Origin of the sequence: Ferrovibrio sp. (genome assembly GCF_017994015.1) — a bacterium.
Taxonomy (GTDB): domain Bacteria; phylum Pseudomonadota; class Alphaproteobacteria; order Ferrovibrionales; family Ferrovibrionaceae; genus Ferrovibrio.
On the sequence record NZ_JAGOLP010000004.1, the window covers coordinates 70330 to 185672 of the forward strand.

The window sequence follows — 115343 nt, forward strand, 5'->3', positions numbered from 1 at the left end:
CGGCGGAAGTTGACCTGGGCGACGGCAACGACACGCTGAACCTGTTCAACGGCCCGAACAGCCTGACCATCACCAATGTTGAGACCGTGGTGGGCGGCACCGGCAACGATGACCTGACGATGTCGGGCACCGTGTCGGGCGTGCTGTTCCAGCTTGGCGCCGGCTCTGACAGCCTGACCCTGGCCGATGGTGGCAACGAACTGACCGCCACCAATATCGAAACCGTGACCGGCGGTGCCGGCGATGACGTGGTGACCTATGGCGCCGCTGTCACCAACGCCACCATCGATCTTGACGATGGCAGCGACAAGCTGGTTCTGGCGAACGGCACCAACAGCCTGACCGCGAGCAATATCGAAACCCTGACCGGCGGCACCGGCGCTGACACCATCACGCTGGGCAGCACCATCGACAGCTCGGCCGATATCGACCTTGGCGATGGCAAGGACAAGCTGACCCTGGCCGATGGCGGCAACACTGCGGTGTTTGCCAATATCGAAAGTGTGGTTGGCGGCTCGGGTGATGATGACGTCACCCTGTCGACCACGGTTTCGGGCGGCAATGTCAACCTGGCGGCCGGCAGCGACAAGCTGACCCTGGCCGATGGCGGCAACAGCCTGACGGCCTCGAATGTCGAGACCCTGGTGGGCGGCACCGGCGCGGATGTCGTCACGCTGGGCAGCACCATCGACAGCTCGTCCTCGATTGATCTGGGCGATGGCAATGACAGCATCGTGCTGGCCAATGGCGGCAATGCTGATGCCACCATCACCAATGTTGAAACCATCACTGGCGGCACGGGTGCCGATACCATCACCTTGGGCGCCACTGTCAGCAATGGCAGCGTCAACCTGGGCGTGGGCGCCGACAGCCTGACCCTGGCTGATGGCGGCAACACCATCACCGTCACCAATGTTGAAACCATCACCGGCGGTGCTAACGAAGATGATGTCACCCTGGGCGCTGGCGTTACCGGTGCAACTGTGGATCTGGGCGACGGTACTGACGTTCTTCATCTGGCGAACGCAACCAACACCCTGACCGCCACTAACGTTGACACCATTATTGGCGGCACTGGCAACGACACCATCACGCTGGGTTCCACGACGGACACCAGCACCACCATTGATCTAGAGGGCGGCAAGGACAAGCTGATCCTGGCCGATGGTGGCAATACTGGTAATTTTGCCAATATTGAGACCCTGGTTGGCGGCACGGGCGATGACGACATAAGGCTTGCCACGACTCTTTCTGGTGGCAGTGTTGATCTGGCGGCCGGCAACGACAAGCTGACCCTGGCCGATGGCGGCAACAGCCTGACGGCCAGCAATATCGAGACCCTGGTTGGCGGCACCGGCGCGGATGTTGTCACGCTCGGCAGCACCATCGACAGCGCGTCGTCGATTGATCTGGGCGATGGCAATGACAGCATCGTGCTGGCCAATGGCGGCAATGATGGCGCCACGCTGACCAATATTGAAACCATCACCGGCGGCACCGGTGCCGATACCATCACCCTGGGCGCCACTGTCTCCGGCGGCAGCGTCAACCTGGGCACTGGCAATGACAGCCTGACCCTGGCCGATGGCGGCAACGAACTGACGGTCAGCAACACCGAAACCGTGACTGGCGGCGCCGGCGACGACACCGTGACCATCGGTGCGGCGCAGACCGGCGGCAACTATGACATGGGCGATGGCAGCGACAAGCTGGTGCTGGCGAACGGCACCAACACGCTGACCGTAAGCAACATCGAAACCCTGACCGGCGGCACCGGCGCTGACACAATCACGCTCGGCAGCACCGTCGACAGCTCGGCCGAAATTGACCTCGGCGCCGGCAACGACAAGCTGACCCTGGCCGATGGCGGCAACGCTGCGGTTCTGGCGAATGTGGAAAGCGTGGTTGGCGGCACTGGCGATGACGATGTCACGCTCAGCACCGTGGTCACCAACGGCAACATCAACCTGGCCGATGGCAACGACAAGCTGACGCTGGCCGATGGCGCCAACAAGCTGACGGTGAGCAACGCCGAAACCGTGATCGGCGGCACCGGCGACGACACCGTGACCCTGGCCTCGACGCTGCCCTCGACGGCGGAAGTTGACCTGGGCGACGGCAACGACACGCTGAACCTGTTCAACGGCCCGAACAGCCTGACCATCACCAATGTTGAGACCGTGGTGGGCGGCACCGGCAACGATGACCTGACGATGTCGGGTACTGTGTCTGGTGTACTGTTCCAGCTTGGCGCTGGTTCGGACAGCCTGACCCTGGCCGATGGTGGCAATGAACTGACCGCCACCAACATCGAGACCGTGACCGGCGGTGCCGGCGATGACGTGGTGACCTATGGCGCCGCTGTCACCAACGCCACCATTGATCTGGGCGACGGCACTGGCGACAAGCTGGTGCTGGCCAATGGCACCAACAGCCTGACGGCGAGCAACATCGAGACGCTGACCGGCGGCACTGGTAACGACACCATCACGCTCGGCACCACTGTTGACAGCTCGGCCGAGATCGACCTCGGCGCCGGCAAGGACAAGCTGACCCTGGCCGATGGCGGCAATGATGCGGTGCTCGGCAATGTTGAAACCGTGATCGGCGGCTCGGGTGACGACAAGGTCACCTTCTCGGCCGCTGCCACCGGCGTCACCGTCGACCTGGCGGCTGGTAGTGACGAAGTGGTGCTGGCTGACGGCACCAACAGCCTGACGGCGACCAATGTCGAAACCATCACTGGCGGCACTGGCGCTGACACTGTCACGCTCGGCACCACCATCGACAGCTCGGCCTCGATTGACCTGGGCGACGGCAATGATGCCATCACCCTGGCCAACGGCGGCAATGCTGGCGCCACGCTGACCAATGTCGAAACCATCACCGGCGGCACCGGTGCCGATACCATCGCCTTGGGCGCCACTGTCAGCAATGGCAGCGTCAACCTTGGCGCCGGCAATGACACGCTGACCCTGGCCGATGGCGGCAACACGCTGACCGTGACCAATGTTGAGACGGTCACCGGCGGCGTTGATGCCGATATTGTGACCCTCGGCGCGGCGCAGACTGGCAGCAATCTCGATCTGGGCGATGGCAGCGACAAGCTGCTGCTGGCGAACGGCACCAATACGCTGACCGCCACCAACATCGAGACGCTGACCGGCGGCACTGGTGCTGACACCATCACGCTGGGCAGCACGGTTGACAGCTCGGCCGAAATCGACCTCGGCGCCGGCAACGACAAGCTGACCCTGGCCGATGGCGGCAACACTGCCGTACTCGCCAATGTTGAAACGATCACCGGCGGCACTGGCGATGACGATGTCACGCTCAGCACCGTGGTCACCAACGGCAGCATCAACCTGGATGGCGGCAACGACAAGCTGACCCTGGCCGATGGCGCGAACAAGCTGACGGTGAGCAACGCCGAAACCGTGATCGGCGGCACCGGCGACGACACCATCACCCTGGCTTCGACGCTGCCGTCCTCGGCGGAAGTTGACCTGGGCGACGGCAACGACACGCTGAACCTGTTCAACGGCCCGAATAGCCTGACCATCACCAATGTTGAGACCGTGGTGGGCGGTACCGGCAACGATGACCTGACGATGTCGGGCACCGTGTCGGGCGTGCTGTTCCAGCTCGGCGCCGGCTCTGACAGCCTGACCCTGGCGGATGGCGGTAACGAACTGACCGCTACCAACATCGAGACCGTGACCGGCGGTGCCGGCGATGACGTGGTGACCTATGGCGCCGCTGTCACCAACGCCACCATTGATCTGGGCGACGGTACCGGCGACAAGCTGGTGCTGGCCAATGGCACCAACAGCCTGACCGCGAGCAACATCGAGACCCTGACCGGCGGCACCGGCAACGACACCGTGACCCTGGGCAGCACCATCGACAGCTCGGCCGAGATCGACCTCGGCACCGGCAAGGACAAGCTGACCCTGGCCGATGGCGGCAACACCGCCGTGCTCTCCAATGTGGAAAGCATTGTGGGTGGTTCGGGTGATGATGATGTCACGCTGGGCAGCCTGATCACTGGCGGCAGCATTGACCTGGCTGCCGGCAGCGACAGCCTGACCCTGGCCGATGGCACCAACAGCCTGACGGCGACCAACATTGAGACCATCACTGGCGGCACCGGCGCTGACACTGTCACGCTCGGCACCACCATCGACAGCTCGGCGGCGATTGATCTGGGCGACGGCAGCGATGCCATCACCCTGGCCAATGGCGGCAATGCCGATGTGACGCTGACCAATGTTGAAACCATCACCGGCGGCACCGGCGCTGACACTGTTACGCTCGGCGCCACCGTCTCCGGCGGCAGCGTCAATCTGAGCACCGGCAATGACAGCCTGACCCTGGCCGATGGCGGCAACAGCCTGACGGTGAGCAACACCGAAACCGTGACCGGCGGCGCTGGTGACGACACCGTGACCATCGGTGCGGCGCAGACCGGCGGCAAATACGACCTTGGCGATGGTAGCGACAAGCTGCTGCTGGCCAATGGCGTCAACAGCCTGACCGTCAGCAACGTCGAGACGCTGACCGGCGGTACTGGCAACGACACCATCACACTCGGCACCACGGTTGACAGCTCGGCTGAAATCGACCTCGGCGCCGGCACTGACAAGCTGACCCTGGCTGATGGCGGCAACACTGCCGTGATCGCCAATATCGAGCAGGTAACCGGCGGCAGCGGCGATGATGATGTCACCCTGTCGGCGGCGGTCTCCACCGGCACCTTCGACCTGGCTGCCGGCAGCGACAAGCTGACTCTGGCCGATGGCACCAATAAGCTGACTGCCACCAATGTTGAAACCATCACCGGCGGCACCGGCGCTGACACCATCACGCTGGGCAGCACCATCGACAGCTCGGCAGAGATTGATCTGGGCGACGGCAGCGACAGCCTGACCCTGGCCAATGGTGGCAATGCCGATGTGACGCTGACCAATGTTGAAACCATCACCGGCGGCACCGGCGCCGACACCATCACCATGGGCGCGACCGTCTCCGGCGGCAACGTGAACCTGGGTGCAGGTGCCGATAGCCTGACCCTGGCCGATGGCGGCAACAGCCTGACGGTTGGCAACATTGAGACCGTGACCGGCGGCACCGGCGACGACACCGTGACCATCGGTGCGGCGCAGACCGGCGGCACTTACGACCTTGGCGATGGCGATGACAAGCTGGTGCTGGCCAACGGCACCAACACCATCACGGCCGCCAATGTTGAAACCCTGAACGGCGGCACCGGCACCGACACCGTCACCCTGACCTCGACGATCGATGCCAGCGCGGTGATCGACCTGGGCGCCGGCAAGGACAAGCTGACCCTGGCCGATGGCGGCAACACCGGCACGCTGAGCAACGTGGAAAGCGTTGTGGGCGGCACCGGCGATGACGACATCACCTTTGATGCGGCGGTTTCCGGCGGTACGGTCAACCTTGGCGATGGCAGCGACAAGCTGACCCTGGCCAACGGCACCAACGTGCTGACGGTAGGCAATGCCGAGACCGTGATCGGCGGTACCGGTAACGACAGTGTCACCCTGACCACGACGCTGCCCGGCACCGCGCTGATCGACCTCGGCGACGGCACCGACACGCTGATCCTGTTCAATGGCCAGAACAACTTCACCATCGCCAATGTGGAAAACGTCATCGGCGGCACCAACAACGACGTTGTTGTGCTCTCCGACGCGGTGACCGGCGCGACGTTCAATCTCGGTGTGGGTGATGACAGCCTGCAGCTTGCTGATGGCACCAACAGCCTGACTGCCAGCAACATCGAGACCCTGACCGGCGGCACCGGTGACGACACCGTGACCCTGGGTGCCGGCACCACCGGCGCGCAGATCGACCTCGGCGATGGCAATGACAAGCTCCAGCTTGCCAATGCCAACACCACGCTGACGGTGAGCAACGTTGAGACGCTGCTTGGCGGCACCGGGGTGGACAACATCACCCTGGGCAGCACTGTCGACTCCAGCGCCGTAATCGATCTTGGCGCCGGCAAGGACAAGTTGACCCTGGCCGATGGCGGCAACGCTGCGGTTCTGGCGAATGTCGAGCAGGTGGTTGGCGGCAGCGGCGATGACGATGTCTCCTTCACCACCACGGTGTCGGGCGTTGTTCTCGACATGGCCGCGGGCAACGACAAGATCACCCTGGCCGATGGTGGCAACACCATCACGGTGACCAATGTCGAAACCCTGATTGGCGGCACCGGCGCCGACAAGATCACCTTCAGCAGCAGCCTCGACTCCTCTGCTGAAATTGATCTCGGCGACGGCGTTGACAGTGTCACCCTGGCGGCGGGCGGCAACACCCTGACCCTGACCAATGCGGAAAGCATTGTCGGCGGCACCGGTGCTGACCTGATCACCCTGGGCGCCACCGTCAGCAATGCCACCATCAACCTGGGCACCGGCAGCGACAGCCTGACCCTGGCCGATGGCACCAACAGCCTGACTGTGACCAATATCGAGACCCTGACCGGCGGCACCGGCGATGACACCATCACCCTGGGCGGCGCGGCGACCATCGCCAACCTGGATCTGGGCGATGGCAACGACAAGCTGGTCATGTCCTCGGCCGGTGGCACCATCACCGCCACCAATGTCGAGACCATCCTGGGCAGCAGCGGCGTTGACAACATCACCCTCGGCACCACCGTGGATACTTCGGCGGTGATCGATCTGGGGACCGGCAACGACAAGCTGACCCTGGCCGATGGCGGCAACGAAGTCTCGATCAGCAATGTCGAGACGGTGACTGGCGGCAGCGGTGCTGACCTGCTGACCCTCAACACCACGATTGCCAATGGCAACATCAACCTGGGTGCCGGCAGCGATAGCCTGACCCTGGCGAACGGCACCAACAAGCTGACCGCCAGCAATATCGAGACCCTGACCGGCGGTACCGGTGCCGACACCATCACCCTGGCTTCCACCATGGCTTCTGACAGCCTGGTCGACCTCGGCGATGGCAACGACACCCTGGTCCTCGCCAATGGCGGCAATGTGCTCAGCATCAGCAATGTTGAGACCATCACCGGCGGTACCGGCGCGGATGAAGTCACCCTCGCCACCACCACCAGCAATGCCCAGATCAACCTGGGTACGGGCAACGACAAGCTGACCCTGCTGGATGGCGGCAACACGCTGACCATCACCGCTGTCGAAACCGTCACCGGCGGTACCGGCAACGACAAGGTCAGCTTCGCCGCCTTCAGCACCAGCTCGGTTCTGGACCTCGGCGATGGCGACGACACAGTGCTGCTGGCCAATGGTGCCAACAAGGTCACCCTGACCAATGTTGAAACCATCACCGGCGGCACCGGCGCGGATATTGTCACCCTGGGCGATACGCTGTCCTCTGCGGCAGAGATCAACCTCGGCGCTGGCAACGACACGCTGATCCTGTCGAGCAATGGCGCCAACACGCTGTCGCTGAACAATGTTGAAACCGTCACCGGCGGTTCGGACGACGACGACATCACGCTGAACGGCGTGCTCTCGGCCGGCAAGTTCGACCTCGGCGCCGGCAGCGACAAGCTGACCCTGGCCAACGGCACCAACACCATGTCGGTGGGCAATGTCGAAACGCTGACGGGCGGCACTGGCAACGACACCATCACCCTGATCGTGGCCGGCACCGGCATCGAGATCGACCTTGGCACCGGCAGCGACAAGCTGACCCTGGCCAATGGCGCGAACGAAATCTCGGTTGCCAATGTCGAGACCATCACCGGCGGCACCGGTGCCGACATCATCACGCTCACTGCCGGCATCACCGGTGGCAGCGTGGCGCTTGGCTCCGGCAGCGACAAGCTGGTGCTGGCCGATGCCACCAACAGCGTCGTGATCAACGGTGTTGAAACTTTGGTTGGCGGTACTGGCAACGATACGGTCAGCTTCGCGGCGGCTGCGATCAACACCAATATCGACCTTGGCGACGGCAATGATCGTGTCACCCTGTTCAACGGTGTGAACACTGTCACCATCACCAATGCCGAAACCATCGTCGGCGGCACCGGCAACGATACGGTGACCCTGACCACCACGGTGTCCTCGATCAACCTGAGCCTTGGTAATGACAAGCTGGTTCTGGCCGATATTGCCCAGAGCCTGACAGTGACCGGCGTCGAAACCGTGGTTGGTGGTACTCAGGCGGATGATGTCACCGTCTCGGGCGGCATCAGCAAGGGTAATATCGACCTGGGTGGCGGCAACGACTCGGTGACGCTGCTTGGCGGCACCAACTCGCTGACCATCTCCAACGTCGAAACCATCACTGGCGGCACTGGTTCCGATACCGTCACCCTCGGCGCGGCTTCGGTGGGCGTGGATATCGACCTCGGCGCAGGCGGCGACAAGCTGATCCTGTTCGGTGGCACCAACACGCTGACCGTTACCAACGTGGAGAGCATCACCGGCGGTACCGGCGCGGATACCATCACCATCACCGGCGGCCTGAACAGCGGTGTGTTCGACCTCGGCGCCGGCAGCGATACGCTGAACCTCGATGACACAGTGAACATCCTCACTGTGGCGAATATCGAAACCGTCAATGGTGGTTCGGATGTCGACGTCATCACCATCTCCGGCACCCAGGCGACCGTGGTGTTCGGCAATGAGGGCGACGATGAGATGACCGGCGGCGGCTCGGCGGATACGCTGATCGGCGGCGTGGGTAACAACACCGTCACCGGCGGTGCGGGTGTCGACACCTTCGTCTTCGCGGCGAATGGCGATGGCACCAGCTTCGTCCGCGACATGACGACGAGCGACAAGATCGCTCTCGACATCTCGGGCGGCACTTACGGCACCGATGCCTTTGGCGCGGTCAGCTCGCTGACCAACAACGTCAACATCAAGGCCGTTGCCAGCGCGGCGGTGCTCAGCACCACCGATCTGGGCCAGGCCGGCTTCGCCTACCAGTCGGATACCGGCGAGCTGTACTACAAGGCGGATGGTGATTTCAGCGGCGGTGCGGTTCTGGTGGGTACGATCACCACCAACAGCATCACGGCCTGGAATTACGACTTCAGCAAGATCGTCGCGGTCTGATCCGCAGCGCATCTTCGCCAATCGACGGGGCGGCCCTTGGGCCGCCCCGTTTTGTTTTGCGGATCAAAGTAACGGTTGGGTAACATCGTGCCGGAATACTGCCACCCCTGGTCATGCTGGGGATTCCGCGCCGCGGCGCGGAGTGGCATGATCGGCAGCGAAACAGGCCGGTAGCAGGCAGGAACGGGCGGGCAATGGCGAACGCGGCAGGTGGCGTAACGGCACAGGGTGTGGTTGATGCGGCGGTGGCCGCGTTTCAGCGCGGTGCTTATGAAGAAACTGAACGGCTATGCAAGGCCCTGCTGCAAGTTGCCCCCGACGACCCGGTTTCGCTGCAATTGCTTGGCCTGGCCGCCTATCGCCGGGGCCAGCTTGCCGAAGCGGAGGCCAGCCTGGCCAAGGCGGCCAAGAATGCACCGCAATCACCTGAAATCCACGCCAATCATGCCGCTGTGCTGCGTGCGCTGGGCCGGCTGCCGGAAGCCGAAGCGGCCAATCGCCGCGCTGTTGAACTGAAGCCGGATTTCCCGGAAGGGCATCACAATCTTGGCAATGCCCTGCGCGATCTGGGGCGCCATGCCGATGCCGAGGCTTCGTTCCGCCGTGCCGTCGAGTTGCGGCCGGAATTCAGCGATGCCTGGCTCAGCCTGGGCCGCTTGCAGCAGCTTACCGGCCGGCTGGCGGATTCAGAGATTTCCTTTCGCAAGGTGATCGAGCTGCGGCCGGATTATGCCGATGTGCATAGTGATCTCGGCAACAGCCTGCTGGGCATGGACAAGTTGCAGGAAGCCGAAGCGGCGTTCCGTGAAGCTTTGCGGCTGCGGCCCAACAGCCATGAGGCCTCGGTCAACCTGGCCGCTTTGCTGCTGCGCGCCGGCCGCCCGGCTGATGCCGAAACTTATGCGCGCCGCGCCCTGGCGCTGAAACCGGATTTGCACCAGGGCTTCAATAATCTGGCAATTGCGCTGGAGGATCAGGGCCGGCTTGATGAAGCCTCGGGTGTGTTCCGCCAGGTGCTCAAGCTGAAGCCGGATTATGCCGGCGGCCATAGCAGTCTGCTATTCTGCCTCAACTATCGCCACGATATCAGCGCGGAAAGCATTGCCGATGAATACCGTGCCTGGGATGAGCGCCATGCCCGGCCGCTGCTGCCGCGTCCGCTGCGTCATGCCAATGCGCCGGAAGCCGGCCGTAAGCTCAAGATCGGCTATGCTTCGCCGGATTTCCGCCAGCATGCCGTGGCGCTGTTTTTTGAGCCGCTGCTGGCGGCGCATGACCGCAGCCAGTATGAAATTTACCTTTATGGCGAAGTGCCTAACCCCGATGCGATGACGCAACGGCTGCGGGATCAGGCCGATCATTATCGCAGCACAGTGGGCCTGAGCGACGAACGCATGGCGGCGCTGATCCGCCAGGATGGTATCGACATTCTGATTGATCTGGCCGGGCATACCGCCGGCAACCGTCTGCTGGTTTTTGCCCGCAAGCCGGCGCCGGTGCAATTCTCCTACCTGATCGGCCATGGCACCACCACCGGCCTGAGCGCGGTGGATGGTTTCCTGTCAGATGATTACATGGTGCCGCCCGGCTTTGAGCATCTGTTCTCCGAGCGCATTGTGCGAATCGGCCGCTCGCCGCTGGTCTATCAGCCACCGGCAGCCATGCCGGATGTGTCGCCACTGCCGGCGCGCCAGAACGGCCATATCCGTTTTGGCTGTTTCAGCCGCACTGTGCGTATCAACGAGGATGTGATTGCGCTGTGGGCCGAATTGCTCAACCGCGTGCCGGATTCGGTATTGGTGCTGAATTCCAAGCCTTTCGCTGAGAAATTTACCCGCGAAATGTTTGAGCAGCGTTTCGCACCGCATGGCATCACGGCGGATCGGCTGGAACTGATCTACACCCATCCGCAGCCGAAAACCTGGGCGGCCTATAACAATATCGATATCGCGCTCGATCCATTCCCGCATAATGCCGGCACCACCACGATTGAAGCCTTGTGGATGGGTGTGCCGGTGCTCAGCCTGGCCTGCCGGCCCTCGGTCGGCCGCTTTGGCGCCAGCATACTTGGCGCCATGGGCATGAGCGACTGGGTGGCGGAAGACCCGGATGCCTATCTCGAAATCGGTGAACGCTGGGCCAAGGACCTGGATGCCCTGGCCGATTTGCGTGCTGGTTTGCGGGCGCGGTTTGAAGCCTCCGCGATGCGCGATGGCCCGGGCCTGGCCCGTGCCGTGGAAGGTGGCTATCGCCAACTCTGGTCGGAATGGTGTGAAAGCCGCGAAGCCGCCGGCACCGAGCCGCCGGAAGCCGAACGGCCGTTGAGCTACAGCGATGTGGTGGCGGCCTTCAATGCCGGCGACCGCGCCCAGGCACGCCGGGTATGCGAAGCTTTGCTGGAACAGCAGCCCAATAATGCCGATGCGCTTCAGGCCATGGGCGTGTTGTGCTGCGATGTGAAGGATTACCCGGCGGCGCTGAAATGGCTGTCGCGCGCGGTGGCGATCAATCCCAATCTGCCAGAATACTGGTCGTCGCTGGGCGTGGTGGCGCGCGCCATGAAGCTGCATGGCGATGCCGAGAATTTCTACCGCAAGGCCATTGCGCTGAAGCCGGTCTTTGCCGAAGCGCATAACAACCTGGGCAACGCGCTGCGTGACCAGGGCAAGCTTTCGGATGCCGAAGAGGCGTTGCGCACCGCGATTGAGCAACGGCCGGATTTTGATGATGCCATGGTCAATCTTGGCCTGGTGCTGCTGGCGCGTGAACGCTACGACGATGCCGAGGTAATCCTGCGCCGGGTGTTGGCGCTCAAGCCCGAGCGGCCGGATATCCACGATGCGCTGGCGATCATGCTGATGCGGCGTGGTCGGCTGGCGGAAGCCGAGGGTTTTGCGCGTTCATCATTGCGGCTGCGGCCGGATCATCCGGCCACGCTCGGCACGCTCGGCATTGTGCTGGAGGATCAGGCGCGGCATGACGAGGCCTTGGCCGTGCTGCGCCGCGCCGTCACCATCGCGCCGGGTGATCTTGCGGTTTCATCCAGCCTGCTTTTCTGCCAGAACTACCGCCCCAATGCCACGGCAGAAGAAATTTTTGACGAATACAAGCGCTGGGACGAACGCCATGGCAAGCCGCATCTGCCCAATCCGTTGCGGCATGAGAACAAGCCCGAGCCGCAGCGCCGGCTGAAGATCGGTTATGTTTCGCCGGATCTGCGGCAGCATGTGGTGTCGCTGTTTTTCGAGCCGGTGCTTGCGGCGCATGATCGCAACCAGTTTGAAATTTACCTCTATGGTGAAGTGGCCAATCCCGATGCGATGACCACCCGTTTCCAGAAACTGGCCGATCATTGGCGCAGCACGGTGGGCAAAAGCGACGATGAAGTGGCCGGCATGATCCGTGCCGATGGCATCGATATCCTGATTGACTTGGCCGGCCACACCGCCGGCAATCGCCTAACCATGTTTTCGCGCAAACCGGCGCCGGTGCAATTCTCCTATCTGATCGGCCATGGCACCACTACCGGCCTTTCCGCCATTGATGGTTTCCTCGCCGATGCTGCCATGGTGCCGGAAGGCTACGATCATCTATTCAGTGAAAAGGTGGTGCGCCTGCCGCGTTCGCCGCTGGTCTACATGGCGCCGCCGGCCATGCCATTGGTGGCGCCGCTGCCGGCGCTGAAAAAGGGCAAGAAAAAGCCAGTGGTGACGTTCGGCTGTTTCAGCCGCACCGTGCGCATGAATGATGCGGTGATCGAAGTCTGGTCGCGTATGTTGAACGCGATCCCCAATTCACGCTTGGTGCTGAATTCAAAGCCCTTCACCGATGAGACAACGCGCCAGCTTTTCCTGGATCGTTTTGGTGCTCATGGCGTGGCGCCGGAACGCCTCGACCTGATCTTCACCAATCCGCAGCCGCGCACCTGGGAATATTACGGCAATATCGATATCGCGCTGGATCCATTCCCGCATAATGCCGGCACCACCACGATTGAAGCCCTGTGGATGGGCGTGCCAGTGCTCAGCCTGGCCGGCCGGCCCAGCGTTGGCCGCTTCGGCGCCAGCATCCTCGGCGCGCTGGGCATGGAAGACTGGGTGGCCAAGGATGGCGACGAATATGTCGCCATCGCGGTGAAATGGGCCAACGATCTGCCGGCCCTGGCTGAACTGCGCCGCAACCTGCGGCCAAGGTTTGAAGCCTCGCCGATGCGTGATGGCAAGTCGCTGGCACGCGCCATCGAAGTGGCCTATCGCGATTTCTGGATTGACTGGTGCAAGCGCCAGCAGGGCGTGCAGGCCGCACCGGCCAAGCCGGCGGCGCCGGATCATCTGGCTACAGCGATCCAGGCCTTCCAGACCGGCCGGCTGGCCGAAGCCGCGCAGGCGGCCGAGATTTTGCTGGCGCTGGACCCGAAGAATGTGGATGCGCTGCATATCCTGGGCCTGATCGCCTATCGTCGGCGAGACTGGCAGACAGCGGCGGATCGGATCGGCGAAGCCGTGCAATTGCAGCCCGAAATGGCGGAATTGCGCTGGAACCGGGCCGGCGCCCTGCGTCAGCTTGGCCGCTTGGCGGAAGCCGAGGCGGAATGCCGCAAGGCGGTGGCGCTGAAGCCGGATTCCGCCGAGGCACGCAACAACCTGGCCAATACGCTGAAGGATATGGGCCGGCTGGATGAGTCAGAGCGTGAATTCCGCGAAGCCGTGCGGCTGCGGCCAAATTATCCGCATGGCTGGTCGAATCTGGGCAACACGCTGTTCGCCATGGGGCGCTTTGTCGATGCCGAGGAAGCCTGCCGCAAGGCGGTGGAGCTGGATGGCAAAAACGTCGATGCGCATAACAATCTTGGCAATTCTCTGCTCGGCCAGGAGAGGCTGGACGAGGCGGCGGATGAATTCCGTTCAGCGCTGGCGATCAATCCGGATTATGTGCTGAGCCATTCCAATCTACTGTTCTGCTCCAATTACCGGGCTGATTTGACCGCTGAGGAAGTCTATGCCGAATACCGGCGCTGGGATGAGCGCCATGGCAAGCCGCGCCTGCCGCAGCTGCTGAATCATAACAATGAGCGGGCGCCAGAGCGCAAGTTGAAGATCGGCTATGCCTCGCCGGATTTCCGCAATCATGCGGTGGCGATGTTCTTCGAGCCGCTGCTGGCCAGCCGTGACCGTGACGCTTTTGAAGTCTATCTCTATGCCGAAGTCTCAACCCCGGATGCGGTGACCGAGCGGCTGCGTGGACTGGCGGATCACTGGCGCGGCACGGTGGGCAAGGGCGATGATGATGTGGCGGCGATGATCCGCGCCGATGGCATCGATATCCTGGTCGACCTGGCCGGCCACACCGCCGGCAACCGGCTGGGCGTGTTTGCACGCAAGCCGGCGCCGGTGCAATTCTCCTATCTGATCGGCCAGGGCTACACCACCGGGCTTTCCGCCATTGATGGTTTCTTCTCCGATGATTTCATGGTGCCGCCGGGCTTTGAACATCTGTTCTCTGAACGCATCGTGCGGCTGGGCCGCTCGCCGCTGGTCTATCGTCCGCCGGAAGGCATGCCGGAGGTTGGCCCGTTGCCAGCCAAACGGAATGGCTTCATCACCTTTGGTAGCTTCAGCCGCACCGTGCGGCTGAACGAGAAGGTGGTGGCTTTGTGGTCGCGGCTGTTGCATCGTGTGCCGGATGCCAAGCTGGTGCTTAATTCCAAGCCCTTTGCCGAAGGCGGCACGCGGGCATTGTTTGAACAGCGTTTCGCCGCCCATGATATCGGGCCTGAGCGGCTGGAGCTGATCTTCACGCATCCGCAGCCCAAAACCTGGGCGCATTACAACGAGATCGATATTGCGCTCGATCCCTTCCCGCATAATGCCGGCACCACCACGATTGAAGCTTTGTGGATGGGTGTACCAGTGCTGAGCAAGGCGGATCGGCCCAGTGTCGGCCGCTTCGGCGCCAGCATTCTCGGTGCCTTGGGCATGAGTGATTGGGTGAGCGAGGACGAGGCCGAATTCATCTCCATCGCCGAACGCTGGGCGCGCGACGTGGATGGTCTGGCCACTTTGCGCGCCGGTTTGCGGCCACGGTTTGAAGCCTCGCCGATGCGCGATGGCCCGGGCCTGGCGCGTGCTATCGAGGCTGGTTATCGCCAGCTTTGGCGCGAATGGTGCGCCCGCCCGTAGCCTGGATGCCGGCCTAAGCCGGCAGCAGGCCACCAAGCCGGCTTAAGCCGGCAGCAGACCGAGGCGCTCGTCGCGCTTGCGCAGCCATTGCATCAGCGGCAGCGACAGCAGCACCATCCAGGCCTTGCCGATGATCTGGCCGGCCAGGTAATCCAGGCTGCCAAAGGCCAGATAGAGGAACACCACCGAATCGACCGCCAGCCCGGCCAGGCTGGAAAGCAGTACGGCGCGCACCAGACCGCGCCGTTGCAGCGGCGTGTAAACTGCGAAATCGGCCAGTTCCGACAGCAGGAAGGCCATCATCGAGGCGATCACCAAGGCCGGCGGGGCAATGAAGGCGGAAAGCGCGGCGCCCAGTGCGATGGCCACCACAGACCAGCCTTTGCCCAGGCGGCGTTGCACCAGATCACGCAGCACCAGGGCGGCACCGATCATCAGCACGCCGCTGGGCGCGGTGATGGCGCCATTCGGACCCGGCGCCACAGGGATCAGGCAGGGGCCTTTCGGGATGCAGACGCTGCCGACATTGCCGATCAGCCAATTCGCCGCCGGCACGCAGGCGATGAAAGCTGCCAGATAGATAAAGCCTTCAATACGGGTGCGGTTCATCATGCGTTCTCAAATCCGGGGAAGCTGTTGCATTGCGGTATACGGCCAAGCGTCGCCTGCCGCAAGGAGAGTCTTTGTAAACTTCAGCGGCTCAGGCGTTGGCTGGCCTGCGCCAATTGTTGTCGCAAAGCCTGGGCTTCAACACTGCCAAGGCGGGCTACAATTTCGGCTTGGGCCTGCTGCCACAATGGCAGCGCATGCAAAAACGCGGCACGGCCCTGGCTGGTTAGCCGGATCAGGCGGCGGCGGCGATCCTCGGCAGCAATCTCCTGGCTCAGCAGGCCGCGGCGTTCCAGTGGCCGCAATACACGGGTCAGCGTGGTCGGATCGGCACCAATGCGTTCTGCCAGTTCGCCCATGCCCAGCGGGCCATCACGGTAGAGATGCGCCAGCGGTGCGAATTGCGTGATGGCGATACCGGCGGGTTTCAGACCGGCATCCAGAATTTGCGTGGCCTGGCGCATCGCCTGGCGCAAACCCATGCCGATGCAGCCGACGTCCTCCAGCTCCTGCCAGGCGGCGGCCTGGGCGGCGGATTCGGTGGTTTTGCGCGGGCGGGTCATGGTCTTTTCATAAACCGCCGGGCTGCCCTTGCAAAGCCCGCCGGTCGGCCATATATCTGCATATACATCTATTGTATATGCAGTATAATCGCAGGAGACGCGGATGCGCAATGTGGTAGTCACCGGCCTGGGTCTGGTCACGCCGCTGGGCCAGGGTGTGGGGGCCAATTGGCGCCGCCTTCTGCAAGGCCTATCCGGCATCCGCCGTATCAGCCGCTTCCGTACCGACGATCTGGCGGCGCGGATCGCCGGGCAGGTGCCGGATCGCAGCATCGACCCGGAAGCCGGCTTTGATCCGGATAGCGCCGCCCCGGCGAAAGACCGCCGCAAGATGGACAGTTTCATCCACTATGCCCTGGCCGCGGCAAATGAAGCACTGGCGCAGGCCGGTTGGCAGCCAGGCGATGAACGGGCGCGTGAACGCGCCGGCTGCATCGTCGCCACCGGTATCGGCGGCTTCCCGGCCATCGCCGAGGCGACCCGAACACTGGATGCCGCCGGGCCGCGCAAATTATCGCCCTTTGTGATCCCGTCCTTCCTTGGCAATCTGGCTGCCGGGCAGATTTCGATCCGCTGGGGCCTGGAAGGGCCGCTGGGCTGCCCGGTCACGGCTTGTGCTGCCGGCGCGCAGGCGATTGGTGATGCGGCGCGCGCCATCCAGCGCGGCGAGGTCGATGTGATGTTGGCCGGCGGCGCCGAGGCCTGTATCGAAAGGGTCAGTCTGGCCGGTTTCGGCGCCGCGCGTGCCTTGTCCACGGCACATAACGATGCCCCCGAACTTGCCTCGCGGCCTTTCGATGCGGCGCGCGATGGCTTTGTGATGGGCGAGGGCGCCGGCATCCTGGTGCTGGAAGCAGAAGACCATGCGCGGGCGCGGGGCGCCGATATCCTGGCGCGCTTCTCAGGCTACGGTACCAGCGCCGACGCGCATCATATCACCGCACCGCCCGAGGATGGCCGCGGTGCCATACTGGCAATGCGGAAGGCATTGGCTGAGGCGAAGCTGTCGCCCGATGCTATCGGCTATATCAACGCGCATTCCACATCCACACCAGTGGGCGATGCAGCGGAAATTGCCGCTGTGCGCGGGGTATTTGGCAATGGCATCGCCCAGCTGGCGATGTCGTCAACCAAATCCGCTATCGGGCATCTGCTGGGCGCCGCCGGCGCGGTGGAGGCGATCTACACCATCCTGGCTTTGCGCGATCAGGTGGCGCCGCCAACCCTCAATCTGGAGCAGGTTGATCCGGCCTGCGCCGGGCCGGATCTGGTGCCGCTGGTGGCGCAGGCACGCCATTTCGGCCATGCGATGTCGAATGCCTTCGGCTTCGGCGGCGTCAATGCAGCGCTGATTTTCAGCCGGGCTTAAACTGCAACTTCGCGCAAGGCAGCGCGGCAGGCATTGATATCCTCGCCCATCTCGCGGTCTTCCACCATGCAGGGCACACGGGCGCGGATGGCCGCGTAGAAGGGCCGCAGGGCCGGCGCCGGGGTCAGGCCGCGCAGATCATAGGCCTGTGCCGCCAGCAGGGCTTCAATCGCCACAATGGTTTCGGCGGTATCCACGGCAAAGGCGGCGCGCTCGGCCGCCAGCGGCGACATCGGCACATGATCCTCGGTATTGGCGCAGGTCGGCACCGATTGCAGCGAGGCTGGCACGCTACGCATGCGCAATTCGGCCACCAGCGATGCCGCCGTGTATTGCGCGATCATGAAACCGGAATTCTCGCCTGGCCGCGCCTGATGGTGGATCAGGAAAGGTGGCAGGCCGGCGGAATTCTTCTCATCCACCAGGCGAGCAGCACGGCGCTCGGAAATCACCGCCAGCGAAGAAATTGAGGTGGCCAGCATGTCGAGCATCTCGCCGGCGCGCTGGCCGTGGAAATTGCCGGAATTGGATGTGACAAAACCATCCACCAGGCCAAAGATCGGGTTGTCGTTAACCGCATTGATCTCGATTTCCAGCGTGGCGGCTGCATGCTCCACCGCATCGCGGCTGGCGCCCAGCACCTGCGGGATGCAGCGCAAGCTGAGGCCGTCGCGCAGCCGGCTTGGGCGCGACGGCAGCACGGCCTGGCTGCCGGCGGTGTACTGGCGCAGGGCTTCCGAGGTGGCGATCTGGCCCGGATGCGGCTTAGCCAGGGCAACACGCTCGTCGAAGGCATCGGATACGCCGCCCAGCACTTCCAGGCTCATCGCCGCCACTGCCTCTGCCAAGCGCACCAGGCGCCGGGCATCATAAGCCGCCAGCACGCCGATGCCGGTGGTCTGCTCGGTGCCATTAATCAGGGCGATGCCGTCGCGGCCAGACACGGCCGGCGCAGGAATGCCCAGGCTGGCAAAGGCTTTGGCGCCGGGCATCCAGTCACTGCCCGGCAATTTGGCGCGGCCGAAGCCGATCATCGGCAGCACCATATGCGCCAGCGGTGCCAGATCGCCACAGGCACCGACCGAGCCGCGGCGCGGCACATGCGGCACCAGGCCGCCATTCAGCATTGCCAGCAAGGCTTCCAGCGAGGCCATGCTGACGCCGGTCAGTCCGCTGGCCAGCACATTGGCGCGGATCAGCATCATGGCGCGGGTTTCGTCATCGCGCATCGGCGCGCCAATTCCTGCGGCATGGCTCTTGAGCAGGTTATGCTGCTGCGCCCGGTTGCCTTCGGGCGGCACCTTTTTGCCATCCAGCGCGCCAAAGCCGGTGGTGACGCCATAGATCGGCGTGCCATCGGCGATCATGTTTTGCAGCAGTGCATGGCAATCGGCCACACGTTGGCGCGCCGCGTCGCTCAGGCCCACGGTGACCGTGCCGCGCGCGGCTTGCGCCACGGCCTGAAGGGTAAGTGATTGGCCGTCGAGCAGCAGAGACATGGTAAAGCCTGATGTTACTGGGAAGCGGATTTGCTGCGGTCTATAACGCGGATATTATGCCATTCTCCGGCCGCTTTCTGCTGCTGCAATTCAGCGGCAGAAATGTGTACCAGTTTGCCATCCCGAACAATAACGATGGCGGTGCCAGTCTCGATGGCTTTTTCCCTAGCGTTAATCGCCGCTCGGCGCATGGCTGCCTTGGCTAGCTGAAAAATCTCTTCTTTTTGAGTCATCGGTGTTTTGGTGGACATCGCCGTGCGCTTATCCCTGTTCCAAGACGATTGGAATGTTGCCACTATTATCATACAGCACCCAGCCGGTTACCAGCGGCTTGTAAAGCTGGTGGAAATTCTGCAAACCGGCAGTGAAGCGGCGCCGGATGACCAATTCCGGTATATTATGCCCGCCCTGACTGACCCGGATTGCAACGCGGTTGATGGCCGCCTCTGCGCTCGGAAGTGAGAGAAAATAGAGAAAAACATTGTATCCGTCCCGTTTCCAGAACGGGATGTGCTTGCTGTAGCTGCGGCCCGCAAGGGTTGTCTCAAAGGCAAAGCTGCTGCCCTCATCAACTAGTCGGCCAATCCTTTCCAAAGTGGCACGGCCTGCATCCATTGCCACCGCCGCAACATTATCCGGCTGGATCGCGCGGGCAATTTCGTCGGCATTGACGAAGATCACTTCGGTCAAGACATCCGGCAAGAAGTCCTTGGCAAAAGTGGTCTTCCCGGCGCCATTCGGGCCGGCGATGATGAAGATGCTTTTGTCTGGCGCCATGGCCACTCAGTCATCCAGAAAAGGCAGTTTAAGGCCCTGATCGCGGGCGCATTGGATGGCGTCGTCATAGCCGGCATCGGCATGGCGCATCACGCCGGTGGCGGGATCGTTCCACAACACGCGCTCAAGCCGGCGTGCCGCTTCCGGTGTGCCATCGGCCACGATCACCACGCCGGCATGCTGCGAATAGCCGATGCCGACGCCGCCGCCATGATGCAGTGATACCCAGGTGGCGCCGGAGGCGGTGTTGAGCAGGGCATTGAGCAGAGGCCAGTCGGAAACCGCGTCCGAGCCATCCTTCATGGCTTCGGTCTCGCGGTTCGGGCTGGCCACCGAGCCGCTATCAAGATGGTCGCGGCCGATCACGATCGGGGCTTTGACTTCGCCTTTCGCTACCATCTCATTGAAGGCAAGGCCGAGGCGATGGCGCTGGCCCAGGCCAACCCAGCAGATGCGCGCCGGCAGGCCCTGGAAGCTAATGCGCTCGCGCGCCATGTCGAGCCAGGTATGCAGATGCGGATCGTCGGGGATCAACTCCTTCACCTTGGCATCGGTCTTGTAGATATCTTCCGGGTCACCCGAGAGCGCCACCCAGCGGAACGGGCCGATGCCCCGGCAGAAAAGCGGCCGGATATAGGCCGGCACAAAGCCTGGGAAATCGAAGGCTTCGGCAACGCCGACTTCCTTGGCCATCTGGCGGATATTGTTGCCGTAGTCGAAGGTGGGAATGCCCTGCGCCTTGAAAGCCAGCATGGCGCGCACATGGGCCGCCATCGATTGTTTGGCGGCACGCGCCACACTGTCCGGGTCGCTTTCCTTGGCCTGCTCCCATTGCGCCAGGCTCCAGCCGGCCGGCAGATAACCGTTCACCGGATCATGCGCGCTGGTCTGGTCGGTCACCGCATCGGGGCGGATGCCGCGCTTCAGGATTTCCGGCAGTATTTCCGCTGCATTGCCGAGCAGGCCGATGGAAACCGCGCGGCCTTCGCGTTTTGCGGTTTCCAGCATCGCCAGGGCTTCGTCAAGGTCGCGGGCCTGCATGTCGAGATAGCGTGTGCGCAGCCGCATCTCGATACGCGAGGGTTGGCATTCGATGGCGAGGATCGAGGCCCCGGCCATGGTGGCGGCCAAAGCCTGGGCGCCGCCCATGCCGCCCAGGCCGGCGGTGAGAATCCAGCGGCCCTTGAGATTGCCGCCATAATGCTGGCGGCCCATCTCAACAAAGGTTTCGTAGGTGCCCTGCACGATGCCCTGGCTGCCGATGTAAATCCACGAGCCGGCAGTCATCTGGCCATACATCATCAGGCCCATGCGGTCGAGTTCGTGAAACTTCTCCCAGGTGGCCCAGTTCGGCACCAGGTTGGAATTGGCAATCAGCACACGCGGCGCATCGGCATGGGTGCGGAACACACCGACCGGCTTGCCAGATTGCACCAGCAGGGTTTCCTCCGGGCCGAGTTTTTTCAGCGCTGCCTCGATGCGGTCAAAACTGTCCCAATTGCGCGCGGCGCGGCCGATGCCGCCATACACCACCAATTCCTCGGGCCGCTCGGCCACATCGGGATCGAGATTGTTGCGCAGCATGCGATAGGCGGCTTCGATCTGCCAATTCTGCGTATGCAGCACATCGCCCTGCGGGGCGCGGATGACGCGGCTGTTGTCGCGGCGGCTGGGGATCGACATGGGCAGACCTCAGAGATTGGAGCGTTTGGCCGTGCCATCGGCACGATAGGCGAAACGGGTGGCGAAGCGGTGGCTGTGGCCGGGATAAAGCAGCACCGAGGCGCTTACCACCTGGCCGCCGGACCAGGTGCGGCGGCGCAGGCGCAGGCAGGGTTCATTCTCGGCCAGGCGCAGCAGGCGGCGGGCGCGGGCATCGGGCATGGCGGCTTCCACCACATGCTCCACTTCTGAAAGCGGCGCCACCTGGCTGAGATGTTCATTCGGGGTGATGCGGGTAAAATCCATCTTGAGATAATCCGGCGCCGTGGTCGGATTGACCCAGCGGTCTTCCAACTGCATCGGCACTCCATCGGCGGCATGCACAATCAGTGAATGGAACACCTGGGCGCCGGCATTGAGGCCCAGATCGCGCGCTACATCGGCAGAAGCCTTTTCGGCACGCAGGAACTCCACCTTGGCGGTATGGCGCTGGCCGCGTTCGGCGATTTCATCGGCGATACTGCGCAATTCCACCAGATTGGCCAGCGGGCGTTTCTCTGCGACAAAAGTGCCGGTGCCCTGCACCCGCACCAGCAGGCCCTCATGGGTCAATTCGCGCAGCGCACGGTTCACCGTCATGCGGCTGACCTTGAGCGTTGTCACCAGCGCGCTTTCCGACGGCACCTGATCGCCCGGCTTGTAATCGCCATTCTCGATATGGCGAACGATGAATTCCTTGACGCGGCGATAACGCGGCGTCGGCCCGGTGGCGCTCATCCGACTCCCTATGGCTCAGGGCTGCTGCACCAAGTATAGGGGCTATTGTATATACAAGTCCAGACCGCAGATAAGCCGGGCTTTATGCGGTCTTCATGGCATTCAGCCGGGCGGCTGCGGCCAGGGCCGCAAAGCGGGGCGCAGTCGCTCGTATAAAGCCGCCAGGCGCAGCACGCCCAGATCGTCGAAACGACGGCCAATGATCTGCAGCCCTATCGGCAAGCCATCGTCGTCATAACCGGCGCAGATCGAGGCCGCCGGCTGTTCCGACATGTTGAACGGCGCCGTGAAGCAGATATGGTCAAACGGCCGGTTCACATCATTGCCGGGCGCGGCTTCCTCGGCCTTGTAGGCAGTGATCGGCGAAGTTGGCGACAGCACCAGATCGAAGGGCTGGCAGGCAGAGCAAGCGGCATCGCGCATCAGCATCACCTGATTCAGCCCGCGCATCGTCTGGGCGCCGGTGATGCTGGCGCCGGCGCGGCACCAATCGGCGATAAAATGCAGCAGCTTACCCTGCTGTTCCGGGCTCATCAGCTCAAAATCCGCCAGCGCGCGGGCCTGAAACACCGTGTTCAACCCCAGCACCATGGCTTCGGTGAGGAAGGGTTGCATCGGCACAATCTCGGCGCCATGGCGTTCAAACAACTTGGCTGCTGCCAGCACAGCGGCGCGCACCGCCGGCTGCGGCGCGCTGCCATAGCCGATATCCAGCAGCAGGCCGATACGCAGGCCCTTGGCCTCGCCATCCAGGCTGCGCGCCCAGTCGCGGTCGTCATAGGGCAGCGCCATATAATCGCGCGGATCTGGCTTGGCCAGGTAGTTCAGCAGCAAGGCGGCATCCTGCACGCTGCGGGTCATCGGCCCGGTGACACGGCCAAGCCAGGGCGGATGCACCGGCACGCGGCCCAGCGAGGGCTTGTGCGCGAACACGCCGTTATAGGCAGCCGGCAGCCGCACCGAGCCGCCGATATCGGTGCCCAGCGCCAGCGGGCCATAACCGGCCGCCAAAGCCGCGCCAGCGCCTGACGAGGAGCCGGCGGAATTGCGTGTTGTGTTCCACGGGTTGCGCGTGATGCCGTGCAGGCTGGAAACACCGGAAGCCAGCATGCCGAAATCCGGCATGGTGGTTTTGCCCAGTATCACACAGCCGGCCTCGCGCACCCGGGCGGCGGGTGGTGCATCGGCTGGCGCCGGGGTCATCGGAGAAGCGGCGGTGCCGATCGGCGTCGGCACGCCCTTGGTGGCAATATTCTCCTTGATGGTGATCGGCACGCCATCCAGCAGCGACAAAGGCTTGCCCTGCTGCCAGCGCTTCTCGGCCGCGCGCGCCTGGGCCAAGGCACCCTTGAAATCGGTGATATACATCGCATTGATGCTGGGTTCCCAGGCTTCGATGCGGGCCAGCGCGGCCTTGGTGGCTTCCACCGGCGAAAGCCGTTTGGTGCGGAAGCCAAGCGACAATTCATGCGCGGTCAGGTCATGCAGATCGGTCATTGCCGCTTCTCCCGTTCAAGCATCCAGGCGATTGACGCCGCACCAGCGCGTCATGAACAGCGCCAGCACATTGGCCACCTGCATCATACTGTCAATGGAAACCCATTCGTCGATGCCATGGATGCTGCTGGCCAGCGGACCATAGCAGGTTGCCGGGGTTTCGCCGTAAAGATTGAAGAACCGCGCATCGGTTGTGCCGGTGAAGGCGGTATAGGCCGCCTGTTCGCCGGTCACCGCCTGATGGCAATCGCTCAGCGTGGTGATGACCGGCAGGTTCATGTCCAGCTCAAAGCCCTCGGCCTGGAAGCCTTCGTAAATCACCCGGTATTGCAGCGCATTGCTCATCGGATGGCGGCGATAGGCATCGGCCAGCAAAGCTTCCACTTCCTGGCGCACATCTTCCGGCTTGCGGCCGGGATAGAAGCCCAGGCGGATATCGGCGCGGGCCGATGTCGGCACGGATGAAGCCCATTCGCCGCCCTTGATTTTGCCCAGGTTGAAATTCACCGGATGCTCATGGCCGTGATAGCAATGATGCCGCGCCTCGGCGGCATTCCACTTTGCTTCCAGCTTTTTCAGTTCGCCGAACATGTAGCTGGCGAAATCAATGGCGCCAACGCCAGTATGCGCCACCGAGGCATGCACCGGCTTGCCGGAAATTTCCAGCGCCAGCCACATCACGCCCATCTGCGCCCGCATGATGCCGGGCAGCGGCTCGGGAATGATGGCGGCATCGGCGCGATAACCTTGCAGCAGGCAGGCCAGCGCGCCATTGCCGGTGCATTCCTCTTCCACAACCGATTGCAGGATCACCTTGGCGGCGGGTTCCAGCCCCATGTGCTGCAAGGCCTTCAGCGCCATGGTATAGGCCACGATGCCGGCCTTCATGTCGCCGGCGCCACGGCCATAAAGTTTGTCGCCATCGATCCAAGGGGTGAAGGGCGGCTTGGTCCACAGGCTTTCGGCGCCCACCGGCACCACATCGATATGACCATTGAAGATCACCGAACGGCCGCGCGTGGCGCCCTTCGGCTCATGCAGGCCAACGATATTATGCCGGCCGTCATAGGAAACGATGGAAGGCGAATAGCCTGGATGTTGTTTCAGCTTGGCTTCGTCGATGGCGAATTCGTCAACCCGCAGGCCCATTGCCTCGAACACATCGCGCATCCGCGCCTGGGCCGAGGCTTCCTGGCCGAGCAGCGAAGGATGCCGCACCAGATCGCACAGCAACGCCACGGCTTCGTCACGCAACGCCGCCACCGATGCCTCGATGGCGGCCTGGTTCACATCCTCAAGCATGTATCCTCCAGCGCCGGCCTTATGATGGCGGCTGGTAGCATCTTATTCGGCGGCGTGGCCGGCTTCCAGCCAGTCGCGCCCTGGCAGGGCGGCAAAAAGCTGGCGCGTATATTCATGCTGCGGCGCGGCAAACAAGGTGGCGGTATCAGCCAGTTCCACGATCTTGCCGCGCTGCATCACTGCGATACGGTCGCATAGCCGGGCGGCGACGCGCAGGTCATGGGTGATGAACAGGATGGCAAGCTGGAAACGGTCGCGGATCGATTCCAGCAATTCCAGCACCTGGGCCTGCACGGATACGTCAAGCGCCGAGACGGCTTCATCCGCAACCAGGATTTCCGGTTCCATCGCCAGGGCGCGGGCAATGCACAGGCGTTGGCGCTGGCCGCCCGAAAATTGATGCGGAAAACGCTCAAGCGCATCGCCATCCAGGCCGACCAGGCGCAGCAATTCGCGGGCATTTTCCAACGCCTTGGCGCGGCTCATGCCGTAATTCAGCGGCCCTTCGATGATCGAATCGCCTACCGTGCGGCGCGGATTGAGCGACCGATACGGATCCTGGAAAATTACCTGGATGCGGCGGCGATAGGGTCTGAGCGCGCCTTCCGACAGGTTGGCGATATCGGCATCTTCCAGCATCACGCGGCCGCCGCTGGGGCGGATCAGGCGGGCGATGCAACGCGCGGCAGTGGATTTGCCCGAGCCGCTTTCGCCGACAATGCCCAGGGTCTGGCCGCGATACAGCGCCAGGTCAATGCCATCCACGGCATGCACCTGGCGGGTCGATTTGAACAGTCCGCCATCGCTGTAGGTCTTGTCCAGCTTGCTGGCGCTCAGCACCGGCTGGCCACTGAGCGGGCTTGCGGCGCGCGGTGTCAGGCGCGGCACGGCATCGATCAGCATCTTGGTATAGTCATGTTGCGGCTGGTGCAGCACCTGGGCAGTGGCGCCCTGTTCCACCACTTCGCCATAACGCATCACCACCACGCGGTCGGCGATATCCGCCACCACGCCGAAATCATGGGTGATGAACAACACGCCGGTGCCACGTTTCTGCTGCAATTCGCGCAGTAATGACAGAATCTGCGCCTGTGTGGTCACATCCAGCGCCGTCGTCGGCTCGTCGGCGATCAGCAAGGCCGGCTCAAGCGCCAGGGCCATGGCAATCATCACACGCTGGCGCTGGCCGCCGGAAAGCTGGTGTGGGTAGGCTTTTGCCAGCCGTTCCGGATCAGGCAGATGCACATCGGCGAAAAGCTGCTGCACGCGCTCCTCGATGCTGACTCCCTTGCCCTTCCAGCCATGGGCGCGCAGCATTTCCGCCACCTGTTCGCCCACCCGATGCACCGGATTAAGCGCGGTCATCGGTTCCTGGAAGATCATTGCCATGCGGTTGCCGCGCAATTGCTGCAAGCGGCTTTTGCTGGCGGCGCGCAAATCCTCGCCTTCCAGCAGAATCTGGCCGCCGACAATCGGCAGCGCGCCCAGGCCCATCACGGAAAAGGCGGTGACCGATTTGCCCGAGCCGCTTTCGCCCACCAGGCAGACAATCTCGCCTGGCGGCACATCGAAGCTGATGCCGTTGACGGCATGGGCGCGGTCACCGCCTTTGGGCAGGGCCACGCGCAGGTCGCGCACGCTGAGTACTGGCTTTTGCATGGCGGCTTCGCTCATCGCACACCTCCCAGCCGCTTTTGCAGCCGCGGATCAAGCGTGTCGCGCAGGCCGTCGCCCAGGATGTTGATCGCCAGCACGGTGGCGGCCAGCAGCCCGCCGGGGAAGAAGATGATCCAGGGCGCGCGCTGAAACACGCCGCGGCCTTCGGAAATGATATTGCCCCAGGTCGGCACTTCGGTGGACAGGCCGGCGCCGAGGAAGCTCAGAATCGCCTCGGTGAGAATCGCCGAGGCGCAGATATAGGTGCCCTGCACGATCAGCGGCGCGATGGTGTTGGGCAGCACATGATAGAGCAGGATTTTCGGCATCGGCGTGCCCAGGCCGATGGCAGCTTCCACATAAGGCTCCTCGCGGATGCTGAGCACCACGCTGCGCACCAGGCGGGCAACACGCGGGATTTCCGGCACCATGATGGCCACGATCACGGTGAAGATCGAAGCGCCGGAAAGCGATACCAGGGCGATGGCGAGCAGAATGCCCGGGATTGCCATCAGGCCATCCATGGTGCGCATCACGATGCCGTCGAGCCAGCGGATATAGCCGGCCAGCAGACCGATCAGCAGGCCGACCGAGAGCGCAATGGCAGCGACACAGGCCGAAACCAGCAGCGACACGCGGGCACCATGCACCACGCGCGAGAAAATATCGCGGCCGAGGCCATCGGTACCCATCAGGAATTGTTCTGAGGGCGGCTTGAGGCGGAAGCGCGGCGCGATGGCGGCGGGATCGGCGCTGGCCAGCAGCGGCGCGCCCAGCGCGATCAGCAGCAGCACAAGCAGGATACCGCCGCCGATCAGCACGGAGGGGTTACGGAATGCCGGGTGGCGGAAAAATCGGGCCATCAGTAGCGAATCCGCGGATCGAGCAGCACATAGGCGATATCAATCGCCAGGTTGATCAGAACGTAGACGCCGGAAAACAGCAAAATCACGCCCTGGATGATCGGATAATCGCGCGCCAGCACCGCTTCCACCACCAAGCGGCCGATGCCGGGGATGTTGTAAACGGTTTCGGTGATCACCACGCCGCCGATCAGCAGCGCAAAGCCGATGCCGATCACCGACACGATGGGGATGGCGGCATTGCGCAAAGCATGATGCACCAGCACCACGCGCTCGCTGAGGCCCTTGGCATGGGCGGTGCGGATGTAATCTTCGCCCAGCACTTCCAGCATGGCGGCGCGGGTGATGCGGGCAAAGAGTGCGATATAGATGAAGCTGAGGGTCAGGGTGGGCAGCGCAATGCGCTCCAGGAACGGCCCCAGGCCACTGCCCAGCGGTGCAAAGCCCTGCACCGGAAACAGATCGAGCTTGATCGAGAACACAAAGATCAGGATATAGCCCAGCACAAAGACCGGCACCGAAAAGCCGGTGACCGACAAGGCCATGATGGTGCGATCCAGCCAGCGGCCATGGCGCCAGGCGGCAATGATGCCCATCGGCACCGCCACCAGGATGGCGAAGATCAGCGTGGTGAAGGCCAGCGAGAGCGTGGGTTCCAGGCGCTGGCTGATCATCATGGTGACCGGCTGCTTGGAGATCACCGAGCGGCCAAGGTCGCCTTGGGCCAGTTGCCCGATCCAGGCGGCGAATTGCTGCGGGATCGGCTTGTCGAGGCCAAGATCAGCGCGAATCGCCGCGATCACCTCAGGCGTGGCCGAATCGCCGGCCAGGATTGCCGCCGGGTCGCCGGGGCTGAGGCGCAGCATGAGAAAGACGAAGACAGCCACCATCCCCATGACAGGGATGGCGGCCATCAGACGCGATAAGACTAGACGCAGCATGTTATGCCGGGGAGCTGTTATGCAGCCGCGTCAGTTCTTTTCCACATTCCACAGCAGGAAAGCCGGGCTGGGCAGGATGCCCTTGATGTTGCTGCGATGCGCCGAGGGCTGGAAATATTCACCCAGCGGCACGTAGTTCACCATCTCATAGGCGCGCTTCTGCACCGCGATGGCCAGCGCCTTCTGCTTCGCCGGATCAGTTTCACGCGCATATTGGTCACGCAGCTTCTCGATCTCGGCATCCTCGGTCCAGCCGAAGAAGCCGCCGGTCTTGCCCAGGCCGCGCACGCCGGCATTGGCAATCGGGTTCATCATGTCGGCAGTACCCCAGGCGGTGTGGAAGATATGCCAGCCACCCTGATCCACCGGGTCCATCTTGGCGCGGCGGCCCACCAGGGTCTGCCAGTCCATCGACTGCACGTCGATATTCATGCCGATGGCACGCAGAGCCGGTGCGGTGACCAGCGGCAATTGCGCGATGGATTGCAGGTCGGTCGGCGCCATGATGACGATCTTCTCGCCCTTGTAGCCGCTTTCCGCCAGCAGCTTCTTGGCCTTGGCGATATCCGGCTTCTTGGTGCCGACGGCGCCTTCTTCGCTGGCCAGCGGTGTGGAGCAGCCAAACATGGCGCCGCAGATCTTGTAGAGCGACGGATCGCCGATCTGGGCGTCGAGATAATCGCCCTGATACACGGCATGCATGATGGCCTGGCGCACCTTCACATTATCCAGCGGCGGCTGCAGCCAGTTCATCCGCATCATGTAATTCATGCCAAGCGGGCCGTAATCGGCCACCACCACATCCTTGGCCTTCTTCACTTCCGGCAGCAGATCGTAGGAAACCTGTTCCCAGATGTCGATTTCGCCCTTCACCAGCGCATTCATCGCGGTTTGCGGATCGGCGATGGAATTCCACACCACGCGGTCCACCTTGGCCAGCTTGGCGCCGCTCATGAAGCTGGGGGCTTCCTTGCGCGGCACATAATCCGGGTTCTTTTCGTACACCACCTTCAGGCCGGGCTGGAATTCGCCCTTGACGAAGCGGAACGGGCCGGAGCCGATTTCCTCGGGCACATTCTGGGTATGCGGTGTTTCGGCCAGGCGCTTCGGCATGATGAACGGCACGTTCGAGCTCGGCTTGCCCAGCGAAGCCAGCACCAGGCCGTAGGGTTCCTTGAGCACGAGTTGGAAGGTCTTGTCGTTAACCTTGGTCATTTCCTTGGTATAGGACATCAGCTTGATGCCCATACCATCGGCCTTGCCCCAGCGCTGCAACGAGGCAATCGCGTCATCGCTGGTCACCGGCGCGCCATCGTGGAATTTAAGGCCGTCGCGCAAGGTGAAGGTATAGGTCAGCTTGTCGGCGCTGACCTCATACTTGTCCACCATCTGCGGCTGAACTTCCATCTTGTCGTTCACGCCGAACAAGGTGTCATAGATCATGTAGCCGTGGTTGCGGCTCATGAAGGCGGTGGTGATGATCGGATCGGTGATGCGCAAGGACGCATGCGGCACCATCACCAGTTCCTTCTTGGCCTGGGCCTGGGCCTCGGCGGCCGCCAGCCCAACGCCAAGCGCCAGCAACGAAACCAGGGTGGTGACGCGCGAGGGTTTGGATACGCGAATCGACATGGTGTTGTTCCCCATTGTTGTTTATCCCTGTTGGATCGTTTGACGACTTATGAAACTGTGAACCGTTCGGGCGGTTCCGGTCAAGCGGAGTCGTTAGGTAAGGTGGCTAAATTTTCGCCTTGCCTGTTCGTACAGCAGATTGCCTAAGGGTATTGCCTAAACGGGAGACAGATTAACGATGGCGCAGAATCTCAGCCGCGCGTTGCGGTATGCCAAGGATGCCGTGGTGGGCCGCAATGGTGTCGTGGCGGCACAGAATCAGGCGGCTGCGGATGTGGGTGCCCAGGTGCTGGGCCAGGGCGGCAATGCGGTGGATGCCGCCGTGGCCACGGCTTTTGCGCTGGCGGTGCTGGAACCCTGGATGAGCGGCATCGGCGGCGGCGGCTTCATGCAGATCTATGATGCGCGCAGCGGCAAGGCGCAGTGCATCGATTTCGGCATGATCAGCCCGAAGCGGCTCGATCCGGCGGATTACCCGCTGGCGGGCGGCACGGCGGGCGACCTGTTTGGCTGGCCGGCGGTGGTGGAAGACCGCAATATCGTCGGTTATGGCTCGATTGCGCTGCCGGGCCAGCCCGATGGCATGCGGCTGGCGCTGGAAACCTTTGGCACCCGCAACTGGGCGGAAAGCCTGGCCCCGGCCATCGGCCTGTGCGAGCAGGGTATTGAGGTGGATTGGTTTCTCAGCCTGGTGGTGGCCTCGGCGGCACGCGATCTGGCGCGCTTCCCGGCCTCGGCAGCGTATTTCCTGCCCAATGGCCTGCCGCCCTCGGCGGAATGGGCCGGCACCGCGCCCCGGCTGAAGAATGCCGCCCTGCTGGCTACGCTGAAGCGGCTGCAAAGCGCGGGCGCCCGTGATTATTACGAAGGCGAGCTGGCGCGCAGCCTGGTGCATGATTTGCAGGCCGGCGGCAGCAAGATTGCTGCCGATGATCTGGCGCAATTCCAGGCCCGCCTGGTCGAGCCTTTGCTGGTGCAGCAGGGCGAAGCCACCCTGGTGCTGCCGCCCGGCCTTACTGCCGGGCCAACCCTGGCCGATGCCCTGGCGCGAGCGACGCCGAAGCTGGAACGCGGCGTGGCGGTGCCGGGCGCGCAAAGCTTTGTGGCTTATGCCGAGGCATTGGATGCGGCCTATGAGCATCGCCTCGCCACTATGGGCGATACCGAGAATAACGGCGGCTGCACCACCAATCTCTGTGTGGTGGATAAGGCCGGTAATATGGTGACAATCACGCAGACGCTGCTCTCATTGTTCGGCAGCCGGGTCATGCTGCCGGAAAGTGGCGTGCCGATGAATAACGGCATCATGTGGTTTGATCCGCGCCCGGGCCGGCCCAATTCACTCGGCGCCGCTAAGCGGCCACTCTCCAACATGCTGCCCAGCATGGTGCTGAAACAGGGCCAGCCCTGGTTTGCCATTGGCGCTTCCGGCGGCCGTCGCATCCTGCCGGCGGTGATGCAGCTGATCAGCTTCGTGGTGGATTTTGGCATGAGTCTGGAGGATGCCTTCCACCTGCCGCGCATCGATGCCAGCGTGGTGGGCCAGCCGGCCTATAATCCGCGCCTGCCGGCCGAGGTGATCGCGGCACTCAAGGCGCGCTTTCCGCAGGCTGTTGAACGCCGGCTGGATCCCTATCCGCTGCCCTTCGCCTGTCCAAGTGCCGTGATGTTCAACGCCGATGGCAGCCAGACCGGCATGACCGAAATCGGCCAGCCCTGGGCCAGCGCCAGCGCTGGCTAGAGAAGGGCGGCGAGTGCTAGTGCAGGTTAAGGCGTAAGCCCGGCGAATTGGGTGCGGGCAAGGTCGGCGAAGATGCCGCCCTTGGCCACCAGTTCGTCGAAGCTGCCCCGTTCGACAATCCTGCCATGCTGCAACACCAGGATCAGGTCGGCCTTGCGGATGGTGGAAAGCCGGTGTGCGATCAGAAACGTGGTGCGGCCCTGCATGAGCTGCTCCAGCGCTTTCTGAATCCGCGCCTCGGTGGCGGCATCCAGCGCCGAGGTGGCTTCATCCAGGATCAGGATCGGCGGGTTTTTCAATAACGCGCGGGCAATCGCCAAGCGCTGGCGTTCGCCGCCGGAAAGATTGACGCCGCGCTCGCCCACGATGGTGTCGTAGCCCTGCGGCTGGCGCTCGATGAAATCATGTGCCTCGGCCAGAATGGCGGCGTGTTTCACATCCTCCAGCGAAGCATCGGCGCCGCCGATGCGGATATTATCGGCAATCGAGCGGTGGAACACGGCCGAATCCTGGAACACCACGCCGATCTGGCGGCGCAGGCTTTCCAGCGTCACGTCGCGGATATCGGTGCCATCAATGGTGATGCGGCCGGATTGTGGTTCCCAGAGCCGGCTGAGCAGGGCCATGGTGGTGCTCTTGCCCGAGCCGGTGGCGCCAACCAGGGCAACGGATGAGCCTGCCGGCACGCTGAAAGTCAGGTCGCTCACCGCCGGGCGGCCGCCATCATAGCTCAGGCTGACATGCTCAAAAGTCACTTCACCCCGGGGCTTTTCCAACAGCTTGGCGCCGGGCCGATCCATCACGCCGGAGCGGGTATCGAGCACGCCGAAAAATTCCATCAGGCTGTGCATCTGGAAAAACAGCCGGCTGACAAAGCCCATGGCATGTTCCAGGCGGCCGATCAGCATGGTGGCAAAACCCATAAAGCTGACGATCTCGCCCACGCTGGCCTTGCCTTGCAGATGTAGCCAGCTGCCCAGCACAAAGATGGCGATCACCGTGATGGTGGAAGCCATGCGGCTCAGCACGGTCATCAGCGCCCACAGATTCAGCACCGGGAATTGCGCTGCCAGCAATTTCTGCATCACGGTGCCGAGTTCGCGCGCCTCCAGCGCCAGGCGCACAAAACTCTGCACCAGGGTGACATTGCCGAGCGCATCGCCGGCCCGCGCCGCAAGCTCGGAATGGTAATCCTCCACTGCCGATTGCGCCGCTTCTGTTTTATGCACCACGATGGCGCTGAGCAGCGCAAACACCACGATCAGCAGGATCAGCAGCAGGCCCAGCCGCCAGTTCATCCACAAGGCCAGCGGCAGCAAAGCCAGCACGGCAACGAAGGTGGAAAGATGCTCGCGGAAGAAGGCAAGCCACAAGCCGAACAGGTTATCCGCGCCGCCCAGCATGATCTTGAGCAGGCGGCCGGAATGGGTGGCGCCATGGAACGCCGCCGGCAGGCTCAGCACATGCTCAAAATACAGCGACATCGCAGCCAGCCGGCGGCGATGCGCCAGGCGGTCGGCATGCAGGGCCACCAGGATGCCGGCCAGGATGCCGACCAGTCCGGCAGCGCACCACAGGCCGAGCAAACGCAATGTGGCGGCCCAGGTCTCGCCCGGCGCCGCCTTGTCGGATGCCGAAAGCACATCAATGATACGGCCAAACAGCACCGGCTCGATGAAGCTGATGCCGGCCAGGCCGATATTGGCCAGGCCGAGCAGCCAGGCCAGGCGTTTTTCCGGGCCGAGCAGCGCCAGCACCCGGCCATAGATGCGCATAAATTCCATCGCCGGATTATCGCCCAGCCGGGCCGTCCGTGCTAGAGGCTGCGGCATCATGATGCTGTTTGATCCCGAGTTCGCCGCCGCCGGCCTGCGCGGCCTATCTGTTGCCCTGTTTGTTGGTGGCGTGGTCTATGTGATGGAGCGGACGCGGCCGTTTATCGGCGGCATCGTGCTGGCGCTGCCGATCGTGGTCGGGCCGTCGTATTTTTTCCTCAATCTGCAACAGGATGCCGATTTTATGCGGCAGGCCATCGTGGTGGCGCTGGGCATGATCGGCGCCGTGCTGTGTTTCCTTACCGCCTATATCCGGCTGATCGGCCGCCAGGCCGCCCCCGTGGCTCTGCTGGGCGCGCTGCTGGCCTGGCTTTTGGCGGCGCTGATTGTGCGCTATCTGCCGCCGGAATTGCCCTGGATGCTGGGCTTCGCCCTGGCCGCCGCTTTGCTCGCCTGGCTGGCCAATCGCGGCGTGGTGCAACTGGCCGGCAATGGCAGCAGCAGCAAACCCTCGCCGGGTTATGACGTGGCCCTGCGCGGCCTTTGCGCCGGCCTGCTGGTGGCGCTGGTCACGCTGCTGGCCAACCGGCTCGGGCCGCTTGGCTCGGGCCTGCTGGCCACCTTTCCGGTGGCGCTCACCGTGGTCTGCCTGTTTCTGCTGCGGCGCTTTGATCGTTTCACCGCGCGCGCCGCACTGGCTTCCACCCAGATCGGGCTGAGCAGCCATGCGGCGTTTTTCATCACCCTGCTGGCCCTGCCGGGCCTGGCTGCCGGCTGGCGCTTTGCCGCTGCCAGCCTGGCCTCGGCGGCCTGGGCCGCCGGGCTGGCCCTGGCTAGGCGGCGCGGTTAAGCCTTCTTCGCCAGCAATTCGCGCGGCGTATCCACACCGCGCTGGCGGCCGCGCAGATACTGGTTCGGCGCCGCAACCTTGCCGCCCAGCTCATCGGCGGCACGCCAGGCCCAGAATGGATCATTCAGCAGGCCACGCGCCATCGCCACCAGATCGGCGCTGCCTTCGGCAATGATTGCCTCGGCCTGTTTCGCCTCGGTGATCATGCCCACCGCCATGGTGACCAGGCCGGTGGCCTTGCGCACGGCAGCGGCAAACGGCACCTGATAACCCGGCCCGGTGGTGATCTTCTGATGCAGCGAAATGCCGCCGGAACTGACATCAACAAAATCGCAGCCGCGCTCCTTCAAGGCATGGCCGAAGGCGATGGCATCTTCAACGCCCAGGCCGGCATCGCCCATCCAGTCGCTGCCGGTGATGCGGATACCCAGCGGCTTATGCGCCGGCCAGGCGGCGCGCACCGCGTCAAACACCGCCAGCGGGAAACGCATGCGGTTATCCAGGCTGCCGCCATATTCGTCATTGCGCTTGTTGCTCACCGGCGACAGGAACTGGTGCATCAGATAGCCATGCGCGCCATGCAATTCGATCACATCCACGCCGATGCGATCAGCGCGGCGGGTGGCTTCGGCAAATTGCGCCACGGCTTCGGCGATGGCCGCTTCATCCATCGCTTCGGGCAAAGGCCAGCCATCTTCATGCGCCAGGGCGCTTGGCGCCAGATTAAGCCAGGCGCGCTCATCCGTGATCGGCTTGCCGCCGGCCCAGGGCACTTCGCTGGCGCCTTTGCGCCCGGCATGGGCAAGCTGGATGCCAAAAGGCGTGGTGCCGCCCCCCACAGTTCTGAAAGCCTGCACCACGCGTGCCAGGGCGGCTTCGTTGGCATCATCATACAGCCCCAGGCAATGCGGCGTGATGCGGGCGCGTGGCGCCACATGGGTGGCTTCGGCCAGCACCAGCCCAAGCCCGGCAGCGGCATAACGCGCCAGATGCACCAAATGCCAGTCATTGGCCGATCCGTCATGGGCGCTGTACTGGCACATCGGCGACAGCACGATGCGGTTGGGCAGGGTGACGGAACGCAGCGTCAGCGGCTCAAACAGGGCAGACATGGTTTTCTCCGGTGGTTGCCTGCCGGATGTAGCGCCATGGCAGGCCGCAGGCAAGCATCGCTTGCCGAAGGGCCGGCATCGGCATAGCATAAGGAATTCTTATCGATATCTCTGGAATACATAAATGGTTGATCTGCGCAATCTGGAAACCTTCGTCTGGGTGGCCCATCTTGGCGGTTTTCGCGCTGCCGCCGAAAAGCTCAACACCACCCAGCCGGCCGTGTCGCAGCGTATCGCCCAGTTGGAGGATGAACTGGCAGTGAAGCTGTTTGACCGCGAGCCGCGTGGCGCCAAGCTGACGGTGAAGGGCTTCGAGCTTCTGGGCTATGCCGAACGGATGCTGACCCTGCGCGCCGATATGTTGCAGGCTTTGCGCGAGAAGAAGGCGATGCGCGGTGTGGTGCGGCTCGGGGTGGCCGAAACCATTGTGCATACCTGGCTGTCGCGGCTGATCGAACGCATGCATGCAGTCTATCCGGCGATCACGCTGGAGATCGAAGTGGATACCTCGCCGATCCTGCGCCAGTCACTGCTCAGCCATCAGCTCGATATCGCCTTTGTGCTGGGTCCGGTTAGCGAACCACGCATGAAAAACGTCAATCTGAGCGCTTATCCGATGGCCTGGGTGGCCAGCCCCAGCCTTGACCTGGGGCCAGAACCGATTCGTGTCACCACGCTGGGGCGCTGGCCGATCATCACCTATCCGCGCAATACCCGACCCTATATCGCCGTGCATGAAATGCTGGCCCGCGCCGATGTGCCGAACCGGCGCATCTATGGCAATGCCTCGCTCTCCACCATCGTGCGCATGACGTTGGACAATATCGGCATCAGCGCGATTCCGCCGGTGGTGATTCAGCGTGAACTGGCCGAGCGTAAGCTGCGTCTGCTGCGCGCCGAGGCCACGCTGCCGGATTTGAATTTCACCGCCACTTATCCAGTGAAGCCGGATAGCTACATGGCTGAGGCGGTGGCTGAACTGGCGCGCGAGGTGGCTGCCACCGAACCGGGCCAATTGCCCGCTAATGTGGCAGCGCGGCGAGTTAAGCGATAAATTTTCCTTATACACACCCATCCCAACTCGCGATTGGACAGATATGACCTTTTCATGATGCCATGGTCGAAGTGGCTGGGTGTGATGGAGGGGAAGATGAACGCAGTGCTACGACATGCGGATTTCCGTGGTGAAACCGGCGAAGCAGCGCGGCTTCGGGTGCGCTCCGGCGATCATAGCGGCCCCACTGCCGGCCTGGCGCCCGGCTATGTGCAGGCCAATATGGCGATCCTGCCGAAAGCCCTGGCGGCTGATTTCCAGCGTTTCTGCGCCATGAACCCGAAAGCCTGCCCGCTGCTGGCTTCCAGCGAGCCGGGCGACCCGACTTTGCCTGTTCTGGGCGCCAATCTTGATATCCGCACCGATCTGCCGCGCTACCGGGTGTGGCGCGATGGCGAATTGGTAGAGGAAGTGACCAACATCAAGGCGCAGTGGCGCGACGATCTGGTGGCTTTCCTGATCGGCTGTTCGTTTTCCTTTGAGGAAGCGCTGCTCGAAGACGGCATCCCGTTGCGCCATATCGCCTGCGGCAGCAATGTGCCGATGTTCCGCACCACTATCCCGACCCAGGCTTCCGGGCGTTTCCATGGCCCCACCGTGGTGTCGATGCGGCCGCTGAAGCCGGCCGATGCGATCCGCGCGGTGCAGATTACCTCACGTTTTCCATCGGTGCATGGCGCGCCAATCCATATCGGCAAGCCGGAACTGATCGGCATCAAAGATGTGATGCAGCCGGATTACGGCGAGCCGAGCGAAATCCGCGACGATGAATTGCCGGTCTTCTGGGCCTGCGGGGTGACGCCGCAGGCGGTGATAGCCGCCGCCAAGCCGGATTTCTGCATCACCCATGCGCCTGGCTACATGCTGGTGACTGATCTGAAGAATAGCCGCCTGGCTATTCTGTGAGTTTTGTTTAAGCCAACCACAGGAGGGGAATATGCGTGTTATGATGAAGTCGCTGGCGCTTGCCGGCGCGTTGTTCGCGGGGGTTGCCGGCTCGGCGCTCGCGCAGGAAATGCCGAAAACCGCGCTCAAGGTGGTCGGCGCCTGGGGCAACCTGACCCAGTATAAGAGCTTTGAGCAGCCATTCTGGACCAAGGAAATCAGCGAAAAGTCCAAGGGCGCGATCACCGCTGAAATCACCCCGTTTAATGAAATGGGCCTCAAGGGCGCGGAAATCTTCCGCCTGATGCGCCTGGGCGTGATCGATTTCGGCTCCACCGTGCTGGGCTATGTCGCCGCCGACGATGCCCGCAACGAAGCGGTTGACCTGGCCGGCCTGTCGCCGGATGTCGCCACCGCGCGCAAGGTTTCGGATGCCTACAAGCCGGTTTATGACAAGTTCTACCGCGAGCGTTTCGGCGTGCAGGTGCTGGGCATCTGGCCGTATTCGGCCCAGGTGCTGTTCTGCAACGGTGAGATCAAGGGCCTGGCCGATCTGAAGGGCAAGAAGGTGCGTACCGGCAACCGCACTTTGGCTGAATTCGTCGAAGCCCTCGGCGGCACCGGCGTGACGCTGGCCTTCAACGAAGTGGTGCCGGCGTTGCAGAACAAGGTGGTGGATTGCGCCATCACCGGCACGCTCTCGGGCAATTCCGCCAAGTGGTATGAAGTGGCTACCCATATCTATGCCCTGCCGCTGGGCTGGAGCCATGTCATGCATGCCGTGAACGTGAAGAGCTGGGACAAGCTGAACCCGCAGGTGCGCAGCTTCCTCCAGGCTGAAATCGCCAGCCTGGAAGACCGCATCTGGAAGGCCGCCGCCGAAGAGACTCAGCAGGGCTATGATTGCAATGCCGGCAAGGACAATTGCACCATGGGCGTGAAGGCCAAGATGACCGTTGTGCCGGTCTCGGAAGCCGACAAGGCGCTGCTCAAGAAGGTGATGGCCGAAACCGTGGTGCCGAAATGGGCCGCGCGCTGCGCCGGTGATTGTGTGCCGGCCTGGAACGATTCGATCGGCAAGATCGTCGGCATCACTGCCAAGGCCAACTAAGTAAAAAGCGGGGCCGGTGCAAATCGGCCCCGCATTTCTTTTAAAGGATGGCAACCATGACATTGCTCGACCGCTGGCTTGAATTTGCTGACCGCCTGTCGCGCTATGCCGTGTGGTTCGGCGGCGCTTTGGTGCTAGCTTCCGCCCTGCTGGTTTCCGTGGATGTGCTGCTGCGCAAGCTGCTGCTGGTGTCGCTGGGCGGTGCCGACGAATTATCCGGTTATGCCTTTGCCATCGGCACCGCCTGGGCGCTGGGCTTCACCCTGCTGCGCCGCGCCAATGTGCGCGTTGATGCGCTTTATTCCCGCCTGCCGGCGCCGCTCTGCGCCGTGCTCGATATCATTGCACTGCTGTCGCTCGGCCTGTTCATCGGCCTGCTGGCGCAGCAGGCCTGGGATGTGCTGGCCACCTCGATCAGCTTCGAGGCGCGCGCCACCACGCCGCTACAAACCCCGCTATGGATTCCGCAAAGCCTGTGGGTGATCGGCCTGGGGCTGTTCCTGTTCACCCTGCTGCCGCTGTTGCTGCGCAGCCTGCTGGCACTGGTCACCGGCGATCTCGCCACAGTGCGGCGCCTGGCCGGGGCGCGCACCATTGAGGAAGACGCCGCCGATGAATCGGCGCATACCGCCGCCCTGCGCGTGAAGGAATAAGCCGATGCTTGGCACCACCCTGGTTCTTCTGCTGGTTCTGCTGGCTGCCGCATTGCCGGTGGCCGGTGCGCTGGGCACGCTCGGCCTGCTGCTTGATAAGATCTATTCCAAGATGCCGCTCAATCTGGCACTTGGCGAGGTGGCGTGGTCGTCGTCCAAGGACTTCCTGCTGGTCTCGATCCCGATGTTCATCCTGCTCGGCGAAATCCTGCTGCGCGCCGGTGTGGCCGAACGCATGTATGGCGCCATGGTGAAATGGCTCGGCTGGATTCCCGGCGGCCTGATGCATTCCAATATCGGCGCCTGCGCCATTTTCGCCGCCACGTCAGGCTCCTCGGTGGCCACTGCCGCCACCGTCGGCACCGTGGCTTTGCCGCTGGTCAAGAAACATGGCTACAATGAAAGCCTGTTCCTTGGCACCCTGGCTGCAGGCGGCACGCTCGGCATCCTGATCCCGCCCAGCATCAACATGATCATCTATGCGGTGCTGACCGATACCTCGATCCCGAAACTCTATCTTGCCGGCATCATCCCCGGCCTTGGCCTGGCCGGCCTGTTCATGCTGCTGGTGGCCGCGGCCTGCCTGGTGAAGCCGAAATGGGGCGGCGTCACACTCAGCTATAGCTGGGGCGATCGCCTGGCCAGCCTGGTTGATCTGCTGCCACCGCTCGGCATCTTCCTCGTGGTGGTCGGCTCGATCTATGCCGGCATTGCCACGCCCACCGAAGCCGCTTCGCTCGGCGTGATGGCGGCACTCGGCCTAGCCGTCTGGTATCGCAAACTCTCGCTGGCGATGATCAAGGAAGTGCTGGAAAACACCATGCGCACCACGGCCATGGTGATGCTGATCATCGTGGCGGCCTATTTCCTCAATTTCATCATCTCGGCCATTGGCCTCACCACCATGCTGACCGATTTCATCGCCGGCCTTGGCCTGTCGAAATTCGCCATGCTGCTGGCGGTGGTGGTGTTCTACCTGATCCTTGGCTGTTTCATGGAAACGCTGTCGATGATGATCACCACCATCCCCATCGTGGCGCCGGTGATGATCGGCCTCGGCTTTGATCCGATCTGGCTCGGCATCATTATCATCGTGTTGATCGAGATGGCGCTGATCACACCGCCGGTCGGCCTGAACCTGTTCGTGGTGCAGTCGCTGCGCAGCCATGGCTCGCTCAACGACGTGATTGCCGGCTCGCTGCCCTTTGTGCTGGTGATGATGCTGCTGATCCTGCTGCTGGCGATCTTCCCCGGCCTGGCCCTGTGGCTGCCGCAAACATTCGGTTGATTAGAGGAAACCCCGAGATGCTTCATTTCACCCGCAATTGGGCCGAGCGGCAGGACCGCATCGCCGTGGCCATCGACAGTCTGATCGTCGCCGGCTGGACCGGGCGCGACCAGCATGCCATCGAGCATCATATCGAGGAACTGGCCGCCATCGGTGTGCCGCGCCCCTCCACCACGCCGCTTTTCTACCGTATCGGCACCGGGCAACTGGCCCAGACCACGCATCTGCAAGTGCTTGGCCCGGATAGTTCCGGCGAGGTTGAGCCGGTGATTGTGGCGCTGGCCGATGGCCTCTGGGTCACGCTCGGCTCGGATCATACCGACCGCAAGGCGGAAGCTGCCGGCGTGGCGCTCTCCAAGCAGCTTTGCAGCAAGGTGGTGGGCGACAGCCTGTGGCGCTTCGACGAAGTGGCGCCGCATTGGGATCAGTTGATCCTGCGCAGCCATGCCACTATCGGTGGCCAGCGTATGCTCTATCAGGAAGGCGCTGTGGCCGGCATCCGCGATCCGCGTGACCTGATGGCGCGCTATCTCGGCCAGGCCGAAGCCATCCTGCCGGCCGGCAGCCTGATGTTCTGCGGCACGCTTGGCGCCATCGGCGGTGTGCGCCCGTCAGATCGTTTTGAGATGGAATTGTTTGATCCGGTGCTGGGCCGCAGCCTGACCGCTGGCTACAGTGTGGAAGCGTTGCCCGTTATTGCCTGAGGATTATCCGATGTCCCGTTCCAGCCGTGATCGTCTTGAAGCCTGCCTAGCCCGCATCGCCGATCCGGCCGGCGAGGGCAGCCGCGTTTTCACCCGGCTCTATGCCGAGCCGGCGCGTGATGCCGCCGCCGCCGCCGATGCCCGTGCCATGCGTGGCCTCAGCCTCGGGCCGCTGGACGGCGCCATCGTCTCGATCAAGGATCTGTTCGATCAGCCCGGTGAAGTCACCCTGGCCGGCTCCAAGCTGCTGCGCGATGCCGCCCCGGCCCCGGCCGAGGCGCCGGCCATTGCCCGGCTGCGCGCCGCCGGTGCGGTGATCATCGGCAAAACCAACATGACCGAATTTGCCTTTTCCGGTGTGGGCATCAATCCGCATTACGGCACCCCGGGCAACCCGGCGGATCGCAGCCGCATCCCGGGTGGTTCCTCGTCTGGCGCGGCGGTATCCGTGGCCGATGACATGGCGGAAATCGCCATCGGCACCGATACCGGCGGCTCAACCCGGATTCCGGCGGCGATGTGCGGCATTGTCGGCTGGAAACCGAGCCAACAGCGCATTTCCCGCGATGGCGCCTTCCCGCTGTCTTTTGCGCTCGATTCGATCGGCCCGCTGGCAAAAACCGTGGCGCAATGTGCGCTCGCCGATGCCGCCATGGCCGGCGATGTGATCCAGTTGCCGGAAGCTGCGCCGCTGGCCGGCCTGCGTTTTGGCATCCCCACCGGGCCGCTGCTCGGCGAAACCGAGCCGGCGGTGGCGTCTGCCTTTGAAGCCGCCGGGGCACGCCTGGCCAAGGCTGGCGCCCGGCTGGTGGAATGGCCGCTGGAAGACCTGATTGCCGAGATGATGGCGCTGAATGGGCGCGGCGGCATCGCCCCGGCCGAAGCCGCCTTCATCCATGAAGCTTGGCTCGATAGCTGCGCCGCCGAATTCGATCCCATGGTGCTGGCGCGTATCCGGCGCGGCACCGGGATCTGCGCCGCCAGCTATGTCGCCATGCAGCAGGGCCGTGCCGCGCTGGTGCGCAAGATCGATGCGCGGTTGCAGGATATCGATGCGCTGATCCTGCCCACCACGCCGATCCAGGCGCCGAAAATCGCCGATCTGGCCAATGAAGCCGCCTTCACCCGGGCCAATGCCCTGCTGCTGCGCAACACATCGACGATGAATTTCTTTGATCTCTGCGCTATTTCGCTGCCGATGCCGGAAACCGGCGCCTTGCCCGCCGGCCTCATGCTGGTGGCCCGCAACGGCCAGGACAAGCGCCTGTTCCGCATGGCGATGGGAGTGGAAGCCACCCTGGTCTAGACCGGCCGGGGATTCCGCCCTATAACCCGGCTCATGAGCACTCCCCGCCCCAACTCCACCCCCGCTAAATCGCTCTCGGCCGCCAGCCCGGCCAAGGTCGGCATCGTCAGCCTGGGCTGCCCCAAGGCGCTGGTCGATTCCGAACGCATCATCACCAAGCTGCGCTCTGAGGGCTATGCCATTTCCGGCGCCTATGACGATGCCGATGTGGTGCTGGTGAATACCTGCGGTTTCCTGGATAGCGCCAAGCAGGAAAGCCTGGAAGCCATCGGCGAGGCGATGCGCGAGAATGGCCGGGTTATCGTCACCGGCTGCATGGGCGTGGAAGCCGATAAAATCCGTGGCCTGTTCCCGGATGTGCTCTCGGTCACCGGGCCGCAGCAATATGAAGCGGTGGTGAATGCGGTGCATGAAGCGGCGCCGCCGGCGCATGATCCGTTTCTTGATCTGGTGCCGCCGCAGGGTATCAAGCTGACCCCGCGCCATTATGCCTATTTGAAAATTTCCGAAGGCTGCAACCACACATGCAGCTTCTGCATCATTCCTTCCATGCGCGGCAAGCTGAAAAGCCGCGCCGCCAATGACGTGCTGTATGAAGCCGAGCGGCTGGTGAAAGCCGGGGTCAAGGAACTGCTGGTGATCTCGCAGGATACTTCGGCCTATGGGCTGGATCTCAAACATGCCGAATCTGTGTGGCGTGGCCAGAGCGTGAAGGCGCGGCTGACCGAGCTTTGTAATGCCATGGGCTCGCTCGGCGCCTGGGTGCGGCTGCATTATGTCTATCCCTATCCGCATGTCGACGAGATCATCCCGCTGATGGCCGAGGGCAAGCTGCTGCCCTATCTGGATATCCCGTTCCAGCATGCCGAGCCGCGGGTGCTGAAGGCGATGCGGCGCCCGGGCAATCAGGTCAAGCTGTTGCAGCGCCTGAAAGCCTGGCGCGAGATCTGCCCGGATATCGCCATCCGCTCCACGTTCATTGTCGGATTCCCGGGTGAGACCGAGGCCGATTTTGACTTCCTGCTCGACTGGATGCAGGAAGCCCAGCTTGATCGGGTTGGCTGCTTCAAATACGAGAATGTGGAAGGCGCCGCCGCGCGCGACCTGCCGGATCAGGTGGCCGACGAAGTGAAGCAGGAACGCTGGGAGCGTTTCATGGCGGCGCAGCAGAAGATTTCGGCCGCCAAGCTCAAGGCCAAGGTTGGCCGCACGCTGGATGTGCTGGTGGATGAAGCCAAGCGCACTACGGCAGTGGGGCGCTGCTATGCCGATGCGCCGGAAATCGACGGCATCGTGAAAATCCGCAACGCTGCCGGCGTGCAGCCGGGCGACATGATCAAGGTGCTGATTGACAAGGCCGATGCCTATGACCTGAGCGGCAAGCGGGTCGGCTGACGCTTACGAACGCCGCTTCACGGCGTCTTTCCAGTAATCTCGATCGGCATACATTGTCGGATCAGGGATGCCGGCGAGATGGAAGGCCTCGGCGCGCTCGACGCAGGTGCCGCAGCGGCCGCAATGCATGTCGCCGCCCTTATAGCAGCTCCAGGTTTCGGCAAACGGCACGCCCAGGCGTGCACCCTCGGTTACAATGCCGGCCTTGCTGGTATGTACAAAAGGCGCCAGCAGGGCCACGTTGCCCATGCCCTCCAATGCCTTTTCCTGCATGACCCGGAAGGCATCGACAAAGGCCGGGCGGCAATCCGGATAGATGAAATGGTCGCCACTATGCACGGCGATGCCCACCGCTTCGGCCTGCATGCCGCTGGCAATGCCGAAAGCGATGGTCAGCATGATGGCATTGCGGTTCGGCACGATGGTGGATTTCATCGTCGCCTCGGCATAATGGCCATCCGGAATGGCATCCGCCGCGCCATCGATCAGGGAGGATGACGAGAGGAATTGCGCCAGAGCGCGGATATCCACCACATCATGCCGTGCGCCCAGGCGCCGGGCGGTGAGCGCGGCGAATTCCAGCTCCTTGGCATGGCGCTGACCGTAGTCAAAGGTCAGCAACCGCACCAGGTCATGCTCGGCGGCAATCTTGTGCGCCAGCGTCACCGAGTCGATGCCGCCGGAGCAGAGGATAACGGTTTTCATGCCGCCGCCTGCTCCTCCCGTCGGCGCCGGATCTGACCCATTGCCACCAGGCCAACCAGGGCCAGCGCCGGCAGATAGACCCAGTGTTTTGACGGCCGCTCGGCCGGCATCAGCACTTCCGCCACCACAAAGCCGCTTTCCAGACCCACCCGCTTGGCCGCCGAGCCGAACTTGATCGCCGCCACCTGCACATTGCCGCCCATTTGCGTAATGGTGGCGCCGGTGGCATTCAGGCGGGCGCGGCCTTCGCCGACCGCGCCAAGCGGCAGCGAGATGGTCTTGCGGATATCGTCGCCTTCGATATTGCTGCCTTCCACCACCAGCATCAGGCGGCTATCCGCCGGCAGGCTGCCGGCAAGCTGGAACAATTCACTGCCGGGCTTGTGAATATAAGGATCATAGAGTTTGTCCCAGAAATAGCCGGGGCGGAACAAAGCAAAGCAGGCCAGCAGCAGCAGCGCGCTTTCCCACCAGCGGCTGCGGCTCATGAACCAGCCCATGGTGCCGGCTGAGAAGAGCAGGATTGCCACTGTGGAGATCACAACCACCAGGCAGGCTTCCAGCCAGTTGCCCACATCGATCATCAGCATCTGCGGATTGAACACAAACACAAAGGGCAGAATCGCGGTGCGCATGGAATAGACCGTGCCTTGCAGGCCGGTCTTGATCGGGTCTTCCCCCGAGATCGCCGCTGCCGCAAACGAGGCCAGGCCAACCGGCGGCGTCACATCCGCCATGATGCCGAAATAGAATACAAACAGATGCACCGCGATAAGCGGAATGGCGAGGCCGGATTGCGCGCCCAGTTCCACGATCACAGGTGCCATCAGCGTTGCCACCAGGATGTAGTTGGCAGTGGTGGGGATGCCCATGCCCAGCACCAGGCAGATGAAGGCGGTAAGCAGCAGCATGATGATGACATTGCCGCCCGAGATGAATTCGACAAAGTCGGTCATCATCAGACCCATGCCGGTCAAGGTCACGGTGCCCACGATCACGCCGGCGGTGGCAGTGGCGATGCCGATGCCGATCATGTTGCGCGCACCGAGATTGAAGCCATCCACCAGATCGGCAACGCCCTGGCGCGCCGCAGGAGCCAGACCCTGGTTGCGGAACAGCGCCAGCAGCGGCCGTTGCGTCACCACAATGGCCATGATCGCGGCGGTGGCCCAGAAGGCCGAGAGGCCGGGCGACATTTCCTCCACCATCAGGCACCATAGCAGCACTATGATCGGCAGGGTGAAATGCAGGCCGGTACGTGCCACCGCCCAAGCTTCCGGCAGCACGGTGATCGGCGCATTGGGATCATCCAGCTTGAGGTCGGGATAGCGCGCGCCATACCACAGCGTCAGCAGGTAAAGCGCGATGCCGCCGATGGCGACCAGCCAGGGCGCGGCGGCGCCGAACACTGCCTGGATGCCGAGGATGCCGTAATAGATGGCGCAGATCACCGCGATGGTGCCGCTCCAGCCCAGGCCAAGCCTGGCCCAGCGCTGCGCCCGGGTATGGGCGGCCGAGCGCATCAGCGGCTTGGAGCCGATCTTCACGGCCTCAAGATCGACGATGTAGAACAGCGCAATATAGGAGATGATTGCCGGCAGCGCGGCATGCTTGACGATTTCGGCATAAGGCAGGCCGACATATTCGGTCATCAGGAAGGCGGCGGCGCCCATCACCGGCGGCATGATCTGGCCGTTCACCGACGAGGCGGTTTCGATGGCCCCGGCCTTGATGCCGGAAAGGCCGGTGCGTTTCATCATCGGGATGGTGAAGATGCCGCCGGATACCACGTTGGAGACCGAGGAGCCGGAAACCACGCCGTTCAGTGCGGAGGAAACCACCGCCACCTTGGCCGGGCCGCCGCGCAGATGGCCCAGCAAAGCCACCGAAATCTGCATCATGTAATTGCCGCCGCCGGCCTTCTCCAGCAGCGAGCCGAACAGCACAAACAGGAACACGAAGCTGGTGGAGACACCAAGTGCCACACCGAACACACCTTCCGTGGTGAGCCATTGATGCTGCAAGAACTTGGTGAGCGACGAGCCTTTATGCTGGATCACCTCGGGCATATAGGGGCCGGCGAAGGTGAAGGTGATAAAAACCAACGCCACCACTACCATGGGCGGGCCGAGGCTGCGGCGGGTGGCTTCGAGCAAAAGCAGCATGCCGATGCCGGCGGTAGCCAGGTCCATCGCCGTCGGTGTGCCGGGCCGGGTCGAGAGCGCCACATAATGGGTGTAGAGATAGCTGGCGGCAAAGGCGCCGAGCAGGGCCAGCAGCCAGTCATAGAGCGGCACGCGGTCGCGCGGCGCGCGCTTGAAAGCGGGATAGGCAGTGAAGGCGAGGAAAACCGCGAAGCCAAGATGAATGGCGCGCGCCTCGGTATCGTTGAGGATAAAAACGCCAAACACGAAGGGCAGCGGCGAGGCATACCAGACCTGGAAGGCAGACCAGGCTACAGCAACGATCAGCAGGATGCGGCCGGCCAGGCCCTTGGCCTCGCGGCCACCGGTATCGGCCTCGGCCACCATTTCCAGCAATTCGGCTTCGCTTGCCGGTCGGCGTGAATTGTCGTTGCTCATCTTTGCCCCCAAAGACTGGTACGCGCATAGAAAACGGCCGGCCCGTTGCCGGGCCGGCCGTGGTAGCTGGACTTACATCCAGCCCTTTTCCTTGTAATACTTCACGGCGCCCGGATGCAGCGGGGCCGAGAGGCCATCCTTGATCATGTTCTTCGGCTCAAGCACGGCCAGGGCCGGATGCAGCTTCTTGAACTCGTCGAAATTCTCAAAAGTGGCCTTCACCATCTGATAGACGGTCTCGTCGGCTACCTTGGCCGAAGATACCACAGTGGCAAGCACGCCATAGGTGGTGGTCGGCTGCGGGTTGCTGTTATACAGGCCGCCCGGGATCGTCGCCTTGGCGAAGAACGGGTTGTCTGCCACCAGCTTGTCCACCGCCGGGCCGGTCAGCGAAACCAGCTTGGCGCCGCAGGTGGTGGTCGGGTCCTGGATATTGGCCGAGGGATGGCCGACGCCATAGAAGAAGCCGTCGATCTTGTTGTCGCACAAGGCCGGGCCATGCTCATCCGCCTTCAGCTCGGAAGCGAGCGAGAAATCGGTCAGCTTCCAGCCCATGGTGCCCATCAGCTGCTCGAAGGACGAGCGGGTGCCGGAGCCGGGATTGCCGATATTGAAGCGCTTGCCTTTGAAATCCTCGAACTTGGCAATATTGGCTTCCTTGCGCGCCAGCACGGTGAACGGCTCGGGATGGATCGAGTAGACCGAGCGCAGGTCGCCGAAAGCGCCGGCATCCTTGAACGAGCCTTCGCCCTTGGTGGCGTAGTAATGCACATCCGACTGCGCCATGCCGAAATCCAGTTCGCCGGCACGGATGGTGTTGATGTTGAAGGCCGAGCCGCCGGTCGATTCCACCGAGCAGCGGATGCCATGGGCCTTGCGGTCCTTGTTCAGCAGGCGGCAGATCGCGCCGCCGGCAGCGTAATACACGCCGGTGACACCGCCGGTACCGATGGTGACAAATTTCTGCTGCGCCATGCCGGCGCCCGGCAGGGCGGCGAGCAGGGCGGCGGCTACGGCACCGCCAGCCAGATGCTTGATCGAAAACACGGTCATTGAGTCCCTCCTGTTAGGTATCGCGAACAATCGATATTGAAACGGTACGGAGTCGCGAGGCCGTTTACCGTTCCCGTGATAGCGGAAAGCGGATCGCCCCCGCCATGCGTATCGGTGCCTGCCCCATGCCTTGAGGGTATGGGGCGGTGTTGTGGTGCTTTCGTCAAGCCGTTTCCGGCAGCAACATTGTAGCGATACTTTTTTCGGTCTTTTCCAGCATGGCACAGAATTGCCGCGCCAGCAGGCCGGGCAGGCCGTTTTTGGGCCGCATGAGCCGCACGGTGAAGGGAATCGATGGTGCCAGCGGCCGGATGCAGACCCGGGCCGGGTCGCGTGCTGCCGCCGTATATTGATCCACGATGGCCACGCCGGCGCCTTTTTCCACCAGGGAGAGCGCCACCTGATTGGTTTTCACCTCGACAATCGGGTCGAGCTGCACCCCGGCCAGGTTCAGCGTGGCGGAAAATACCGAGCCAAGCGGATCGTCGCTGCGCAGGCCGATGAAGGGCTGGTTGGCAAAATGCGCCAGTTTCACCACTTTGGGCAGGCTTTTGTGCTGCGCCGCCGGAAAGGCACCGTAGAAATGCCCCTGGGCCAGCGGCGTCAGGTCCAGGCCGGGATGCGCCGGGATGTCGAAGCCGATGCCGATATCCACTTCCTGGGTCAGCACGGTGCGCACCAGATCGGCATATTGCCGGGTTTCCACCTCGAAGGTGACATCCTGGTGTTTCTGCCGGAAGCGGGTGATGGCCAGCGGCACCAGTTCCAGGCACAAAGCCGGCGCCGCCGCGATGCGCAGATGGCCGCTGGAGGCGGTGCCCAGATTGCGCGCCAGCTTGCGCAGGTTTTCCAGCCCGGCGATCAGCTTCTCGCTCTCGGCCTGCAACACCTGGGCTTCCCGGGTCGGCAGCAGCCGGCCACGCACGCGGTCGAACAGCTTGTAGCGCAGCTGATCCTCGGCGCGCAGTAACAGCCGGGTGGCTGCCGGCTGCGAGATGTTCAACAGCTTGGCCGCCGCCGTAATCGTGCCGGTCAGCATCACGGCATGAAAAATCTCCAGATGGCGCAACTGCATCGGCAATACCCCCTGCTTGGGCCATACCATAAAGGTATGGGCGGGCGGCGTAAACGCAGTGGCCCGGCGGCGGTTCCCGGCGCATGCTGGCCCTCGCGCTCCCCCGCGCCAAGCAACAAGGACTCTCCCCATGCATGTTCTGGTGATCGGCGCCGGTGTGATCGGCATGACTACCGCCTGGGCCCTGGCCCGCGACGGCCATCAGGTTACCGTGCTGGATGCCGGGCCGGAACCGGCCAGCGGCGCCAGCCATGCCAATGGCGCGCAACTGAGCTATTCCTATGTCGCGCCACTGGCCGGCCCGTCGATCTGGAAGGATTTGCCCAAGCTGCTGTTCGGCCGCGATGCGCCGGTGCGGTTCCGCCCCGGGCTTGACCTGCGGCAATATCGCTGGGGCTTGCGTTTCCTGGCCGCCTGCACCGCCGGCAAGGCGCGGCGCACCACCCAGGCTTTGCTGCGGCTGGCTTTCCTGAGCCGCGACGTGCTGGCTGGTGCGCGTGACTTGCAGGGGCTGGATTTTGATCATGTGCAGGCCGGCAAGCTGGTGGTGTATTCCAGCGCCGAAAGTTTTGCTGCCGCCGCCGCACAGGCCCGCTTCCAGAATGCCCTGGGCTGCAAGCAGGACGTGCTGGATGCCGCCGCCTGCCTGGCGCTGGAGCCGGCTTTGCGGCCGATTGCCGGTCGCCTGGTGGGCGGGATTTTCACGCCGGATGATGCCGCTGCCGATCCGCGCAAACTGTGCCATGGCCTGTTGCATCTGCTGGAGGGCCACAATAATGGCGTCGCCTTCCACTTCAACACCCCGGTGATCCGCCTGCTGCGCGAAGGGCAGCGGCTTGCCGGTGTTGAAACCGCCAATGGCCGGTTCCGCGCCGATGCCTATGTGCTGGCCGGCGGTATCCAGAGCGCCGAACTGGCGCGTGGCATCGGGCTGGACCTGCCGCTTTATCCGATCAAGGGTTACAGCCTGACCCTGGATATCGCCAATGAGAATGCCGCGCCGCGTGTCAGTGTCACCGATTACGGCAACAAGGTAGTCTATGCCCGGCTGGGGCAGAAGCTGCGTGTTGCCGGCATGGCGGATATTGTCGGCGCAGATATGGCGCTGGAACCTGACCGGGTGACGCAACTGAGCCGCCAGGCGGCAGCAACCTTTCCGGTGGCGGCACCCGAAGCAGCGCAGCAGCCCTGGTGCGGCCTGCGCCCGGCCACGCCGGGCGGTCGGCCGATTTTGGGCCATAGCGGCATCGACGGCCTGTGGCTCAATGTCGGCCATGGCGCGCTGGGCCTGACATTGGCCTTTGGTTCCGCCGCCAGCATCGCGGCCGGCATTGCCGGCCGGCCGGAACTGCTGGATATGGCGGATTTCGCCCTGCACGCCTAGCCCAAAGCCCGCATCCAGGCGCGGGCGCTGGCGGCATCGGCCAAGGCACGCCCGGCAAAGGGCGCCCCCAGCACCGCCTGGCGCACCAGGGCGGCATTGTCGGGTGCGCTGCTGCCATCTGCCAGCAGGGTGTTGTTCTCAAAGCCGATACGGGCATGGCCGCCCAAAGCCAAAGCCGCCACGGCGCAGGCGCCTTCCAGCTTGCCGAAGGCGCAGACGGCAAATTCACCCCAGGCCGCTTGCCAGATCTGCAGGAAGGGCAGCAGGTCGGCCGGGCTGGATTGCTGCCCCGCCGTGTAGCGCCCCAGCACAAACAGCACAAAATGCCGTTCGCCAGGCACGATGCCGCGCGCCACCAGGTCGCGGAAACGCAGCAGGTCGTCGGCGGAATAGAGGATGTATTGCAAAAGCGTGCCGGCCTTGTGCATATGCGCCAGGAAATCCGCCGCCGCCGCCTCATGCGCCGCATCGGGCACGATCTCGCGAATGCCCAGGCTACAGGCCTCCGGCATCAATTCACGCATCGCCGCGATCTGCTCCGGCGCCTGATAGATGCCGGCGGCCTCGCTGGTGCATTGAATGATGATGCGGTCGTCCAGTTCGGCGCGAATCGCCGCGATGGCCGGGCGGTATAGCTCGGGCGCGATGCTGTGGCGGCCATCCGGCGCACGGACATGTAGATGGATCATGGCGGCGCCTGCGGCATGGCAATCCACCGCGCATTGCGCCAGTTCCGCCGGGCTGAGTGGCACGGCGGGATGATCGGCTTTCAGTTTGCGGGCGCCGTTGGGGGCGACGAAAACCAGGGCAGGCAGCGCGCTCATGCCGCCACTCCCGCCAGGGCGGCATCCACCGCATCGCCCAAGCGCTCCACAATCATGTCAATCTCCGTTGCGCTACTAATGAAGGGCGGCGCCAGCAGCACATGGTCGCCATGCAGGCCATCGATGGTGCCGCCCATCGGGTAACACATCAGGCCACGCGCCATCGCCTCGCGCTTCACCCGGGCATGCAGCTTCAGGGCCGGATCGAAGGTGGATTTGTCGGCGCGGTCACGCACCAGTTCGATGGCCTGGAACAGCCCGCGGCCACGAATGTCGCCGACATGATGATGGTTGCCAAAGCGGGCCCGCAGCCGCTCATCCAGATGCCGGCCCATCGCCACCACATTGTCCAGCAAACCATCGCGCTTGATCACGCGCTGCACGGCAAGTGCCGCCGCACAGGCCACCGGATGGCCCAGATAGGTGTGGCCATGCTGGAAAAAGCCGCTGCCCTGCTTGATCGCGTCGATGATCTTTTCATGGATCAGCACCGCGCCAATCGGCTGATAGCCGGCGCCCAGGCCCTTGGCGATCACCTCGATATCCGGGCTGATGCCTTCGGCTTCGCTGGCATGCAGCGTGCCGGTGCGGCCCATGCCGCACATCACTTCGTCCAGGATCAGCAGGATATCATGCTGGTCGCAGATTTCGCGGATACGCTTGAAATAGCCCGGTGCTGCCGGCACCGCGCCCAAGGTGGCGCCCACCACCGGCTCGGCGATGAAGCCGATCACGTTTTCGGCGCCGAGTTCGAGAATCTTGGCTTCCAGTTCATCGGCGGCGCGGCGGCCATAGGCTTCCGGGCTTTCGGCTTCCTGGCGCTCGCGATAGTCAAAACACGGCGCGATATGATGCGCCTCGATCAGCAGCGGTGCAAATTGTTCGCGGCGCCAGGCGTTGCCACCCACCGCCAGCGCACCCAGCGTGTTGCCATGATAGCTCTGGCGCCGGGCGATGAAATGGCGCTTCTGCCGCTGGCCGCGTTCCACCCAGTATTGCCGCGCCAGTTTCAGCGCCGTCTCAACCCCTTCCGAGCCACCGGAGATATAATAGACATGGCTCAGGCCGGCTGGTGCATCGGCGATCAGCGTATCGGCCAGTTCCTCGGCCACGTCGGTGGTGAAAAAGCTGGTATGGGCAAAGGCCAGCTTGCCGGCCTGGGCCTGCAAGGCGGCGATCACATCCTGGTGGCTATGGCCCAGGCAGCTAACCGCCGCGCCGCCCGAGGCATCAATATAGCGCTTGCCGGTGGCGTCGATCAGGTAAACGCCGTCGCCGCCCACGGCAACGGGCAGCGGGGTTTGCATTTGACGGTGCAGGATGCGGCTCATGATTTCCTCTTGGAGCGCGGATGCCAGTAGGTGTCGAAGGCGCCGAGCTGGCTCTCGGCATTGCGGATGGCGGCAAGCGCCTTGTCGCCGGCCCGGGCGGCGAGCAGGGCCAGCAGGGTTTCGGCGGCGGCAAAGGCCGGCGTCACACCATGGAAGAAGGACGGCCCGTCGGTCGGCACCAGCAGGGTGGCGGCGGCATGGCGCGCAATGGGCGAAAGCGGGCTGTCGGTGAGGGCGATGATGCTGGCCCGGCGTTCCTCGGCAAAGCGCACCTGTTCCACCGCGCTGCGCGTATAGGGCGCCAGGCTGATGGCCAGCAGCGCATCCTGCGGGCCGCAATGGCGCAAGGCATCGCGGCCGGTATCGCCGGCTGCATCCAGCAAGTGGCCATTGTCGCGGAACAGGCCGTAGACATAGGCAAAATGGTAGGCCACGGCGAAACATGAGCGCAGCCCCAGCACATAGATGCGACCGGCGCGTTCCAGCAATGTCGCCGCCTCGGCCAGCGCCTCGGTGCCATTGCGGCTGGAAAAGCTGCCAAGCTGGCGGGCAAAATTCTGTTCCATCTGTTCGGAAAGCGAAGCCGCGCCGCCCTGGCGGGCGCGTTTTTGCAGGCCCTGGGCACGATCCGAAAAAGCCGCGCCGCCTGGTCGCAAGGCGGCGGCATGCAACTGGCGGAAGGCCTGGTAATCGGCAAAGCCGAATTGCCGCGCCAGCCGCAGCATGGTGACCGGCGGCACCCCGGCGCGGCGGGCCTGCTCGCGCATTGATAGCAGCGCCACGTCCTGCGGATGCTCCAGCACAAACCGCGCCGCCGCCTGCACCTGTGGGGTGAGGGCGTCGAAGCTCGCCACAATCCGGTCGGCCAGCGGGGCGGTGTCCATGGTTGGCAAGCAAAGCACGGAAAGGCTGGATATGCAACAAATGATGCAAAAACATTAGTTATGAAACATTTGCGCCATGAAACATTTTATGCCCGGTGCTGAAACAATTGCACCCTGGGCTGCGCTGGTTACTATCGGTCTGTTCAGGAGAATCAAGTGAACCAGACAGCCCTTAGCGACGTGGCGTTCCAGAATATGGGCGACACGGCTTTCAGCGTTGAATTTGCCACCAAGGTGGATCGTGCCGCCAATGCCCGGGTGATGGCGTTGCACCGCGCCCTGCGCAACGCCGCCCTGCCCGGGGTGATCGAGGCAATCCCGTCTTTCGGTGCCCTGGTGATCCAGTATGATCCGCTCCTGACCAGCCGGGCAGTGTTGCAGGAGGCCGTGGCGGCGATGCTGCCGGGCTTGAAGCCGAGCCAGGAGGCCGGGCGGTTATGGTGCCTGCCGGTATGTTATGATGCCGATCTGGCGCCTGATCTGGCCGAAGTGGCCGAACGCTGCAAACTCAGCCCGCAAGCCGTGATCCAGGGCCATGCCGGCGGGCGCTATTTCATCTACATGCTGGGCTTCATGCCGGGTCTGGCCTATATGGGCGGCCTGGCAGAAAACCTGCAATTGCCCCGCCGTTCGGCGCCGCGCCTGAAAGTGCCGCAAGGTTCGGTGGCAATTGCAGAGGCGATGACCACGATCTACCCCTGGGAAAGCCCGGGCGGTTGGCATCTGATCGGCCGCACGCCGGTGCGGCTGTTTGACCAGAACCGGCCGGCGCCGATCCTGTTTGCAGCCGGCGATGAAGTGACCTTCCGCCCGGTGGCGCGCAGCGAATTTGATGCCATAAGCGCCCAGGTGACGGCCGGCAGCTTCAATTATGCCGGGCTGGAGGTGGCGCCATGATCCGTGTGAAGGCGCCGGGCCTGTTCACCACCTTGCAAGACCTTGGCCGCTATGGCGCGCAGGAGCAGGGCATGCCGGTGGCCGGCGCCATGGATACGCTGGGCCTGCGCATCGCCAATGCACTCTGCGGCAATGCGCAGAATCTGGCGGCGCTGGAACTCAGCTATATGGGGCCAACCCTGCTGGTGGAAGCCGAGGCGGTGCAATTCGGCCTGGCCGGCAACATGGCGGTGGAAGTGCTGCCGCCTGATGGCGGCAGCCCGAAGAAGCTCACCTCCTGGCGCAGCATCACGCTCAAGCGCGGCGAAGCCTTGCGCATCGGCGTGCTGGGCGAGGCCTATACTTACGTTGCCGTGGCCGGCGGGTTTGACCTGCCGCCATTGCTGGGCAGCCTGTCCACCTATACCCGCGCCGGCCTGGGCGGTTTTGAAGGCCGGCAGTTGCGCGAGAATGATCTGCTGCCGCTCAAGGCCGTGGCTTTGGGCAGCGATCAGGAACTGGCCAGCGAGGCTGCGCCGCTCTACGGCGAAGGGCCGGTGCGCGTAACGCTGGGGCCGCAGGCTTACCGCTTCACCGAAGCCGGCATCGCCGCCTTCCTGGCCGGTGAATACACCGTCAGCAAGGAAGCCGACCGGATGGGCCTGCGCTTGGAAGGCCCGCTGATCGAGCATGTCAGTGGCGCCGATATTGCCTCAGAAGGCATCATTACCGGCGCCATCCAGGTGCCGGGTAATGGTCAGCCGATTATGTTGCTGGCGGATCATCAGACCACCGGCGGCTATACCAAGATTGCCACGATTATTTCAGCCGACCTGCCGCACGTCGGCCGGCTCAAGCCCGGCGCAAAACTGCGTTTCCAGGCGGTGGAAGTGGCGGAAGCCGAAGCCTTGCGGCGCGGCCAGGAAACGGCGCTGAAAGCTCTGTTGGGCAATATGCGGCCGGCGCGGCCGGATGGCGGGCTTGATCTTGATGCGCTCTACACCGCCAACCTGATCAGCGGTATGGTGGATGCGCGAAATGGAGAGATACGATGAAAGTGAACCTGAATAGCGATCTCGGCGAAAGTTACGGCGCCTGGACCATGGGCGACGATGCGGCCATGCTCGGCATTGTCGGCTCGGCCAATGTGGCCTGCGGTTTCCATGGTGGCGACTGGCTGGTGATGCGCAACACGGTGCTGGAAGCCAAAAAGAATGGTGTCAGCATCGGCGCGCATCCGAGTTATCCGGATTTGCAGGGATTTGGCCGGCGCCCGATGGATATCACCGGCGTGGAAGCGGAAGCCTTGCTGGCCTATCAGGTCGGCGCCTTGCAGGGCATCGCCAATCTGGCGGGTTATCAGGTGACGCATGTGAAGCCGCATGGCGCCATCAACAACAAGGCCTGCGTGGATCGTGCCCTGGCCGACGCCCTGGCGCGCGGTTCGGCGGGGGCCGGGCGTGACCTGATCTTCCTGGCGCCGACCGGTTCCGCCCTGGTGGCGGCGGGTCAGGCCGCCGGCCTGAAAGTGGCCGAGGAAGTGTTTGCCGACCGCAATTACGATGATGACGGCAATCTGGTGAAACGCGGCCATCCGCAGGCCATGGTGCATGATCCGGAAGAATCGCTGCGCAATGTGCTGCGCATGGTGAAGGAGCAGGTGCTGGTTTCGATCAGCGGCAAGCGCATTCCGGCCAAGGTGGACAGCATCTGTGTGCATGGCGATGGCCCAAGTGCTGTGGCGATGGCGCAGCATCTGCGTGCCGGGCTGAAGGCTGCCGGGGTGCAATTGGTGACGCTGCCTGAAATGCTGGCCTGAACCATGCCGGTGGCGAAAAAGCCGGCCGGCAAGTCGAAAAAGCCGGCATTGCCGGCCAAAAGGCCGCGCCAGCCGGCGGTGACGCAGCGCAACATCCTGGATGCGGCGCTGGTGGAATTCGCCGCGCACGGACTAGCCGGCGCCCGGGTGGACGAGATCGCCGAACGTTCGGGCGCCAACAAGCGCATGATCTATGAGTATTTCGGCAACAAGGAAGCGCTCTGGCTGATTGTGCTGGAACATGCCTATGAGCGCATGCGCGCCGAGGAACGCACCATTGATGTGGCGCGCATGTCGCCCATGGAAGGCATGCGCTATCTGATGGAGTTCAACTTCCGCTTCTGCGCCCGTAATCCGGAATTCATCGCCCTGCTGACGGCGGAAAATCTCAACAAGGCCAGCTATCTGGGCGAGTCGGAAAAAATCCAGCAGCTTTACTCGCCGCTGCTGGCGGTGATCCGCGACCTTTTGGAGCGTGGCCAGCGCGAGGGCGTGTTCCGCAAGGGCATCGACCCGGTGCATGTCTATCTCACCATCGCCTCGCTGGGCACCTGCTTCTTCTCAAATATTCACACGCTTTCCACCATTTTCGGCCGCGACCTGCTGTCGGCGGCCGAGCAGAAGGCGCGTATGGAGCATTGCGTGGCGGTGCTGCTGGGCGCGCTGAAGGTGTAGAAATCGCTGCGGCGATTTTCGTAACTGTTCAGTTACTTATCCGTTGACAAAGCCCCTGCCTTGGCGGAATGCTATGGCCAACCAAGAAGCGCGGCCAGAGCGGCCGATGCATAAGCGGAGGAAAAGGGCCATGCAGGGCAAATCATGGATTGCTGTGTCTGTTGTGCTGGGGGCGGCGACGGTTGCTGTCACATTGCCGGCGCAGGCGCAGGATTGGAAACCGACCAAGCCGATCACCGTGATCGTGCCCTGGGCTGCCGGCGGTTCCACCGACCAGGTGATCCGCGTCACCGCCGGTGAACTGGAGCAGGTTCTGGGCCAGAAGGTGGTGGTGGTGAACCAGCCGGGTGCTTCGGGTTCGATTGGTTCCAAGACCGCCTGGGAAGCGCCGAAGGATGGCTATACCTGGACTTCCGGCGCCGCCAAGGATATCGGCACCTATGCCGTGTCGGGCTTGCTTGACACCAAGATGGATGATTGGAGCTTCTACCTCACCGTCGCCAACCAGTCGGTGGTCAGCGTCAACGCCAACTCGCCCTACAAGACCCTGGCTGATCTGCTGGCGGCGATGAAGGCCAAGCCGGGCCAGGTATCGGTGGCCACGGCGGGCGTCAATTCCTCGGGCCATTTTGGCTCGGAAGCCTTGGCGCGCGGCGCCGGCGTCACCTACAAGCATGTCTCCTATGATGGCGGCAATCCGGCGGTGATCTCCACCGTGTCGGGCGAGACCGAAGTCACCACCCAGCTTGGTGTTGAGCAGGTGGAAATGATCCGTGCCAAGCGCCTGCGCCCGTTGGCGGTGCTGGCTTCCAAGCCGCTGGAAGTGGATGGCATCCCGGCGATTGAGCCGGTGACCAAGACCTTGCCGAATTTCCGCACCGAAACCAATTATTTCGGCATCTTCGTGCCGAAGGGTGTGCCGGCGGAAGTGACCAACACGCTGGACAAGGTGTGGAAGGAAAAGATCGCCAATTCGGCGGCGCTGAAGAAATACGCCACCGACAAGGGCGCGCTGTTTGATCCGTCCTATGGCGATGCGGCCAAGAAGGCGGCTTTCCCGGCCATCCAAGGCGCTGCCTGGATTTTGCAGGAAGGCGGCAAGGCCAAGGTTTCGCCGGATACGCTCGGCATCCCGAAGCCCTGATACCGTAACCAGATGAGGCCGCCCGGTGCACATGTGCCGGGCGGCCTTGTGCTTTGAGGGAAAGTAAAATGGACCAGAGCGCGCAAAACAGCGAAACCGAAACCCAGGCCAATCTGAGCCGGGCGGATTTCTGGTCCAGTTTTCTGTGGATCGGCCTTGGCCTTGCCATTGCCGTGATGAGCTGGCGCATGGATCGGCTGGAGCATCTGCAGGCCAGCATCTATACCGCGCCGGGGCTGGTGCCGGCCTTTCTCGGCCTGGCCATTGCCTTCATGGGTGTGATCTTGCTGCTGCGCGCCTTGCGCCAGGGCGCGTTGCTGCCACGCACAAGCCGGCCGCTGGTGCTGGCAGAACATTGGCGCCTGATCTTCTCGCTTGGCTGGTCGTTATTCTATGCGCTGGTGATCGTGTCGCGCACATTGCCCTTCTGGCTGATCACCGCCTGTTACGTTTCGGTGTTTGTGCTGGTGTTCCAGTATGCCGAACGCCGCGCCGCCGGCCAGGTGAAGCGCGGCCTGGTCGTGGCCGTGGTGCATGGCCTGATCGCCGGTTTGCTGATCCAGTATGTGTTCGAGGAATTGTTCCTCGTCCGGCTGCCGTGAGGATTTTATCATGTTTGACGGCCTGACCGGTTTCGCCACCTCGATTGTCAACTTCTCCAACCCGACCACGATCCTCTACGCGCTTGGCGCCACGCTGGTGGGATTGGTGATCGGCGCGCTGCCCGGCCTCACCGCCACGATGGGCGTGGCATTGATGACTACGCTGACGCTGAAACTGCCATCGGCCGAAGCGCTGCTGATCCTGATTTGCACTTATGTTGGTGCCATCTACGGCGGCAGCCGCAGCGCCATCCTGCTCAATATCCCGGGCACGCCGGCTTCGGCGGCGTCCTGCCTGGATGGCTATGCGCTGGCCAAGCAGGGTCTGGCGGGCCGCGCCATGGGCATCGCCACCTCCGGCTCGATCCTGGGCACCTGGATCGGCATGTTCTTCCTGGCTCTGTTCACACCGATCCTGGGCGAGATGGCGCTGAAATTTGGTGCCTATGAATTTTTCTGGCTCGCGGTATTCGGCGTGGTGATTTCCGGCAATCTCACTGGCACCGATCCGCTGAAAGGCTGGATCGCCGGCTTTATCGGCCTGTTCATTGCGGCTATCGGCCAGGAAGGCATGTATGCCTATGACCGATTCACCTTCGGTGTGCATGATCTGTCCGGCGGCATCGCATTGATCCCGGCCCTGGTCGGCGTGTTCGGCTTTGCCGAAGTGCTCAGCGTGATGAAGGACAAGCCGCAGAAATTCATCATCAACACCTACGACACCGTGATCCCCAGGATTCGCGATGTGGTGCAGTATTGGCGCACCATCATCCGCTCCGGCCTGATCGGCACCTTCATCGGCATCGTGCCGGGGGTTGGCGAGGATGTGGCGGCATGGTCGTCCTATGCGGCGGCGCGGCGCGCCAGCAAGGAAAAGGAAAAATTCGGCAAGGGTTCGGTGGAAGGCCTGATGGCGGCCGAAACCGGCGACAATGCCTGTGTTCCCGGCGCCGTGATTCCGGTGCTTACCCTGGCGGTGCCTGGCTCGGCGCCGGCCGCCGTGCTGCTGGCTGCCATGCTGATCCATGGCGTGCGACCCGGCCCGCTGATCATGGTGGAGAGTCCGCAATTTGTTTACGACGTGGTGGCGATGATGCTGTTCGCCTCCATCGGCATCCTGTTCTACGGCCTGACTTTGACCAAGCTTTTGGTCAAAGTGCTGCTGGTGCCGCGTCCACTGATCATGCCGGTGATCTTTGTGCTCTGCGCGGTTGGCTCCTATGCCATTGCGTCGCGGCCCTTCGACATCCTGGTGATGCTATGCTTCGGCGTGCTGGGCCTGGTGCTGCGCGGGCTGAATTATCCGATGGCGCCGCTGGTGCTCGGCATTGTGCTGGGCGATCTGCTTGATAAGAGCCTGCGCCGCGGCCTCACGCTTTCGGATGGCGATTTGACGCCGTTTTTCGCCCGGCCGATCTCGCTGGTGCTGTTCCTGCTGGTGGCGCTCACCGTGCTGATGAATGTGCCAGTAGCACGCCGCGCCATGGGCCAGGGCATGAACCTGTTGTTGAAGCCGCTGCGGCGCGGTGCGTGAAGCAATGAATCCGGGATTGACGCAGCCGGTTGCCTGCGGCTATAAGTAACCAGATAGTTACTTCCCTACAGGAAGCGTGACAAACCGCATGCGCATCAGCCTCTGCAACGAAGTGCTCAATCCGCTGCCGCTGGCCGAGCAATGCGCGCTGGCGGCCGAGCTGGGTTATGACGGGCTGGAGATTGCGCCGTTCACGCTGGCAGAAAACCCGCTCGAACTGTCGCTCACGGCGCGGCGCGCCATCCGCCGTTTGGTCGAGGATGCCGGCCTCAAGGTCACTGGCCTGCATTGGCTGCTGGTGGCGCCCAAGGGCCTGTCGCTCACCGATCCGGATGCGGCAGTGCGCAAGCGCACTATCGCGGCGATGCAGCAGCTTTGCGGCCTGTGCCATGATCTGGGCGGTGCTTATCTGGTGCATGGTTCGCCCATGCAGCGCCGGTTGCCGGAAGATGATCCGCAGCGCGCGCGTGACTGGGCCATGGCCGGCTTTGCCGCAGCGGCCGAGGCGGCGGCGGCGCAAGGCGTGGTCTATTGCCTGGAACCGCTATCGCGCCATGAAACCAATTTCATCAATACCGTGGCGGAAGCGGCCGACCTGGTGCGCCAGATCAACAATCCGGCTTTCCGCACCATGATTGATTGCAGCGCCGCCGGCCTCACCGAAATGCAGGATGTGCCGGCGCTGATCGAGCAATGGCTGCCCAGCGGCCTGATCGGCCATGTGCAGGTGAACGATCCCAATCGCAAGGGGCCGGGCCAGGGCGAGATGGATTTTGCGCCGATCCTGGCTGCCTTGGCGCAGCATGGCTATGCCGGCGATCTGGGCGTTGAGCCCTTTATCTATGAACCCGATGGCCCCGGCGCGGCGCGTTTTGCCATCCAGTATCTGCGGAAGCTGCTGCCATGACCTTGCCGCTGTTTCGTATCCGCGAGATTGCGCTGTTTGAGCGCCCGGTGTGGCTGCGGCTGCCGTTCCGCTTCGGCGTGGTGACATTGCGCGAAGCACCGCAGGCTTTTGCGCGGCTGGTGATCGAGACGGCAGAAGGCCGCCTCGCCACCGGCATGGCAGCCGAATTGATGGTGCCGAAATGGTTCGACAAGAATCCGGCGCTCAGCAACGAACAGAATTTCGCCCAGTTGCGCCGCAGCCTCGGCCATGCCCTGGAGGCTTACCAGGATGGCGGCTTGCGCAGCGCCTTCGGCCATTCCGCCGCGCATCATGCCAATCTGCTGGCGGCAGGTGCCGCCGCCGGGCTGAACCCGCTGGTTGCCTCTTATGGCCCGGCTTTGCTTGATCGCGCCGTGATCGACGCCTTGTGCCGCCTGCTCGGCACCAGCTTCGGCGCCGCATTACGCAGCAATCTCTATGGCATTGAGGCGGGTGTGCTCACCCCCGATCTGGCCGGCTTTGATATTGCCGCCTTCCTGGCGCAGCTTTCGCCCTGCCGCCGCATCGCTGCGCGGCATACTGTCGGCATGCTCGATCCGCTGGCGGAAGCCGATTTACAGCCTGGCGAAAGGCTGAATGATGGTTTGCCGGAAAGCCTTGAGGGTGTGATAGCCGCTTATGGCTTGCGCTGGTTCAAGCTCAAGGTTGGCGGCGACATGGCGCAGGATCTGGCCCGGCTCAAGGCCATCGCGGCCGTGCTGGATCAGGGCGCCGCGCCTTATCGCGCCAGCCTGGATGGCAACGAGCAATATGATGATGAGGAAGGCATTGCCGGCTTATGGCGGGCGATGCGGGCCGAGCCGGCTCTGCGCCGGCTCTGTGCCTCGATCCAGTATATCGAGCAGCCGATCAAGCGTGCCTCGGCGCTGGAGCGCCCGGTGACGGCGCTGGCTGCCGAGATTGCGCTGATTGTGGATGAATCGGATGCTGATTACGGCGTGTTTCCGCAGGCGCGCAGCCTGGGTTATGCCGGCATTTCGTCAAAAACCTGCAAGGGTGTGTATCGCGCCATCCTGAATGCTGCGCGTGCCAAGCATTGGGGCGAAGGCTGCTTCATCACCGGTGAAGATCTGACCTGCCAGGCCGGCCTGGCGGTGCAGCAGGATCTGGCGCTGGTGGCGATGCTTGGCCTCTACCATGTCGAGCGCAACGGACATCATTACGTCGATGGCTTCGGCGCCGCGCCGGCTGCCGAGCAGGCCGGCTTTGCCGCCGCCCATGCCGATCTTTACGACAACAGCAGCGGCCGCCCGCGCCTGCGTATCGCCGCCGGCGATATCGCGCTGGGCAGCCTGCTGGATGCCACCGGCTTCGCGTCTGCCGCCGCGCCCGATTGGGCCAGCCTGGCGCCGATGGATTTGAACGAACCCAACCAAGGAAACGTAGCATGAGCAAGGAAATCCGCCTCGGCATCATCATGAACGGCGTCACCGGGCGCATGGGCATGAACCAGCATCTGATCCGGTCGATCTGTGCCATCCGCAAGGATGGCGGCGTGGTGCTGAAGGATGGCCGCCGTGTGATGCCTGATCCGATCCTGGTCGGCCGTAATCTCGACAAGGTGGCGAAGCTGGCCAAGACCTATGGCATCGACCGCTATACCGACGATCTGGATGCGGCGCTGAAAAACAAGGACGACACATTGTTTTTCGATGCGGCCACCACCCAGGCGCGCGCCGGCTTGCTGAAGCAGGCGATGGCGGCGGGCAAGGATGTGTATTGCGAAAAGCCGACCGCCGAAACGCTGGATGTGGCGCTTGATCTGGTGGCGGCGGCGAAGCAATACGGCATCAAGCATGGCGTGGTGCAGGATAAGCTGTTCCTGCCCGGCTTGCAGAAGATCAAGATGCTGATCGATAGCGGCTTCTTCGGCCAGATTCTCTCGGTGCGCGGCGAATTCGGCTATTGGGTGTTTGAAGGCGACTGGCAGCCGGCGCAGCGCCCGAGCTGGAATTATCGCTACAAGGATGGCGGCGGCATCATCCTGGATATGCTGTGCCACTGGCGCTATGTGCTGGATAACCTGTTCGGCGAGGTCAAGAGCGTGTCCTGCCTTGGCGCCACCCATATCCCGCAGCGTTGGGACGAAAACGGCCAGGCTTATGCCGCCGATGCCGATGATGCCGCCTATGCCACGTTCGAGCTGGCCGGCGGTGTGATCGCGCAGATCAATTCCTCCTGGGTGACACGCGTGCGGCGCGACGACCTAGTGACATTCCATGTTGACGGCAAACTTGGTTCGGCGGTGGCGGGCCTCAGCAAATGCTATATCCAGCCGCGCAGTGCCACGCCGAAGCCGGTGTGGAATCCGGATGTGCCGCAGACCATCAATTTTTATGAAACCTGGCAGGAAGTGCCGGATAATCAGGTGCAGGTGAACGGCTTCCGCGCCCAGTGGGAAATGTTCATCCGCCATCTGGTGGATAACGAGCCGTTCAAATGGACCCTGCTTGAAGGCGCCAAGGGCGTGCAGCTTGCCGAAGCCGGCCTCAAGAGCTGGAAGGAACGGCGCTGGATCGACCTGCCGGAACTGAAGGCATAAGCATGACCACACTCAATCTGCCCATCGCCGCCGGCAAGCTGGCGCCGTATACGCTGCAACAGCCAAAGGCCTTTCCGCTGGCGCAGCCGCCGTTCAGCCGCATTGCCTTTGCAGCCGCCCATGTGGTGGCCGATCCGCTGGCCGATCACGATCCCTGGCTCACCCCGGCGGTGGATTGGGAACGCACCATCGCCTTCCGGCGCCATCTCTGGAGCCTCGGCTTCGGCGTGGCCGAGGCGATGGACACGGCGCAGCGCGGCATGGGCCTGGATTGGCGCGATGCGCTGGAACTGGTGCGCCGTTCGCTCGATGCAGCCAAGGATGTGCCGGGTGCCGTGGTGGCCTCGGGTGCCGGCACCGATCATCTGGTGCCAGGGCCGGATGTGGGCATCGATCAGGTGATCCGCGCTTATGAAGAGCAGATTGAAGCGATTGAAAAGCTGGGCGGCCGCATCATCCTGATGGCCAGCCGGGCGCTGGCTGCCTGCGCCAAATCGCCGGATGATTATATCAAGGTGTATGGCCGCATTCTGAGCCAGGTGAAGCAGCCGGTGGTGATGCATTGGCTGGGAGAAATGTTCGATCCCGCCCTGGCCGGCTATTGGGGCCATGCCGATCATATGCAGGCGATGGATACCTGCCTGGATGTGATAACCGCCAATGCCGCCAAGGTGGATGGCATCAAGATTTCCCTGCTCGACAAGGACAAGGAAATCACCATGCGCCGCAAGCTGCCGCAGGCAGTGCGTATGTATACCGGCGACGACTTCAACTATGCCGAACTGATCGCCGGCGATGCGCAAGGGTATTCCGATGCGCTGCTCGGGATTTTTGATGCCATTGCCCCGGCTGCATCCGCGGCGCTTGGTGCGCTGACGCGCGGCGACGAGCAAACCTTCCACGCCATCCTGGCGCCCACCGTGCCGCTGTCGCGCCATATCTTCAAGGCGCCGACCCGGTTCTATAAAACCGGCGTGGTGTTCATGGCCTATCTCAATGGCCACCAGGATCATTTTGTCATGGTTGGCGGCCAGCAGAGCACCCGTTCGGCGCTGCATCTGGCAGAACTGTTCCGCCTGGCCGATGCTGCCGGCCTGCTCAGCGATCCCGAGCGTGCGGCGCAGCGCATGCGCATGGTGCTGGCGGCACAGGGGATCGCGGCATGAGCAAGCCCGGCCCGTTATCGCTCAACACCATCACGGTGCGTGAGCAATGGTCGTTGCAGCAATGTATCGAGGGCTGCGCGCGGCATGGCATCACCGGCATCTCGCCCTGGCGCGACAAACTGGCGGAATATGGCGTGCAGAATGCCGCCAAACATATCCGCGAGGTTGGCCTGACGGTGACCGGCCTGTGCCGGGGCGGCATGTTTCCGGCCGCCGATGCTGCGGGCCGGCAGCGCGCCATTGAGGATAACCAACGCGCCATCGATGATGCGGCAGCGCTTGGCGCACAATGCCTGGTGCTGGTGGTGGGCGGCTTGCCGCCTAGCTCGAAAGATTTGGCCGGCGCCCATGCCCAGGTGCAGGATGGCATCGCGGCGATCCTGCCTTATGCCCGTGCTGCCGGGGTGCCATTGGCCATTGAGCCGCTGCATCCGATGTTCGCCGCTGACCGCGCCTGCGTGAATACGCTGGGCCATGCGCTGGATATCTGCGATGCGCTGGGCGGTGGCGCGGCCGACCGCTCGCTCGGCTTGGCGCTGGATGTCTACCATGTCTGGTGGGATCCGCAGCTTTCGGCGCAGATCAAACGCGCCGGCCGCCGCATCCTGGCTTTCCATGTCTGCGACTGGCTGGTGCCGACCACCGATCTGCTGCTGGATCGCGGCATGATGGGCGATGGCGTGATCGATATTCCGGGTATCCGCGCCGAGGTCGAGGCGCAGGGCTATGACGGCTTCTGCGAAGTCGAGATCATGTCGGCCAATAATTGGTGGCGGCGCGATGCGGATGACGTGCTGCGCACCTGCATCGAACGGCATAAATCCGCGGTCTGACGCTCAGATCACATAACGCCCGGCATGGCGCTGCACCACATTGGCAAGGTCGCCTTCATCGGTGATGCGGCCCTGTTCCAGCACAATGGCGCGATCACAGAACCGCGCCAGCAGGCCGGCGGCACGCTCCACCATCAACACGGCGCCATTGCTCGGCGGTCCCTGGCGCAGATGCTGCGCCAGGCGGTCAAGGAATTCCGGCCCTGCATGTTCCAGCACTTCATCAAACAACAGGGTTTCGGCTTCCAGCGCGGCGGCAATGCCGGTGCCGAGCCGCAGCCGCTGGCCCGGACCGAGCAGCTTGAGCGGGGTGTCGGCGGCGAGGTCGTCCAGTTCACCAAATGCCATGGCGCTATCGGCGCGGCGGCGGCTTTCCTTGAAGTCATGACCGGCCAGCAGGCCATGGCCCACGGCGGTGTTGTAGGCGGATAAATCCGGATCGAGGCCAAGGCCGACATTCAGCACGGCAAAGGCGCGGCCGGCGCGGGAAATGCGGCCCTGATTGGGTTGCAGCAGGCCGGCGGCGGCACGTAGCAATGTGGTCTTGCCCGAGGCATTGCCGCCCAGCAAAGCGGTGCGCGACCCACGGCCCAGGGCCAGGCTGACATCATTCAGCGCCGTGACGCGGTGAATTCTGCCCTGCGGCCCGAGCAGGTTGCGTTTCAGCGAGCGTTCCGAGGCGAAGAAGATCGGAAAGTCGATGCTGACATGGTCAAAGCTGAGGGCTGCTGCCGTCATGGTCAGGTCCAGTAGGGCAGGCGCCAGCGCAGGCGATGATAGAGCAGGGTGGTGACGCTGCCGCCCAGCACCAGCAGCAGCGCGCAGCATAGCCAGGTCAGCGGCGCCACTTCCTGGCCGAGCAGCGGGCGGCGGACCAGTTCAACAAACTGGAAAAGCGGATTGATCTCGGCCAGCCAGACAAAGCGGCTGAGAAAATAGGCCGGCCACAAAACCGGTGTGAGAAAAAACGCCAGATGCACGGTCCAGGCAACAAGCTGCGGCATGTCGCGGAAGCGGGCGCAGAGCATGCCCAGCAAGAGGGAAATCCAGGCCGTGTTGGCGATCAGCAACAGGCTGCCAAGCAGCAGCGGCAGCGGCGCCAGGCTGACGGTTTCAAGCAGGAAGATCTGAGCCAGCACAGCCAGGGCGATATTCTGCGCCATGATCAGCATGTGGCGCAGCAGCATGCGCAGCATGATGGCGGGCAGCGGCAGGGCGGCATGGCGCAGTTGTGCCATATATTGCCAGGTCTGGCCGGCCGCCTGATGCAGCATGCCGGCAAGCAGCGCCCAGGGGATCATGCCGGCCACCAGATAGGGGACATACTGGTCGTAATCCGGCAGCAATTGGCGCAGCACGGTGCCGAACAGCGTGCCCATCGCAGCCGTCGCCAGCGCCAGGCCCAGGCTGGCCCAGAGCGTGCCCAGTCCGGTGCGGCGAAAACTGGCAGCAATATCCACGCCCGCCGTGAAGACGGCGAAGCGCAGATTGGCCAGCAGGCCGGCAGTATAGGTGTTCTGGGCAAGGGTCATGTTCGGCGAGATATAGCCGGCATTTGCGCTCATTCCTAGTATTTCCCGAAATTCGGGCTGGCGCTTCCGTATGGTCGGGAATCCGTCTAATCCTGCCATATGATGTCTGAATCAGGGCTTAAGGAGCAGCGGCCCCGGCTGCAACGTGGCGATGGCGGCGTGACGGCATGCTTTGGCGCCGCGCTGCCGGGCATGAAAACCGGCGCCCGGCTGCTTGATCTCTACCAAAGTGATCCGGGGCGCGCCCTGTTGCCGCTGCCTGAGCCGGGCGAGCCGGCCAGCCTCGTGCTGGTCACCACCTCGGGTGGCCTGACCGGTGGCGACCGGCTGAAACTGAGTCTGACGCTGGAGCCGGGCGCCAAGCTGGCGGCCATGGCCCAGGCCGCCGAAAAGCTCTACCGCTCGGCTGCCGCCGATAACGAAACCGAAGTTATCCAGGAATTATCGGCTGCTTCCGGCGCCTGGCTGGAATGGCTGCCGCAGGAGACCATCCTGTTCAACGGCGCCCGGCTGGCCCGCCGCACCAGCATCAATCTTGATCCGGAGGCCGAAGCCCTGATCGGCGACATGCTGGTTTATGGCCGTGTGGCGCGTGGCGAGCGGTTTGAGCAAGGCAGCTTGTTTGATCTGTGGGAATTGCGCCGCGCCGGTCGCCTGGTCTGGACCGAGCGCCAGGGTATAGACGGCGATATCGCCGCCTTGCTGGCCGCACCGGCGGGTTTTGACGGCGCGGTGGCCCAGGCCAGCCTGATTTTTGCCCGTCCCTGCTTTGCGACCGAAACCGGCTGCACCGAGATTTTGGCAGGCCTGCGCGCCATCCTGGAGCAACATTCCGGCCTGCGCGGCGGCGCCACGCGGCTGGATGGCTTTATCTTGCTGAGGCTGCTCGGGCGCGATCCGCTGTTGTTGCGCCGCGCCTTTGCCGAAGTCTGGCGCTATTGCCGGCATCAGGCCGGCTGGGCCGATACCATGCCCAGGCTGTGGCTCAGATAATCATTGCCTCAATTCCATACAGTTACATTTGTCTGTTTAAAATTTAATCAAATTTAGGCTTTGTGCCTAATTCCGGAACAGAATGGTCCGGCCAATGCCTGGGCTTGCGGCGCGCTGACTCGGAAACAGGCGCCTGTTCCGCAGAGCGGAATCCCTGTTTGCAGTTGCGAAATCAAGACTCTAGGTGCGGTAGTGCGCGCCGGGGCGCGGCTTGGCACGCCTCTTGCCTTTAAATCCCACGCAGCCGGTCCCGGGGGGAGCGGCAAACCAAACGGAGAGGGATTAATGGGACGCATCCTTAACACGGCGGCAGCGCTGGGCCTGGTGGCCAGCATGGGCTTTGCCGCTACCGCGCAAGCCCAGGATACGATCAAGGTCGGCGTGCTGCATTCGCTGAGCGGCACCATGGCGATCTCTGAGACCACACTCAAGGACACCGTCCTGATGATGGTGGATGATATCAACAAGAAGGGCGGTCTGCTCGGCAAGAAGGTTGAGGCCGTGGTGGTCGACCCGGCTTCCAACTGGCCGCTTTTCGCCGAAAAGGCGCGCGAGCTGCTGGCCAAGGAGAAGGTCTCCGTGGTGTTCGGCTGCTGGACCTCGGTGTCGCGCAAGTCAGTGCTGCCGGTTTTTGAAGAGCTGAACGGCCTGCTGTTCTACCCGGTGCAGTATGAGGGCGAGGAAAGCTCGAAGAACGTGTTCTACACCGGTGCGGCGCCGAACCAGCAGGCGATTCCGGCGGTGGAATACCTGATGAGCAAGGAAGGCGGCGAAGTGAAGCGCTGGGTGCTGGCTGGCACCGACTACGTCTATCCGCGCACCACCAACAAGATTCTGGAGTCGTTCCTGAAGGCGAAGGGCGTCAAGCAGGAAGACATCATGATCAACTACACGCCGTTCGGTCATTCCGACTGGCAGACGATCGTGGGCGATATCAAGAAGTTCGCCTCGGCCGGCAAGAAGACTGCGGTGGTTTCGACCATCAATGGCGATGCCAACGTGCCGTTCTACAAGGAACTGTCGAATGCCGGCATCAAGGCGTCGGACATTCCGGTGGTGGCCTTCTCGGTGGGTGAGGAAGAACTCGCCGGCATCGACACCAAGGACCTGGTCGGCCATCTGGCAGCCTGGAACTACTTCCAGTCAGTGAAGAGCCCGGTCAACGATGCCTTCATCAAGCAGTGGAAGACCTACATCAAGAGCGACAAGCGCGTCACCAACGATCCGATGGAAGCCACCTATATCGGCTTCAAGATGTGGACCCAGGCCGTGTTGCAGGCCGGCACCACCGACGTGAATGCCGTGCGCCAGGCCATGTATGGCCAGAAGACCCAGGCGCCGGGCGGTTTCGTCTCGACGATGAACACCAATCACCATCTGTCGAAGCCGGTCTATATCGGTGAAATCCGCCCCGATGGCCAGTTCAACGTGGTGTGGAAGACCAAGGGTCCGGTGAAGGCCGATGCCTGGTCGAAGTACATCCCGGAAAGCGCCAAGCTGACCGCCGACTGGACCTATCCGTGGGTCTGCGGCAATTGCGAGAAGCCGAAGTACAAGTAAGCCTCCCGGGCGACGGGCCGGCGGTTTGATCCGCCGGCCCGTTTACCCACCCCGTCTCGATTTAGCCAAGCCATTCCATAAATAAAAAGCGAGTGCGCACCGTGGCTCTGCGTCGTTGCCTTCTCCTGTTCGCCTTGCTGTTGCTGCCGTTGCTTTCCAGCGCGCTTATTGTGCCGGCGGCGCGGGCGCAGGATATGACCGAGCTGCTTTCGGGCCTCACCGACAGCGATCCGAAACCCGCCATCGAGGCGCTGATGGCCAGTGATGCGCCGCAGGCAAAGGCGGCATTGGCCGCGCTTGCCGCCGGCCGGCTGTATCGCCGCAGTGCGGATGGCGCCATCGTGATTGGCGAACCGGATGGTGCCATGATCGTGGTGACCAATGCCGCCACCGGCGATGTTGAGGATATGGCCGACCCGGCCGATCTCGAATTGCTTGAACTGTCTGATACGGCCAAGGCCGAACTCAGCGCTGCCGGTGTGGGTGCCGCCAGCGACGACACGCCAAAGGATTTTGCTTCCGCCGTCACGGCGCTGAATGCCGATGATTTTGCCGCCAAGGGCAAGGCCATCGAGGTGCTGACCCAGTTGGGCGATGCCCGCGCCATGCCGGTGCTGCGGGCCTTGACCGATGGTCGCCTGTTCACCCGCAAGAGCGATGGTGCCGTGGTGATCGCCACGCGCAGCGGCAACCAGCAAAGCCTGGCGTTGGCCACCACGCTGGAAGATGCCGGCTTTGCCAGCAATGCCGAGCTTGATCCTATTGTGGTCAACAACAATCTGCGCATCGCGCTGCGCGAGGCGGTTGGCCGGCTTGGCCTGCTCAGCCCCGAAGCCGCACAGCGCCGTGCCGCTGCCAATGTGCTGCTGGAAGGTGCCACACCGGATGCTGTGGCCCTGTTGCGCGAAGTGACGCCCAAGGAAACCAATGCCCAGGCCAAGGAGGCAATGGCGCTGGCTCTGGCGGCTTCCGATATTGCTGATCCCGCCGCTGACAAACAGCGCAAGCTGGCCGCCGTGGCGGTGCTTTCGGGCGCCACCGACCTGCGTATCCGCTCGATGCTGCAAGCGCGGCTTAATGCCGAAGCCGATCCCGATGTGAAGGCGGCATTACAGGTGGCTTTCACCTCGGTGCAGCGCAAGCTGACGGTGATTGGCTGGTTTGCCAACATCTTCCAGGGCATCAGCCTGGGTTCGGTTCTGCTGCTGGCCGCTGTTGGCCTTGCCATCACTTTCGGCGTGATGGGCGTGATCAACATGGCGCATGGCGAAATGATCATGATCGGCGCCTATGCCACTTTTGTGGTGCAGGAGATATTCCGCGCCTATCTGCCGCCGGCCTGGTTCGGCGCTTATCTGGTGGCTGCTTTGCCGGTGGCTTTCCTCACTGCTGCCATTTTTGGCATTGCCATTGAACGCGGCGTGATCCGCTTCCTGTATGGCAGGCCGCTGGAAACCATGCTGGCGACCTGGGGTGTCAGCCTGATCTTGCAGCAAATGGTGCGCAGCATCTTCGGTGCGCCGAACAAGGAAGTGTCCAATCCAAGCTGGATGACCGGCTCGTTTGAACTGATCGGCGGTTTTGATGTCACCTGGAACCGGGTCATCATCATCGTGTTCTGCTTCCTGGTGCTGGGGCTGATCGCGCTGATCCTGCGCCGCACCAGTTTTGGCCTCCATATGCGGGCGGTGACGCAAAACAGAAGCATGGCCAGCGTGATGGGCATTCCCACCGCGCGGGTGGATGCCATGACCTTTGCGCTCGGCTCCGGCATTGCCGGCATGGCCGGCGTGGCACTCAGTCAGATCGGCAACGTGTCGCCCAATCTCGGCACCATCTACATCGTCGATAGTTTCCTGGTCGTGGTGTTCGGCGGCGTCGGCAACCTGATGGGAACGCTGGTCGGTGCCATGACGCTCGGTATCGTCAACAAGCTGCTGGAACCCGTGGCCGGTGCCGTGCTGGGCAAGGTTGTGGTGCTGGTGGCGATCATCCTGTTCATCCAGAAACGGCCGCGTGGCCTGTTCGCCGCCAAGGGACGTTCCGCCGATGCCTAAGGAAGACTTGCTCGCTCTCGCCAAGCCCCGTCCGCTGCTTGATCGGCGTGGCTGGGCCCTATTCCTCGGCATCGGCTTCCTGTTGCTGGTGGTGGTGCCGCTGCTCAATACGCTGCCGGCCAATAGCTCGCTGCTGCATCTGCCGGATTATCTGGTGCCGCTGCTCGGCAAATATGCCTGCTATGCCATCCTGGCGCTCAGCCTCGATCTGGTCTGGGGCTATGCCGGCATCCTCAGCCTGGGCCATGGCGCCTTCTTCGCGCTGGGCGGCTATTGCATGGGCATGTATCTGATGCGCCAGATCGGCACGCGCGGCGTTTATGGCAATGCCGAATTGCCGGATTTCATGGTGTTCCTGAACTGGAAGGAATTACCGTGGTATTGGCAGGGCTTTGAGCATTTCCCGTTTGCCATGCTGATGGTGATCGTGGTGCCCGGCCTGCTCGCCCTGGTGCTGGGCTGGTTCGCCTTCCGCAGCCGTGTCACCGGCGTCTATATCTCCATCGTCACCCAGGCGATGACCTTTGCCCTGCTGCTGGCCTTCTTCCGCAACGATATGGGCTTTGGCGGCAATAACGGCCTGACCGATTTCAAGGAAATCCTCGGCTACAATGTGCAGGCGCCGAGCACCCGCATCGGCCTTTATATCGCTTCGGTGCTGGCGATGGGCATTTGCTTCCTGCTCTGCCGCTATGTCACCGGCTCCAAGCTCGGCCGTGTGCTGCTGGCGGTGCGCGATGCTGAAAGCCGGGTGCGTTTCTTCGGTTATTCGGTCACCAATGCCAAGCTGGTTGCCTTTGTGCTGTCGGCAGTGCTGGCCGGCATTGCCGGTGCGCTGTACGTGCCGCAGGTCGGCATCATCAATCCGGGCGAATTCTCGCCGGCCAATTCGATTGAGATTGCCATCTGGGTGGCGGTTGGCGGTCGCGGCACGCTCTATGGCGCCATGCTCGGCGGCGTGCTGATCAATCTGGTGAAAACCTGGCTCACCGGGGCGGCGCCCGATCTGTGGCTGTTTGTGCTTGGTGCGCTGTTCATCGCCTCCACTTTGCTGTTCCCGAAGGGCGTGGTCGGCATGGTCGGCCAGGTCAAGGCCTGGCGGGCGCAGCGTGCCGCCTATCTGGCGAACAACAAGGCGCCGGGGGAGTAGGGCGATGAATGCGTTGCTGAAAACCGAACATGAACCCAAGGCCGGCCTGCCAGATGACGTGACCGACAAGCCGCGTGTCTCCGACAGCCAGCTCTATCTCGATGGCGTCTCGGTGTCGTTTGACGGCTTCCGCGCCATCAACAACCTGTCGCTGATCGTGGCGCCGGGCGAATTGCGCACCGTGATCGGCCCGAATGGTGCCGGCAAGACCACGATGATGGATATAATCACCGGCAAGACCAAGCCGGATGCCGGCGAAGTACTGTTTGCCGGTCGTGTCGACCTGACCAAGCTGGATGAAACCGCGATTGCCAATCTCGGCATCGGCCGCAAATTCCAGAAACCTACCGTGTTCGAGCATCTTAGCGTCTTTGAGAATTTTGAACTGGCGCTGAAGGCGCCGCGCGGTGCCTTGCGCACAATGATGTCGCGGCTCGATGGCGAAGCGGTGGATCGCATTGCCTGGGCGCTGGATACGGTAGGCCTGATGGGCCGGGTCACGGAACTGGCGGGTGCCTTGAGCCATGGCCAGAAGCAGTGGCTGGAAATCGGCATGCTGCTGGTGCAGGACACGCAATTGATCCTGCTCGACGAGCCGGTGGCCGGTATGACCGATGCCGAAACCAAGGCCACCGCCGAACTGATCCTGACCCTGGTGGGCCAGCGCACCCTGATCGTGGTGGAGCATGATATGGAATTTGTCCGCGATCTCGGCGCCCGGGTCACTGTGCTGCATGAAGGCAGTGTGCTGGCCGAGGGCAGCCTGGACATGGTGCAGAATGACCAGCGGGTCATTGAAGTTTATCTGGGGCGCTGACAGATGCTGCAAGCCGAAGGATTGAACCTCTATTACGGCGCCAGCCACGCCCTGCGCGATGTCTCGATCAGCGCCGAGCCAGGCAAGATCACCTGCGTGCTGGGGCGCAACGGCGTCGGCAAGACCTCGCTGATGCGCGCTCTGGTGGGGTTGCAGCCGGTGCGTTCAGGCAGCATCATGTGGGAAGGTCAGGATATCAGCCGGCTCAAGCCGCATGAACGGGCGCGGCGCGGCATCGCCATGGTGCCGCAGGGCCGCGAGATTTTCCCGCGCCTCACCGTGCAGGAGAATCTGGAAACCGGCATGGCGCCGCTGCCGCGCAGCGAACGCCGTATCGATGAGGAAATCTACGCCCTGTTCCCGATTTTGCATGATATGCGGAACCGCCGGGGCGGCGATCTTTCGGGGGGTCAGCAGCAGCAGCTCGCGATCGGGCGGGCCTTGGTCACGCGACCGCGGCTGCTGCTGCTGGACGAACCCACCGAAGGCATCCAGCCTTCGATCATCAAGGATATTGGCCGGGTGATCCAGCAACTGGCTGGGCGCGGCACCATGGCGATTGTGCTGGTGGAGCAGTATTTCGACTTCGCCCGCGCCCTGGCCGACCGCTTTGTGCTGTTGCAGCGTGGTGAAGTGATGGTCTCGGGTGGCCCCGAGGCTATGGATGGCGACGACGTTCGCGGCTATCTTACCGTCTAGTTTCAGGCAATAGCGGCAGGGGAGGCCGGGCGGCATGAATCTCACGCCCCGCGAAAAGGACAAGCTGCTGGTGGCGATGGCTGCCATCGTGGCACGGCGAAGGCTGGAGCGCGGCCTGAAGCTGAATCACCCCGAGGCAGTGGCCTTGATCACTGATTTTGTGGTGGAAGGCGCCCGCGATGGCCGCAGCGTGGCAGAATTGATGCGCGATGGCGCCACCGTGCTGAGCCGCGATCAGGTGATGCCCGGCATCGCCGAGATGATCCACGATATCCAGGTGGAGGCCACCTTCCCGGACGGCACCAAGCTGGTGACCGTGCACCAGCCGATCCGGTGATGTCCGCCAAATTGCAATGAAAGCGTCACCCCCGGGCTTGACCCCGGGGGTCTGGATGCCCGGGTCAGGCCCGGGCATGACGATGGAATGGGGGAGAATACGACATGATCCCAGGTGAACTCTTTCCCGCCCCAGGCGAGATCGAATTGAATGCCGGGCGCGCCACGGTGACGCTGGATATTGCCAATACCGGTGACCGGCCGATCCAGGTTGGCAGCCATTATCATTTCTTCGAAACCAATCCGGCGCTGCATTTTGACCGCGATAAGGCCTATGGCTGCCGGCTGGATATTCCGTCCGGTACCGCCGTGCGGTTTGAGCCGGGCCAGACGCGCAGTGTGCAACTGGTGGCCTTTGCCGGGTCGCGCACCGTGTTCGGCTTTCGCGGCGATGTGCAGGGCAGCTTGAAGGGCGAGGGCTGAAACAATGGCAAACCGCATTTCCCGCGCCGCCTATGCCGGCATGTATGGCCCCACGGTGGGCGACCGCCTGCGCCTGGCCGATACCGATCTGATCATCGAGGTGGAAAAGGATTTCACCGCCACGCCGCCGGTGGCTGCCGGCCGGCCGCGCACCGATGGCTATTCCGCCAATGTGCCGCTTTATGGCGAGGAAGTGAAATTCGGCGGCGGCAAGGTGATCCGCGACGGCATGGGCCAGAGCCAGCGCACACGCGAAGAAGGCGCGGTGGATACTGTGATCACCAATGCGCTGATCCTGGATCACTGGGGCATCGTGAAGGCCGATATCGGCCTGAAAGGTGGCCGCATCGTCGGCATCGGCAAAGCCGGCAACCCGGATATTCAGCCCGGCGTGGATATCATCATCGGCCCCGGCACCGAGGCGATTGCCGGCGAAGGCAAGATCATCACGGCCGGCGGCATTGACGCGCATATCCATTTTATCTGCCCGCAGCAGATCGAGGAAGCGCTGTTTTCCGGCGTCACCACCATGATGGGCGGCGGCACCGGCCCGGCTGCCGGCACCAGCGCCACCACCTGCACGCCAGGCCCATGGCATCTGATGCGCATGTTACAGGCGGCGGAAGCCTTCCCGATGAATCTGGGCTTTTTCGGCAAGGGCAATGCTTCGCTGCCACAGGCCCTGGAAGAGCAGATTCTGGCCGGCGCCTGCGGCATGAAGCTGCATGAGGATTGGGGCACCACGCCGGCAGCGATCGACAATTGCCTCACCGTGGCCGAAAAGCATGACGTGCAGGTGGCGATCCACAGCGACACGCTGAATGAAAGCGGCTTTGTCGAAGACACCATCGCTGCCTTCAAGGGCCGCACCATCCATGCCTTCCACACCGAAGGCGCCGGTGGCGGCCATGCGCCGGATATCATCCGCGTTGCCGGCATGGCAAACGTGCTGCCCAGCAGCACCAATCCCACCATGCCCTACACGGTCAATACCGTGGACGAACATCTCGACATGCTGATGGTGTGCCACCATCTCGATCCGCGCATCCCTGAAGATGTCGCCTTCGCCGATAGCCGTATCCGCCGTGAAACCATCGCCGCCGAGGATATTCTGCACGATCTCGGCGCCTTTTCGATGATGTCGTCGGACAGCCAGGCGATGGGCCGGGTGGGCGAGGTGATCATCCGCACCTGGCAGACCGCCGACAAGATGAAGAAGCAGCGTGGCCGGCTGCCTGAGGAAAGTGGCGATAACGACAATTTCCGCGCCCGGCGCTATATCGCCAAATACACCATCAACGTGGCCCTGGCCCAGGGTATCGCGCAGCATGTCGGCTCGGTGGCGGTGGGCAAGCTGGCCGATCTGGTGATCTGGTCGCCGGCCTTTTTCGGCGTCAAGCCCGACATGGTGCTGAAAGCCGGTTCCATCGCGGCAGCCCCGATGGGTGATCCGAATGCCTCTATCCCGACGCCGCAGCCGGTGCATTACCGGCCGATGTTCGCCGCTTTCGGCCGCAACCTGGTGCAATCCAGCGTGTTGTTTGTCTCGGAAGCGGGTTTGCAGAACGACATCGCCGGCAAGTTCGGCCTCAGCCGGCCGTTGCTGGCGGTGAAGGATACCCGCAGCGTGAAGAAGCAGGACATGGTGCTGAACAATTACATGCCGCATATCGAGGTGGATACCGAAACCTATGAAGTGCGCGCCGATGGCCAGTTGCTGACCTGCGAGCCGGCCCAGGAGCTGGCCATGGCGCAGCGCTATTTCCTGTTTTGATAAGGATAACAACAGCGTCATGCGCGGACTTGATCCGCGCATCTGGTGACGAGATTGCCGGGTCAAGCCCGGCAATGACGACGGAGTGAGGTTGCGAGTATGGATCGAGCCGCAGAAATCCTGCCCGCCGGGCAATGGCCAGTATCTGAGCGCCGCGACAGTGTGACCCTGCCGCATCATGATCGCTTTCGCCGCCGCATCCGGCTCTGCGGCGATCATGGCCTGGATTTTCTGCTCGACCTGCCGGAAGCGCGTGTGCTGCATCATGGCGAGGGGCTGAAGCTGGCTGGCGGCGGCTATGTCGAGGTGATCGCCGCGCCTGAGCCGCTGGTGGAAATCCTGCCCGGCCCCGGCATTTCGCTGGCGCGGCTGGCCTGGCATCTCGGCAACCGCCATTTGCCGGCGGAAATCCAGGCCGAGCGCATCCTGATCGGCGAGGATCATGTCATCATCGACATGCTGAAGGGCCTGGGCGCCAGCGTGCGCCCGGTGCTGGCGCCGTTCGAGCCGGAGGGCGGCGCCTATGGCCAGCATAACCACGATCCGAAGCATCCCTTCGGCCATGGCTCAAAATACCACCAGCATGCCGATGGCACCTGGCATACGCATGATTGACCATGCTTGACGAAGCCGGGCTTTACCGCCTGCTGGCCTGGCTCAGTCCCAGTTATCCGATTGGCGCCTTCAGCTACAGCCATGGCCTGGAATATGCCATCGAGGCTGGGCTGGTGCGGGATCGTGCCACGCTGATTATCTGGCTAACGCATCTGCTGCGCCATGGTGCCGCCTGGGTGGATGCGGTGCTGCTGCGCGAGGCGCATGCGGCCAGTGCCGATGCCGACAAGCTGGATGACCTGGCCGATCTCGCCGCCGCCTGGCGCGGCACCAGCGAAATGGCGTTGGAAAGCGCGCAGCAGGGCGGCTCGTTTCTCACCATCACGCGCGCCGCCTGGCCGCATCCAGGGCTGGAGGCCTTTGCCGCGCGGCGCAAAGGCCGGCCGCTGGCGCTGCCCATCGCGCTCGGCCTGGCCGGCGGTTTGCAGCAGGTGCCGGTGGCGCCGCTGATTGCCGGCTATCTGCATGGCTTTGCCGCCAATCTGGTTTCGGCGGCGGTGCGGATCATCCCGCTGGGCCAGACCGATGGCCAGAAGGCGCTGGCCGCCTTGGCCCCGGTGGTGGCCGTTCTGCTGCCCAAGGTTTTGGCCCAGCCGCTCGACCGATTGGCCAGCGCCGCGCCCATGCTAGACTGGGCATCGATGAATCACGAAACGCAGTATACGAGGCTGTTCCGCTCATGACTGAAATGAAAAACCCCCTGCGTGTTGGCATCGGCGGCCCGGTCGGATCGGGCAAGACGGCGTTGGTCGAGCGGCTCTGCCGCCATCTGCGCGACGATTGGAACATCGCCGTGGTGACGAATGACATCTACACCAAGGAGGATGCCGAATTCCTCACCCGCGCCGGCGCGCTCGATCCACAGCGCATTGCCGGGGTGGAAACCGGCGGTTGCCCGCATACCGCAATCCGCGAGGATGCCTCGATCAACCTTGCCGCCGTGGCCGACATGCAGCAGCGTTTCCCCGGCCTGGATGTGATCTTTGTGGAAAGCGGCGGCGACAATCTGGCCGCCACCTTCAGCCCCGAACTGGCCGATATCACTATCTATGTCATCGACGTCTCAGCCGGCGACAAGATTCCGCGCAAGGGCGGCCCGGGCATCACCCGCTCGGATCTGCTGGTGATCAACAAGATCGACCTCGCCCCGCTGGTCGGCGCCTCGCTGGAGGTGATGGACCGCGATGCGCGCAAGATGCGCGGCGCCAGGCCGTTCATTTTCTCCAATCTGAAGGAATTGAAGGGCGTGGACGAGATTGCCAGCTTCATCCTGAAAAGCGGCGGTCTGACGGCCTGAGGTTCAGCAATTCGCGGAAAGCACACTTTTAAGCTTTGTTTTCCATAAGATTTACCCTCATAATGTAGCGGTTTATTGCCGATTCTGAGGGGGAATCATGTCCAAGCCGGCTTTTTCCGATCTGTTCGTGGCGTCGGGCCGCCGCAACCGCAAATCCTATGTCCTGTTCAGTCTCGCCTGGTTGATGTTGTACATCGTCGCGATGACGGTGCTTGGCGTTGTTGCATTCGGCTCGGCAGGATTGGCGGAGGTACTGATCTGGGTGGCGGCCATCGTGCTTGCCATTCCGGGTTGCTTCGTCGGCGCGCAGCGCTGCCGTGATTTCGGCTGGACCGGCTGGGCCATTTTCATCACGCTGATCCCGGTGGTTGGCATCATCTTCTATATCGCGCTGTTCTTTATTCCCGGCGATGTCGGGGATAACCGGTATGGGCCGGATCCGCTGGCGCCAGCGGCCGCCGCGCCTGCGCCGGCCGCCCTGGGCCAGGCTTGAGCAAATTCCTGCTGTTGTAATGGCGCGGCCCGGCGCCGGTTGCTAAATTGGCGCCCTGGAATGAGGGAGAACGCCATGCTGCAACTGCGCCCGGCCTGCGAATGCTGTGGCCGTGATCTGCCGCCTGAAAGCCGGGCGGCGATGATCTGTTCGTTTGAATGCACCTTCTGCGCCGATTGCACCAGCGGCACGCTTGCCGGCCATTGCCCCAATTGCGGCGGCGAATTGCTGCGGCGGCCGATCCGCCCGGCCGAAAAACTGCTGAAATTCCCAGCCACCACAGAGCGTAAAGTGAAGCCGCAGGGTTGCGCGGCAGCAGAGTGAAATCATGAACAAGCAGCATGTGATTGCCCTCGATCAGGGCACGACCTCGACGCGCGCCATCGTGTTTGATGCCGCCGGCAATGTTTGCGGCGTGGCCCAGCGTGAATTTCCGCAGCATTACCCGGCCGATGGCTGGGTGGAGCATGATGTGGAGGATATCTGGCGCGATACCCAGGCGGTGCTGCGCGAGGCGGTGGCCCGGGCCGGCTTGCGCGGCCAGGATATCGCCGCCATCGGCATCACCAATCAGCGCGAAACCACCGTGGTGTGGGAACGCGCCAGCGGCCAGCCGATCCATCGCGCCATCGTGTGGCAGGATCGCCGCACCGCCGATCTGTGCAAATCCCTGCGTGATGCCGGCGCCACCGATCTGGTGCAGCGCAAGACCGGCCTGCTGATTGATAGTTACTTCTCCGCCACCAAGATCGCCTGGCTGCTCGATCATGTGCCGGGTGCCCGGGCGCGGGCCGAACGCGGCGAACTCTGCTTCGGCACCATCGATTGTTTCCTGCTCTGGCGCCTCAGCGGAGGCGCGGTGCATGCGACGGATGCCACCAATGCCTCGCGCAGCATGCTGTTCGATATCACGCGCCAGGATTGGGATGATGAACTCTGCGCACTATTCCGCGTGCCGCGCGCCATGCTGCCGGCAGTGCGCGACTGCTCGGGTGAATTCGGCGCCACCCTGCCCGATCTGCTCGGCGCCGCGATCCCGATCACCGGCATTGCCGGCGACCAGCAGGCGGCGGCTTTCGGCCAGGCCTGCTTTGCGCCCGGCATGATGAAAAGCACCTATGGCACCGGCTGCTTTGCCCTGGTCAATATCGGCGATAAGCCGGTGCTGTCGCGACACCGTCTGCTCACCACCATGGCCTATCGGCTCAATGGCAAGCCGACTTATGCCCTGGAAGGCTCGATCTTTGTTGCCGGCGCCGGGGTGAAATGGCTGCGCGACAAGCTTGGCATCGTCAAGGATGCGGCCGAAACCGCAGCGCTTGCCGCCAGTGTGCCGGATGGCCATGGCGTTTATGTGGTGCCGGCTTTTGTCGGCCTCGGTGCGCCTTATTGGGATGCCAATGCGCGCGGCGCCATTCTTGGCCTGACCCTGGATTCATCCGCCGCCCATATCGCCCGCGCCATGCTCGAAGCCGTGGCCTATCAGACCCGTGATCTGGTCAGTGCCATGGCAGCAGATGGCGCCGCCACGCCGACGGCTTTGCGGGTGGATGGCGGCATGGTGGCGAATGACTGGCTGTGCCAGTTCCTGGCCGACATGCTGGGCGTGGCGGTGGAACGTCCGCGCGTGATCGAAACCACGGCTTTGGGCGCGGCCTATCTCGCCGGCCTGGCCACCGGGGTTTATGCCGGGCTTGATGCCGTAGCCTATGCCTGGCAATGCGAACGCCGTTTCGAGCCGCGCATGGGCGCTGAACAGCGCCAGCAGCTTTATGGCGGCTGGCAGGCTGCAGTGAAGCGGGTGCTGAGCGGGCAGGAATAGGCCGCCCGGCGATACTTCCAGGCGCGAAACCCTACCAGCCGCCGCGTTCGAGCCAAAGATCGAGCATCGGCAGGGTTTCATTGCCCCAGAACGGCTCGTTATCGGCCAGCACAAAGGGCGAGCCGAACACGCCGCGTTGCAGCGAGGCGTCAACGGCGTCGCGCAGGCCCTGGGCCACACGCGGATCGGCCAGGGCATCGCGGATCGCATCGGCCTCGATGCCTAGCGGCGCCAGCACGGCCACCAGTTCGTCGGTCTGGCCCATATCGCGGCCCTCGGCCCAGTAGGCGTGATAGATCGCCTGGGCGGCGCGTTTGGCCAGGCCCTGTATGGGGTCGGCATCCTGGGCCAGCAGCCAGTAGTAAAGCCGCGCCGGCGGCAGCGGATTCATGAACGGATCGCGCGGCTGGCGCTGCATGGTTATGCCATGCAGGCGGCCATAACGCGCCACGCTGCGTTCGATATACGGCCCCTTCAGCGGCGTATCGAGCAAAGGCTTCAGGCCCATCACTTTCATCACGCTAATGCCCAGCAGCATCGGGTGCCAGATCACGCGGCGGCCATGTTTTGCCGCCAGCGCGTCGATGCGCAGCGAGGCGAAATAGCCAAATGGCGAGATGAAATCGAAATAGAAATCCAGCGGCGCCTGCGACAAGCGATGTCAGCCTTTCGGTTTGTGGTGACTGTGCCAATGCTGCGCGATATCCTGGCGCCGGCAGATCCACACCTTGTCCTTGCCCTGGATGTAATCCAGAAAACGCGCCAGCGCCTGGGCGCGGCCGGGCCGGCCGGCCAGCCGGCAATGCAGCCCCACCGACATCATCTTCGGGCTGCCGCGCCGGCCTTCATCATACAGGCAGTCGAAGGCATCCTTCAGATAGTCGTAGAAATCCTGCCCGGTGCCGAAGCCGTTCAGGGTGCCGAATTTCATGTCGTTATTGTCAAACGTGTAGGGGATCACCAGATGCGCCGGCCGCTTCGGCAGCGGCTGCACCCAATAGGGCAGGTCGTCGTCATAGGCATCCGAATCATAGAGGAAGCCGCCTTCCTCGATCACCAGCTGGCGCGTGTTGCTGGAAAGCCTGCCGGTATACCAGCCCACAGGCCGCTGGCCGCAAGCCTGCTCGATGGCGGCAATGGCCAGTTTCATATGGGCGCGTTCGGTGGCCAGCGGCACGCGGCTGTAATCATACCAGCGCCAGCCATGCGAGGCGATTTCGTGGCCCTGCTCCGCCATGGCGCGGGCCGCTTCGGGATAACGCGCCACCGCCATACCCACGGCATAGGAGGTGAAGTTCAGTCGCCGATCCTGAAACAGCCGCATCAGGCGCCAGAAACCCGCCCGCGCACCGTAATCGTAAACCGATTCCACCTGCTCGTCGCGCATGCGCTGGCGCGGCACGCCGCCCTGCACCTCATGCAGGTACACTTCGGCCTCCTTGTCGCCGTGCAGGATGCTGCGCTCGCCGCCTTCCTCGTAATTCACCACAAACGACACCGCCACATTGGCCTGGCCGGGCCAGCGCGGATCGGGCGGATGCGCGCCATAGCCGCGCAGGTCGCGCGGGTAGGGTTTTGGCCCTAAAGCCGCCTTGACGATATCCTTACCCGGTCGTTTTGCCATGGCTCAGCTCATCAGCTCGGCCAGGGTGCGCGCCACCACTTCGGTAGCCTTGTAGAGATCACTCAGCACCAGCTTCTCATCGGCGCGATGGCCATTGGCTTCCAGCAGGTTGCGCGGCCCGGCGCCATACAGCACGGTCTTGATCCCGGCGGCCGAGTAATGCCGCGCATCGGTATAGAGCGGGATGCCTTCGGTGCTGACCGGCTTGCCCATCACCGCGCTGGCCTGCCGGCACAGGATTTCGATCAGCTTTTCCACCCCCGGCACGGCGCCAAAGGGCCGCGCCAGCATAATGCGGCGGGTTTCCACGCTGATGCCCGGCAGGCCGCCTGCCGCCATGGCGATCACTTCGCGCAAGGTGGCTTCCACCTGTTCCGGCGCTTCCTCGGGGATCATGCGGCGGTCAAGCCGGAAACTCACCTTGTCGGGCACCACATTGGTGTTGATGCCGCCCTTGATCAGGCCCACCACCAGGCTGGGTGAAACAATACCCGGCACCTTGGATTTCTGCGCGCCCAGGCCATTGCGATAGGCATAGAGCGCGGTGAGAATTTTATTCGCTGCTTCCAGCGCATCATGCCCGGTATCCGGCCGCGCCGCATGGGCCGAAAGGCCGTTCACCGTCACTTCCAGATGCAGGCAGCCGTTATGCGCCGTGGTCACGGCATAGGAAAAGCCGGCCGAGAAGGCGTAATCCGGCTTGCTCAGGCCGGTTTCCAGAATCCATTGTGGCCCGATGGCGCCGCCGGCTTCCTCGTCATAGGTCAGGTGCAGCTCGATGCTGCCGCGCAGTTTGGCACCACTGGCTTTCAGCGCCAGCAGCGCGAAGGCATAGGTGACAAAATCCGATTTCGACACTGCCACGCCCCGGCCATACATCACGCCATCGCGCACCACGGCAGCATAGGGATCAACGCTCCAGCCTTCGCCGGGCGCCACCACATCGCCATGGGCATTCAGCGCCACCACGGGGCCATCATCGGAGAATTTCTGCCGCACGATCAAATTGGTGCAGGAGATCATGCCATTCGCCGCCACCAGGTCGGCCGGCACTGGATGGTGTTCCACCGTCAGGCCCAGGCCTTCCAGCAATGCGGCGGCGCGCATGGCATGCGGCGCGCAATCGCCGGGCGGATTGTCGGATGGCGCCTTCACCAGTTCCGCCAGCATGGCCCGCATCGCCGCCTGCTGGCCGGCCAGATAATCGTGAAGCGCCGAAAGGGTGGTGGCGTCGAGGCTCATGCGTGCAGGCTCTTTGTTTAGGTGCCGGGAAAATGCTCGATGAAGTGATACAGCGCCCGCGTGGCCAGTTCCACATCCTCGGGCAACACGGCTTCCAGCGGATTATGGCTGATGCCCTTGGTGCAACGCATGAAGATCATGCCAACCGGGCAGAGCGGCGCCACCGTCATGGCGTCATGGCCGGCGCCGGAAGGCAGCCGCATGGTCGGCACACCCTGGGCCAGGATGGCGGCTTCCACCTGATCCATCAGGGCTGGGTCGCAGGGCGTGGCCTTGCTGTCATACAGCGCCGTGATCGTGGCTTGCACATTGCGGCGCCCGGCGATCAGCGGAATTTCGGCCAGCACGGCATCGGCGGCCACATCGCGCACCGCATCCTCGGCGGCGCGGATATCGATGGAAAAGCGCGCCGCGCCAGGGATCACGTTCACAGCGCCGGGAAAAGCTTCCATCTGGCCCACGGTACCAACCAATGTCGGCGTGCCGGTGCAGCGCTTTTCGATGAACAGGGCCACCTCGGCGGCGGCAAGCAACGCATCCTGGCGCCCGCCCATCGGCACCGTGCCGGCATGGCCGGCCAGGCCCTTCATGTCCACGCGATACCGCCGCGCGCCGGAAATCGCCGTCACCACGCCCAAGGCCAGGCCGTTACGTTCCAGCACCGGCCCCTGCTCGATATGCAATTCCATGAAGGCGGCGATCTCGCCCGGCTTGCGGGCGATGGCCGGGATCCGTGTTTCATCCAGGCCGAAGCCGGCCAGGGCTTCGCGATAGCTGACGCCGTTGCGATCCTTGGCTTCGAACAATTCCGGCGCGAAGGTGCCGGCCACGGCGCGGCTGCCGGTCATCGCCACACCGAATCGGGTGCCTTCCTCATTGGAAAAGCCGATCACCTCGATGCCGAAGGGCAGGCGCTTCTGTTGTTTGTGCAATTCGGCCACGCAGGCAATCGCCGCCACCACGCCCAGCATGCCGTCATACTTGCCGGCGTTGCGCACTGTATCCAGATGCGAGCCGAGCATCAGGCGCGGCCGCGCCGGGTCGCTGCCGGCATAAAGCCCCACCACATTGCCGGCGGCATCTTCATGCGCCGCCATGCCGGCCTGGCGCATCCAGTCCAGCACCAGATTGTTGGCCTGCTTGTGCTCGGGCGAGAAGGTGGTGCGGGTCAGGTTTTCCGGGTTTTCGCTGATGCGGCCCAATTCATCCAGGCGAGCCATCATTTCGGGCGCAAAACGGGGGGCGGCAGCAGACATATCGGCCTCGCTGAGGGGTTTTTGCAACTATACAGGCCGCACCGGCCCTGGCAAAGCCGCCGCGCATGCGGTAGCAAAAAAGCCGGAGATAACCTGTGCCATGATGCTTCTGCCATGATCAATGCCGATGCCTTTCTGCGCGCCCTGTTTGATGCGGCGCTGGCGGCTGCCGATCCGGCGCGCTGCCTGGCGCCTTTTCTGCCGGCGCCGCCGAAAAATGGCCGCACTGTGGTGGTGGGCGGAGGCAAGGCTGCCGCCACCATGGCGCGTGCTGTGGAACAGGCCTGGCCGGCTGACGCGCCGCTTTCCGGCCTGGTGGTGACACGCTACGACCATGCCGTGCCGTGTCGCCGCATCGAGGTGGTGGAAGCCTCGCATCCGGTGCCGGACGCAGCCGGCATGGCGGGCGCGGCGCGCATGCTGGATCTGGTGCGCGGCCTTGGCCCGGAAGACCTGGTGCTATGCCTGATTTCCGGCGGCGGCTCGGCCCTGCTGGCCCTGCCTGCCGAGGGCCTGACCCTGGCCGACAAGCAGGCGGTGAATCAGGCTTTGCTGCGTTCCGGCGCCAATATTGCTGAAATGAATTGTGTGCGGAAACATCTTTCCGCCATCAAGGGTGGCCGCTTGGCCCTGGCCGCTGCGCCGGCCCAGGTGGTGGCCTTGCTGATTTCCGATGTGCCGGGCGACGATCCGGCTGTGATCGCTTCCGGCCCCACTGTGGCCGATCCCACCAGCTTTGCCGATGCCCGCGCCGTGCTGGCGAAATACAGCATCACGCCGCCGCCGGCCGTGGCGGCGCATCTGGCCCAGGCGGCAGAGGAAACCGCCAAGCCCGGCGATGCGCGGCTGGCGCAGGTGCGCAATGTGATGGTGGCAACGCCGCAAATGGCGTTGCAGGCAGCGGCGCAGCGGGCGCTGGAATGGGGCGTACAGCCGCTGATCCTGGGCGATGCAATCGAGGGCGAGGCGCGTGAGGTGGCGATGGTGATGGCCGGCATCGCGCGCCAGGTGCGGCGCCATGGCCAGCCACTGGCGGCGCCCTGTGTGCTGCTATCGGGCGGCGAAACCACGGTGACGGTGCGCGGCACCGGGCGCGGCGGGCGCAATGCGGAATTCCTGCTTGGCCTGGCGGTGGCGCTGGATGGCGCACCGGGCATCCATGCCCTGGCCGCCGATACCGATGGCATTGATGGCACCGAGGATAACGCGGGCGCCTTGCTGCATCCCGATAGTATTGCGCGCGCCGCAGCCGCCGGGCGCAACGCCAAGCTTTGCCTGGCCGATAATGACGGCTATGGTTTCTTCGAAGCGGCGGGCGGTCTGCACAAGACCGGGCCGACGCTGACCAATGTGAATGACTTCCGCGCTGTGCTGGTGCTGCCATGAGACTCGATACGCCGGGTGAACTCACCCCGATGCAGCGCATCACCGCGCTGATGGCCGAATTGAACGGCCTGCCGGAAGCCGCCTTCGTCGCCCGGCTGGGCGGCATCATCGAGCATTCGCCCTGGGCGGCGGCGGAGATCGTGGCACTGCGCCCGTTTGGCGATCTGGAAAGCCTGCATAGCGCCATGCTTGGCGCGGTATGGCGGCGCGGCCGCGTGGCGCAACTGGACTTGCTGAACGCTCATCCCGAACTGGCCGGCAAGGAAGCCGATGCCGGCACGCTGACCGCCCATTCCACCAGCGAGCAGGATAGCGTCGGCCTGACCAGCCTCAGCCCGTGGGAAAAGACCCGCATCACCGAATTGAATCAGGCCTATCGCGCCAAGCATGGTTTCCCCTTCATCATTGCCGTGAAACTGCGCAACAAGGCGCAGATCCTGGCCAATTTTGAACGCCGCCTGGCTAACGACACCGAAGTGGAACTGGCGGTGGCGCTGATGGAAGTGAGCAAGATTGCCCGCATGCGGCTGGATGCGCTGCTGGCGGCATAATGGTTTGATACGGAGGCTTTGATGGGTCGCTTGAGCACGCATATCCTGGATACGATGCATGGCAAGCCGGCGCCGGGCGTGACCGTGGAACTCTACCGCCTGGAGGCCGCAGGCGGGCGCAGCCTGGTCAAGACCACGATCACCAACAGCGACGGCCGCACCGACGAGCCGCTGCTGACCGGCGATGCCTTCCAGACCGGCCAGTATGAACTTCTGTTCCATATCGGCGTCTATTTCCGCACCCGCGGCGTGGCGCCGGCCGATCCGGCTTTTCTGGATATCGTGCCGATCCGCTTCGGCATCGCTGAGCCGAACGGGCATTATCATGTGCCGCTGCTGGCCACGCCCTGGAGCTATTCCACCTATCGCGGGAGCTGAGCTGATGACGGATCACGCCGCCTTCATGCGCCGCGCCATCGCGCTCAGCCGCGAGCATATGCAGGCCGGGCATGGCGGGCCGTTTGGCGCCGTGGTGGTGCTGGATGGCAAAATCATCGGCGAGGGCTGGAATCAGGTGACCGGCCAGAACGATCCCACCGCCCATGCCGAAGTGGTGGCGATCCGCGAAGCTTGCAAGATTTTGGGCCGTTTCGACCTGCGCGGCGCCACGCTCTACACCAGTTGCGAACCCTGCCCGATGTGCCTGTCGGCGGCTTATTGGGCGCGTGTTGATGGCCTGTATTACGCCAATACCCAGGATGATGCGGCGGCGATCGATTTCGACGATGCGTTTCTGTATCGCGAACTGGCCCTGCCGATGGCCCAGCGCAGCCTGCCTTGCGCGCCTTTGCTGCGCGACGAAGCGCTGGCGGTGTTCAACGAATGGCGCGACAAGCCGGATAAAGTGCCCTACTGAAGTTTGGCCCCGCCATCGATCCAGGCGCCCAGAGTGGCGCGTTCTTCCGGCGTGATCTCGGTGACATTGCCCGGCGGCATCGCCTCGGCGCGCACTGCCTGCTGGTTGATCTGGGCCGCGAAGCGGCGGATCTGCTGCGGGCTTTCCAGCATCACGCCCTTGGGCGCTTCGGTGATACCGTCAAAGGTCGGCTTGGCGGCATGGCAGGCGGTGCAGCGCGCCGCCACAATAGCTTGCACGGCTTCGATAGTGGCATCACCGGCCAGGGCAGCACGCGCCGCCTTGTGCGGATCCCAATGGGTGAAGAAAAACAGCCCGGTCGTCACCAGGAAGGCGCCGACCAGATATTCATAGCGTAGGCCGCGGCCCTGGTTTTTCAGGTTGAAGAAATGCCGCACCAGGCCGCCGACGATGAACACACCGGCCAGGATCACCCAGGCATAGGGATGGCCGTAGGTGACCGGGTAATGGTTGCTGATCATAGCGAACAGCACCGGCAGGGTGAGGTAGTTGTTATGCAGCGAACGCTGCTTGGCTTCCTTGCCCCAGACCGGATCGGGCGCTTGGCCGGCCAGCAGGGCGGCCACGGTCAGCTTCTGGTTCGGGATGATGACGTAGAACACATTGGCGGTCATGATGGCGCCGATCAGCGCGCCAACATGGATATAGGCGGCGCGGCCGGAAAACAGCTTGCCATAGCCATAGGCGGCGGCCACCAGCAGCACAAAACCGATGATCGCCAGCAGGCCGTCACTCTTGCCGAAAGGTGAGCGGCAAAGCAGGTGGTAGACGATCCAGCCCAGCACCAGCGATACGATGCTGAAGCCCACCGCCTCGGCCTGGCTCAGCTTCATCACCCGTTCGTCGATCATATAGAGATCGGCGCCGAGATAGTAGAGCACAGCCAGCAGCAGGAAGCCGGAGAGGAAAGTGGCGTAGCTTTCGTATTTGAACCAGTGCAGTTCCGCGGGCATGTTGGGCGGCGCCACGGCGAATTTCTCGACGAAATAAAAGCCGCCGCCATGCACCATCCAGGTTTCGCCCAGCACGCCCGGCTTCTTGTTCGGGCGCAGGCTGTTATCGAGCCAGACGAAGTAGAAGGACGAGCCGATCCAGGCGATGCCGAAGATCAGATGCATCCAGCGGATCGCCAGATTGATCCACTCCCAGAATAGCTCGGCCATGACTTCCCCGCTCGATACCGCGCCGCAACATGCGATACCCCAGCCCTACTAGCGGGTGTGCGCAGCGTCAATGATTTTCCGGGGCTTCAGCCAAAATGAAACCGCCCCCAACCGCCGGGGGAAGCGGTTGGGGGCGGAACGGCCCGGCCATGGGTGGGAGGGGGAAGTCGGCCGGGTCGGGGAAAGCGGGTTCGAGATGGCTTACTTTGAGAGCGCCCCCACCGCCGCGCCGCCGCCGGCACCGATCAGCGCGCCGGCCAGGGTATGGCCGGTCATCAGGCCGATGGCCGTGCCGGCTGCCGCACCGATGGCGCCGCCCGAAAGCGCGCGCTGCTGCTGGTTGTTCATGCCGGCGCAGCCGGTGGCAACCAGGGCCAACAAAGCGAGCGCGGCAATCTTGGTGGTGTGGCGCGAAGCAGACATGATGATCTTCTCCTGTTTGTGGTTTTGCCGGATCAACCCTTGCTGTATCCGACGCAGCCCAGAATGAAGTTGTTTCTATTCATCCCTTAAGATCGTTTTGGTTGCCCTGCCTATTTCTTGCGAAAATACTGAGCAGCCGTCCTGTGATGTGATTTTTATTGATCAAATACTGCGAAAGTTCGTTCCAAAAGCGGCAATATCGGGGCAATTCCTTTGGCTTTTCTGGCTAAGGTATTGAATTGACGTAATTGGCCCGGGATGATATTTGCTAATGCAAATAAAATCTCCCGGGAGGAGCCGCATGAACCACATGATGCAGCCGCTGCCGCCGGCCTGGAGCGATCCCGGGTCAAGCCGGATTCCCTACTGGGCCTATACCGATCCGGCGATTTATCAGCGCGAACTGGAGCGGTTCTTCTACGGCCCGCATTGGTGTTATGTCGGCCTGGAGGCGGAAATCCCGCAAGCGGGTGATTACCGGATGAGCCGCATCGGCGAGCGCCAGGTGATTGTGGTGCGCGATCGCGACGGCAGCATCCATGTGGTGGAAAACCGCTGCGCCCATCGCGGCGTGCGCTTCTGCCAACAATCCAAGGGCAATGCGCGCAGTTTTGTCTGCCCCTATCACCAATGGACCTACAAGCTGAACGGCGATCTGGCCGGGCTACCGTTTCGCCATGGCGCCAAGCAGAGCGATGGCAGCGTGCATGGCGGCATGCCGGCGGATTTTGATCTGAAACAGCATGGCCTGACGAAATTGCAGGTGGCGCGTTATGGCGGCCTGATCTTTGCCAGCTTTGACGCCGCCGTGCCGAGCTTTGCCGATTATATCGGCCCCGAAGTGATGCCCTGGCTGGACCGCATCTTTCAGGGCCGCACGCTCACCATTCTGGGCGTCAATCGCCAGCGCATTCCGGGCAACTGGAAGCTGATGATGGAGAATATCAAGGACCCCTATCATCCCGGACTTCTGCACACCTGGTTTGTCACTTTCGGCCTGTGGCGTGCCGACCAGCGCTCACGCATGGTGATGGATGCCGAGGGGCGCCATGCTGTGATGATCTCGCAGCGTAATCAGGGCGGCGCCGGTAGCGTCACCGAGGGCGTTACCAGCTTCAAGGCCGATATGGTGCTGCATGATGCGCGCTTGCTGGACGTTGTGCCGGAGCCGTGGTGGAACGGACCGAGTGTCACCATGATCACGCTGTTTCCGAGCCTGATCATCCAGCAGCAGGTCAATTCGCTCTCCACCCGCCATATCACCCCGGCCGGGCCAGACAGCTTCGATTTCACCTGGACACATTTCGGCTTCAGCGATGATAGCGCGGAAATGACGCAGCGCCGGTTGCGCCAGGCCAATCTATTCGGCCCGGCCGGTTTTGTTTCCGCCGATGATGGCGAGGTGATCGAATTCAGCCAGGCAGGTTTTGCACAGAAAGGCGATGCAGGCGCCACCATATGCGAACTCGACGGCCGCGATGTGGCGCCCACCCAGCATATGGTGACCGAAACCCTGATCCGCGGCATGTATGGCTATTGGCGCCGGGAGCTCGGGCTGTGACACCGGATGAATTGCTGCTGCAAGCCGAAATCAACAGCTTCAACGCCGATTATGCCGCCGCGCTGGATGCAGCGGATTTTGCCCGCTGGCCGGAATATTTTGAGCCCGAGGGGCTGTATCGCGTTATCGGGCGCGAGAATTTTGATGCCGGCCTGCCGCTCTGCCTGATGCAGCTGGAAGGCCAGGGCATGATGCGCGACCGGGTTTATGGCATCAGCAACACACTGTTCCACGCGCCGTATTTCCAGCGCCATGTGGTTGGCGTGGCGCGGCTGCTGGGTGATGACGCTGATGGCTGCATCGCCGCCGAGGCGAGTTATGCCGTGTTTCGCACTCGGCCCGGTTCCAATATGGCCGGCGGCGGGGTTTCGGAGGTGTTCAATGTTGGCCGCTACAGCGACCTGTTCCGGCGTCAGGGTGATGGCCGGCTGCTGCTGGTGCGGCGTGATTGTGTGTTTGACAGCGAAATGATCCTGAATTCACTGATCTACCCGATCTAGCGCCTGCTCTAGCGTTCAGGGCGCCATCCGGCTAATCTCCGCCCGGTTTTCAACCCCGAGGGGGCAGTATGTCGGGCAGCGCCATGCCAGACGGTTCAGGGCCGATCTATTACAGCCGGGTGCGCAAGGAGATATTGCCCTTGCTGCCCGCGGCTGCCGGCCGTTATCTGGAAATTGGCTGCGGCGCCGGGGCGACGCTGGCTTTCATCCGCGACCAGGGGCTTTGCACCTGGGCCGGCGGCGTGGAATACAGCCCGGAAGCCGCCGCCCTGGCTGCTGCCAAGGGCTTCGATTTTCTGCGGCAGGGCGATGTGGAAGGGCTGGAGCTGGGCATCGAGCCGGCCTCACTGGATGTGATCCTGTGCCTGGATGTACTGGAGCATCTGCGTGACCCTTGGGCGGTGGCGGCGCGGCTGGCCGGTTTGCTCAAGCCGGGCGGCGTGATGATCGCCAGCTTGCCCAATATCCGGCATTACAAGATTGTGCTGCCGCTGATCTTTGCCGGGCGCTGGGATTATCAGGATGCCGGTATTCTGGATCGCACCCATCTGCGTTTCTTCGTGCGCAACACAGCGGCTGCCTTGCTGCGCCAGGCCGGGCTTGAGGTGGAAGCCATCCAGCCCCATGGCGGCCTGAAGCCATGGAAACTGAAATGGCTGCTCAACAAACTCTTTCTCGGCGCTCTGACTGACCTGTTTGCCGAGCAATTCCTGCTCCGCGCCCGGCGCGGTTGAGGTGTAGTTGTGACCCTTGCCAAGCCGCCAGCCTCGGTTGACCAGAATCATTTCCGCTTTGGCGAGAACTGGTCCGATTTCTCCCGCCAGATCGATGACGCGCGGATCGAGCAGGCGGTGGCCGACCTCACCCGTTTGCTGCCGGCTGCGGAGCTAGCCGGCCGGCATATGCTGGATATCGGCTCCGGTTCTGGCTTGTCGGCCCTGGCGGCTTTGCGCGCCGGGGCGGCTGCAGTGACGGCGGTTGACCTTGACCCTGACTCGGTGGCGACCAGCCAGGCCACATTGCAGCGCTTCGCCTCTGATGCCAAATGGACATGCCGGCAGGTAAGCGTGTTCGACCTGGAGCCCGGCCGCGACGGGCCCTTCGATATCGTGCATTCCTGGGGCGTGCTGCATCATACCGGGGCGATGTGGGCGGCCATTGAGCGGGCCGCCGCCCTGGTGGCGCCGGATGGTCTGCTGGCCCTGGCATTGTACCGCAAAACGCCGGTTTGCGGCTTCTGGCGCTGGGAAAAGCGGCTTTACTCCCAGGGGCCAGGCTGGCTGCAAGCCAGCATCCGTGGTTTGTTCAAGCTGTTCTACTTGGCCGGTATTCTGGTTACCGGGCGTAATCCGATGGCCTATATCCGGGCCTATGGCGGCAAGCGTGGCATGAGCTGGAGCCACGACATCCATGACTGGCTTGGCGGCCACCCCTACGAGTCGGCCAGTCCGGCCGAGGTGCATGCTTTTCTGGCAAGCCGGGGTTTTCGCCCTGTCCGAGAAATTCTGCGCCCCGCGCCGGTGGCCGGCCTGCTCGGTTCGCCCTGCGACGAGTATGTTTTTCAGCGGGTCGCTTGATCTTTCCCCCCGGGGCCGGTACTGCAAAAAGCAGGATTTTCCCGGTTGAGGGTGCCCAAGTGGACAACGGATCGACGAAACGTTTCGCCCTGATCGGTGCGGCAGGCTATATCGCGCCGCGCCATATGAAGGCGATCCGCGATACCGGCCATGATCTGGTGGCGGCGCTGGATCCCAAGGATAGCGTCGGTATCATCGACAGCTATTTCCCCGATGCCGATTTCTTCATCGAATTCGAGCGCTTTGATCGTCATATCGACAAGCTGCGGCGCAATGGCCAGGGTGTTGATTTTGTCTCGATCTGCTCGCCCAACTACCTGCATGATGCGCATATCCGCTTCGCCCTGCGCAGTGGCGCCGATGCGATCTGCGAAAAGCCGTTGGTGCTGAATCCATGGAATATCGACGCACTGGCCGAAATCGAAAAAGAATCGAATCATCGCATCCGCAATATTCTGCAATTGCGCCTGCATCCCGCGATCCAGGAATTGCGCCGCAAGGTGGCGGCTGCGCCGGCCGGACATGTGTTCGATGTTGATCTGACCTACCTGACCTCGCGCGGCCACTGGTATTTCACCAGTTGGAAGGGCGCCGATGACAAGGCCGGCGGCATTGCCACCAATATCGGGGTGCATTTCTTTGATATGCTCGCATGGGTGTTTGGCCAGCGCAAGGCCAGCATTGTGCATCTGCATCAGCGCGATGCTGCGGCCGGCCTGCTCACCTATGAACGCGCCCGCGTACGCTGGTTCCTGTCAGTCAATCCGGCCTATCTGCCGCCCGCCGCCCTGGCTGCGGGCAAACGCACCTATCGCTCGATCCTGATCGGCGGCGAGGAGTTGGAATTCAGCGAAGGCTTCACCGATCTGCATACCGCAAGCTATGCCGATATCCTGGCCGGCGGTGGTTTCGGGCTGGAGGAGGCGCGGCCCAGCATCGAGGCTGTGCATGATATCCGCCATGCTGCGCTGACGCCGTTGCAGAACGATTATCATCCCTTCTGTCGCCAAGTGACGGCATCCAGAGCGGCCCTGCCATGACTGACGCCTGGACCGCTCATCCCACCGCCATCATCGACGACGGCGCCCAGATTGGGCCGCGCACCCGCATCTGGCATTGGGTGCATGTTTGCGGCGGCGCCCGCATCGGCAGCGATTGTTCACTGGGGCAGAATGTGTTTGTCGCCAATCGGGTCAGTATTGGCAATAACGTGAAAATCCAGAACAACGTGTCGGTCTACGACAATGTGACCATCGAGGATGGCGTGTTCTGCGGCCCAAGCATGGTGTTTACCAATGTGGTCAATCCGCGCGCCGAAGTATCGCGCAAGGATGAATACCGCGACACATTGGTGAAACGCGGCGCCAGCATTGGAGCCAACGCCACCATTGTCTGCGGAGCCACCATCGGGCGCTATGCCTTTATTGGTGCTGGTGCGGTGATCACCAAGGATGTGCCGGACTTTGCCCTGATGGTGGGCGTGCCGGCGCGGCGCATGGGCTGGATGAGCCGGGCCGGCGCGCGGCTTGGTGCCGATCTGGTCTGCCCGATTGATGGCTCGCGTTATCGCCTGGCCGAGCCCGGCCGGCTGGAGGAAATGCCGTGAGCATTCCATTTGTGGATTTGCAGGCGCAACGGCGCCGGCTTGGCTCCGGGCTGGAGCAGGCCATGAACGCGGTGCTGGAGCATGGCGGCTTTATCCTCGGGCCTGAAGTGGCCGAACTGGAACGGCAACTGGCTGCTTTCTGTGGTGCGCGCCATGCCATCACCTGCGCCAATGGCACCGATGCGCTGCAATTGATCCTGATGGCCGAAGGGGTTGGCCCGGGTGATGCGGTGTTTGTACCCGGCTTCACTTTCGTAGCCTCGGCCGAAGTGGTGGCGCTGGTTGGTGCCACGCCACTGTTTATCGATGTGCTGCCAGGCAGTTTCAATATTGATCCGGCCAGCCTGGAGGCCGGCATTGAGCAGGCCAAGCGCCTGGGCCTGCGGCCGCGTGTGGTGATGCCGGTGGATCTGTTTGGCCAGCCGGCGGATTATGGCCGCATAGCGCCGCTGGCGGCGCAGCATGACCTGCTGTTGCTGGCTGATGCGGCGCAGAGTTTCGGCGCGCAATTGCATAATCGCCGCGTCGGCACCTTGGGCGATTATACCGCCACCAGCTTCTTCCCGGCCAAGCCGCTGGGCTGCTATGGCGATGGCGGCGCGATTTTTGTTGATGATGACGCCAAGGCGGATTTGCTGCGCTCGCTGCGCTTTCACGGCAAGGGCGACGATAAGTACAACAATATCCGCATCGGCATGAACAGCCGGCTGGATACGTTGCAGGCGGCTATCCTGATCGAGAAGCTGAAAATCTTCCCCGATGAGATCGAGGCGCGCCAGCGTGTTGCGGATCGTTACAACGCCGCTTTTGCCGGTATGGCCCAATTGCCGCTGCTTGATGCGGGCGCTACTTCGGTTTGGGCGCAATATACATTGGTGGTGCCAGACCGCGCGGCGCTGGCGGCGGCCTGCCAGACGGCCGGGATTCCAACGGCGGTCTATTATCCGATTCCACTCAATCGCCAAGCCGGCTACAGCCAGTATCCGTCGGTGCCGGGCGGCCTGCCGGTGGCCGAGCGTCTGGCAGCGCAGGTGATCAGCCTGCCGATGCATCCTTATCTGGATGAGGCAACACAGGACCGCATAATCGGCGTGGTAACGGCCAGCCTGCTGCGACAGGGAACATAGCAGTGGTTGTCGCGCAACCGCGCCGTATCCGTCTGCTGGTCATTGCCAATGGCCTGGGGGTTGGTGGCACGGAGCGGCATCTGTTGCAGGTGCTGCCGCAACTCGATCGTGACCGTTTTGATATCCGCTTGCTGCTTATGCATCGTGATGGCGCGCTGGAATCGGCTATGGCGGCTGCGGGTATAGCCATTCATGGCGGGCCGTTCCGCCGCTTTCCATTGCGGCCCCTATTCGGCTTCATGCATGCGCTGCGCCTGCTGCGTGGCTGGAAGCCTGATCTGGTGCATTGTTTTCTGCCCGAGGCCTATCTGATCGGTGGTTTCGCTGCCTGGCTCAGCGGTATCGGGCCTCGGCTGATGAGCCGCCGCAGCCTGAATGATTATCAGGCCAAGCATCGCCTAGCGGGCTGGCTTGAACGCCGATTGCATGGTTGCATGACCGTGCTGCTGGGCAATTCCGCTGCCGTGGTGGCGCAACTGGCTGCGGAAGGTGTGCCGGCGGGGCGGCTTGGTTTGCTTTACAATGGCGTTGATCTGCCGCAGCCAAGTCATGCGCGCATGGCAGTAAGAGAGCGGCTTGGCCTGCGCGATGATACGCTGGTTATGGTTAAGGTGGCCAATCTGATCCCATATAAAGGCCATGCTGATCTAATCGAGGCGCTTGCCCTGGCGGCGCCGGCATTGCCGGCGGATCATATGCTGCTATGCGTCGGCGACGATACCGGCCACGGCCTGGCCTTGCGGGCGCTGGCCAAGGCGCATGGTGTTGCAGATCGCATTCTCTGGCTTGGCCGGATGGACAATCACCGCGACGTAGCTGCCTTGCTGAACGCAGCAGATATCGGCCTGCTTGTTTCACATGAGGAGGGCTTTTCCAACGCCGTGCTGGAAGGCATGGCGGCGGGCCTTGCCATGCTGGTCACCGATGTGGGCGGCAATGCAGAGGCTGTTGGTGAGAGCGGCCTCGTGGTACCCGCACGGCAGCCAGCTGCTTTGGCCGCTGCATTGGCGAAGCTGGCTGATCCGCCTTTCCGTTCGACGCTTGGTGCTGCGGCACATCGGCGCGCCGGGCACCTATTCTCGCTGCCTGCCTGTATCGCCCGCTATGATGCGCTCTATGCCGCGCTTGCCGCAGGTGCCTCAACGGAAGCGGCGCTGCAACGGATGCGGGAGGCAAGCTGATGTGCGGCCTGGCCGGTCTGATGGTTTCTGGCGGTGCCTCTCCCGAGCTACTGGGCAGGGCAGTAAAGGCAATGACTGCCGCTATAGCCTATCGCGGCCCGGATGGCGATGGGTATTGGAGCGACTCTGCTGCCGGCCTGGCCCTGGGTCATCGCCGGCTGGCGATCATTGATCTGAGTCAGGATGGCGCACAGCCGATGCTGTCCGCTTCAGGCCGTTTCTGCATCGTGTTCAACGGCGAAATCTACAATTACCAGGATTTGCGCGCCCGCCTTGTCGCCGCCGGGACGGTTTTCCGCAGTGCCTCGGATACCGAAGTGCTACTTGCCGGCTTTGAACATTGGGGTGTTGAAGCAACCCTGACACAGAGCAATGGCATGTTTGCTTTTGCTCTCTGGGATGCCCATAAGCGTCAGCTCACTTTAGGGCGTGATCGGTTCGGGCAGAAACCACTCCTCTATGGATGGAATGGCAATAGTTTTCTGTTCGCATCGGAATTACGCGCTCTGGAAGCTTGCCCGTGTTTTGATGCGCCGGTTGATCCAGCGGCAGTATCGCTGCTGCTGCGCTATGGCCATGTGCCGGCGCCTTATGTCATCCGCAGCGGTTTGCGCAAACTGCCACCGGGCAGTCTGCTCACTCTTTCTGCCGATGCCGTGCCCGGAATTCTGCCGCTGCCGCAAAGCTATTGGTCGGCCAGTGAAGCCGCGCAGGCCGGCCTGGCTGAACCCTATCGGGGCAACGAAGCTGCCGCCACCGAGGAACTGGAAGCATTGCTGCGTGATGCGGTGAAGCTCTGCATGGTTTCGGATGTTCCGGTTGGTGCGTTCCTTTCCGGTGGTATTGATTCATCCACCGTTGTGGCCATGATGCAGTCGCTCGGCGGGCCGCCGGTGCGCAGTTTCAGTATCGGATTCAGCGAGGCGCGTTTCAACGAGGCACATTATGCCCGTGCAGTCGCGGATCATCTCGGCACCAATCATACTGAACTCTATCTTGGCGAGGCAGAGGCTTTGGCCGTGGTGCCGCAGCTCGGCGCAATGTTTGATGAGCCATTTGCAGACTCGTCACAGATTCCAACCTATCTGGTATCGCGGCTGGCGCGAGATGCTGTCACGGTAAGCCTCTCCGGTGATGGTGGCGATGAATTATTCGGTGGCTATAGCCGCTACGGACAGGCGCAGCGTTTGGGCACCCTTGCTGGCGCAATGCCCTCGGCTTTGCTTGGGCTGGGCCTGGATGCGTTGCAGGCTGTGCCACCGGCCTGGCTAAATCGGCTGCGACCTCTGCTGGGTGACAGGATACACAAGTTGGCCGATCTGCTGCGCCCTGGTGACTTGTGCGGCCTATACCGCCATATGATGGCGATGGCGCCGGGCCAGCCGGGTGTGGCTGAGAATTATCTTGATCGACCGCAGGATTGGCCAGCGCTGGATCATCCATGCCACATGATGATGCTGCTGGACACACAGACCTATCTGCCGAACGACATTCTGGTGAAACTGGATCGCGCCAGCATGGCGGTGAGTCTGGAATCACGCGTCCCGCTGCTGGATCACCGGCTATTTGAATTTGCCTGGCGCCTGCCACTGACCTGGAAAATGGCGCCGGATGGGGGCAAGGCCATCCTGCGGCGCATATTGAGCCGGCATGTGCCGGCGGCATTGTTCGAGCGCCCCAAAATGGGTTTTGGTGTCCCATTGCAGCGCTGGCTCAATGGTCCGCTGGTGGATTGGGCGGAAGCCTTGTTGTCGCCTGCGGCCTTGGCAGAGAGCGGCATGCTGGATGTGGCTGGCATCCGACGGCTCTGGGCCGAGCATCGCGCAGGGATACGGGCCTGGCATAATCCGCTCTGGAGCGTGCTGATGTTTCAAGCCTGGCGCGCAGCCAGGCGTTAGGCTGGTGTCAGCGCGGCTGCTGGCCGAAGCTGCGCAGGGCAGCAATCAACAGGCTGAAGCTGGCGCCAAGCAGGCCGACCCACCAGCTATGCCAGGAATTGAATGAAACCAGGAAATAGCCCAGCGCGGTGATGAAGGCCGCTGCGGCCAGCGCGCGGGCCATCGGGGTCAGGGCAGCGTTGGTGATGCTGCGCCATATGGTGAACTGGCCAACAGCCAAGAGCAGGCCGCCGGGAACGCCAAGTTCGAGCCAGAATTGCAGGATGCCATTATGGGGGTGGCTGGGCACCTGCTCGCCACCGCTGGGCAGGAGGGCGTTGCCGCCTGGCAACAGGCGTGCGGCATCAATACCCCAGCCGAGCCAGGGGCGCTCGAAATAGCGCTCGATAACAAAATCCCAAACATGCAGGCGGTGCGCAGCGGAATAATGCAGGGTGGGGTAACGCTCCATTACATAATCCGCATCAAAGCGGCTCCCGAGCAGAAACGGTAGTGTCACTACAGTCAGGCAGATCAGCATGCCCAGTATGAACGACATCCGCCGGCCGCCCAGCCAGACAAACGCGAATGCCATCACGCCGGCGCCAAAGGCCAGTTTTGCAGTTACCTGTGGCGAAACATAAGCCGCGATAGCGCCAATGATGAACACGACCAGCGGCAGCCAGAGACGGCGCGTTGCCCAATAGGCCGCGAGCATGACCGGCCAGACCAGCAATGTGACATAGACGCCGGATCGAATGTTGATATTGGGAATCCAGTCGTTGCGCCGCTTGAGCCACCCGATCGTAGCGCGATAGACGCCGCCTTGTGTGGCCTGATCCAGCAGCAGCAAGCCAGTCAGCAGCAAAAAGCTGCCAACCAATATCCAGGCAAAATACCGTTTTGCTTCGTCGCTGGCCTCGGGCAGTGTCTGGGCCAGGCCCAGCAGGCAGAGCGCGGCGATAAGCATGCCGCTGAGCCCTTGCATCGTATCCAGTGAATTGGCGGCATCCAGCGACCAGGTGGCGCTGAGCAAGCCCAGAAAGATCCAGGCCAGTAGCAACTGGCTTGATGGCAGGGCCAGCACCAGTCTGGCCTGCCGTCGCAGCAAAATGATGGCGATTGCGATTACACCAGCCGCGCCGCCCAGACCGGCGAATCCCTTGCCGGCAAAAAAGACCATCAGGCAGGCTGCCGGCGCCAGCAGGGTAAAGAAGGTCAGAGCCTGTAGCTTGGCGGAATTCATGCCAGGCTCTCAGTCAGCAAGGCCACAATGCGTGCTGCCGCATCTCCGCTGCCATAATCCGGGATGTCTCGCCGCACGGTATAGTCCGGGCCACGCCACAGACGATTCCAGCCGTTTTCAACAGTCTCCACCCATTCCGTTTCATTCCGCAGCGTAACGCAGGGCTTGCGATGAAAGTAGGCTTCCTTTTGCAAGCCGCCGGAATCAGTGTAGACAATCACGCAATCATCAAGCAGGCGGGCCATGTCGAGGTAGCCCAGCGGTTCAATCACCTGAAGACCGCTCATACTGATACCAAATCGCTGCGCAGCAGCGACGGTGCGGGGATGCAGCGGCAAAATGATCGGCAATTGCTCGGCCTGCTCGCGCAAATAGCCGATCACCGTGCTCAATTGAGCCGCATCCCCGGTATTTTCCTCACGATGCACTGTCGCGATGCTGTAGCCGCCGGGCTTTTGGCCCAGCTTGTCCAGGATGCTGGAACGTCGCCGGGCCGCCTCGCGCGTCATCAGCACCGTGTCATACATCACGTCGCCCACAACATGCACGCCGCGCTCTATCCCTTCGCGGCGCAAATTCTCAGCCGCCTGGCCGGTGGGACAAAACAGCAGCTCACTGACATGATCTGCCAGCACGCGGTTTACCTCTTCCGGCATGGCTCGGTTGAACGAGCGCAGGCCGGCTTCCACATGCACCACAGGAATATGCAGCTTGCTTGCAGCCAATGCTGCGGCAAGGGTGGAGTTCGTGTCGCCATAAACCAGAACCCAATCCGGCTTTTCATCCAGCAGAACACGCTCTATTTCCGCAAGCATTCGGCCGGTCATTGCGCCATGGCTGCCGCCATGGATGCCGAGATGGTGCTTCGGAGCCGGAATGCCCAACTCCTGAAAGAACACATCCGACATCTGGAAATCATAATGCTGGCCGGTATGCAGCAGGATTTCCTCTGGACCATTCTGCTGCTGGAAAGCGCGGCTTACTGCTGCCGCCTTAATGAATTGCGGCCGGGCGCCAACCACGGTTATGCCTTTGCCGGTCCTGTTCTGCATCATCGAATTCCGATCGAGCCGATAAAATCTTCCAGCGCGGCAAACTGTTCCGCACGCGACAAGCCGGTTTTTGCCGTCTGCGGCGGCGCCGCAATGCCGCCGCCGCGTTTTTCGTTCAGCCATAGCCGCAATTGTTCGGCTATGGCTGCGGGATCATTCAATACCTTGCCCAGGCCGCGGTTGCGGATTAAGTCGGCGGCAACGCCATCTTCGCAGCCGAGCGTCAATATTGGCCGGCCGGCACCGGCATATTCAAACAGCTTGCCGGTGAATACACCATGTTCTCGTGGATCATTCCACAACAGAAGCAGCAGTATATCGGCATTGGCTTGTAATGATTGTGACTGACGCAGTGAAACCGGGCGCTGGATGCGCACACAATCAGAAACACCATGATGAGCCGCAGCCTCAGCCACGCCACGCAAATCCTGGCCATAGAAATATACTGTGATGCCGGCACGCTCGGGCCCAAGCAAGGCCAGCGCGGCAAATAGATTTGTCGGGTCGCGTCGCCCCGGATAGATGATGCCGGTATAGAGGATGCTGAGAGTGGCCGAATCCAGTTCTGGGGTTGGTGTCACAGCGGCATAGCCAGCCGGATCATAGCCGTTGAGGATCACAGCCGTGCGTTTGCCATAACGCCGTTGCAGGGAGTCCGCCAGCGGTTGCGAAACACTGACGCAGGCAAGCGCTGGCCGTAATACCCAGCGCTCAATCAGCGTATCGATGCCAAGCCGCCAGTCAGGTGTGTTGCCATAAGGATTCTCGGTGAACAGATCGCGATATTCGGCAATCCAGGGCACCTTGGCCATCTGACTCAGGCGGCGTCCGATCAAGTGATCGGTGAAGGGCAAGGCTGTTGAATAGATCAGGTCAGGCTGCCAGTTTTGCAGAAGGCGCTTGCCGGCCGCGACCGCCGCCGGATACCAGCCAATCTGGCCATCCGGAAACCCGATGATACCTTTGGCCAGATCAATCAGCCATTGACGCCAGCGACCGCGCCGCTGTGGCTGGGCGATATTCTGACTACCGCTGTCTGCAACACCATTGTCCTGGCGCAGCTTCTGGTAAAGCGCAAAAACATTGATCCAGTTGGTAGTGATAACCTGCTCTGTCGGAAAGCGGCTGGTCATTGTCTTGGCATAGCCAATCTCACTTGCGGTCAGCACCCGCACATCATGTCCGCGATCATGCAGATACTCGGCCAGCATGCCGGCGCGTACGGCGCCGCTTGCATTATAGGGTGGAAAAGCGAAGGCAATGAGCAGGATTTTCATGCTTCGGTACTCTCGAAATCCACCTCAAACAAGGTGGCCCAGCGCAGCAGATTCAAGCAACGCCACAAAGCCGCATCATGGCCAATATTTCCGTTGGCAAGCGCAAGCAGGCGATCACGCACCACGGGCGTGAAGCAGGGCGGCAATGGGGCCGCCAGACTTTCCCGAATATAATTGGCCAACGCGGTATCCTTGCCGAACCAGTTGGCCTCCGGGGTGACAAAGCCAATCTTGTCGCGGCGCTGTAGGATTGTATCCGGCACCAGGCCTTGCATGGCCTGACGCAGCACCGCCTTGGTGGTGCCATCGGCGGCGATCAGCAGTTCATCCGGCAGGCTGGTGGCGAAATCCGCCAGTGCAGTGGTCAGAAACGGCACACGATTTTCCACCGATACCCGCATGGCATTGCGATCGGCATAGCGTAGCAACATGGGTAGGCTGGAGCCGAACGTCGCATCTAGAAGCTGGCCTTGCAGCGGCGTTGCCCCGGGCCATTTCGCGGCTGGGCGTGCAGATACCGGGCCGAACCAGTCCGATGCCAGCCAGTCCGGCATCAGCGACCGGCCGATCAATTGCCTCAACGGTGCCTGAAATGCTGACGGCACCAGCGGTGCCAAGGCCATCAGTATCAGATTGCGGCGGCCTTCAGGCTGGGCGGCAAGCAGGGACAGGGCCTCGCCCCACCGGCCATGCCGCAGCAGCGCTTCCAGCTTGGCAGCACGAAATACCGGGTAGCCGGCGAAAAGCTCATCGGCGCCCTGGCCATCCAGTACGACCTTATAGCCGGCATCATGCACTGCCTTGAAGACATGCGCTTGCGCCCACATGCTGCTGGTGCCGAAGGGCTGTTCCTGGGATTGGATCAAGCCATCAAGTTCCAGGGCCAGATCGGCCGGGTTTAATGTTACCCGATGCACATGGCCACCGGCATGCTGCGCAACCTGCGCGATCCAGCGCCCCTCATCGATCTCGCTGGCCCCTGCGAAATAGCTGAACAACGGCAGCGCCGGTGCCTGCGGCTGAAGCATCCGCATGCCGCAAACTATACTGCTCGAGTCAATGCCGCCGGATAATGTGGCGGCCACAGGAACATCGGCAGTCATATGCAGGCGAACGCTGTCGATAAAAAGTGCGCGCAGCTCCTCGGCTGCGGCTGCGGCAGTCAAACCATGCCGCTGCTCACGCGACGGCTGCCAGTAACGCTGCGGGGCGATCTCGTTCGGCCGATCGAGTGAGAAATCAAGATAATGGGCCGGCGGCAATTCGCGGATATCGCGAAACAATGTGGCGCCTGCTTCATTGGTCACGGCATGGCGCAGATAGCGAAACAGGGCCTGGCGATCAACTTGGCGCGAAGCCGTGCCAATGGCCAAGAGCGGGCGAATTTCAGAAGCGAAGCTGAATTGTCCAGCCTTGCTGGAGTAATGCAGCGGCTTGATGCCGAATTGATCTCTGGCCAACAGCAGGCGATGGGTCTGGCAGTCAAGAAAGGCGAAAGCGAACATGCCCGTGAGGCGATTGAGACAGCCCACCCCTTCACGGATCAGCAGCTTGAACAATACCTCGCTATCCGATGTCGAATGAAACTCGCAACCCTGAGCCTGCAATTCCGCGCGCAGGGATGGGTAGTTATAAATTTCACCGTTAAACACCAGGGCGTAGCGCCCGCTGGCATCGGTCATAGGCTGCCAGCCACTGGGCGAAAGATCAACGATGGAAAGCCGCCGATGCACCAGGCCGACCAGGCCGGAGCCAAGTTTTTCCGGATCGCGGCCCAGCTTCGGGGCATTGCTCCGGTCCCAAAGCAGGAAGCCGTGATCATCCGGGCCGCGATGCTGCTGCACATCGGAAAGCAGCCGCAGTGTTCTGGCGGGATCGGAAAGGGCCCGGTTGGCAATAATGCCGGCAATGCCACACATGATCGATCAGGGCCTGCGCTGGCCGATATAGCCCACGCCGAGCAGGCGTTTGCCGATCAGTTCGAGATATTTTTTCGGTGATTGCGGCTTGGGGATGAAGCCTGCCTCCTCAAACCATAACGCCACTTCGTTGAAACCATGCTGATGTGCATAGCGCGGGGTGAAGGCATCGCGCAGGCCGTGCAATGTGTTGTGAAAACGCCAGCCAGCCGGGCGGCGGTCACGCAGCTTGATCAGCGGATGCAGCAGGCAAGTGATTAGAAACATCACGCCATTGCGCAGGAAGGCCGGGCTGCGGCTGAGCCAGGGGCGAAACAGACGATGGGTGGTGAACCAATAGAGCCAGATGATGAAACCACGCAATCCAGGCACCACATAGGCATCCTCGGTGGCGTAGAGCCAGATAAACAGCGAGCCGTCGGCACGCACGAAGCGGGTTATTGAATCAAAGGCTGCCTTTGTTGAATAGGTATGGTGCAAAACACCCTGGCTGTGCACATGTGCCATTGTGGCCGGCGCAAATGGAATACGGAACAGAGACGCCACCACCGGATGCACGCGGGGCGCATTGCGCAGGGTTTCGCCAGCCGCCACCAAAGCCAGATTGAGATCCAATGCGATCACTTCGGCATTCGGAAACAATTCGGCCAGAATACGTGATTCCTTGCCGAAGCCGACGCCAACATTGAGCAGCCAATCCACCCGCAGGCGCTCAATCTCGGTCATCTGTAGCCAGACATCGCGATGCAATGCGATCAGTTCATCATCACGGTAAATGAATGTTAGTTCATCGTCAGCCAGCCCGGCCCATTCCTCGGTGAAGGTTTGTTGCACTGATCGTTCACCGGGCATCGGCGGCAGGTTTGGCAATGTATAGCCGGGATGGCTGGCAAGCCGGCTTGCATATTCGGTAGCGAAAGCGGTGCTGAGGGGCGTGGGGAATGCCAGCAGGATAGGCACAAAATTCACGATCGGATACCACAGCTTGGCCTGATCATTTAACAGCAGGCCCGTGCGTATCGCCGAGCCGGAAGCCGTATCCAAGCTCTCTATAGTTTCGAGACGCAAGGGCGCGCCATCGACCGGGCAGCGCAGTAAAGGCAGGATTTTCGGGTCCATCGGTTCGGCTCAATCAGTTTTGGGAATGAGGGAGGGCGGGAATCTGGCGCACGACGCGGGCCGGAGTGCCGGCGATAACCACCCGGCCTTCGGGAAAGGAGTTTCGCACCACGCTGTTTGCGCCAACAATAGTGCCATCACCTAGTGTGACACCCGGCAGAATGACTGAGCCAAAGCCGATCCAGCAATTCCGCCCGATACGGATACCTGTAGTGGGCGGCGCATCGTCGAGATTCTCGATCGCATGGGTCTGGGAAACGATGGCGACATTGGCGCCCCAGATTGAGCCGCTGCCGATCCACAGCCCATCCGCAGCATTGATGTAGCAGCCGCCGCTGACGGCGAAGCTGCGCCGCACACGTGGGCAGTCGGCTTCGATATGCAGGCCCTGCGGATGCAGCACGCGCGTAGTGAAGTTTTTGTTCACCGGGCAGTCGCTGTCCAGGCGAAACAGATTCTGGAACAGCGTGTTGATCAGCCAGATGGCGAAGCCGGTACCCGGTGCGTAACCGAGCCGGCGCAGCAGCAGGGCTTTCATGTGGTTGGCGCTCCAGGGTGGTTGGGGCTGGCGGCAAACCAGCGTATCATGCAGCTAAGCGGGCGGTGCACTGCATTGGGCAATGTGGCAAGCTGGGGCAGTAGCCAGAGCAGCGGCACAAACCATTGCTGCTGGCGGGCCAGCAGCAGCCCGGTGAGCAGGGCGCAGAAACATATGGCCAGGCCGGCCACGGGGTTGTTGAGCGTGGCAGCAAGGGTGCAGCCGATGGCGAATAATCCGCCAATGGCAATCCGGCCCAGATCGCCAGGCGATGCCACATTGCAGGCGACGCGCCAGCTCAGCCACAGCAAGGGCAGCGCCATCGACCATACGGCCAGACTGGCTGCGAGGGCTGCGCCAAGCAGACCAAAAGCCGGAATCAGCAAAAGATTGCCAATGGTGTTTACGCCGGCAGCCAGAATATTAATCGCCACCACACGACCAACGGCATTCTGATAGGCCATCAGCAAAGGGCTGATGGTATAGCTGAGCACCTGCGCGGGCAGGGCGCCTATCAGCACCAGAAATGGTATCTCTGCTGCGGCGTATTGTGCCGGCCAGATTGTCAAGCCGGCCAATCGCACCAGAATCAGCGCCAAGGGCAGTAAAGCGGCAGCCAGCAATGCAGCGGCAGCAGCAAAACGCAATGTCTGCGTGATATTTGCGCTGGAACCGGATAGCCGCATGTCGGTCAGGCGCGGTGCAATCACGGCGGAATAGGCCATCAGGGCACCGACGATCAGGCTGTAGAGGCTGGTGCTCCAGGCATAGAGACCGGCTGATGGAATGTCCTGGAAATAACGGATCGCCCACACCCCCATCCAGGTGACAACAATGCCTGAAATCGTAGCGAAGGGCAGTTTCCAGCCATAGGTGATCAACTGCTTCAGAATGGCAAGGTTGAGCGGCTTTGTTTTCGGCGCGACTGCGGGGAGGCGGCATACAAGGTAAGCAGATGAAAGCATCCAGCCCGCCAATGCGCCAAACAGAAGATAAGCGCTCGTAGCCTGATGGCCCGACATGAAAAATAATACCGCCAGAAAAGGCCCCAGCTTGATCAATACCTGGCCGGCGCCATAACCGGAAAATCGATTGCTCGCCTGGCAGGCAAAACTGAACGCTTCAGTCAACACGATTGGAACTAATCCGCCCAGCAATATTGCAAGCATGAAGGGGTGAATGCCCAGAGCCTCGCCCCGATAGATAACCAGACACCATGCCAGCATTGAAACGACCATGACCAGGCCGCATTGAAACATCAGTGCGGTATTTAATGTCTGCCATACCGACCCGGTTGCATTGAACTCCTCACGCGCAAACCTGAAAATCGATTGGTTTAGCCATGAAAACACTAATCCGCTGGTGATCTGGAGCACCGACAGCAAAAGAGTGTATTCGCCATATACTGCTGGCGGCACGATGCTGGCGGTAAGGGCAACCGTGGCCGCAGCAATGGCGAAAGCCACGCCTTGCAAGCCGAGAACCTGGAGCCACTGCCAGAGAAGCTGCTTTTGCGCCATCAGGCGGCCCTTGGCTGCGGTGTGGCGAGCGCGGCTAGGCGTTGCCCCAATTCACGCGCATCGGTGCCAAACAGGGCGGTCTCTGCCCATATGGCGAATGACAGCAGCAGGCAGACCGCAAGATATGAATGGTCGATGGCCCAGGCGGCGCCAGCGCGGCTGAAAACGCCCAGTTCCAAGTAGCGTCCGCGCAGCAGGCATTCTTCCACTGCCGGGCGCCAGGGGCCACGTATCATATCATGCAGCTGGATGCCGTAGCCGAAACCGATCTTCGGTGCATGCACCAGCGTATCCGGCAAAACCTCGGCCAGATGCCGCTTCATGATCCATTTTGTGTTGCGGGCAGTATGATGGCGGCCGAGCAGCAAATCCGTTGGCAGCGCCGCGGCAAACTCCATAACCGGATGCGCCAGAAACGGCGCACGCAGCTCCAGGCCATGGCTCATGCCCGACATATCGCCAATCACGGCATGACCATGCTGATGGCAAACCATCAGGTCGCTATACATTATGGCATCCAGCAAAGTCTGCGGATTGCATTCACGGGCCGCCGCGGTGGCAAAGCGGCCTGGATCGTCATCGCGCCAGCGCCGGGCAAAATCCGGTGTTGCAAGCCGTTCAAGCAGATCACGGGCAACCAGGTTCAGGCTATGGCCGCGCCGATCAGCCAGCGGCAGCTTGGCTGTTTCGATCAGGCGTTTGGCCCTGGACCGGTAACGCTGAGGCAATAGCTGGCTCAGGCTTGCGGGCAAAGCCGCAGCCAGACCATCCAGCTTCTGTCGTAATGGCAGCCGCGCATACCCTGCATAGCCGGCGAAGACTTCGTCGGCGCCATTGCCTGACAAGACCACTTTCACTTCCTCCCGCATGCGGTGAGCCAGCAAATCGGCATACAGCATGACAAAGGACGACATCGGCTGGTCATAATGCGCGATCACTTCAATCGCTCGGGCCAGATCGATCTCGCCGGTATCGATATTGCGGTGATTGGTTTTCAGATATTGCGCTGCAATTGTGGCGCGGCGGAATTCCTCATCTTCCTGGCCGGGCTGTTCGCGCCCAATGCAGAAAGTGTTGATGCCGGCATCGGCCTGGCGAGCGAAGCGCGCCACAGTGCTTGAGTCAACGCCGCCCGACAGCATGACGCCAACCGGAACGTCAGCAACCAGTTCGCTGCGCACGGTTTCACCAATCAAAGCGCCATAATGCTCCAGTGCTTCGTCTGGCCTGTATTCGCGCCGCTTGCTGAAATCGAGCTTCCAGTAGCGCTCGCGCCGTGAATGGCCCGCCTGCCATACCAGCACCTCCGCCGGCGCCAATTGCTGGATGCCTGTATGGATGCTGTGTGGTGCGGGCAGGCTCTGATAGGCAAAAAGCAATGGGACTGCCGCCTCATTGAGGCTGAGGTCAACCCATGGCAGTTTGCGCAAGGCCTTGATTTCAGAACTGAAGGCAATCATGCCGTCATGTTCGGCATAGTATAGCGGCTTCTCGCCAACGCGGTCACGCGCCAGAATCAGGCGCTGCTGCTTGGCATCCCAGAGTGCGAAAGCGAACATCCCGGTAAGATGGTCGACACAGCGTTCGCCGTAGCGTTCATAGAGCGGCAAAATCACTTCAACATCGGTATCGCTCGAAAACCGATAGCCGTCAGCGCTCAGTTTGCGACGCAGATCGGCATAATTATAAATCTCGCCATTGCACACCATGGCCAGCGTGCCATCGGCATTTTGCATCGGTTGGGTGCCGCGTGCGGTCAGGTCGATGATGCTGAGGCGGCGATGCCCCAATGCCATATGCCGCCAGGTCAGCGTGGCGCCGCCATCGGGGCCACGATGGCGCAAGGCATCATTCATCGCCGCAAGCCAGCCTAGAGCAGCCTGTGGTAAATCAGGATTACTGGAAATGATGCCGTTGATTCCGCACATGGCCTACCTCAATCGCTGCCGCGTTCAGCGACGGCAATCAGGCCGGCCGACTGGCTGGGCAGCAAACGGCCAAGCCAGGCCATCAGCCGGCGGCCGATGCTGCTCTGTCCGGCAATGCGGCCCAGCGCCATATGCGGCATGAAGAAGCCTTCACCATGAATACGCCGGGGTTTCAGCCCGGCGGAGGCGAGGTCGGCGCCTAGGCTTTCAGCAGTAAAGAAATGTACATGATCCGTTGTGCGCAGTATCGATCGTTGCAGCAGGTTATTCCGCAGCCTGGCAAACAGGCAGCCTTCATTCGGCACGCCAATAATGATCAGCCCGTCTGGGCGCAACACGCGGCGCAATTCCGCCAATGCGGCCAGCTTCTCAGGCACATGCTCGATCACATGATTGCACAGGACAATATCAAAATGGGCATCCGGATATGGCAGCGCTGTGAGCGAGCCAACGGCCAGGCTGGCAATGCCGAGCTTGCCGGCGCGCTCAATACGTTTGGGATTGTAGTCAATGGCACAGAATTCAGCGGCAACAGCCTGCCGCGCCAATATTTGCGACAGACCTTGCAGATTGATGCCATCACCACAACCAGCATCAAGTACGCGCAGCTTTGCCGGCTTGGCCACGGATGCGCTGCGCCATTGCTGCAAGGCCTGTGAAAACAGCCGCCATCGCCCTTCAACCACGGCCCGCGTCGCGGCATGGTCGCATTGCAGATGGAATTGGTCGTCATTGTACCAATGAGCACGGTTGGGGTCATGGTTGCGTGCCGCTGCTGGGGCCTTGTTCGCGTCCTCGGACAGCCATTCGGCATAATGCCGGCGCTTTGTGGCCGATGCGGCATCCAGGCTGTGGCGGCTTACAGCAAGTTGCCTGGCTGTTTCGCCCATCCGCTTTGCTGCCACAGGGTCATTCAACAATTGCTCAACTCGGCAGGCGAGCGCCTTGGCATCATGCTCCGGCACCAGGAAGCCGGTTTCACCATTACGTACCAGCTCGGCATGCCATTCAACATCATATGCCACCACCGGGCAGCCGGCGGCGCAGGCTTCGATCAGGCTGAAGCCTGCCATGGTGCACAGGCTTGCCACCGATTGCTGGCGTAGAGCGGCAACATCTGGGCGCTGGATGAAGCCGGTGAATTCTACGCATGTTGATAGAACCGGATCGGCAGCAACGGCTGTTCTCAGCCTTGCCTCCTCACTGCCGCCGCCGGCAATGATCAAGCGAAAATCCTGCCGCTTTGCGCCAAGCAGCCGCGCCGCTGCCAGGATATCGTCGAGATAATTCTCATTCGACAACCTGCCGGCAAAACTGATGATGGCGCGCCCGTCTGGCTGCACGGCCGTTTGCGGCTGAGGTGAGGTAAACAGTGCAAGGTCAGCACCGTGCGGTATTACGCGGATTTTCTCCGGCCTGGCGCCATGCCGCAAAGCATAGGCAACCAGGCTTTCCCGGATCGGCAATACGCGATCGGCGCGCGATAGTACAAAATGCTCGATCAGGGTGGCGAGACGGCGCGATCCCATCAACGTGGGCGCACCAGCCTTGCCATCGAGTTCATAGCGCTTGTCGTAATCGGCATGGAGCGAAATTGCCAACGGGCGAGCGGAAATACGGGCAACAATCCAGGCCAGCAGACCGGAGAAACATGGGTCGGTGGCACGGATCAGGTCAATCTGTTGCTGCCTCACCAAGTTCACCAGCGCCTGTGCCGTGCGCACCAGATGCAGCGGCGCGAGCAGACGGCGCAACCAGCGCCGGCTGCGCGCCGGTGCAAACCAGTCGAGGCCAAATTCATGCACCTGATGGCGTTCGCTCAAATGATGCTGCCGGGTGAAGTGCGTGAACGGAAAGGCAAAATGCACGGCGGCAAAGAAGCCCTGTTCATCAAAATCACGCAACAGGTCGAGCACACCCTTGCGTGCCGATGATTCGTAATCGGCGGGCGCTACCACCATCAGGCGGGGTGCAGCGGGAGTATCCTGCATCACAGCTTCTCGGCGACGAAGCCGAGACGCCAGGTGACGAAGCTTTGGATGCGGAAGCGGAAGCGCTTGCCCCAGCGAATGGCATCGCCTTCATCTGCCGCCTCGGCATAGCTTGGCGAATAGGCGTCATAGAGATTGATCAGGCGATAGCCCTTGTCATCATGCGCGGTGATGCCAGGCGTGAAGAACGCCACCAGACGGCCGAGCACTGGCAAGTTGCGCAATTTATAAACCGTGTCACTGGCCAATACGCGCAGCACGGCCACAAGCATATCGTTGGGCAGGCGCATCATGATGTTGTGCAACAACTCGGTATAAAGCAGGTTTGCCATGCGGGCGATGAGCATCAAATAGGCCAGGAGACCGGTTCGGTACTTGTCTCCAAGCGGCAGCAATGGCCGTGCATAAATCCAGATTGCCAGGCGCTTTGCCTTGGCGGTAGCCCGGGCAGCTTCGCCGATGCAATCCTCAAGAAAACCTGAATGATGGATTGAGGCCAGCGCCATGGTGAAATCTGCTTTTTCAGTCTTTACCGGAAGGTATTTGGCATTTGCCTGCACAAAAACGATCCGGTCCAGGAATTCCGGATACCGTTCGGCAATGATGCGCCTGGCCACATCGACGCCGCGCGTCAGGTCGAAGGCGTAGACCCGCTTGGCACCAAGTTGCAGCAAGCGGATTGAATATTGTGCTGTGCCACAGCCGATATCGAGGCATATTTCGGCATCTTTCAGATCAACAAAAGCTTCGCCGTCTTCTTCAAAGAAGCGGATAACGTTGTGCACTTTGTAGGCTGCGGTATCTTTCTCGATGATTTCGTAATTATAGCCGTGCCCGTTATCCAGCGTGGTCCATTTGTAGTCCCACATCTGATTGTAGCTGGCGCCGCCATCGAGATGCAGCAGCCGCGGTATGCCATCCACCACCGGATAGTCCCGATTGCAGGCAGCGCAATGCAATTGATCCTCAGCATGTGTCAGATCACCCTTGCAAACCGGGCAGCAAAGAACCGAAAGATCGCGGGATTCGAACATGATGTATCGCTCGTTTGGTGAAGGCGCTGAATTCAGGATGTCGCCGGCGGGCGGGTGGCAATTCGGAGCAGGGGCGGATGCAGAAGCTGTTCGGCGGCCAGCCGCGCGGCCAGGCGATCATAGGTTGCCTGCGGCTCGGCAGCATCGGCGATGATGACCAGGTCATCGGGCCGCAGATCGTTGAGGTCGCGCAATACCGGCAGTGTCTGGATCGTCTGGCGGTTGGTTTTTGTATCGATCAGGCCGGCCAGCGGCAGGCCGGCCTCCTGCGCGCTGAGCATGGCGATTTCCGCCAATTCACCAATCCCGGCCAGAAAAACACGGCGGCCGACAAGGCCGGCCAAAGGCTGCATCAGGTCGTTGTATTCGCTGCGGCTCTGGCGGAAGAAATGCAGCGAGTCCGACAGATACTGCGAAACCAGCCGGCTTTTCTCGGTAAAACCCTGCGGTGTCAGGTAATAGGCAAACCGGCGGGCTGGCGCCTCGCTGACCTTGATATATCCTTTATGCACCGCGCGACGCAGCAGCGCATTGAGCAGGCCAACAGCGACACCGACGCGCTGTGCCAGCGATTTCTGATTGGCATTGCCGGTCTGTTCCACGGCATCCAGCAGGTCGAGCGTCTCGCGCAGGTGGCGTTCGTCGGCCATCAGCTTACAGCTTCGGGATACGGGGGCGAGCATCGTTCATGGTGTGAACAACTAAGCATTCACGACGTGAACGTCAAGCCGAATTGCGCCGCCAATATCTTCAGGGATCAAGGAATGTCGGCGCCGGCGGCTGAATAAAGCCTGAAAAGCCGGCTTTTTGCGATAAGAGGCAGATTGATATGCCAATGCCCCGGTACAAGGATGTCGGTAAAGCCATGGCGCTTGGCCAGTTCTGCCCAGGCCGATGCCTCGCGCTGCTGCCAGTTACGTTGCAGGCAGGGGGAGCTGACATAGTTGCAATCAGGATCGCGGCTGAAAAGATCGATGCCAAAAACGTCACGCAGCAGCGCATTCTGTGGCATTGCCTGTTCGCCAAGATAGGGCAGGGCGGTAACCGTGAGCGGATCAAAAAGCACCGGGCGCCGGGTCTGGATCTGGCCCCAAAGCTGTGGCGCCGCATAGTCGCCCGTGAAAAGCAGCAGGCCCGGCCGGGCATTGGCCGCCATCAGCACCGGCTCGGATTTGAAATAGGGCAGCCTTGCATCCATCTGGCGCCACAGGCCGGCGCCTTGCCAAAGAGTGGCGCCCAGGCCAATGGCGGCAGCCAAACCCAGTGATAGATGCGCATAGAGGCTTCTGGGCTGCCCGGCAGAAGCTCTTGCCAAATGCCAGATCATGGCGCTGCCGGTCAGAATGGGCAGCGCCAGCAGACGTAAAGCGGCTGGCGGCGCCTTGAAGCCGCTGACATGCCATGCCAGCAGCAGCAAACCGGCACCGATACCAGCGAGACCTGCAAGCCTGAGGCCTTGCCGCAGGCTGGCGGGCATGGTTTCAGACTGGCCCGCCCGGTGGTTCAAGGCCATGTACAGCAAGGCGGGTGGCGTGGCGGCCAGCAGCAGCAGGGTGGCGCTGGCGCCCCGTTCAGCATGGCCGGCCGGGAAAAACAGGATTGTCCCCGCCAGTCCGAGCAGCAGGATCAGCACCATGGCAAGTTCGGGCTTGCCATTTCTGCCGTGCGCCAGCAGGCCAATCAGGCCAGCCGCGAACAATGCTGCATTAAGATTGAGGAAGCGGTTCGGCATGGCGGAGAACAAGGCCAGTGGAATCCAGGCATCCGGCCAATGATAGACCGAGGTGGCAATGGCCCCGAGCAAGCCGTTTGCCAGCAGCAGCAGCAAGGCTATGCGCACACCACCAGCCAGATTGCGCCACAGCAACAAGGCACTGCCTGCTGCCAGCAGAATGGCGGCCAGCATTTCCAACAATGTGAGCGACAAGGTGAT

96 protein-coding genes (1 of these 96 running past the window's edge) are annotated in these 115343 nt (G+C 62.6%); 54 read left to right on the top strand and 42 right to left on the bottom strand.

Annotated features, from left to right (window positions below):
- Both KBB36_RS04180 and KBB36_RS04185 read left to right on the top strand, forming a co-directional pair.
- On the top strand, window positions 1-9089 hold a 9089-nt coding region (locus KBB36_RS04180), incomplete at its 5' end, for a calcium-binding protein (protein WP_290977301.1).
- A gap of 194 nt (window positions 9090-9283) precedes the next feature.
- The gene (locus KBB36_RS04185; protein ID WP_290977303.1) at window positions 9284-15268 is read left to right on the top strand and encodes a glycosyltransferase family 41 protein; all 5985 of its coding nucleotides are present in this window, start codon (window positions 9284-9286) and stop codon (window positions 15266-15268) included.
- A 42-nt stretch (window positions 15269-15310) separates the two neighbouring features.
- Here KBB36_RS04185 and KBB36_RS04190 read toward each other — a convergent pair whose 3' ends face one another.
- On the bottom strand, window positions 15311-15880 hold the full coding sequence (locus KBB36_RS04190) for a VUT family protein (protein WP_290977306.1): 570 nt from the start codon (window positions 15878-15880) through the stop codon (window positions 15311-15313).
- A gap of 80 nt (window positions 15881-15960) precedes the next feature.
- Entirely contained in the window at window positions 15961-16440 is a 480-nt protein-coding gene (locus tag KBB36_RS04195; RefSeq protein WP_290977308.1) for a MarR family winged helix-turn-helix transcriptional regulator, read from the bottom strand.
- A 103-nt stretch (window positions 16441-16543) separates the two neighbouring features.
- On the opposite strand from KBB36_RS04195, the gene fabF reads away from it, so the two are divergent.
- Window positions 16544-17809, top strand: a complete 1266-nt coding sequence (gene fabF, locus KBB36_RS04200; RefSeq protein ID WP_290977311.1) for a beta-ketoacyl-ACP synthase II — start codon at window positions 16544-16546, stop codon at window positions 17807-17809.
- Here the strand turns inward: fabF and KBB36_RS04205 are convergent.
- The 11 genes from KBB36_RS04205 to KBB36_RS04255 form a co-directional block, all read right to left on the bottom strand.
- The gene (locus KBB36_RS04205) at window positions 17806-19308 is read right to left on the bottom strand and encodes an aromatic amino acid lyase (RefSeq protein ID WP_290977313.1); all 1503 of its coding nucleotides are present in this window, start codon (window positions 19306-19308) and stop codon (window positions 17806-17808) included. The two genes, fabF and KBB36_RS04205, sit on opposite strands and share 4 nt — an antisense overlap.
- Window positions 19309-19322: 14 nt before the next feature.
- Window positions 19323-19559, bottom strand: a complete 237-nt coding sequence (locus KBB36_RS04210) for a hypothetical protein (protein WP_290977316.1) — start codon at window positions 19557-19559, stop codon at window positions 19323-19325.
- A gap of 10 nt (window positions 19560-19569) precedes the next feature.
- Window positions 19570-20085: a zeta toxin family protein gene (locus tag KBB36_RS04215; RefSeq protein ID WP_290977503.1), complete on the bottom strand. Its 516-nt coding sequence runs from the start codon at window positions 20083-20085 to the stop codon at window positions 19570-19572.
- A gap of 6 nt (window positions 20086-20091) precedes the next feature.
- Window positions 20092-21762, bottom strand: a complete 1671-nt coding sequence (hutU, locus tag KBB36_RS04220; RefSeq protein WP_290977505.1) for a urocanate hydratase — start codon at window positions 21760-21762, stop codon at window positions 20092-20094.
- A 15-nt stretch (window positions 21763-21777) separates the two neighbouring features.
- The gene (hutC, locus tag KBB36_RS04225) at window positions 21778-22524 is read right to left on the bottom strand and encodes a histidine utilization repressor (protein ID WP_290977319.1); all 747 of its coding nucleotides are present in this window, start codon (window positions 22522-22524) and stop codon (window positions 21778-21780) included.
- Window positions 22525-22626: 102 nt separating this feature from the next.
- Window positions 22627-24021, bottom strand: coding sequence for an amidase (locus KBB36_RS04230; protein WP_290977322.1), 1395 nt, complete (start codon window positions 24019-24021; stop codon window positions 22627-22629).
- 15 nt (window positions 24022-24036) lie between these two features.
- Window positions 24037-25323: an ArgE/DapE family deacylase gene (locus tag KBB36_RS04235; RefSeq protein ID WP_290977325.1), complete on the bottom strand. Its 1287-nt coding sequence runs from the start codon at window positions 25321-25323 to the stop codon at window positions 24037-24039.
- Window positions 25324-25365: 42 nt separating this feature from the next.
- Complete coding sequence (locus tag KBB36_RS04240; protein WP_290977328.1) at window positions 25366-26997, bottom strand: ABC transporter ATP-binding protein; 1632 nt, start codon at window positions 26995-26997, stop codon at window positions 25366-25368.
- Entirely contained in the window at window positions 26994-27842 is an 849-nt protein-coding gene (locus KBB36_RS04245; RefSeq protein ID WP_290977331.1) for an ABC transporter permease, read from the bottom strand. The genes KBB36_RS04240 and KBB36_RS04245 overlap by 4 nt, the downstream gene beginning before the upstream one ends.
- Window positions 27842-28783: an ABC transporter permease gene (locus KBB36_RS04250; protein WP_290977334.1), complete on the bottom strand. Its 942-nt coding sequence runs from the start codon at window positions 28781-28783 to the stop codon at window positions 27842-27844. The genes KBB36_RS04245 and KBB36_RS04250 overlap by 1 nt, the downstream gene beginning before the upstream one ends.
- A 30-nt stretch (window positions 28784-28813) precedes the next feature.
- The gene (locus tag KBB36_RS04255) at window positions 28814-30415 is read right to left on the bottom strand and encodes an ABC transporter substrate-binding protein (protein ID WP_290977337.1); all 1602 of its coding nucleotides are present in this window, start codon (window positions 30413-30415) and stop codon (window positions 28814-28816) included.
- Between the two features lie 178 nt (window positions 30416-30593).
- On the opposite strand from KBB36_RS04255, the gene KBB36_RS04260 reads away from it, so the two are divergent.
- Complete coding sequence (locus KBB36_RS04260) at window positions 30594-32156, top strand: gamma-glutamyltransferase (protein ID WP_290977340.1); 1563 nt, start codon at window positions 30594-30596, stop codon at window positions 32154-32156.
- Between the two features lie 26 nt (window positions 32157-32182).
- Here the strand turns inward: KBB36_RS04260 and KBB36_RS04265 are convergent, their stop codons facing one another.
- A complete protein-coding gene (locus KBB36_RS04265; RefSeq protein WP_290977343.1) occupies window positions 32183-33991 on the bottom strand; it encodes a glucan ABC transporter ATP-binding protein/ permease in 1809 nt (602 codons plus the stop codon).
- Here KBB36_RS04265 and KBB36_RS04270 point away from each other — a divergent pair.
- Window positions 33990-34781, top strand: coding sequence for a hypothetical protein (locus KBB36_RS04270; protein WP_290977346.1), 792 nt, complete (start codon window positions 33990-33992; stop codon window positions 34779-34781). The genes KBB36_RS04265 and KBB36_RS04270 overlap by 2 nt on opposite strands.
- On the opposite strand, the gene KBB36_RS04275 is transcribed toward KBB36_RS04270, so the two are convergent.
- The gene (locus tag KBB36_RS04275; protein ID WP_290977349.1) at window positions 34778-35893 is read right to left on the bottom strand and encodes an NADH:flavin oxidoreductase/NADH oxidase; all 1116 of its coding nucleotides are present in this window, start codon (window positions 35891-35893) and stop codon (window positions 34778-34780) included. The two genes, KBB36_RS04270 and KBB36_RS04275, sit on opposite strands and share 4 nt — an antisense overlap.
- A gap of 124 nt (window positions 35894-36017) precedes the next feature.
- Between KBB36_RS04275 and KBB36_RS04280 the strand changes: the two genes are divergently transcribed.
- From KBB36_RS04280 to rimO, 8 genes are all read left to right on the top strand, one after another.
- Window positions 36018-36947 (top strand): LysR family transcriptional regulator, encoded by a 930-nt coding sequence (locus KBB36_RS04280; protein WP_290977351.1) that lies wholly within the window; start codon window positions 36018-36020, stop codon window positions 36945-36947.
- Between the two features lie 96 nt (window positions 36948-37043).
- Window positions 37044-37853 carry a putative hydro-lyase gene (locus tag KBB36_RS04285; protein WP_290977353.1) on the top strand — a complete coding sequence of 270 codons (810 nt, stop codon included), beginning with the start codon at window positions 37044-37046 and terminating at the stop codon, window positions 37851-37853.
- Window positions 37854-37884: 31 nt separating this feature from the next.
- Entirely contained in the window at window positions 37885-38943 is a 1059-nt protein-coding gene (locus tag KBB36_RS04290) for a TRAP transporter substrate-binding protein (protein WP_290977355.1), read from the top strand.
- A 56-nt stretch (window positions 38944-38999) separates the two neighbouring features.
- Window positions 39000-39596 carry a TRAP transporter small permease subunit gene (locus KBB36_RS04295; protein ID WP_290977357.1) on the top strand — a complete coding sequence of 199 codons (597 nt, stop codon included), beginning with the start codon at window positions 39000-39002 and terminating at the stop codon, window positions 39594-39596.
- Between the two features lie 4 nt (window positions 39597-39600).
- The gene (locus tag KBB36_RS04300) at window positions 39601-40884 is read left to right on the top strand and encodes a TRAP transporter large permease (protein ID WP_290977359.1); all 1284 of its coding nucleotides are present in this window, start codon (window positions 39601-39603) and stop codon (window positions 40882-40884) included.
- Between the two features lie 17 nt (window positions 40885-40901).
- Window positions 40902-41588, top strand: a complete 687-nt coding sequence (locus KBB36_RS04305; RefSeq protein ID WP_290977361.1) for a DUF2848 domain-containing protein — start codon at window positions 40902-40904, stop codon at window positions 41586-41588.
- Window positions 41589-41598: 10 nt separating this feature from the next.
- Window positions 41599-42894 carry an amidase gene (locus KBB36_RS04310; RefSeq protein ID WP_290977362.1) on the top strand — a complete coding sequence of 432 codons (1296 nt, stop codon included), beginning with the start codon at window positions 41599-41601 and terminating at the stop codon, window positions 42892-42894.
- 33 nt (window positions 42895-42927) lie between these two features.
- Entirely contained in the window at window positions 42928-44289 is a 1362-nt protein-coding gene (rimO, locus tag KBB36_RS04315) for a 30S ribosomal protein S12 methylthiotransferase RimO (RefSeq protein WP_290977364.1), read from the top strand.
- A gap of 3 nt (window positions 44290-44292) precedes the next feature.
- Here rimO and queC read toward each other — a convergent pair whose 3' ends face one another.
- The 4 genes from queC to KBB36_RS04335 form a co-directional block, all read right to left on the bottom strand.
- Window positions 44293-44994: a 7-cyano-7-deazaguanine synthase QueC gene (gene queC / locus KBB36_RS04320; RefSeq protein ID WP_290977366.1), complete on the bottom strand. Its 702-nt coding sequence runs from the start codon at window positions 44992-44994 to the stop codon at window positions 44293-44295.
- Window positions 44991-47576 carry a TRAP transporter permease gene (locus tag KBB36_RS04325; RefSeq protein WP_290977368.1) on the bottom strand — a complete coding sequence of 862 codons (2586 nt, stop codon included), beginning with the start codon at window positions 47574-47576 and terminating at the stop codon, window positions 44991-44993. Before KBB36_RS04325 ends, queC begins: the two co-directional genes overlap by 4 nt.
- Before the next feature lie 72 nt (window positions 47577-47648).
- On the bottom strand, window positions 47649-48629 hold the full coding sequence (locus KBB36_RS04330; RefSeq protein WP_290977370.1) for a TAXI family TRAP transporter solute-binding subunit: 981 nt from the start codon (window positions 48627-48629) through the stop codon (window positions 47649-47651).
- Window positions 48630-48792: 163 nt separating this feature from the next.
- A complete protein-coding gene (locus KBB36_RS04335) occupies window positions 48793-49704 on the bottom strand; it encodes a LysR substrate-binding domain-containing protein (protein ID WP_290977372.1) in 912 nt (303 codons plus the stop codon).
- 130 nt (window positions 49705-49834) lie between these two features.
- Between KBB36_RS04335 and KBB36_RS04340 the strand changes: the two genes are divergently transcribed.
- On the top strand, window positions 49835-51088 hold the full coding sequence (locus KBB36_RS04340) for a D-amino acid dehydrogenase (RefSeq protein ID WP_290977375.1): 1254 nt from the start codon (window positions 49835-49837) through the stop codon (window positions 51086-51088).
- Here KBB36_RS04340 and KBB36_RS04345 read toward each other — a convergent pair.
- From KBB36_RS04345 to KBB36_RS04355, 3 genes are read right to left on the bottom strand one after another with little or no spacing between them, the layout of a single operon-like run.
- The gene (locus tag KBB36_RS04345; RefSeq protein WP_290977377.1) at window positions 51085-51912 is read right to left on the bottom strand and encodes a 3-keto-5-aminohexanoate cleavage protein; all 828 of its coding nucleotides are present in this window, start codon (window positions 51910-51912) and stop codon (window positions 51085-51087) included. The two genes, KBB36_RS04340 and KBB36_RS04345, sit on opposite strands and share 4 nt — an antisense overlap.
- Window positions 51909-53243: an aspartate aminotransferase family protein gene (locus KBB36_RS04350; protein WP_290977379.1), complete on the bottom strand. Its 1335-nt coding sequence runs from the start codon at window positions 53241-53243 to the stop codon at window positions 51909-51911. Before KBB36_RS04350 ends, KBB36_RS04345 begins: the two co-directional genes overlap by 4 nt.
- On the bottom strand, window positions 53240-54127 hold the full coding sequence (locus KBB36_RS04355) for a MurR/RpiR family transcriptional regulator (RefSeq protein WP_290977381.1): 888 nt from the start codon (window positions 54125-54127) through the stop codon (window positions 53240-53242). Before KBB36_RS04355 ends, KBB36_RS04350 begins: the two co-directional genes overlap by 4 nt.
- A gap of 156 nt (window positions 54128-54283) precedes the next feature.
- On the opposite strand from KBB36_RS04355, the gene pxpB reads away from it, so the two are divergent.
- From pxpB to KBB36_RS04415, 12 genes are all read left to right on the top strand, one after another.
- On the top strand, window positions 54284-55024 hold the full coding sequence (gene pxpB, locus KBB36_RS04360) for a 5-oxoprolinase subunit PxpB (RefSeq protein WP_290977383.1): 741 nt from the start codon (window positions 54284-54286) through the stop codon (window positions 55022-55024).
- On the top strand, window positions 55021-56058 hold the full coding sequence (locus tag KBB36_RS04365; RefSeq protein WP_290977385.1) for a biotin-dependent carboxyltransferase family protein: 1038 nt from the start codon (window positions 55021-55023) through the stop codon (window positions 56056-56058). The genes pxpB and KBB36_RS04365 overlap by 4 nt, the downstream gene beginning before the upstream one ends.
- On the top strand, window positions 56055-56822 hold the full coding sequence (locus KBB36_RS04370; RefSeq protein ID WP_290977387.1) for a LamB/YcsF family protein: 768 nt from the start codon (window positions 56055-56057) through the stop codon (window positions 56820-56822). Before KBB36_RS04365 ends, KBB36_RS04370 begins: the two co-directional genes overlap by 4 nt.
- Window positions 56823-56825: 3 nt before the next feature.
- Complete coding sequence (locus KBB36_RS04375) at window positions 56826-57497, top strand: TetR/AcrR family transcriptional regulator (protein WP_290977389.1); 672 nt, start codon at window positions 56826-56828, stop codon at window positions 57495-57497.
- 130 nt (window positions 57498-57627) lie between these two features.
- A complete protein-coding gene (locus KBB36_RS04380) occupies window positions 57628-58641 on the top strand; it encodes a tripartite tricarboxylate transporter substrate binding protein (RefSeq protein ID WP_290977391.1) in 1014 nt (337 codons plus the stop codon).
- 68 nt (window positions 58642-58709) lie between these two features.
- Entirely contained in the window at window positions 58710-59243 is a 534-nt protein-coding gene (locus KBB36_RS04385; RefSeq protein WP_290977393.1) for a tripartite tricarboxylate transporter TctB family protein, read from the top strand.
- Between the two features lie 10 nt (window positions 59244-59253).
- A complete protein-coding gene (locus KBB36_RS04390) occupies window positions 59254-60777 on the top strand; it encodes a tripartite tricarboxylate transporter permease (RefSeq protein ID WP_290977394.1) in 1524 nt (507 codons plus the stop codon).
- A gap of 88 nt (window positions 60778-60865) precedes the next feature.
- Window positions 60866-61684 (top strand): sugar phosphate isomerase/epimerase, encoded by an 819-nt coding sequence (locus KBB36_RS04395; RefSeq protein ID WP_290977395.1) that lies wholly within the window; start codon window positions 60866-60868, stop codon window positions 61682-61684.
- On the top strand, window positions 61681-63117 hold the full coding sequence (locus tag KBB36_RS04400; RefSeq protein WP_290977396.1) for an enolase C-terminal domain-like protein: 1437 nt from the start codon (window positions 61681-61683) through the stop codon (window positions 63115-63117). The genes KBB36_RS04395 and KBB36_RS04400 overlap by 4 nt, the downstream gene beginning before the upstream one ends.
- Complete coding sequence (locus tag KBB36_RS04405) at window positions 63114-64268, top strand: Gfo/Idh/MocA family oxidoreductase (protein WP_290977397.1); 1155 nt, start codon at window positions 63114-63116, stop codon at window positions 64266-64268. Before KBB36_RS04400 ends, KBB36_RS04405 begins: the two co-directional genes overlap by 4 nt.
- 2 nt (window positions 64269-64270) lie before the next feature.
- The gene (locus KBB36_RS04410; RefSeq protein WP_290977399.1) at window positions 64271-65434 is read left to right on the top strand and encodes a dihydrodipicolinate synthase family protein; all 1164 of its coding nucleotides are present in this window, start codon (window positions 64271-64273) and stop codon (window positions 65432-65434) included.
- Window positions 65431-66267, top strand: coding sequence for a sugar phosphate isomerase/epimerase (locus tag KBB36_RS04415; RefSeq protein ID WP_290977401.1), 837 nt, complete (start codon window positions 65431-65433; stop codon window positions 66265-66267). Before KBB36_RS04410 ends, KBB36_RS04415 begins: the two co-directional genes overlap by 4 nt.
- 3 nt (window positions 66268-66270) lie before the next feature.
- On the opposite strand, the gene KBB36_RS04420 is transcribed toward KBB36_RS04415, so the two are convergent.
- Entirely contained in the window at window positions 66271-67005 is a 735-nt protein-coding gene (locus KBB36_RS04420; RefSeq protein ID WP_290977403.1) for an ATP-binding cassette domain-containing protein, read from the bottom strand.
- 2 nt (window positions 67006-67007) lie between these two features.
- Window positions 67008-67832, bottom strand: a complete 825-nt coding sequence (locus KBB36_RS04425; protein ID WP_290977405.1) for an ABC transporter permease — start codon at window positions 67830-67832, stop codon at window positions 67008-67010.
- 66 nt (window positions 67833-67898) lie between these two features.
- On the opposite strand from KBB36_RS04425, the gene KBB36_RS04430 reads away from it, so the two are divergent.
- From KBB36_RS04430 to glpK, 15 genes are all read left to right on the top strand, one after another.
- Window positions 67899-68792 carry an urease accessory protein UreD gene (locus tag KBB36_RS04430; protein WP_290977407.1) on the top strand — a complete coding sequence of 298 codons (894 nt, stop codon included), beginning with the start codon at window positions 67899-67901 and terminating at the stop codon, window positions 68790-68792.
- 333 nt (window positions 68793-69125) lie between these two features.
- Window positions 69126-70352 (top strand): urea ABC transporter substrate-binding protein, encoded by a 1227-nt coding sequence (gene urtA, locus KBB36_RS04435; RefSeq protein WP_290977507.1) that lies wholly within the window; start codon window positions 69126-69128, stop codon window positions 70350-70352.
- 101 nt (window positions 70353-70453) lie between these two features.
- Window positions 70454-72409: an urea ABC transporter permease subunit UrtB gene (gene urtB, locus KBB36_RS04440; RefSeq protein WP_290977409.1), complete on the top strand. Its 1956-nt coding sequence runs from the start codon at window positions 70454-70456 to the stop codon at window positions 72407-72409.
- On the top strand, window positions 72402-73559 hold the full coding sequence (urtC, locus tag KBB36_RS04445; RefSeq protein ID WP_290977411.1) for an urea ABC transporter permease subunit UrtC: 1158 nt from the start codon (window positions 72402-72404) through the stop codon (window positions 73557-73559). Before urtB ends, urtC begins: the two co-directional genes overlap by 8 nt.
- A 4-nt stretch (window positions 73560-73563) precedes the next feature.
- Window positions 73564-74376 carry an urea ABC transporter ATP-binding protein UrtD gene (urtD, locus tag KBB36_RS04450; RefSeq protein ID WP_290977413.1) on the top strand — a complete coding sequence of 271 codons (813 nt, stop codon included), beginning with the start codon at window positions 73564-73566 and terminating at the stop codon, window positions 74374-74376.
- Window positions 74377-74379: 3 nt separating this feature from the next.
- Window positions 74380-75075, top strand: a complete 696-nt coding sequence (urtE, locus tag KBB36_RS04455; protein WP_290977415.1) for an urea ABC transporter ATP-binding subunit UrtE — start codon at window positions 74380-74382, stop codon at window positions 75073-75075.
- 34 nt (window positions 75076-75109) lie between these two features.
- The gene (locus KBB36_RS04460) at window positions 75110-75412 is read left to right on the top strand and encodes an urease subunit gamma (RefSeq protein WP_290977417.1); all 303 of its coding nucleotides are present in this window, start codon (window positions 75110-75112) and stop codon (window positions 75410-75412) included.
- Window positions 75413-75516: 104 nt separating this feature from the next.
- The gene (locus KBB36_RS04465) at window positions 75517-75834 is read left to right on the top strand and encodes an urease subunit beta (RefSeq protein ID WP_290977419.1); all 318 of its coding nucleotides are present in this window, start codon (window positions 75517-75519) and stop codon (window positions 75832-75834) included.
- Between the two features lie 4 nt (window positions 75835-75838).
- On the top strand, window positions 75839-77608 hold the full coding sequence (ureC, locus tag KBB36_RS04470) for an urease subunit alpha (RefSeq protein WP_290977421.1): 1770 nt from the start codon (window positions 75839-75841) through the stop codon (window positions 77606-77608).
- A 99-nt stretch (window positions 77609-77707) separates the two neighbouring features.
- A complete protein-coding gene (locus KBB36_RS04475; RefSeq protein WP_290977423.1) occupies window positions 77708-78223 on the top strand; it encodes an urease accessory protein UreE in 516 nt (171 codons plus the stop codon).
- A 2-nt stretch (window positions 78224-78225) separates the two neighbouring features.
- Window positions 78226-78906 carry an urease accessory UreF family protein gene (locus tag KBB36_RS04480; RefSeq protein WP_290977425.1) on the top strand — a complete coding sequence of 227 codons (681 nt, stop codon included), beginning with the start codon at window positions 78226-78228 and terminating at the stop codon, window positions 78904-78906.
- A 5-nt stretch (window positions 78907-78911) separates the two neighbouring features.
- Window positions 78912-79520 carry an urease accessory protein UreG gene (gene ureG / locus KBB36_RS04485; protein ID WP_290977509.1) on the top strand — a complete coding sequence of 203 codons (609 nt, stop codon included), beginning with the start codon at window positions 78912-78914 and terminating at the stop codon, window positions 79518-79520.
- A gap of 97 nt (window positions 79521-79617) precedes the next feature.
- Window positions 79618-80013 (top strand): DUF805 domain-containing protein, encoded by a 396-nt coding sequence (locus KBB36_RS04490; RefSeq protein ID WP_290977427.1) that lies wholly within the window; start codon window positions 79618-79620, stop codon window positions 80011-80013.
- A gap of 75 nt (window positions 80014-80088) precedes the next feature.
- Window positions 80089-80337 (top strand): DUF1272 domain-containing protein, encoded by a 249-nt coding sequence (locus KBB36_RS04495; RefSeq protein WP_290977429.1) that lies wholly within the window; start codon window positions 80089-80091, stop codon window positions 80335-80337.
- 4 nt (window positions 80338-80341) lie between these two features.
- On the top strand, window positions 80342-81835 hold the full coding sequence (gene glpK / locus KBB36_RS04500) for a glycerol kinase GlpK (protein ID WP_290977431.1): 1494 nt from the start codon (window positions 80342-80344) through the stop codon (window positions 81833-81835).
- Between the two features lie 31 nt (window positions 81836-81866).
- On the opposite strand, the gene KBB36_RS04505 is transcribed toward glpK, so the two are convergent.
- Genes KBB36_RS04505 through KBB36_RS04520 form a run of 4 tightly spaced genes read right to left on the bottom strand, consistent with a single transcriptional unit; the run spans window position 81867 to window position 85957 of the window.
- The gene (locus tag KBB36_RS04505) at window positions 81867-82490 is read right to left on the bottom strand and encodes a 2-hydroxychromene-2-carboxylate isomerase (RefSeq protein WP_290977433.1); all 624 of its coding nucleotides are present in this window, start codon (window positions 82488-82490) and stop codon (window positions 81867-81869) included.
- Between the two features lie 6 nt (window positions 82491-82496).
- Window positions 82497-83459 carry an allantoinase PuuE gene (puuE, locus tag KBB36_RS04510; protein WP_290977435.1) on the bottom strand — a complete coding sequence of 321 codons (963 nt, stop codon included), beginning with the start codon at window positions 83457-83459 and terminating at the stop codon, window positions 82497-82499.
- A 3-nt stretch (window positions 83460-83462) separates the two neighbouring features.
- Window positions 83463-84701, bottom strand: a complete 1239-nt coding sequence (locus tag KBB36_RS04515; RefSeq protein WP_290977437.1) for a M20/M25/M40 family metallo-hydrolase — start codon at window positions 84699-84701, stop codon at window positions 83463-83465.
- 17 nt (window positions 84702-84718) lie between these two features.
- Window positions 84719-85957, bottom strand: coding sequence for an allantoate amidohydrolase (locus KBB36_RS04520; RefSeq protein WP_290977439.1), 1239 nt, complete (start codon window positions 85955-85957; stop codon window positions 84719-84721).
- A gap of 114 nt (window positions 85958-86071) precedes the next feature.
- Between KBB36_RS04520 and KBB36_RS04525 the strand changes: the two genes are divergently transcribed.
- From KBB36_RS04525 to KBB36_RS04540, 4 genes are read left to right on the top strand one after another with little or no spacing between them, the layout of a single operon-like run.
- A complete protein-coding gene (locus KBB36_RS04525; protein WP_290977441.1) occupies window positions 86072-87343 on the top strand; it encodes a glycerate kinase in 1272 nt (423 codons plus the stop codon).
- Entirely contained in the window at window positions 87340-87894 is a 555-nt protein-coding gene (uraD, locus tag KBB36_RS04530) for a 2-oxo-4-hydroxy-4-carboxy-5-ureidoimidazoline decarboxylase (protein WP_290977443.1), read from the top strand. Before KBB36_RS04525 ends, uraD begins: the two co-directional genes overlap by 4 nt.
- 21 nt (window positions 87895-87915) lie before the next feature.
- Complete coding sequence (gene uraH / locus KBB36_RS04535; protein WP_290977445.1) at window positions 87916-88272, top strand: hydroxyisourate hydrolase; 357 nt, start codon at window positions 87916-87918, stop codon at window positions 88270-88272.
- Window positions 88273-88276: 4 nt separating this feature from the next.
- On the top strand, window positions 88277-88750 hold the full coding sequence (locus KBB36_RS04540; protein ID WP_290977447.1) for a nucleoside deaminase: 474 nt from the start codon (window positions 88277-88279) through the stop codon (window positions 88748-88750).
- Here the strand turns inward: KBB36_RS04540 and KBB36_RS04545 are convergent.
- Together KBB36_RS04545 and KBB36_RS04550 are read right to left on the bottom strand one after the other, a co-directional pair.
- Window positions 88744-89934, bottom strand: a complete 1191-nt coding sequence (locus KBB36_RS04545; protein ID WP_290977449.1) for a urate hydroxylase PuuD — start codon at window positions 89932-89934, stop codon at window positions 88744-88746. The genes KBB36_RS04540 and KBB36_RS04545 overlap by 7 nt on opposite strands.
- Before the next feature lie 201 nt (window positions 89935-90135).
- Window positions 90136-90357 carry a YMGG-like glycine zipper-containing protein gene (locus KBB36_RS04550; RefSeq protein WP_290977451.1) on the bottom strand — a complete coding sequence of 74 codons (222 nt, stop codon included), beginning with the start codon at window positions 90355-90357 and terminating at the stop codon, window positions 90136-90138.
- 301 nt (window positions 90358-90658) lie between these two features.
- Between KBB36_RS04550 and KBB36_RS04555 the strand changes: the two genes are divergently transcribed.
- From KBB36_RS04555 to asnB (KBB36_RS04595), 9 genes are all read left to right on the top strand, one after another.
- Complete coding sequence (locus KBB36_RS04555) at window positions 90659-91918, top strand: aromatic ring-hydroxylating dioxygenase subunit alpha (RefSeq protein WP_290977453.1); 1260 nt, start codon at window positions 90659-90661, stop codon at window positions 91916-91918.
- Window positions 91915-92418, top strand: coding sequence for an aromatic-ring-hydroxylating dioxygenase subunit beta (locus KBB36_RS04560; RefSeq protein WP_290977455.1), 504 nt, complete (start codon window positions 91915-91917; stop codon window positions 92416-92418). Before KBB36_RS04555 ends, KBB36_RS04560 begins: the two co-directional genes overlap by 4 nt.
- A gap of 83 nt (window positions 92419-92501) precedes the next feature.
- Complete coding sequence (locus KBB36_RS04565) at window positions 92502-93152, top strand: class I SAM-dependent methyltransferase (RefSeq protein ID WP_290977457.1); 651 nt, start codon at window positions 92502-92504, stop codon at window positions 93150-93152.
- Window positions 93153-93161: 9 nt separating this feature from the next.
- The gene (locus KBB36_RS04570; protein ID WP_290977459.1) at window positions 93162-93995 is read left to right on the top strand and encodes a class I SAM-dependent methyltransferase; all 834 of its coding nucleotides are present in this window, start codon (window positions 93162-93164) and stop codon (window positions 93993-93995) included.
- A 59-nt stretch (window positions 93996-94054) separates the two neighbouring features.
- A complete protein-coding gene (locus tag KBB36_RS04575) occupies window positions 94055-95035 on the top strand; it encodes a Gfo/Idh/MocA family protein (protein WP_290977462.1) in 981 nt (326 codons plus the stop codon).
- Window positions 95032-95601 carry an acyltransferase gene (locus tag KBB36_RS04580; protein ID WP_290977464.1) on the top strand — a complete coding sequence of 190 codons (570 nt, stop codon included), beginning with the start codon at window positions 95032-95034 and terminating at the stop codon, window positions 95599-95601. The genes KBB36_RS04575 and KBB36_RS04580 overlap by 4 nt, the downstream gene beginning before the upstream one ends.
- A complete protein-coding gene (locus tag KBB36_RS04585) occupies window positions 95598-96728 on the top strand; it encodes a DegT/DnrJ/EryC1/StrS aminotransferase family protein (RefSeq protein ID WP_290977466.1) in 1131 nt (376 codons plus the stop codon). The genes KBB36_RS04580 and KBB36_RS04585 overlap by 4 nt, the downstream gene beginning before the upstream one ends.
- A gap of 2 nt (window positions 96729-96730) precedes the next feature.
- On the top strand, window positions 96731-97909 hold the full coding sequence (locus tag KBB36_RS04590; RefSeq protein ID WP_290977468.1) for a glycosyltransferase: 1179 nt from the start codon (window positions 96731-96733) through the stop codon (window positions 97907-97909).
- Window positions 97909-99807, top strand: coding sequence for an asparagine synthase (glutamine-hydrolyzing) (gene asnB, locus KBB36_RS04595; RefSeq protein ID WP_290977470.1), 1899 nt, complete (start codon window positions 97909-97911; stop codon window positions 99805-99807). The genes KBB36_RS04590 and asnB (KBB36_RS04595) overlap by 1 nt, the downstream gene beginning before the upstream one ends.
- A gap of 7 nt (window positions 99808-99814) precedes the next feature.
- On the opposite strand, the gene KBB36_RS04600 is transcribed toward asnB (KBB36_RS04595), so the two are convergent.
- From KBB36_RS04600 to KBB36_RS04655, 12 genes are all read right to left on the bottom strand, one after another.
- Window positions 99815-101032: an O-antigen ligase family protein gene (locus KBB36_RS04600; RefSeq protein ID WP_290977472.1), complete on the bottom strand. Its 1218-nt coding sequence runs from the start codon at window positions 101030-101032 to the stop codon at window positions 99815-99817.
- Window positions 101029-102087 carry a non-hydrolyzing UDP-N-acetylglucosamine 2-epimerase gene (gene wecB / locus KBB36_RS04605; protein ID WP_290977474.1) on the bottom strand — a complete coding sequence of 353 codons (1059 nt, stop codon included), beginning with the start codon at window positions 102085-102087 and terminating at the stop codon, window positions 101029-101031. The genes KBB36_RS04600 and wecB overlap by 4 nt, the downstream gene beginning before the upstream one ends.
- The gene (locus KBB36_RS04610) at window positions 102084-103361 is read right to left on the bottom strand and encodes a glycosyltransferase (protein WP_290977476.1); all 1278 of its coding nucleotides are present in this window, start codon (window positions 103359-103361) and stop codon (window positions 102084-102086) included. The genes wecB and KBB36_RS04610 overlap by 4 nt, the downstream gene beginning before the upstream one ends.
- The gene (gene asnB, locus KBB36_RS04615) at window positions 103358-105280 is read right to left on the bottom strand and encodes an asparagine synthase (glutamine-hydrolyzing) (protein WP_290977479.1); all 1923 of its coding nucleotides are present in this window, start codon (window positions 105278-105280) and stop codon (window positions 103358-103360) included. Before asnB (KBB36_RS04615) ends, KBB36_RS04610 begins: the two co-directional genes overlap by 4 nt.
- A 6-nt stretch (window positions 105281-105286) precedes the next feature.
- Window positions 105287-106399 carry a methyltransferase domain-containing protein gene (locus KBB36_RS04620; RefSeq protein ID WP_290977481.1) on the bottom strand — a complete coding sequence of 371 codons (1113 nt, stop codon included), beginning with the start codon at window positions 106397-106399 and terminating at the stop codon, window positions 105287-105289.
- 13 nt (window positions 106400-106412) lie between these two features.
- A complete protein-coding gene (locus KBB36_RS04625) occupies window positions 106413-106937 on the bottom strand; it encodes an acyltransferase (RefSeq protein ID WP_290977483.1) in 525 nt (174 codons plus the stop codon).
- The gene (locus KBB36_RS04630) at window positions 106934-108457 is read right to left on the bottom strand and encodes a hypothetical protein (RefSeq protein ID WP_290977485.1); all 1524 of its coding nucleotides are present in this window, start codon (window positions 108455-108457) and stop codon (window positions 106934-106936) included. Before KBB36_RS04630 ends, KBB36_RS04625 begins: the two co-directional genes overlap by 4 nt.
- Window positions 108457-110385: an asparagine synthase (glutamine-hydrolyzing) gene (gene asnB / locus KBB36_RS04635; RefSeq protein ID WP_290977487.1), complete on the bottom strand. Its 1929-nt coding sequence runs from the start codon at window positions 110383-110385 to the stop codon at window positions 108457-108459. Before asnB (KBB36_RS04635) ends, KBB36_RS04630 begins: the two co-directional genes overlap by 1 nt.
- An 8-nt stretch (window positions 110386-110393) precedes the next feature.
- Entirely contained in the window at window positions 110394-112376 is a 1983-nt protein-coding gene (locus KBB36_RS04640) for a glycosyltransferase (protein ID WP_290977489.1), read from the bottom strand.
- Window positions 112376-113410 (bottom strand): methyltransferase domain-containing protein, encoded by a 1035-nt coding sequence (locus KBB36_RS04645; protein ID WP_290977491.1) that lies wholly within the window; start codon window positions 113408-113410, stop codon window positions 112376-112378. Before KBB36_RS04645 ends, KBB36_RS04640 begins: the two co-directional genes overlap by 1 nt.
- A gap of 32 nt (window positions 113411-113442) precedes the next feature.
- Window positions 113443-114060 (bottom strand): winged helix-turn-helix transcriptional regulator, encoded by a 618-nt coding sequence (locus KBB36_RS04650; RefSeq protein WP_290977493.1) that lies wholly within the window; start codon window positions 114058-114060, stop codon window positions 113443-113445.
- Between the two features lie 107 nt (window positions 114061-114167).
- Window positions 114168-115343 carry the 3' portion of a hypothetical protein gene (locus KBB36_RS04655; RefSeq protein ID WP_290977495.1) on the bottom strand. The gene runs 660 nt beyond the window's last position, so only the last 1176 of its 1836 coding nucleotides appear in the window; the start codon falls outside the window, past its right edge — the gene reads right to left on this strand; the stop codon is at window positions 114168-114170.

Excerpts from the sequence above, each read along its gene's own strand:
- KBB36_RS04185 (WP_290977303.1), top strand. The coding sequence starts at position 9,284 with ATGGCGAACGCGGCAGGTGGCGTAACGGCACAGGGTGTGGTTGATGCG.
- KBB36_RS04190 (WP_290977306.1), bottom strand. The coding sequence starts at position 15,880 with ATGATGAACCGCACCCGTATTGAAGGCTTTATCTATCTGGCAGCTTTC.
- KBB36_RS04195 (WP_290977308.1), bottom strand. The coding sequence starts at position 16,440 with ATGACCCGCCCGCGCAAAACCACCGAATCCGCCGCCCAGGCCGCCGCC.
- fabF (WP_290977311.1), top strand. The coding sequence starts at position 16,544 with ATGCGCAATGTGGTAGTCACCGGCCTGGGTCTGGTCACGCCGCTGGGC.
- KBB36_RS04205 (WP_290977313.1), bottom strand. The coding sequence starts at position 19,308 with ATGTCTCTGCTGCTCGACGGCCAATCACTTACCCTTCAGGCCGTGGCG.
- KBB36_RS04210 (WP_290977316.1), bottom strand. The coding sequence starts at position 19,559 with ATGTCCACCAAAACACCGATGACTCAAAAAGAAGAGATTTTTCAGCTA.
- KBB36_RS04215 (WP_290977503.1), bottom strand. The coding sequence starts at position 20,085 with ATGGCGCCAGACAAAAGCATCTTCATCATCGCCGGCCCGAATGGCGCC.
- hutC (WP_290977319.1), bottom strand. The coding sequence starts at position 22,524 with ATGAGCGCCACCGGGCCGACGCCGCGTTATCGCCGCGTCAAGGAATTC.
- KBB36_RS04230 (WP_290977322.1), bottom strand. The coding sequence starts at position 24,021 with ATGACCGATCTGCATGACCTGACCGCGCATGAATTGTCGCTTGGCTTC.
- KBB36_RS04235 (WP_290977325.1), bottom strand. The coding sequence starts at position 25,323 with ATGCTTGAGGATGTGAACCAGGCCGCCATCGAGGCATCGGTGGCGGCG.
- KBB36_RS04240 (WP_290977328.1), bottom strand. The coding sequence starts at position 26,997 with ATGAGCGAAGCCGCCATGCAAAAGCCAGTACTCAGCGTGCGCGACCTG.
- KBB36_RS04245 (WP_290977331.1), bottom strand. The coding sequence starts at position 27,842 with ATGGCCCGATTTTTCCGCCACCCGGCATTCCGTAACCCCTCCGTGCTG.
- KBB36_RS04250 (WP_290977334.1), bottom strand. The coding sequence starts at position 28,783 with ATGCTGCGTCTAGTCTTATCGCGTCTGATGGCCGCCATCCCTGTCATG.
- KBB36_RS04255 (WP_290977337.1), bottom strand. The coding sequence starts at position 30,415 with ATGTCGATTCGCGTATCCAAACCCTCGCGCGTCACCACCCTGGTTTCG.
- KBB36_RS04260 (WP_290977340.1), top strand. The coding sequence starts at position 30,594 with ATGGCGCAGAATCTCAGCCGCGCGTTGCGGTATGCCAAGGATGCCGTG.
- KBB36_RS04270 (WP_290977346.1), top strand. The coding sequence starts at position 33,990 with ATGATGCTGTTTGATCCCGAGTTCGCCGCCGCCGGCCTGCGCGGCCTA.
- KBB36_RS04265 (WP_290977343.1), bottom strand. The coding sequence starts at position 33,991 with ATGATGCCGCAGCCTCTAGCACGGACGGCCCGGCTGGGCGATAATCCG.
- KBB36_RS04275 (WP_290977349.1), bottom strand. The coding sequence starts at position 35,893 with ATGTCTGCCCTGTTTGAGCCGCTGACGCTGCGTTCCGTCACCCTGCCC.
- KBB36_RS04280 (WP_290977351.1), top strand. The coding sequence starts at position 36,018 with ATGGTTGATCTGCGCAATCTGGAAACCTTCGTCTGGGTGGCCCATCTT.
- KBB36_RS04285 (WP_290977353.1), top strand. The coding sequence starts at position 37,044 with ATGAACGCAGTGCTACGACATGCGGATTTCCGTGGTGAAACCGGCGAA.
- KBB36_RS04290 (WP_290977355.1), top strand. The coding sequence starts at position 37,885 with ATGCGTGTTATGATGAAGTCGCTGGCGCTTGCCGGCGCGTTGTTCGCG.
- KBB36_RS04295 (WP_290977357.1), top strand. The coding sequence starts at position 39,000 with ATGACATTGCTCGACCGCTGGCTTGAATTTGCTGACCGCCTGTCGCGC.
- KBB36_RS04300 (WP_290977359.1), top strand. The coding sequence starts at position 39,601 with ATGCTTGGCACCACCCTGGTTCTTCTGCTGGTTCTGCTGGCTGCCGCA.
- KBB36_RS04305 (WP_290977361.1), top strand. The coding sequence starts at position 40,902 with ATGCTTCATTTCACCCGCAATTGGGCCGAGCGGCAGGACCGCATCGCC.
- KBB36_RS04310 (WP_290977362.1), top strand. The coding sequence starts at position 41,599 with ATGTCCCGTTCCAGCCGTGATCGTCTTGAAGCCTGCCTAGCCCGCATC.
- rimO (WP_290977364.1), top strand. The coding sequence starts at position 42,928 with ATGAGCACTCCCCGCCCCAACTCCACCCCCGCTAAATCGCTCTCGGCC.
- queC (WP_290977366.1), bottom strand. The coding sequence starts at position 44,994 with ATGAAAACCGTTATCCTCTGCTCCGGCGGCATCGACTCGGTGACGCTG.
- KBB36_RS04325 (WP_290977368.1), bottom strand. The coding sequence starts at position 47,576 with ATGAGCAACGACAATTCACGCCGACCGGCAAGCGAAGCCGAATTGCTG.
- KBB36_RS04330 (WP_290977370.1), bottom strand. The coding sequence starts at position 48,629 with ATGACCGTGTTTTCGATCAAGCATCTGGCTGGCGGTGCCGTAGCCGCC.
- KBB36_RS04335 (WP_290977372.1), bottom strand. The coding sequence starts at position 49,704 with ATGCAGTTGCGCCATCTGGAGATTTTTCATGCCGTGATGCTGACCGGC.
- KBB36_RS04340 (WP_290977375.1), top strand. The coding sequence starts at position 49,835 with ATGCATGTTCTGGTGATCGGCGCCGGTGTGATCGGCATGACTACCGCC.
- KBB36_RS04345 (WP_290977377.1), bottom strand. The coding sequence starts at position 51,912 with ATGAGCGCGCTGCCTGCCCTGGTTTTCGTCGCCCCCAACGGCGCCCGC.
- KBB36_RS04350 (WP_290977379.1), bottom strand. The coding sequence starts at position 53,243 with ATGAGCCGCATCCTGCACCGTCAAATGCAAACCCCGCTGCCCGTTGCC.
- KBB36_RS04355 (WP_290977381.1), bottom strand. The coding sequence starts at position 54,127 with ATGGACACCGCCCCGCTGGCCGACCGGATTGTGGCGAGCTTCGACGCC.
- KBB36_RS04365 (WP_290977385.1), top strand. The coding sequence starts at position 55,021 with ATGATCCGTGTGAAGGCGCCGGGCCTGTTCACCACCTTGCAAGACCTT.
- KBB36_RS04370 (WP_290977387.1), top strand. The coding sequence starts at position 56,055 with ATGAAAGTGAACCTGAATAGCGATCTCGGCGAAAGTTACGGCGCCTGG.
- KBB36_RS04375 (WP_290977389.1), top strand. The coding sequence starts at position 56,826 with ATGCCGGTGGCGAAAAAGCCGGCCGGCAAGTCGAAAAAGCCGGCATTG.
- KBB36_RS04380 (WP_290977391.1), top strand. The coding sequence starts at position 57,628 with ATGCAGGGCAAATCATGGATTGCTGTGTCTGTTGTGCTGGGGGCGGCG.
- KBB36_RS04385 (WP_290977393.1), top strand. The coding sequence starts at position 58,710 with ATGGACCAGAGCGCGCAAAACAGCGAAACCGAAACCCAGGCCAATCTG.
- KBB36_RS04390 (WP_290977394.1), top strand. The coding sequence starts at position 59,254 with ATGTTTGACGGCCTGACCGGTTTCGCCACCTCGATTGTCAACTTCTCC.
- KBB36_RS04395 (WP_290977395.1), top strand. The coding sequence starts at position 60,866 with ATGCGCATCAGCCTCTGCAACGAAGTGCTCAATCCGCTGCCGCTGGCC.
- KBB36_RS04400 (WP_290977396.1), top strand. The coding sequence starts at position 61,681 with ATGACCTTGCCGCTGTTTCGTATCCGCGAGATTGCGCTGTTTGAGCGC.
- KBB36_RS04405 (WP_290977397.1), top strand. The coding sequence starts at position 63,114 with ATGAGCAAGGAAATCCGCCTCGGCATCATCATGAACGGCGTCACCGGG.
- KBB36_RS04410 (WP_290977399.1), top strand. The coding sequence starts at position 64,271 with ATGACCACACTCAATCTGCCCATCGCCGCCGGCAAGCTGGCGCCGTAT.
- KBB36_RS04415 (WP_290977401.1), top strand. The coding sequence starts at position 65,431 with ATGAGCAAGCCCGGCCCGTTATCGCTCAACACCATCACGGTGCGTGAG.
- KBB36_RS04420 (WP_290977403.1), bottom strand. The coding sequence starts at position 67,005 with ATGACGGCAGCAGCCCTCAGCTTTGACCATGTCAGCATCGACTTTCCG.
- KBB36_RS04425 (WP_290977405.1), bottom strand. The coding sequence starts at position 67,832 with ATGAGCGCAAATGCCGGCTATATCTCGCCGAACATGACCCTTGCCCAG.
- KBB36_RS04430 (WP_290977407.1), top strand. The coding sequence starts at position 67,899 with ATGATGTCTGAATCAGGGCTTAAGGAGCAGCGGCCCCGGCTGCAACGT.
- urtA (WP_290977507.1), top strand. The coding sequence starts at position 69,126 with ATGGGCTTTGCCGCTACCGCGCAAGCCCAGGATACGATCAAGGTCGGC.
- urtC (WP_290977411.1), top strand. The coding sequence starts at position 72,402 with ATGCCTAAGGAAGACTTGCTCGCTCTCGCCAAGCCCCGTCCGCTGCTT.
- urtD (WP_290977413.1), top strand. The coding sequence starts at position 73,564 with ATGAATGCGTTGCTGAAAACCGAACATGAACCCAAGGCCGGCCTGCCA.
- urtE (WP_290977415.1), top strand. The coding sequence starts at position 74,380 with ATGCTGCAAGCCGAAGGATTGAACCTCTATTACGGCGCCAGCCACGCC.
- KBB36_RS04460 (WP_290977417.1), top strand. The coding sequence starts at position 75,110 with ATGAATCTCACGCCCCGCGAAAAGGACAAGCTGCTGGTGGCGATGGCT.
- KBB36_RS04465 (WP_290977419.1), top strand. The coding sequence starts at position 75,517 with ATGATCCCAGGTGAACTCTTTCCCGCCCCAGGCGAGATCGAATTGAAT.
- ureC (WP_290977421.1), top strand. The coding sequence starts at position 75,839 with ATGGCAAACCGCATTTCCCGCGCCGCCTATGCCGGCATGTATGGCCCC.
- KBB36_RS04475 (WP_290977423.1), top strand. The coding sequence starts at position 77,708 with ATGGATCGAGCCGCAGAAATCCTGCCCGCCGGGCAATGGCCAGTATCT.
- KBB36_RS04480 (WP_290977425.1), top strand. The coding sequence starts at position 78,226 with ATGCTTGACGAAGCCGGGCTTTACCGCCTGCTGGCCTGGCTCAGTCCC.
- ureG (WP_290977509.1), top strand. The coding sequence starts at position 78,912 with ATGAAAAACCCCCTGCGTGTTGGCATCGGCGGCCCGGTCGGATCGGGC.
- KBB36_RS04490 (WP_290977427.1), top strand. The coding sequence starts at position 79,618 with ATGTCCAAGCCGGCTTTTTCCGATCTGTTCGTGGCGTCGGGCCGCCGC.
- KBB36_RS04495 (WP_290977429.1), top strand. The coding sequence starts at position 80,089 with ATGCTGCAACTGCGCCCGGCCTGCGAATGCTGTGGCCGTGATCTGCCG.
- glpK (WP_290977431.1), top strand. The coding sequence starts at position 80,342 with ATGAACAAGCAGCATGTGATTGCCCTCGATCAGGGCACGACCTCGACG.
- puuE (WP_290977435.1), bottom strand. The coding sequence starts at position 83,459 with ATGGCAAAACGACCGGGTAAGGATATCGTCAAGGCGGCTTTAGGGCCA.
- KBB36_RS04515 (WP_290977437.1), bottom strand. The coding sequence starts at position 84,701 with ATGAGCCTCGACGCCACCACCCTTTCGGCGCTTCACGATTATCTGGCC.
- KBB36_RS04520 (WP_290977439.1), bottom strand. The coding sequence starts at position 85,957 with ATGTCTGCTGCCGCCCCCCGTTTTGCGCCCGAAATGATGGCTCGCCTG.
- KBB36_RS04525 (WP_290977441.1), top strand. The coding sequence starts at position 86,072 with ATGATCAATGCCGATGCCTTTCTGCGCGCCCTGTTTGATGCGGCGCTG.
- uraD (WP_290977443.1), top strand. The coding sequence starts at position 87,340 with ATGAGACTCGATACGCCGGGTGAACTCACCCCGATGCAGCGCATCACC.
- uraH (WP_290977445.1), top strand. The coding sequence starts at position 87,916 with ATGGGTCGCTTGAGCACGCATATCCTGGATACGATGCATGGCAAGCCG.
- KBB36_RS04540 (WP_290977447.1), top strand. The coding sequence starts at position 88,277 with ATGACGGATCACGCCGCCTTCATGCGCCGCGCCATCGCGCTCAGCCGC.
- KBB36_RS04545 (WP_290977449.1), bottom strand. The coding sequence starts at position 89,934 with ATGGCCGAGCTATTCTGGGAGTGGATCAATCTGGCGATCCGCTGGATG.
- KBB36_RS04550 (WP_290977451.1), bottom strand. The coding sequence starts at position 90,357 with ATGTCTGCTTCGCGCCACACCACCAAGATTGCCGCGCTCGCTTTGTTG.
- KBB36_RS04555 (WP_290977453.1), top strand. The coding sequence starts at position 90,659 with ATGAACCACATGATGCAGCCGCTGCCGCCGGCCTGGAGCGATCCCGGG.
- KBB36_RS04565 (WP_290977457.1), top strand. The coding sequence starts at position 92,502 with ATGCCAGACGGTTCAGGGCCGATCTATTACAGCCGGGTGCGCAAGGAG.
- KBB36_RS04580 (WP_290977464.1), top strand. The coding sequence starts at position 95,032 with ATGACTGACGCCTGGACCGCTCATCCCACCGCCATCATCGACGACGGC.
- asnB (WP_290977470.1), top strand. The coding sequence starts at position 97,909 with ATGTGCGGCCTGGCCGGTCTGATGGTTTCTGGCGGTGCCTCTCCCGAG.
- KBB36_RS04600 (WP_290977472.1), bottom strand. The coding sequence starts at position 101,032 with ATGAATTCCGCCAAGCTACAGGCTCTGACCTTCTTTACCCTGCTGGCG.
- wecB (WP_290977474.1), bottom strand. The coding sequence starts at position 102,087 with ATGATGCAGAACAGGACCGGCAAAGGCATAACCGTGGTTGGCGCCCGG.
- KBB36_RS04610 (WP_290977476.1), bottom strand. The coding sequence starts at position 103,361 with ATGAAAATCCTGCTCATTGCCTTCGCTTTTCCACCCTATAATGCAAGC.
- asnB (WP_290977479.1), bottom strand. The coding sequence starts at position 105,280 with ATGTGTGGCATTGCCGGCATTATTGCCAACCGGGCCCTTTCCGATCCC.
- KBB36_RS04620 (WP_290977481.1), bottom strand. The coding sequence starts at position 106,399 with ATGGACCCGAAAATCCTGCCTTTACTGCGCTGCCCGGTCGATGGCGCG.
- KBB36_RS04625 (WP_290977483.1), bottom strand. The coding sequence starts at position 106,937 with ATGAAAGCCCTGCTGCTGCGCCGGCTCGGTTACGCACCGGGTACCGGC.
- KBB36_RS04630 (WP_290977485.1), bottom strand. The coding sequence starts at position 108,457 with ATGGCGCAAAAGCAGCTTCTCTGGCAGTGGCTCCAGGTTCTCGGCTTG.
- asnB (WP_290977487.1), bottom strand. The coding sequence starts at position 110,385 with ATGTGCGGAATCAACGGCATCATTTCCAGTAATCCTGATTTACCACAG.
- KBB36_RS04640 (WP_290977489.1), bottom strand. The coding sequence starts at position 112,376 with ATGCAGGATACTCCCGCTGCACCCCGCCTGATGGTGGTAGCGCCCGCC.
- KBB36_RS04645 (WP_290977491.1), bottom strand. The coding sequence starts at position 113,410 with ATGTTCGAATCCCGCGATCTTTCGGTTCTTTGCTGCCCGGTTTGCAAG.
- KBB36_RS04650 (WP_290977493.1), bottom strand. The coding sequence starts at position 114,060 with ATGGCCGACGAACGCCACCTGCGCGAGACGCTCGACCTGCTGGATGCC.